Below are 115,343 nucleotides of genomic sequence, written 5' to 3' on the forward strand. Positions count from 1 at the left end.
CAGCAATGGCAACGCCCAGAACCAATGGTAAATATTTTTTTTGAAATGACATTATGCTTTTAAATCTTCTATTAATTTAAGGTCTATCCCAGCTTTTTTCAAGAATTTCAATCCAGAATCATCTTTATATGCTTCATGATATACCACTCTAACAATCCCGGATTGATGTATTAATTTACTGCATTCCTTGCATGGCGACATCGTAATATACAGGGTAGCGCCCCTACATGATTGGGTGGAAGCAGCTACTTTTAAAATAGCATTGGCTTCAGCATGCAATACATACCATTTTGTGTAACCCTCATCGTCTTCACAAAAATTTTCAAACCCGGATGGCGTTCCATTGTAACCATCAGAGATGATCATTCTGTCCTTTACAATAATCGCGCCAACTTGTCTGCGTTTACAATAAGACAATTTCCCCCATTCTTTTGCAATTCTTAAATAAGCCTTATCGTACTTGAGTTGTTTATTTTCTGGCATTAATTTATTTATAATGATGGTGTGCTGCTAAAAGGCGATTGGTTTTTTGGTAGCAGCCCTTCAATAATAATCGAGACCGCTTAAACAAATACCCCCTCTTCCCTTCACGCAAAATAATATAACGAAGATACTTGGTTCGTATTTTAATTACAACGCTAGTTCGTTAAAATTTTACGAAAGTTATATCATACCATTTATACCAATTATTACACCTTGAATTTACCCAATAAAACACGTCTTTTTGTGCTATATTTTGTTATAAAAATAAACCAGGACTATAGCTATGCTTGATTTTTTAGCTCATTGAAAAACTTTAAATGAGTTCAAGGTAAAAATAAAACCGAAGGCTTCACAAAGGCCTATTTTAAAAACAAAAACATTGAGCCCACCAAATTATATGGCATTTACAATAGCAATAACATCATTTGGCAGACACTTCAATGAACTTATTTAGAAGCTACTTTTCAATTAAGACAAGAAATCGCTATTTAATATCATAGGAATAACCAAGCCAACAACGATGGCAGAGACCACCATAATCCAATCTCGTTTAGAAAATCTAAAAATAGTCTGTACAATGTAACCTAAAAACAATACTAAGAATACAATAATAACTTGGGCAAGTTCTATTCCCAAAGCAAACTCCAACAATAAAACCAATTTACTATCAGAATCCCCCAATAACATTTGGAATTCACGAGCGAAGCCTAAACCATGTATTAAACCAAAAAACAGGGTTGACAAAAACAACACGCCAACCTTTTCCTTTTGTGCCCCTTTACCCGAAGTAAATACATTAAAAAGTGCTACAACTAAAATAGTAATGGGGATTAAAAATTCTACAATTTGCGCATTCACGCTAACCACACTATACGCAGCCAAAACGAGTGACAGCGTATGCCCCAAAGTAAACATAGAAACTAACAAAAGTACACGTTTCCAATCTTTAAATACATAGGGAACTGTTAAAACAATAAGAAACAAAACATGATCATATGCATTAATATCCAACACATGGTTGATACCATACTCTACATTAAACCAAAAATTTTCCAACATAATAATTTAAGATTAGGGGATTGCTCAAATATACAATTAATTAGATTCTTTTAAAATGTATTATAATTTTTATCTCATGGTATCAGCATCGTTATAAAAATGCTTTGCAACCCAAATGATAATCTCCCAAAAGGTTTTCTCTTTCGCCTTTGTAAAAAATGACTATATCTTATTTGAGCCATTTTAAATCAGAACTCGTATTAGGCGCAGTACTACTATCTGCTTTTAATGCTTTGCTTCGCAACTTTCCCCACGTAATAACGTGTGGACTAATAATATCATGTTTCAAAACCAAATATTATCAATTTGATTTCTAATTATTAAACAGAAAATAAACTATTACCATATCTTTGTAAAGCACTTTTAAACAAAGCACAATGCGTATTAAAACTTTAATTATTTTATGTCTGTTAGTCCTATTTTTTTCTTGCAAAAAAGATCAAGGAAGCAACACAGGAGATAATACCGGAAATGAGGAGAACAAAGAAATAACGGCCAAAGACATTTCTAAAATTGATTATATCGAGTTTGCTTTAGACTTAAAAGCTGAAAATGCCATTAAAGATTGGCAACAATATTATGAACTACAAGAGGTCGTCACAAATATTAAAAAAGGCGACTTAAGTTTTTTTAATGATAATAAAGAAGTTATCAACACCTTATTGAAAGAGTTAAAAACAAGTATTCCTAAAGAAATAAATGCCCCTTCAATTTTGGTTAGAATTACAGCCTTAGAAACCAAACTTTATAAATTAGAAAGTTTGTTAAACTTATCTACCACAAGTAAAAAAGAGCATATTGCTACCATTAAAGACTTTTTGGTGGCCTTTTCCAGCTTAAATTTGCAAATAAACAAGAAAATGGAGTTTGATACCAGAAAAATCGAAAAGCCCGAATAACATAAAATAAACGATCTCGGGATAAATCCTAGGGCCTTTCAACTTTATACCAAATAAACTTCAAAATAACTGGTTAAATCCGTTTAGTTCACTATCTTTTATTTTTATAATTGGTGTTCTTGAATCTTCGATTTCTATTTCCTTTATATTTCAATAAAAAACATATCCTTAACTAGGCTATGCTTATGTTTTTTATCTCTTCTAATGAAAATATAATTCAAATTTATTACCAATCATTTTAAAATTCATTTGGTATTACTCAAGAGACACTAAAACCGAAGTGCTCCATATGTCAAAAAAAGAGCTAATTTCTTTTACTTAATGATATTGGCAGCACACTACCGTGTCTACACATCTTTAAAAAGGACGCGAATACCACAGGTTTCCTGCCACGCAATAAGAGACAGACTCAAAACGGTACCGTTTACTCTGCTAAACTTATCTGTGTTGAACTTATTTCAATATTTTTAGTATCCACCAGAATCTAGGTTTAATATCTCAATTTTTAGGGGTTTCTATTTATTAGCTTCAAGAATTATCTTAAGATTTATTGTTTTCATACCAATTATTTTAAATTATAATGAGAGAATTTACCATTTTAAAATAGGTGTATTTTTCTTGTTTTTATATAATAAAAACCTTTCATTTTAAGGGATTTTGAAAAGAAAGACCTCTAAATATTTTCATGTTGGTCTTTATTTTCTCTCTGCTCAATTATCATCAAAAATACATATTATCGTGTTTTTTTGCATTTTATCGATACAATTTGTACATTGCGCTTATATTTGAAGGAAAATTCTAAAATTAAGGTCCGAAAAATCATGGTTAAATCAAGTTATCAATATATTGATTTAAATATATTAAAAGAAAATACTTTTGGCGACACTTCCATTATGAAAGAAATAATGGAATTATTTCTTGAACTTATGGATGAGTACGTAGGCGTTCTAAATTTTCAGTTTCCCAACAAAAAATGGCAAGTGCTTTATCAAGCTACCCACAAAATAAAACCAAACATAAGCATGTTTGGTATTTCAAAATTAGAATCTACAATACTTCAATTAGAGTCTAACTTTAAAAATGAACAAAATTTAAATACCTCTGAGGCGCTTGTTAATGATTGCTTGGCTGTTTTTAAAGAAGTGAAAAGAGAGGTGCTAACCGAACTTAAATCAATGAATAATGACTAAAAAGAAAATTGTTTTGGCAGAGGACAACTCAACACTGTCATTGTTATTGAAATTTAGATTAGAAAAAGAGGGGTACGAATTGTTTATGGCACAAGACGGTAGAGAGGCCGTAGACTTAATTGAAAAAGAGGTTCCCGATTTAATTTTAACAGACATTATGATGCCTTTTGTTAGTGGATTGGAAGTGATAAGTCATGTAAGGTTGAAATTAGATTTAGACGCGCCAATTATTGTCTTCTCCTCAGCTGGTCAAGAGGAAATGGTTATTAAAGCATTTAATTTAGGAGCTAACGATTTTATGGGCAAGCCATTTAGTCCTAATGAATTAATCATTCGAGTAAAAAGGCTTTTAAGCTAAAAAAAGCATCTAAATATGGCGGCATATCAGTACTTTATTGATTATTACAGCGAAGCCCCTTTCCTAATAAAATTGGCTTGGGTAACCAGCTGTACTTTAGTTGTAGCCATCATTATTCTTGTCTCATATTTAAAACTATTACGAGCAACTTTTAGAAAAAGAGATAAAGAAAATACCAAATTTAGAGAAAGTTACGAATCTACATTAATTGAATATCTGTATTCTGATTCTGAAAATGAAGACATGAATGAGTTACAGTTATCTATAATAGAGAAACTAAAAGCTTCGGTCCATATAAAATCGAAACGTAAAATAATAATTTCCATTTTATACAACTTAATGAATGAAGTATCTGGCGAAATGTCCGATTCAATCAAAACACTTTATTTTAAAACAGGCCTTTACAATTATGCTTTAGCACGCCTGAAAAATAAAAACTGGTACATTATAGCAAAAGGGATCGGTGAACTTACCCGCTTTAAAATTGAAGAGGCGCACCATCTTGTTGAACCATTTATTAAACATCCAAGGCATGAAGTAAGGAAAGAAACCCAATTATATCTGGTTAATATGTTTAGATTTAATGGTCTTTCATTTTTAAACGACCTGAAAGCACCATTGTCTGAATGGGCACAAGTACAATTGTTGGAAACACTTCAAAAGTTTGACGATCAACAAATTTGTGATATTAAGCCTTGGTTAAAATCCACAAACGAAACGGTGGTTTTATTCGCTATAAAACTAGCCAACATTTATAATCAATTTGAAGTTAAAGACACTTTAATGGAGTTACTATCCCATCCCGTTAAAAATGTTAGGGTTAGGGCGATTGAAGTATTGACAGACCTATACGGTATCGAAGCAAAAGAAATGCTCAAAGCCAATTTTAATGAGCTGAGCCTAGAAGAGCAGATTAGTTTCTTTGGATTGCTTGAAAAACTGGTAGTCCCTTCTGATGAACCATTTATTGAAAAACATCTTTTCCATAAAAACTTCGAAATACAATTATTGGCACTTAAAATATTAAAATCTATTAACATAGATAAGTTTATGGGGCTTACTCCTAGAAATGAAGGGAATAAAAAGATTTTAAAATTTGTAAATAATATATAATTATGGATACAAGTACAGTTAAAATAATTTTACAAATACTACATTATTTGTTTTTCTTTTATGCGTTTGCCGCTATCACCTCCTATATCATTTTATCAGTAATATCTGGTAAAGAAACTATTGGGTACCTTAAAAAGAATAGCTTCGTTAACTACAAAAACATTCTGTCATCAACCATGTCGCCTTCAATAACCATAATAGCCCCTGCTTATAATGAGAGTTTAAATGTGGTAGAAAATGTAAGATCGCTACTATCCAATCATTATGTTAACTATAATGTTATCATTATTAATGACGGTAGTAAAGATGACAGCTTGGAAAAACTTATCGAGGCCTACGATCTGGAAAAAGTTGAGTTTATAATCAACGAAAAAATTAAAACACAGCCTTTGCGTGCCGGGGTATTTAAATCCAAAAACCCTGCCTTTGAAAAATTAATGGTTGTAGATAAAGAAAACGGTGGAAAAGCAGATGCCCTAAACATGGGATTAAACATTAGCAAAAGCAAATATGTTGCCTGTATTGATGTAGATTGTTTGCTATTGGAAGATGCACTTCAAAAAATGATCAAGCCATTTTTGGAAGAAACCAATACTAAGGTAATAGCAACTGGAGGTGTGATTCGTATAGCAAACTCGTGTATTATTAGAGGTGGTAAATTAATAGATGTCAATCTACCCCGAGCCCTTTTGGTTCAATCCCAAATATTAGAATATTTAAGAGCCTTTTTGTTAGGCCGCATGGCATGGAGCCGATTAAATGGCCTCTTAGTAATATCGGGGGCTTTTGGCATCTTTGATAAAGAAACGGCCATTGCAGTGGGAGGTTACGATACCCAAACCGTAGGTGAGGATATGGAAATTATTGTACGCATGCGACGGTATATGGAAGAAAAAAACGAAAAATATAAAGTCTCCTATATTCCTGACCCTCTATGTTGGACCGAAGCACCAGATAGCTACAAAATATTTATTTCTCAACGTAACAGATGGACGCGCGGTACTATTGAAACATTAAAAAAGCACCGTAAAATCGGATTTAACAGAAAATATGGTTCCTTCGGAATGCTAAGTTATCCTTATTGGTTAATATTTGAACGCCTGGCACCCATAATAGAAACTGTTGGCATTGTTTATTTTGCCATTTTAGTTATTCTAAGGGAAGTAAGGTGGGAATACGCACTATCGTTTCTCGCTCTAGCCTATATCTTTTCTGTACTATTTTCAATAATAGCGCTCTATTCTGAAGAACTGACATTTCATCAATACAAAAAGAAAGGTACAGGTTATAAGCTCGTTTTATTAACAGCATTGGAACCGTTTGTTTTACACCCATTTGTTCTATACGCAGCTATGAAAGGGAATTACGATTATTACTTTAATAAGAAAAAAAAGTGGGGAGTCATGCAACGAAAAGGATTAACGTCCGCATAGTTTAAAAAAAATACTGGTATCATGAAATTTAACATCAAAAAAGAAACTATAAGTAAGTATGTGTATTTAACAGTATCGCTTATAGCTACACTATGGCTTGTTAGTCTATATGAGCTGTTTGCTTCAAAAGCATCGGAGACTCCTGTTTTTTTAGCTTCACTGTATAAACTTGTTAATGACTTTTGGAGCGGCCTAATAATAAGCATAGTATTGCTTCCTCTTTTTTTACTGTTGGCTGTACTTAGTAAAAAGTATGCCATAATCATAATAAAGATCCTGTTCATCTTATTTGTAATTATTCAGTTCTCACTTGTAAAATATAGCTTAACAACCAGTTTAAATTTAGGGGTCGATGTATTGGGATATTCATTTGATGATGCTTTTAATACAGTTTCGGTATCCGAATCTATTTCCATCACTTATTTTTTACCGTTTATAATATTCCCAATATTATTCTTAATACTATACAGATATATTAACAATTTCCTAACTGAAAGAAATCTCATAGGGTTCGGAGTTTTATCTATTTTATTACTAGGGTCTATAAAATTAATCATCCCAGAAGCATCTTATAAACCTCAGCAAAATAAAATTTCTTTTTTAGCAAACGACATTATAAAATTTAAACGCGAAAAAAACAGGTTAAACATTGCTAGTTTTGTAAACAGAAACGACTATCCGCTGCTAAAACCAACAAGCAACTCTAAAGATGTGCTCTCTCCATTCTTAACGTTCAATGAAGAAAAACCGAATATTGTTTTTGTTGTCGTAGAAGGTTTAGGAAGCGAGTTTGTAAACGGAAACCAATATAGCGGCTTTACTCCGTACATTGATTCCCTTATATCAAAATCCCTATACTGGGAAAATTTTGTAAGCACAACAGGAAGGTCTTTTGGAATCTTACCTTCCTTATTTGGATCTTTACCATATGGTGAAACAGGCTTTTTAGATTTAACCCAAACACCTTCCCATATTTCACTTATTAGTATTCTAAAAGCTAATGGCTATAAAACGTCTTATTACTCTGGTGGGCCATCCAGTTTTGATAGAAAAATTAATTTTTTAGAATATAATGGCATCGAAACACTCGTTGATGAAAACAAATATGGTTCAGGCTTTGAAAAAACCCAAGGTAACGATGGCGGTTTTTCCTGGGGATATCCAGATGGCGAAATATTCAGAAAAGCATTGCTTTCCTTCGAAATAGAAAAACAGCCCCGTTTAGATATTGTTATGACACTTTCCACTCATGAGCCCTTTGAGTTTCCTAAAAAAAAGGAATATATGGTTCGGGTCGATAAATTGTTGGCTTCTTCAAGAAAATTCGAATCCATAGAAGCTCAGGTAAACGATCACAAAGCTATTTTTGGATGCCTTCTTTATACCGATAATGCTATAAAAGAGTTCATGTCGGCTTATGAGCAACGACCAGATTATTCAAATACTATTTTTATAATTACCGGAGACCACAGACTCATTCCAATAATACAAAAAGATAAACTTTGCAGGTTTCATGTGCCCTTTTTAATATACAGTCCCATGTTAAAAAAAGCAGACACATTCAAGTCTGTATCATCACATTGGGATGTGGCTCCCAGTTTATTAAATAGCCTCATGAAAAACTTTAAATTCAACTCATTGGACAAGACCGCTTGGATGGGAAATGGACTAGATACCGCCAGACATTTTAGAAATATTCATAAAATACCTTTAATGCGCTATAAAGGAAGTATTAATGATTATATATATAAAAACTATCTATATTCTGATGGCGAATTATTTAAAATAAACGAAGACTTTGGCACCTATAAAATAAATGATGACACCATGGAAAAAACAATGAAAGACTCTTTATTGGCCTTTAAAAAAATGAACGCCTATGTCACGCAACAGAACAAAATTTTTCCAGATTCCCTAAATATTTATGTCACTCCAAAAACAACATTTTCCCCAGAGCAATTAGCCTCAATTAATGACCATTCCAAAGGAAAAACGTATGATGAAATTTTGTTTATCGCCAGGGACCTATCATTCAAAAAGCAATATAAAACAGCTCGTTTACTGTGCGATTATATATTAAATGAATATCCCAATTATACAGATGCCCGAATATTAAAAGGCAGATCCTTGGCCTGGGAAAGAAATTACAAAAAATCTGAAGAGGTATTATTGGATGCCATTAAAAGGTCACCTTATTACGATGATGCTTATTTAGCAATTTTAGATATGTATTGGTGGTCTGGACAAGACGATAAGTCTGTGGAAATATTCAACCAGGCGATAAACAATGAAGTCTTAAACCCAGAAATACCATTTAAGATGGCTAAAGCCTATAAGCGATTAAACCATACAGCGTTTGCCATTAAATTAATGGACAGCATTATTAAAATTCACCCCAATAATTCCGATTACCTAACATTTAAAAAGGGCTTGAAGGTCAAGAATTTATAAATATCGCTCCTTTGAGCGCAGTCAAGAGGTTGTTAAATTTCAGTATATGTTAAAATTAGGTCTCGACTGCGCTCGACCGGACATAAACAGAAACAATCGATTTAGGTTTTAAATAAAGACCGTTTAAAATTATGATTAAATATATTTTTATAATATTATTTTCTTTACATTTTTGCTCTTTTGCACAGCAAAAAGCATTTAAGGGCGACCCAGATAGAGCTTTTAAGGTTGCTAGGGATATGGCCTTCAACAAACAAAGGAAACAGGCACAGGACACCTTGCTGTTCATTTTAACGAAGTATCCCGATTATCATGATATTCGTTCGTTTTTAGCAACTACGTATTCATGGGATGGCCATTACAAAAAAGCCAAAAAGGAATTTGCTTATATATTAAAAAAAGCTCCGGACAGATTAGATACCTGGGAAGCTGCCATTAAAAATGAACTATGGAGTGGTGCCCCATATAATGCTTTGGAAATGGTAAAAAAAGCTTTGGAGTATTTTCCTGGGAATTCAGAAATCCTATACTTAAAAGCAAGTGGTGAAGAAGCTACTAACAATCCCGAAGAAGCTTTGGTTACTGTAGAAACCATTTTAAAAAATGATTCCACACACGAAAAAGCAATAGCTTACAAAACCAGCTTAAGAACTAAATTAAGTTTGAACACTATTGGATTAAAAGCTTCTGTTGATTTATATTCTCAGGTCTTTGATCCTATGCAATACTATTTAATAAAATATGCCAGAGCAACCAAATATGGAAGTATTCATGGTAAAATGAATATAAATAGGCGCTTTCAATCCAATGGGGCGCAATTTGAAGTTGACATGTATCCCAGAATAACCAATGGCCTATATGCATATTTAAATTTTGGGATGTCTAATTCGTTTTTATTTCCAGATATAAGGTATGGTGCAGAATTACACAAATCGTTACCAAAGAGTTTTGAAGCTTCGTTAGGCTTCAGAGCCTTAAAATTTAGTTCGACCACCACTATATATACAGGTTCTATTGGCTGGTATCAAAAAAACAATTATTGGGCATTTAGAGCTTATGTAACCCCTGGAGAACCTAAAGCAAGTAAATCTGGAACGCTTAGTTTTAGAAAATATACAAAAGATGCCAATAACTATTTTAGTGTTGATGTTGGAGCAGGTTTTTCGCCTGAAGAAAACAGGTTTAATTTTGGAGGGAACGAGGATGCCATTATAAACCTTCAATCCCAAAAGTTTAATTTAGGTTATTATTTCTCTTCAAAAAATAATACTAATCTTTGGGGGGCCCAAGCTGGCGTTGCACATCAAGAAATTAGCTTTAATCCAGGTTCTTATTTTTGGATTTATTCATTTTCATTATCTTGGGACTTATTATTTAAGTAATAAATTTCAATCAAAAACCGACAAAGAATTAAATGAACCAGAAACTTAAAACATCTATTGCATTTGCAAAAAATTTGCTAGTTACAGGTGCTATATCCGAAACCAGTAGGCAAGTTGAAATTGACATTTGCAAACACATTTCAAAAGAAGACCATAAAATTATTGTAGAATTTGGGATGGGGCATGGTAATATCACCCAAGAGATATTAAATACCATATCGCCAACATCTAAACTATATGCTTTTGAAGTAAAAGAAAGTTTCTGTGATCATGTAAGAAAAAATATTTTAGACGATAGATTGGTTATTGTCAACGATGGCGCACAAAACTTAAAAAAACATATAAAAGAAAATGTAAATGGCGTCATTTCTTCGATTCCCTTTTCTTTCTTTAGCAAAGAAAAAGGCTTGGCCATTATACAAGATGCTTACGACCTTTTAGAAAACAATGCTTATTATAGTCAGGTTTTATACACCAAATTTAACTTCAAAAAATTTCAGCAAATATTCGAAGCCTGTGAAATAACTTCAAACAAAAATTTTATAACAGAATATATTTACCACTGTAAAAAGGTTAGAAAATAAGACCTACAGATTATTCTGAGGAGCCCCAGAACGCGACCTGAGAATCTGTTTCATTGATATTTGCCACCCCTATGATCTCCTCAAGGGGCTATTTGTTTGTGTTAAAAATGTTGTTTTAGATTGGGACGTTTCATAATTAGATGTCATGATTGTGGTGTCCCCTTGGGGGGACTTTAGGGGTGTCGAGTTTTTGAGGTTTTCGAACGATGCTATTAATACCAGGTACAAAAAGAATATGCTCAGTGTTTTTTAAATGCTTTCTTTTTCTTCTTTTTCCCAAAAATCCTTTTAAAAAATCCATCTCGCTTTTCTGGACTGCAATCTAAATCGTCCAGAACTTCCTGAGGGAGTGTTTCAAATCGGCTCTTAGTAATACTATTAAAGTGGGCATCTGCATTCATTTTTTGATAAAATTTTGCAAAAATCGGTAATGCCGAATTAGCACCTTGGCCTATTCCGGTCGATTTAAAGCCTAAACCATGATTATCATTGCCAACCCATGTTACCGTAACAAGTTTGGGCGTAATACCCACAAACCAACCATCTTTATTATTTTGAGTGGTTCCGGTTTTTCCAGCTATATCATTTTTAAGCTGATATAGTGTTCTCAATCTAGAAGCTGTTCCTGTATTGACCGTAGACTGCATCATTTTCAATAGCACCTGCCTGGTATAATCGCTATAAGCCTTTTCCTTGCTAATTTCAGGTTTAAATGAAGCTATTAGGTTTCCCTCTTTGTCCTCAATTTTGGTAATCGTATAGGGTTTTACATTTTTGCTATCGTTCACATAACTCGCATAAGCGCCTGTAAGTTCTTTTAAATTAATCTCTGCAACACCTAAAGCCAACGACGGTTCCTCAGGAAGCCGCTTAGAAATGCCCATTTTTTTTACTTGTTCTACGACATTTTCTATCCCAACTTTATTTAAAACCTTTACCGCAATGGTATTCACCGAATGACTTAATGCCATTTCTAAATTATAGTTAAGATGCTCTGTGTCTTCATCCTTTCCAGAATTAGTAGGCGTCCAGTTATCAAAATCTGTATAGGTCACTTCAGATAATGAAAAATAAGTACAGGGTTTCATACCATTTTCAATAGCAGCGGTATATACAAAAGGTTTGAATGTCGACCCTACCTGACGTTCACTTTGCGATACATGATCGTATTTAAAAAAGCGAAAATCGATCCCGCCCAAATAAGCTCTTATAGCACCCGTTTGGGGTTCTACAGATAACATCCCCGTATTCAAGAACTTTAAATAATGCTTTAAACTATCGATAGTAGATACGTTTTGAACGGTATTATCTTTCCATGTAAATAACTCCGTATGTCGTTTTACAGATAACGAATCTATTATTTGTGCTTCTGTTAACCCTTCTTTTTTATAGGTTTTGTAAACGGGAAGGTTTCTTAACGCAGCTTGAAAGATGCTTTTATTGGTAAGCCATGGTGCCGATTTCCCATAGGATTTTTCATGAACGCTTTGCAAACTTGTAAGGTGTTCTTTCATAGCTGTCTCGGCAAGTGCCTGCATGCTCGAATCTAAAGTTGTGTGAACAACCAAACCATCTCTATACAAATCGTAAGGGTCGCCATTTTCTTTTTTTAGCGTATCTAATATCGTTGCCAATTCTTTTTTTACTTCTGCTCTAAAATAGGGTGCCAACCCCGCATCGTGATTAAAAGATTTATAGTTTAAAACAATGTTTTGTTTTGTAAGCAAATCAACTGAATCTTGGGATATATAACCATACTTTAGCATTTGCTGAAAGACCACATTCCTTCTGGATTGGCTTCGCTCTAAATAAAGTCTCGGGTTATAATAGCTCGTCGCTTTTAAAGCGCCAACGAGTGTAGATGCTTCTGAATGCGTTAATCCGGATGCTGGTTTATCGAAGAATTTGCGCGAGGCACTCTCAATACCATAAGTATTATCAGGGAAGGGAACCGTATTAAGGTACATCGTTAGAATTTCTTCCTTAGAATAAATAGCTTCAATGCGTTTTGCTATAATGGACTCCTTAATTTTATTGATGAGCATGCTAAATACAGCATAGTCTTTTCTTCCAAATAAGTTCTTAGCCAATTGAAGCGTAATCGTACTGCCACCTCCAGCCGATTTATCCCGTAAAATAATACTTTTAAAAAACACACGGAGCAAACTCACATTATCAATACCATCGTGCCCATAAAAACGGGCATCTTCCGTCGCTATTAAAGCATCAATAAGGTGTTTTGGAAAATCTTTAAAAGTTAAAGGCTGCCTATCATAAATATAGTACTTGCCTATTAATTTTCCGTCTTTGTCCAAGACTTGGGTGGCCTCAGCTTGCCTAATGGAACTTAAATCGGCTTCGGTGGGCAATTTCCCGAAAAGCCCTAAAAATATACTTATATAAATAATGGTAAAAAAAACAATAACGGCAGCGCAAACCAACATAGGCCACTTCACCCATTTCTTTTTCAATAATGATAAAATCCAATTCATTTTGGGCTATGCTTTTCTATTTACGTGCTGTTATACTAGTCTATGCCATTTCCCATATCCTCATCATTGTAATCTGGATACAGGAAATGATTATAAGGAAAACGCGTTACATGAATGTCGCGAACCTCATCATAAACACGTTTTTTAAAATCTTCTAAATTACTTTTATTTATTGCTGAAATAAACAGAGCATTGTTGCCCATTTTGCTCATCCAGGTACTTTTCCATTCTTCTAGGGAATAGTGTTTTTTTGTACGTTCTGTTTCCAGATCATCTTCTTCCAAAGGTTCGGCTTCATAGGCATCTATTTTATTAAATACCATAATAGTAGGTTTATCGCTACTTTCTATTTCGCCTAAAACCTTATTAACAGACTCAATATGTTCCTCAAAATTAGGATGCGAAATATCAACGACATGCAGTAGTAAATCTGCTTCCCTTACCTCATCCAACGTACTTTTAAAACTATCTACTAATTGGGTAGGTAACTTTCTTATAAAACCAACCGTATCACTTAACAAGAACGGTAAGTTTTGAATCACTACTTTTCTAACCGTGGTATCTAAAGTCGCAAATAACTTGTTTTCGGCAAAAACGGTGCTTTTACTCACTACGTTCATTAACGTAGATTTACCAACGTTCGTATAACCAACTAATGCCACACGTACCATTTTTCCTCGGTTACCACGTTGTACTCCCATTTGTTTGTCTATCGTTTTTATACGAGCTTTTAATAAGGCTATTTTATCACGTACAATACGTCTATCTGTTTCTATTTCGGTTTCTCCGGGACCACGCATGCCTATCCCCCCTTTTTGGCGTTCAAGGTGTGTCCACATACCCCTTAATCGAGGCAGTAAATATTCACATTGTGCCAATTCTACCTGGGTTCTGGCGTAACTTGTTTGTGCGCGTTGGGCAAAAATATCGAGGATTAAATTGGTTCTGTCCAATACCTTAACATTAAGTATTTTGCTAATATTTCGTTCTTGTGCCGCAGACAATTCGTCATCAAAGATAGCCGTGCCAACATCATTTTCTTCTATAAATTGACGTACATCTTCCATCTTGCCCGTCCCTATAAATGTTTTAGGGTTTGGCATCTCCATTTTTTGAGTAAAACGCTTTACGGCATAGCCTCCTGCAGTATAGGTTAAAAACTCCAGCTCATCTAAATATTCTTTAGATTTTACGGCATCTTGCTCTTTAGTAATAATGCCTATTAAAACCGCTTTTTCTAAAGCGATATCTTTCTTTTCTATCATATTACAAAGTTAAACATTTACAGTCATTATTATTTTTATATTTTTGATTAATGATTGACTCTTTTAAAGACATTCCCGTTCGTGACGATATGCAAACGATAGCCTTTTACAACCTTGAAAATCTATTCGATATTCATGACGATAAGTACACCCATGATAACGATTTCCTACCAACTTCGGTTAAAAAATGGACGCCCAAACGCTATGACAACAAACTTAGGAAATTAGGCTTTGCGATCTCTAATATTGGAAGACGGGAAACCGGGAAACATCCAGCACTTGTTGGATTGGCCGAAGTTGAAAATGCTTCTGTTATTGAAGATTTAATAGCGTCTAAACATTTAAAAGATTGTCATTATGATTATGTGCACTACGATTCTTTAGATGAGCGCGGCATTGATGTCGCCTTATTATATGATACGAATGCTTTTAAGGTGGTGGCTTCAGAGACCTTTACCGTTCAACTATTTAACGATAATGGCTTGCCAGATTATACGCGAGATATCTTATTGGTATCTGGCCTACTAGACGGCGAAACCATTCACGTTATTGTAAACCATTGGTCGTCCAGACGTGAAGGCACAAAAGAAACGGAACACAAGCGCATGGCATCGTCTAATAAAGTAGGGGAAATTATTTCGATGTTGCGCAATGCCAATCCCGATGCAAAAATGGTTGTTGTTGGTGATTTTAATGACGACCCTTCCAGTAACAGTATTAAACAGCTTGTGGACCGTTTTAATTTATACAACCCCATGGATACCCTACGGTCTTATAATAGGGGTACGACGAACCATAACAGACAATGGAACCTGTTCGATCAAATCCTATTTTCAACTAATTTTTTTAAAAGCACCACGAACGCATTTGAGTTTAGCACTGCTAATATTTTTGATGAGGATTTCCTAAAACTCTTTAACGGAAAATATAAGGGCACGCCTTATAGAACCTACGTCGGTAAAAAATACAAAGGTGGTTATAGTGACCACTTTCCTGTATATGCTATTTTTAAAAAATAAGAATATACCATTCAGAAGCCTACCTGTTGGCAGCTACGGTGTACCCACATCTTTTTTCAATATAAAGAACAAAAGCTTATTTCTCTTTTTACTTACTTTTTGCTCACTGATCTTATTTGATAAATAGGTGTTCGTGAATCTTCGATTTCTTTGCTCGTCCAAAGAAAAGTAACAAAAGAAAAGACGCCCTTTCGTGAGGGATTTCTTCTCATGCTGTCGCCAGAGAAGAACCGGGCCCAAAACTTCGCGTCGCCCCACCGCCATGGCCAACGGCAATGCTCCTGTTCCTCGAAGCTTTTTAGTCCTTCGCGCAGCCTGGCTCCTACGCTAAAATAGTCCACCGGACTATTTTTAAACGCTCGGTCCCCTTCCGAAAGGTCGGGGACAGCTCTATGGTATTTTTCCAACAGCTAGCAGAGAGACCTGAGTTCTCTATAAAAACGGTCTGCGAGGCTGGCACGGCAAACCTATACAAGAAAGCAAGGGACATAGAGCGAGTTCTTTTTATCTGTGGCTGCGACAGAAGATCATGATTTGTGGGTACACCGTAGCTGTTGGCAGACAGGGAGGCACGACTGAAGAATCTAAGCTTGTTTGTTAATGACCATGAGATTCTTCGACTCCGACAACTGTTGGAATGCCCTGAATGGCACTACGCTTTAAACAGCCTGATAAACCACATAACTCAGCCCTAAAACAGCCAAGGGCAAAGTCCAAAGTAACCAAATGCTATAATACTGCGTTTTCTTTTTATTCATTTTTGCATTAATCATCATCCGCTTTTTACCTGTGTACTGCATCCAGTTCTTAAAATAAAGAAACACCGCCATTAAAGCAAATAAGGTCCATGCTTTGGTAGACGACATGGTAACCATGTTCATTTGCTTAAAAAAACCTGCAAAGAAAATGCCCAAAAGCAATAGTAATGTAACCTGTAAAAGCGTCACATATATAACGGCTATGTTATTTGCTTTTTGCTTGTACTTGGTTTTGTATTTCGAAAAGATATTATAGAATAGGATATCGAATAGGTTCATTATGGGTTTTCTAGATAAAGAACCAAAACTACGGTAAAAAATTAATATGATCGGAATTGAATGCTTAATTGAAATACCGTTATATTCAGAATGGTATTTTATTCATTAGTTTTTATAACCCTATTAGTTTATCTAAAACTTCCAAATGGTAGTTTTCAGTTCTTAATTCAATCCTTAATTTTTCATTCGCTCTAGAATTTGATAGTAATAACATGATCTGTCGTATTTTTATATTGTCTGTTATTATCTTCATGTTTTTTCACTGAAATTATCTAACCCTATTCTTCCGACAGACATTCCATTTAATCTATTTATGCTGGTTCACAAACAATACTCTTCGCATAAATACATGTAAACTTTAAATACTTTTGCCCTGCTATGCCAACCTAATGATTCATAGCCTTACCCTTAAAACCAAACAGCAGGAATAGTATTTTATTTAACTTTCCGCTAATCTTTTTATTTAATATTTTAAATGCCCTGGTCATATGCCCTTCTATGGTCTTAACTGAAATATTGAGGTGCTCGGATATTTCATCATGAGAAAGCCCTTCCCTTTTATTTAATATAAAAATCTTTCTACATTTAGGAGGCAGTTTATCGATCTCTTTATCTACAATTTTCATTATCTCATCAATATTCAGCTTTTCGTTTTCAACTACCAAATCAACAGCTTCAATATGCTTTTTTTCTAAATAAATAGCTTTGCTGTTTTTTCTAAATTCATCAATAAATTCGTTATATACAGATCTATATAAATATGGTTTCAAGTTTAAATTTGTCTTAAGACTCTTTCTTAAAATCCAAACTTTAACAAATACGTTTTGAACAATATCTTCAGATTTAGCATAATCATTAGTCAAAGTCAAGGCATATGTGCACAACTTATGGTAAAAAGAATCCATCAGCTCTTCATAGGCCAAGGAATCTCCGGATTTTAAACGAGCTATTAAAAGTCTTTTTCTTTCCAATTAGATTGATTATAATTTATAAAACTAAAAAAAAATATCAAATTCTCTCTTAAAAATAGAGGGGTATAAAAAATTTATCCGTTATAATAGATAATGGAGTATTCAGAAATTGAAATAATAATAGTTAAATTCCTCAATAGGGAAATTAACGAAGATGAGCTAAAAACCTTAGAACTTTGGTTAAGCAATGAAGATAATGCTACTATCTTTAATCGTTTTGTAAAAACAGATTACATAGCAACTTCTTTAAATAGTAAGGATAACTTTGATCTATCAGAAGCAAAAAAATCTGTCAAAAACAGATTGAGGACGCTTAATAAATCTAAAAGAACAAATCTAATTAAGTACTTATCTATTGCTGCCGTAATAGCATTATTGTTTGCTCTACCGGTCTTGTTAAATAATGATAAAACAGACCCGAATAAACCTATCATTGTAAAGAACCATATAGAGACCGGAACAGACAAAGCAACTCTTACCTTAGAAGATGGGACCCATATTACTTTGAAAAAGGGTCAAAATTATACTACCGATAATATAATAAGTAACGGAGAAAAATTAATTTATAACATCCCTAAAGCTACGGTTCGAGAAACAAAGTATAACTATTTAACCATTCCTAGGGGCGGTCAATATTTCGTAAAACTTTCAGATGGGACACAAGTATGGCTAAATTCGGAGTCAAAGATCAAGTATCCTGTAAATTTTGTTGAAGGTAAAACCAGAATGGTCGAATTAATTTATGGGGAAGCCTATTTTGATGTGTCTCCAAGTACTAATCACCATGGGGCTTTGTTTAAAGTAAAAAGCAGAATGCAGGAAGTTGAGGTGATGGGCACTAAATTTAATATTAAATCATATCAAGATGAAAATATTGTTTATACTACTTTGGTTGAAGGTAAAGTAGCGGTAGACAATGGTTCTGAAAAAGCTTATTTAAAGGCTAACCAACAGTCTCAAATTAGCTTATCCAACAAAGATATCATTGTAAAAAACATTGATGTGTATAATGCAACCTCTTGGGTAAATGGCATTTTTAGTTTTGAAAGCAAACCCCTAAAAGAGATCATGAAAGTGCTCTCTAGATGGTACGATACAGATGTGGTGTTTGTTGATAAAAAGATCGAGGACATTAAATTTATAGGCATACTCAGTAAAAATCAAAACATTGAAGATATATTAATAACCATTAAAGAGCTAGGCTTTATAAACGCATACAAAATAGATGGCAAAAAAATAATTTTAAAATAAAAAGAGAGAGCGAGGTAGACATTTAGCGGTATCCAACTTCGCCCTCTTTTAAGTCTGTAATAATTAATATTTAACTAATTAAAACATGTAAATTTATGAAAATTAAACCAACTCTTTTCTTTTTCTTATTTAGAAAAAGAATTTTAACCATGATTATGAGAACTTTCATATTCTTATTATGCTCATTGTCATTTGGTTTTTCTCCTGCTGATGTTTTCTCACAAAACACAAAAATTGAAATTGCAAATGACATTTCATTAACCGTAGACGAGGTCTTTAAGATCATTAAAAAGCAAACTGATTATAGATTTATTTATCAGGAGGATATGTTTAAAGAATTCCCTAAGGTTTTTATTAAAAAGGGAATGATTCAAGCAAACCGACTATTAGAAAAAAGCCTTCATAAAGGTGATTTTATCTTTTCGATCGCTCGCAATAATACCATAGTCATAAAAACCAAAGAAGCATCAGCTCGTACAGGAGTGCTACAAAGGGTTATTAAAGGTAATGTTTCAGACGAGGAACTCCCTTTACCTGGTGCCAGTATTATAATTAAAGGCACCCAAAGGGGAACGCAAACAGATTTTGACGGGAATTATACTATTGAAGCCAATACTGGAGACATTCTTGTATTTAGCTTCGTAGGCATGACAACTCAGGAAATAACAGTTGGATCCTCAGATATAATTAATGTGAAAATGGCTATTAACACCGCTCTTGATGAAGTTCTAGTTGTTGCATACGGTACCGCTAAAAAATCAGATTTTACAGGAGCTGCCACACAACTTAATAGCGAAACACTTTCAAAAGCAACCGTTGCCAATATATCGGCAGCTATTGAAGGTTCTTCACCTGGGGTTACTGTAACCGCTGCCGGTGGACAGCCAGGACAGGGACAAAATATACGTATAAGAGGTTTTGGCTCTTTTAGTGCAAATAGCGGTCCACTGTATGTCGTTGATGGTATTCCATTTTACGCATCTGTAAACGCTATTAACCCTTCAGATATTGAAAGCCTTACCATTTTAAAGGATGCTTCATCTACAGCACTTTATGGAAACAAAGCGGCTAACGGTGTTATTATGATAACCACCAAAAAAGGTAAGAATAGAAAAGGGGAGTTTACTTTAAATGCCTCTACGAGTATCGTTAACCGTTCTATCCCACAATATGATAGATTAGATTCTGATACTTATTACGAAATTATGTGGGAGTCTATGCGTAATAGCCAAGCTATTCCAGGAGTGGATTCTGCTACCGATGTTGCTACTGCCAATACATTTGCTTCTAATAATATTATTACTGAATTACTTAATAACCCGTATAATGTTCCAGATGATCAAATCGTTGGAACCGATGGTAAAATTAACCCTAATGCCAAATTGTTATATCATGATACCGATTGGACCGATGCTATTACCAGATTAGGGGTACGCCAAAATTATGATATAAATTACCAAGGCGGAACAGATAAAAGCGATTTTTATGTATCTCTTGGCTATTTAGATGAAGAAGGCTATATTATAAAGTCGGATTTCGAAAGGTTTTCTGGACGTATTAATGCAAATTATAAAGCAAATGATTGGCTTAAAACAGGATTAAATTTATTTGCAACTACTTCTATAGGTAATCAAGCACAAACAGCGAGTACACAAAATGCTTCATTTGTAAATCCCGCACGTTTTACCAGGAGAATTGGTCCAATTTATCCAATATATCGGCACGATGCCGCTGGTAATTTTATTTTAGATGATAATGGAAACCGTCTTTATGAGCTGGATGATAACAGACCTAGCGGTGCTAGTGGTGGAAGACATATTCTTGCGGAAATAGATTATAATATGGATGTAGATGAAATAACATCCTTAGGGGGTAAAACCTATTTTGATATCAACTTTACAAAAGATTTAATGTTAACCGTTAATGCTAGCTGGGATCAGCGTCATTGGTACACCACAGATTTTGAAAACAAATTGGTTGGAGATGGTTCTCCAGACGGTAGAGCTTCCAGAACATACAATAGAAGAACCACATTAGGCTTTAATCAACTTTTAAAATATAATAAATCATTTGGAAATCATAATTTCAAGTTATTAGCAGCACATGAATCTGTTCAAATAAAAGTAAATAACTTTACTGGAACAAGAACACAATTAATTGCTGATGGCAACACCGAGTTAATAAATTTTGTGACCACAACAAATTTGTCGTCTTTAACAGATGTATTAAGGGACGAAAGTTATTTTGGGCGTTTAAATTATGATTATGATGGCAAGTATTTTTTAAGCGCATCATATAGAACGGATGGATCTTCAAAATTCGCAAAGGATGTACGTTGGGGCGAATTTTGGTCATTAGGAGGTGCGTGGCGATTAGAAAGAGAACCTTTTATCGCCAATATTGATGCCATAAATTTATTAAAACTACGTGGTTCTTACGGAGAATTAGGTAATAATTCAGGTATTGGTTGGTATGCCTATCAAGGTTTATATGACCTAGGTTTTAATAACCAATCTGAGTCAGGATTTTTACAAGCATCTCTTGAAGCTCCTTTATTAGAATGGGAAACGAGCGAAAGCTACGATATCGCTTTAGAATTTGGACTATGGAATAGATTGAATGGTACTATTGAATATTATAATCGTGAGTCTGCTAATTTGCTTTTCGATGTGCCATTACCGCTTTCAAGTGGAAGTGAGGATATTCCAAAAAATGTTGGGACACTCTTCAATAAAGGTTTTGAAATGAGTTTAAATTATGATGTTATAAAAAATGACCATTTTGATTGGACCTTTGGTATAAATGCTACCACTATTAACAATGAGTTTACAAAATTACCGCAAGAAGAAATTATAAATGGCTCTAAAAAATTAATGGTAGGTCATTCTATTTACGATTATTGGTTAAAAGACTGGTATGGTGTAGATCCAGCAGATGGTGCTGCATTATATACTGCAAATGAAGATGCTATTGCTGCCAATGGCTCGGACATAAGAATCATTGACGGACATACCCTAACAACAAATCAAGCCAATGCAGCATTTCATTATGCCGGCACAGCTGTTCCAGATTTAATGGGAGCTATCTCTAATTCATTAAGATATAAAAGCTTTAATTTAAGTTTCTTGTTCACCTACCAAATAGGGGGAGAAAGCATCGATTATAATTATCAAGATATTATGAGTTCTGGAGGCTATGGTACGGCCAAAAGTATTGATATTTTAAATCGTTGGCAACAACCTGGAGATATCACAAATGTCCCAAGATTAGATGCTTCTCAAACTACCAATTTCGATGCTACGTCTGATAGGTGGCTTGTTGATGCCTCTTACTTTAATATGAAACGTATCAATTTTTCATATAACTTACCATCAAACTTTATAAATACTGTAGGCATAAATACGGCTCAACTTTATTTAAGCGCGGAAAATGTCTTTTCTATTAATTCTAGAAAAGGATTGAACATTCAACAAAATTTTAGTGGAACAACATCAAATGTTTATACGCCTTCAAGAATAGTTTCTTTAGGATTAAATGTTAAATTTTAAAAAATTTGAAAATGAAAAAAATAATAATTTCTTTTATCGGAATTTTAGCTGTTTTGTTTTGCTTTACAGCTTGTGAAAAAGATTACCTAGACACCTCTCCTACAGATCGCGTATCATCTTCGGCAGCAGTATTAACTACAGACAATGCTTTAACAGCTCTAAATGGGATACACAGAGCATTATATGAACGATACGCTGATAGCCAAGGAAGAGTAGGCATAGGTGCTTTTAACCTACATATTGATGAAGCAGGAGAAGACCATGTGTTTAATAGATCGAATTGGACACAGTCGTACCGGTGGTTACCAAATGAAAGCCCAACAAACTCTTACACGACTGCAAACTGGGCTATGTTCTACCAGTGGATAGCCAATGCCAATATTATAATTAATGGTATTGACAATGCTACCGGAGAACAAGCAGACAAAGATGGCATAAAGGGACAAGCACTTGTATACAGAGCATTTTGTCACTTTCATTTAGTACGTGTATGGGGAAATAGATATGAAACTGGGGGCGGAAATTCTCAATTAGGAGTTCCTATTAAATTAGATAATTCTGTAGACCCTATTGCACGCTCAACAGTTGAAGAGGTTTATACTCAAATTAACGAAGATTTGGATGATGCCATTGGTTTATTAGATGGGTATTCACGAAACAATAAATCACATTTTAACGCCAATGTTGCAAAAGGTTTAAAAGCAAGAGTTGCTTTAACCCAAGGTAATTGGTCGACAGCTGCACAATTTGCATCTGAGGCAAGAGCAGGGTTTACCCTAATGGACGCAGCTACTTATGCACAAGGGTTTCAAATATTCTCTGAAACTAATAGTGAGTTTATGTGGGCAAGTCATATCGTTGAAGACCAAACAGACTCTTTTGGGAACTACGGCGCATATATCTCAAGAAATTTTAGTTCATCGGCGATTCGTGGCAATCCCAGATCAATTAATAATTTATTGTATGATATGATCTCTGCAACCGATGTACGTAAAACATTATGGGATCCAACTGGGGAGCACTTAAACTTACCAGACGGTGTTTCTTTATTGTCTACGCACAATAAATACCCATATACTAGTCAAAAATTCATTGCCGTAAGTAATGGTGATAGCCGTTTAGACGTCCCCATGATGCGTGCTGCAGAAATGTATTTAATTGAAGCTGAAGCATTAGCTAGAAATAGTCAAGATGGATTAGCTGCCCAGACATTGTATGATATGGTTATTACAAGAGATCCAGACTATACGTTATCTACTAATACAGGGCAAGCCTTAATAGATGAAATTTTAGTGCAACGCCGCATTGAATTATGGGGCGAAGGTTTTAGATGGTACGATTTAAAACGATTAAATCTTCCGTTAGATAGAACAGGTTCAAACCAAAGTTCAACTTATACCAACGGAGTTATGCAAATTGCCGCTGACGACAATAGGTGGACATGGCCCATACCACAAGATGAAATTGATGCCAACCCATTAATCGAACAAAACCCCATATAACTAGTTTAAAATTGAGTTAGCTTGTAATTTAGTAATGAAGGTTATTAGATTATTTTCGGCCTCTGTTCTTTCTCTCACAGAACAGAGGTTTTTTATTGATTTAGCTATACCTGAATTTTTTATAAACACGCTGCTGTGCTCTGAATGAACCTCCTCTATACAAAAGGAAATTACTTTGTCATTCAGAAGCCTGCCTATCGGCAGACAGGGAGGCACGACTGAAGAATCTAAAAACTCTCTTTAGCCCCTTTGGCTGGTACATAAACATAATATATCCTTTGTTTTCATTCGACCCTAATATGATGAGATTCTTCGCTGTGCTCTGAATGACATTGCCCCCCAAACAAAACAAAGCCGCCATGTCATTCAGAAGGAGGCACGACTGAAGAATCTTTCAAATGGTGTCATTAAGGAATATCCACTTAGGGTTAACACTTAAAATTAGATTGTTCTTTTTTTCTCGACTCCAACCTTTGATTTGTTTTTCTCTTTTTATGGCATCTTCAATTTCAAAAAAATGTTCATAATAAACAAGGTAAAAGCATCTATATTTTAAAGTAAAAGCTTTTGAAAAGGGTTCAGGGTTTTTATGATAATAGAGCCGTTCTTTTAGATTATTGGTTACTCCTGTATATAAAACTGTTTTTGTTTTATTGGTAAGTATATAAATGTAGTAGTTGTGTGTGCCTTTTGTTTTCATTTTCTGTTAATGATTATGAGATTCTTCACTGTGAGATTCTTCGCTATAGCCTGTACTGAGCGTAGTCGAAGTACTCTGAATGACACCTCCTCTATACAATACAAAGTCACCATGTCATTCAGCATCTATATTCATTATGACATGTTCCTTTAAACAACCCATTTACTATCTATGGTAAATAATCAATACTAATGGCATCCAACTCATAAACACCATCAAAGATTTCGTGTCCACTACCCGTATATTTAAAGGCGATGTGTACTGTCCCAGTAATACAAGACAAATCCACATTACCGGAATTAAACCAAGGCACAAAAGAATCGGTATCCTTTACAACATAGGCGGCAGGTAATACACCCCATGTTGCAGAGGTTATATTTGCTTCGGTTCCATCCCAATCTAAAGTATACAGCACTTCTAAATAACTACTGTCTGCCACACTGTTAGAGGTTTTAAAACGTAAGGTCTCACCATCTTGGGTGTCTAAATCGATGGCCGGTGTTATTAACCATCCAATATTACTAGCGTCACCTGAGCTTGCAGATTTAAATCTGGCAGATCTCCCCAAAGATGCATTCGATGATGTTGAGGAATAGGCCTCCCAACCTTCACTGCCAGATTCTGTATAGTTGGTCCAACCGTTTCCTGTTATTAACTTATTGTTTTTTTGCGATTCAAAATCTTCATAAAATAAATTCACCGTTCCAAACGAAGGTGCCAATCCGCAATCTAATTCCATAGGATCACAGCGTTCATCAGAATCAAAAATAATATCGGACGAACTGCTTACTATCAGCACATTAAGATCATTCCCATAATCTCTACTAAATATGCCTTTAATGCTTCCTTTGTTCTGAGGTACGGGCAACGATTTAAAATCTGAAAAAGTACTTGTCTGTAGTAAAATAGAAGCTCCAGACTCACAGCTTTCCAAAACCCTTAAACCATCAAAGGCATCGGTAGATTCACCAGCATAGGTTAACGCTAAATCAAACCTATTAATCTGCATATTATCTAATTGAACCAAAGTGTTTTCGTCTGCTTCTGTTAAATGAATTAATGAACTCAATTTAGGCGTAATCGGAGCCACTTCCGAGGTTCTTAAAACTATATTTTGATACTCAAAATCTTGAATTTGCTCTATTTTAGAATCTTCCCCTCGACCAATTGCCAAAACACCGTTGGATTCCCCAATGGTCAACCCCTTAAGTTTTACATATACTTTTCTGCCAAATTCATAGATATCCGATAGGCTCCCTACATTAATTTCCAATTTAATACCAAGCCTGGGGTCATGATCTGGGTTCTCCGCATCTATCTTATTTTGAATAATGAGCTCTTCAAAGAAATTCCCTGCTTGATCACTGGAAACAACATAACCTTCAATATATAAATCTTCATTTATAACCGCTATAAGGTTTCCATTGTTCTTTTCTTGTTCATACCTTTCATAAATAGCTTTAAATGTTGTTAGTTGGTTTGTTGGAATGACTATGTTTTCTACATCATCAGGACTTGGGATGCTATAATCTTCATCTACACAAGAAAAAAACAGGATCATCATGTTTAAAATTAAAAGTCTATTTCTATAATTCATCATATCTTTTTAAAAATTAACATAGAGGTTTAGAAAATACGTAGCGCCCCTTCCGTACCAATACTTGGGTCCAAAAACAGGTTTATTTAAAGCTTGATCCTCTCTTAGTTGTCTATAGTTTGCTTGCCGCCCTTGTTCAAAGCCTCCTGTTTTAAAAACTTCATCCAGAACATTATTTATACTTGCAAAAAATCCCATGTAATACTGATTGACTCGCCACGATTTCCCTCCCACAAGGTTTACAACCATATAATCATCAAAAGAGGCTTGTTTTAACAATGCTTTAGCGATAGTTTCATCATAATCAACAAATGGTAAGCCATCAACATCTTTAAAAAAATTATCGGTTCTGGTCAATGGACTTATATCGACATAGATTTTATCAAAAAAATTGACCGTAGCTCCAAACCACCAATATTCCGGATCACGATATTCAAAGCCAATAGAGTAAGCCCGATGTGGACCAACAGCTAACTTATAGTCTTTAAGTTTAGAAGTTCCTAGATAAACATTTTCAAACCTATCTGAAGACAGGTATAGGTCTGGGTTATTAGCATAAGTGTATCCCCCTAAGGCAGCCACTCCTTTTAATTTAACGGTTGGTGTTACCTGAGCTTCTATGCCCAGTTCTATGCCTAAATGATTTTTATGTATGCCTTGTAGAATCTCTTGAATAAACTCGTTGTCATCATAGCCCGATCGTTGTGTTCCAGATTCGGCAATGACATGCCCTATGCCATCTGCAAAAAAGAATGAGATATCATTGGCATCTTTAAGTTGTGTATAAAACCCTGTAAGTTTAGCTTTAACAATGGGTGACCTAAAAATATAACTCGCATCTAAAGACATTATTTTTTCTTCGGAAATATTCGGAACGATATTGTGATTCGCTCTGGAATTAGAATAGCTATTGCGAATAGAAGGTGCTTTTATAATATAACCTGCATGTATATCTACGATGTGTTTCCCCGTGATTTTATATGTACCGCCAACTTTAAGACCTAACCCTGTAAAAGATAATACTTCACCTTTGCCAAAGGAATTATCTTTAAATGTTTCGTATTGAAATAACCCTTCTCTTTGATATTGTGTATTGGTAACACTTCCAGACACAAAAAAATCTACAGGATTATATGTAAACTGTGCTTGTGCATAACCAGAAATAATATTGGCAAACATATTATAATGGTAGCCATAAGTACCTCCTACACCAACCATGGTATTCGGGTTTTTTAAATCGAATTGAACGCCATCAAAGCTATCTACATTTAAAAAGCCGGAACCGCCAAGAAGATCTAGAACTTGAGCATAATTTTTAGATTCCAGCTTTTTATAATTAATAGATGCATTAAATAGAAGATGCTCGCTTAACTCACTACTAAAAATAGTATTTAGGGTTAATTGATCGTCATCTACCCTATCTTCATACAACATATACGTTGCAAGTCTTTCTTGGGATGTGCTAATTAAATTTGCACGGTACATTTCTTCCCAATTAACCTGTCCATTATTTAAAAAGGCCTGTTGCGCACCATAAGCGAACTCTAAATCATTCGGAAAGTTCCTTTCAAAATAGCTTGGAAGTTTTTGGTAATAGGTCGGACTCGGATTTTGTCCGCCACTTTCAAAAACTACAGTCCCATCATTATTCACAATCCTATTGGGGCCACCGTATGCCAAACGACTGTTTCCTAGCTTTCCAAATTGATAACCAATATTCGTATTTAATTTTGTTTTACTATTTATATGCCAATAATGATTTAACATCACAATAGGTTCTTCCACTTCTTTAATACGTGAATTACGTTTTTTGCCTCCTTGCCATCCCCAATATTCATTATACTTTATGCCCTTTAAATTATAAACCTCTTGAGTATTTGCAGATGATTTGCCTCTTCTATTTGGTGCATAAATACCTGTAAAGCTCAAACTATGTTTATCATTAATTACTTTTTCTGTGGACATAAAAACTGAATTGGAGCTATATATTGTCGCATCTTGATAGCCCTCGTTTCCCCAACGTCTTCCTAAAGATAATGTATAAGCCCACCCACTTTTTAATAATCCCGAGGCATAGGTCGCCATCAGCCTATTGGTATAGCTTCTATCAGAAGAGGAATAAGTCAGTCGTCTCCCCGATCGCTTTTGTGATGCCCTGGTGTTTATATTTATGCTGCCCAACAAGCCTCCAAAATGGTAGTTAGAAGGTGCTAAACCGGTACTTAATTCCTGATGGCGTATCACATCGTTTAAACCGCCCCAATGGCTCCATTGCGGACGTCCATTATAGATTTTATTCATTTCGATACCGTTGATCATAACCGATCCCTGATCTGAATCCAACCCTCTTAACTTAAAGAAGGAAGCGCTAAACTCAAAAGCTGCTGTACGTTGAAAAATATCCGGAGACGCTTGTAATAATCCTGAAATACTGCCCAGACCATTGGCATTATCGTCAAGTTCATCATCAGTAAGGCTTATTGTAAATAAGTCTTGAGACAGCGAGTTATCTAATTCCAAAGTCATATCGGTAATATTTACAACCTCATGTTCATTAACGACTATAGGATACCTTTTAGTTATATATCCCAATTTTGAAATCTTTAAAATATGTTCGCCCAAGGGTACATTTACAGAGAATACAAATTCACCCAAAGCGTCTGTTTGCGTTTGTTGTGTTGTTTCTTCTATATTAATGATGACATTTTCTATAGGCTGAAATGCCAGGGCATCTTTTACACTGCCTTTTATTAAAGTTTGCTGTGCCAACACAGGTCGTGTTGAAAATAATATGAATAGTATAATGGCTACTTTTTTAATAGGGCTTGTTTCTTTCCGATTAAAAATATATTCACTCAAATATGTTATTTGACTTAATGTATATGCGAATATATATTATTTGTAGGAATTAACATCTTTTTATATTAAGAAATTATCTACTTTTAGCTTAACCTAATCATTTCCTATATGAAATATTTAAGCTTCTGTTTTATTATATTGTATGTTCTCTGTACCGAAAACACTTATGCACAGAAAAAGAAACTATTTAAAATTCATACAATAGCCTTCTACAATTTGGAAAACTTATTCGATACTATTAATGATCCTAATAAATTGGATGAGTTTAGTCCTATCATGGAATTAAAAACAAATCGTACCTGGGTATATAAAAAGAAGGTGCAAAATATGGCCCGGGTCATTGCGGATATTGGCTATAAAATAACTCATAATAAACCCGCCATTATTGGAGTGTCTGAAGTTGAAAACCGTGAAGTGCTGGAAGATCTTGTTAATGATTCTTTACTGAGGGATACCGATTACGGGATTGTACATTTTGATTCTCCCGATGCCCGGGGTATTGATGTTGGTCTGTTATACCAGAAAAAGATATTTATCCCTCTACACACAAGCAAACATAAACTTAAAATTTACGATGACACTAATAGGAAACGAATTTACACAAGGGACCAATTATTAGTAAGCGGTTACCTAGAAGGGGAAATGATTCATATCATTATTAATCATTGGCCATCCCGCCGTGGCGGTGAGGCCAAAAGTAGACCAAAACGTATGGCAGCCGCTAAATTGAATAAATATTTAATTGACTCGCTTCAAGTAATAAACCCTTATGCAAAGATTTTTATTATGGGCGATTTAAATGACGATCCTACAAACAAAAGTATTAAAGCTATTTTAAAAGCCAAAAAAGAGAAAAACAAAACTGGTTTAAAAGGGCTTTATAATCCTTTTGAAAGCTTTTATAAAAATGGATTGGGTACTACGGCTTATCGAGATACCTGGAGTTTGTTCGATCAAATTATCATGACCAGGCCCTTGCTTGAAAAGGAGTATTCTTCCTTTAGGTTTTATAAAGCTGGCATCTTTAATGAAAGCTACTTATTTTATAAAGATGGCCGCTATAAAGGCTATCCTTTTAGAAGTTTTTCCAATGGGCGCTTTACAAATGGTTATAGTGATCACCTTCCTGCTTATGTGTATGTTATTAAGGAAGTAAAGTGATTTGGTTATTTAAAGGTTTGATGTATTATTCTAAATAAAAATAAATCTACCTGCCGTAATAGGGGAAATCTATTTAAAATTAAACATTTAATTGATTGTCCGTAATTTGTCATAAACCTAAAAACATATTGTTTTTGTCATCCCGAGGCAACGAGGGATCTCATTGATTATAAACAGATTATTCACTTCGTTCTGAATGATAAAAATATCATTATGTATGATTACGGACATTCAGTAACATTTATATATCAATCCATTTCTTATTTAAAATTACTATAAAATAAAAATAGCCTGTCCCGTTGTAGAACAGAGGTGATTTTAATAACAATACAACAATGTTTTAAAACCAAAAGCCTATATTGAAAAACCAGATACTTTTTTTCTGTTCGGGAGAATAACTAAATTTTCCTTGAATGGGTCCAATAAAAGTATCTATGGCATAACCTAATGCATAGCCATTGTAATCTGAAAATGTAAACCATTCGCCCGTTTCAAATATATCATCATCTATATTTGCCCAGTTTCCTTCTAAACTAATGTGGTGATTTTTAAAAATTTCATAATCGGCAATAAGGGAGGTTTTTACATAACTGTTGCCTGTAAGTGAAATAAAGTCATACCCTAAAAATGGAATAAAATTATTTATTAAGTTGTTACCATAACCACCAAGCGCAAAATCTAACGTTTGGGTAGATTTATCCCCCAATTTAAACCCACCATGTGATTGTAAATTAAATGCTAATTTTTCCGAAACACTAAAAGCGTAACCCATATCTGCTCTGGCTATCGAAAATCTTTCAAAATTCTCATTGAATCTCGATGCATATAAATAGAGATGTAAACTGCCATCAAAATAAAATCCTTTTCTTGGAAAATACTTATCATCATAAGTATCTAACTTTAAATTCCCAAAAACACTAAAATAGTCGGTGTTCTCGAATAAAAACTCTTCTTCTGGATTATCTGTCGCAATTGTTTGGGATTTTACTTTCAGGCGTTTATGCTCTGCACCTATAGCCAGGGCAAAATCTTTTCTAAATAATGTTTGCACATAAAACTGATTGGTTTGATCTTGTAACTTTGCATCTATTTTATTTAAGCCTGAACCCACAATTTGATCGTCCTCTAGTAGTAATTGTGCGCTTATATTTTTATGAAATTGTTGAAACCTCGATTTAAATCCAACACTCCAATAAAACCCTTTATCAATTAAATATTCAAAATCATATCTAACATTATCGCCTAAGATAATGTCCAGGGAAGCCATATCATTATCAAATAACACATGATGTTGGGTTAAATTTATTAACAAAGCACTCTTATATAAATCATCGTAATGAATTCCTGCCTTTAAAAAAGTATTGTTTTCATTTTCGGTTAAGGTTGCAAATAAATCATATCCGTCTTTTTCTTTTGTTTTGCTAAACTCGTACTGGAATGTTTTAAAGTTATTTGTAGCTACTAAACTATTTATGCCATTATTAAAGTCTTTATAACTTATTTTTTTATTAAGTTTTAACTTCAACTTACCTAAAACATAGGCCCTTGTGTAATGACTATTTCCCGCAAGAGAAACCTTATTGATTACAATACTGTCCAGTGGCTGTATTTTTACCTTGGGAACGACTGTCCCCATTTCTTCTTTTTTTATTAAAGCTTGCAAGGCTTCTACCTTATCTATGGCTGCTTGCTTGCCTTTTTTAATAATTTTAAACCCTTCACTAAAAGACACGACATTAAAATCTTTGATATCCGGTTTAATATAAACATCTGTTTTAGGAACCTTTAACTCCATAGCTTTAATGGTCCTAAAATTGTTGATTTGAAGTAAAACCTCTGGAGCAGAAACTAATTTTTCACGATCTGCTAATCCGTCTTGAACATCTACTCCAATAATAACATCCATCCCTTTGGCTTTCAATTCATCAATTGGGTAATTATTTACTACACCGCCATCTGTTAGGATTTTATCATTAATAACCACTGGTTGAAATATTGAAGGCAGCGCCCCACTGGCCATTACGGATTGAGCCAGGTTTCCTTTATCGAGCATAACGGCTTCTCCTGTTTCAATATTGGTGGCAATACAGAAAAACGGAATAGGCAACTTGTTAAAATCGTTTATTTCGCTAACATGTAATGTTAACCTTGAAAGGAGGTTATATGTATTTTGACCTCTGGAAAGTGCCGATGGTAACGAAATTTTAAAATCATTAAAAGGAAGTTTTATAGCATACCTTTCATCATTATCCCGTTCGTAAAATGCTTTGGATGCTCTAGGTAAATTATCATTTATAATATTATTAAAATTGATTTCTTTAAAAATAGAATCAAGTTGATTACCCGAATATCCCGATGCATATAATGCACCTATAATAGCTCCCATACTTGTTCCAGCTACATAATCGACTTTCACCCCTAAACTATCAATGACTTTAAGAGCTCCAATATGCGCTAGTCCCTTTGCTCCTCCACCGCTTAGTACTAAACCAATTTTTGGTGTCGTTTTTTCTTCTGGTTTGTTTTGAGCTTTCGCGGAAAACAAAACGAGTAAAAATAGGGTCAATATGGTGATCTTTATTTTCAAACTTTATTTTTAATCAAATCTAAATGGCTCAAAACTTTACTGAATTTGTCATGTTGAAATGAGGTACGATCAAGGCACTCCATGAGAGGTTTAAAGGTATGTTCTATATAATTTATTACGTTGTTCAAAGTAACAAATAATTTTAAGATCATGTATTAAACATCTTTTTAAATTAAGAAGTGGTTTAAACTTTTTATAATTGGCTGCAAAATGTCCTTTTATCCCCATATTTTGTCTTTTTATTACTCCGTAGCGATGCTATGCAGCTCAAAAAAGCCTTCTTATGGGAACAAAATGATTATTTTTCGCTTCAATCAAAAAAGTTTAAACCACTTCTAAAACTAAATTACTTTTCATGATAATAATTATAAATCTTTTCAGCTCTTGAAACCCCTACAATAGTCTCCAACTCATCCAACTTAGCATTTGCTACTCGTTTAACAGATTTAAAATGCTTTAACAACTCTACAACCGTTTTATCTCCTATGCCCGAAATATTTTCCAGCTCTGTATTTAATGCACTTTTACTACGTTTATTTCTATGGTGTTCAATCCCAAAACGATGTGCTTCGTTACGCAATTGTTGTATAATTTTTAAAGTTTCGCTTTTCTTATCCAAGTATAATGGAATAGGGTCGTCTGGATAAAACAGTTCTTCCAAACGTTTTGCAATGCCTATAATGGCTATTTTACCTCTTAAATTTAAAGCGTCCAAGCTTTTTAATGCTGAAGATAATTGTCCTTTACCGCCATCAATAATAATAAGCTGCGGTAACGGCTGCCCTTCTTCAATCAAGCGTTTATAACGCCTGTACACCACTTCTTCCATAGATGCAAAATCGTCTGGTCCAACAACCGTTTTAATATTAAAATGGCGATAGTCCTTTTTACTGGGTTTTCCATTTTTAAAAACCACACATGCGGCTACTGGATTAGTGCCCTGAATGTTAGAATTATCGAAACATTCAATATGTCTCGGTTCTTTGGAAAGCCTTAAATCGGCTTTCATCTGCGCCATAATTCTATTGGCATGCCTATCTGGGTCTACCATTTTGTCTTGCTTAAAACGCTCCATTCTGTAATATTTAGCGTTACGAAGAGATAAATCCAAAATATGCTTTTTGTCCCCTAGTTTTGGTACAGTTACTTTAATATCATCGCCTACATCAACTTTAAAGGGCACATAAATTTCTTTTGAATTAGAATTAAAACGCTGTCTAATTTCAATAATAGCCAGCTCTAAAAGCTGTAGATCTGTTTCGTCCAACTTCTTTTTAACCTCTAAGGTATGTGAACGGATAATAGAGCCATATGAAAGTTGTAAAAAGTTAACATAACCATAACTTTCGTCACTCATTATAGAAAACACATCAACATTGCTGATTTTTGGATTTACAATAGTAGACTTTGCCTGATAATTTTCTAATATTTCTACTTTTTCCTTTATTTTTTGAGCTTCTTCAAATTGCATGGCTTCCGCAAACTGCTTCATTTGCAATTTAAATTGTGCCAGTGAATCTTTAAAATTTCCTTTTAAAATTTCTTTAATGGCTTTTATATTATCATGATATTCTTGTTCGGTCTCTAACCCTTCGCAAGCGCCCTTACAATTTCCTAAATGATATTCTAAGCATACTTTGTACTTACCTGCCTCTATTTTTTCTTGAGATAAATGATAATTACATGTTCTTAAATGATATAGGCCTTTTATTAAATCCAACAAAGTTGAAACCGTTTTCATACTGGTATAGGGACCAAAGTACTCGCTCCCATCTTTAAAGATTCGACGTGTTGAGAACACTCTTGGAAAACGTTCTTTTTTTATACAGATCCAAGGATAGGATTTGTCGTCTTTTAGCATAACATTATAACGGGGCATGTGTTTCTTGATCAGATTGTTTTCTAACAACAAAGCATCCGTTTCCGTTTCTACTACAATATGTTTTATGTGCGCTATTTTTTTTACAAGCACCCTGGTTTTGCCATTATCATGGGTCTTTGTAAAATAAGAGCTTACACGTTTCTTTAAATTTTTAGCTTTGCCTACGTATAAAATGGTATCGTTAACGTCAAAATATTGGTATACGCCGGGGGCATTGGGTAAGGTTTTTAATTGTATTTCTAATGCAGGTACATCCATTAACTCAAAGGTATATTAAATTCTAGATAATGTAAAAATTCGTTTACCTTTTTTAGTATATTGCAGTACTTGGTTAACCCATATTTTAATGAATATAGTTATTCTATCACGAAATCCTAATTTGTTTTCTACCGAGCGCCTTGTTACAGAAGGTGAAAAACGGGGACATATTATGGAGGTCATAGATCCCTTAAAATGTGACCTTATTATTGAAAAAGAAAAGCCCACCATTTATTACAAGGATCGTTATCTGGACTATGTAGATGCCATTATCCCTCGCATTGGAGCTTCTTCAACCTTTTTTGGTTGTGCTGTTGTTAGACAATTTGAGATGATGAATGTATTTACTTCGGTCACATCGGATGCTATTATAAGGTCGAGAGACAAGCTAAGGAGTTTCCAAAGGCTTTCTAAAGCTGGTATTGGTATGCCAAAAACAGTATTTACCAATTACTCTAGAGATGTTGAGAAGGTCATTACCCATGTAGGGGGTACCCCTGTTATCATAAAGCTTCTTGAAGGGACTCAAGGGCTTGGCGTGGTACTGGCTGAAACTAAAAATGCTGCCGAATCCGTTTTGGAGGCTTTTAATGGCTTGCAGGCAAGAGCTCTGGTTCAAGAATACATTTCGGAAGCTAAAGGTGCCGATTTAAGAGCTTTAGTCGTAGACGGTCAAGTTATTGGCGCTATAAAAAGACAAGGTAAAGAAGGGGAGTTTCGTTCTAACTTACATAGAGGCGGCTCCGCTAAGGTCATAAAACTTAATGAAGCCGAATTAAAAGTGGCCATGAAAGCATCGAGAGCTTTAAAACTTCCTGTTTGTGGTGTAGATATGCTACAATCTAAAAGAGGCCCTTTACTTTTAGAAGTAAACTCCACGCCTGGTTTAGAAGGCATTGAAGCCGGTACAGGCAAAAATATTGCTAAAAGCATCATTACTTACATTGAAAGAAATAGACACAGTTAAACAAAATTAATGGCGAATACTAAAACCAACTTATTAACCATTCTTGGGGTATCTATTAAACCCGGAGAAAGTAAGGAAGCTAGTTTTGATGTTGCTAATTTACATACCTCTACTCCTGTAAATGTGCCGGTAATTATTGAGCGCTCTAAAAAACCAGGCCCCATAGTATTATTTACCGCTGGCATACATGGCGATGAGGTTAATGGGGTCGAGATTGTTAGGCAACTCATTGCAAAAGGTATTAACAAACCAAAATGTGGCACTACTATTTGTATTCCAGTGATCAATGTTTTTGGTTTTATAAATTTAAAACGTGAATTTCCTGATGGACGTGATTTAAATCGTGTATTCCCAGGAAGTTCAAATGGTTCTTTGGCAAGTAGGGTCGCGCATAAACTTATACATGAAATTGTACCATATGTAGATTATATTATGGATTTTCACACGGGTGGTTCCGGCAGGTTTAATGCGCCACAAATTCGTATCATTGAAGGGGAAAAGCAACTTAACAAACTAGCTACCGTCTTTGGAGCTCCTTTTGTATTATACTCTAAGCATCTAACCAAATCTTTTAGGCACACTTGTTCTAAATTAGGAAAGCCCTTGCTTCTTTTTGAAGGAGGAAAGTCCTTTCATATAGACGATGTAATAACTAATTCTGGGGTGAATGGCGCTAAACGCATTCTAAATCATTTAGGTATGTTAAACTCTAAATTTAAAGTCTCAACCCCTAAAAAAGATTGTATTCTTATATATGGAAGCAAATGGAAACGTGCTAAATATTCGGGCATGTTTCAAACATCTGCAAAAATAAGCTCCAAAGTACAGAAAGGCGATATTTTAGGTAACATTACAGACCCTTATGGCAAGTTTAATTATTTTGTGAAAGCGGACCATTCTGGATACATAATAAATGTAAACGAAGCGCCTATTGTTTATCAAGGCGATGCCCTTTTCCACATTTCAACAGCGTTTAAATAAACCTATTAAACCTCTAAACCCATATATAGTCAAACCAAGATAAAATGTTATTCGAAGATATTTTTTTAAATTAGAAACAATATAGCCTTATCAGTTGTTTTTCAGCTTTAGACCTGACAGGTCTGGGCTGTGTAAATAAAAATGGCTTTTTATAATGATTTAGCTATAATTTGTTTCTTTTTGAAATTCAAACCGTCTCATTATGATTAAAAAGGAATTGCGGCATAAATATAAAGTTCTTAGAAAACAGTTATCCCCAGAGCAAATGGATACGCTAAGCTTAAGTATAGCTAACCATGTTTTAAAACTGCCTATTTGGGAACATACTTTTTATCATTTGTTTCTGTCGATTGAAGAACAAAGGGAAGTCAATACTGATTATATTCTTAATATCTTATCAGGAAAGGATAAGAATATTGTTATTTCTAAAAGTGATTTTAAAACGGGACTAATGACCCATTTTCTTTTAACCGATAACATAAAGATTAAAAAAAACAGTTATAACATTCCGGAGCCTGTTGATGGTATTGCCATTTCAAATGATAAAATCGATGTGGCTTTTATACCCCTTTTAGGGTTTGATAAAGCTGGGAACAGGGTTGGCTATGGTAAAGGATTTTATGACCGTTTTTTGGCTGGTTGCAAGCCAGAAACCATTAAAATTGGTTTGTCTTTTTTTAAGGCTGAAGATAAGATTACAGATGTTTATGAAAGCGATATAAAGTTGGATTATTGTGTGACACCTGAGACTATCTACACATTCTGATTAACGTAAGCTTCGATCTAAAACTGGCATATTTTAACGATAAATACACTTATATTGCTGCTTATTTCAACTGTGCTCAACCTGATGTTTAAATATAACTTATTGATTTTTAAATTGAGCTAATTAATTATCCCCGTCGTGCTTTGTCTTTGGAAATGCTTTCTTATTAAAAACAATAAGCATGACGAAACCTACACTTATTGCAACATCGGCAACATTAAAAACAGGTTCGAAAAATGTGAAGAATTCACCGCCATAAAATGGTATCCAATCTGGCAAATAATCATTGTACAAAGGCAAATGTAACATATCTACGACCTTACCATGAAGCAAACCATCGTAACCTCCCGCTTCTGGTAAAAATGTGGCAACTTGATTGCGGCTACTGTCAAACAAAACACCATAGAAAACCGAATCTATTATATTACCTAAAGCACCGGCAAATATTAAAGCTATAGCTAATATCAATACTTTAGAACTTTTATTTTTTGTAGCATTATACAACCAATAACCAATACCAAAAATAGCGAAAACCCTAAATAGTGTTAATATCACTTTGGCTGTTCTCTCTGATATATATGATGAGAAATCGCTAATTTTTGTGCCCCAGGCCATACCATTATTTTCGATAAAAAATATCTTAAACCAATCAAACACCTCAATACTATCCTGAAGTTTAAAATGGGTTTTTATATATATTTTACTTATTTGGTCGATAAGCAATACTAGAATGATAAGGATGATCGATTTTTTCAGGGACATAATTAAAAAAAGAACGTCTCGATTTAAATCGAGACGTTGTGAATATATATTTATTGCATGTTTTTAGCTTCAATACTTAAAGTAGCATGAGGCACTAATTTTAAGCGTTCTTTATTGATTAGTTTTTTTGTTACACGACAAATGCCATATGTTTTATTTTCAATTCTAATCAATGCATTTTTAAGATCGCGAATAAACTTTTCTTGTCTAATGGCCAATTGAGAATTGGATTCCTTGCTCATAACTGCACTTCCTTCATCAAACGCTTTAAAAGTAGGCGATGTATCTTCAGTCCCATTATTATGGTCATTCATATACGCACTTTTTATAAGCTCTAAATCATGTTTTGCTTTCTCTATTTTTTCTGTAATTAACTCTTTAAACTCGGCTAAATCCTTATCAGAATATCTTACACTTGCATCTGTACTCATAACTTTAATGTTTTTGTATAAACAATTTGGTACTTACATCATCAAAAACAATTTCTATACCATTATCTAATTTGTCAATAATTTCAAGTTCATTGGTTAACGTTTCCGATTTAATATAGGTCATATTTGCATTAACAGCATTTATAACATGGTCATCTTTTTGAAGCCTTACATCAATTCTATCTGTGACTTCAAACCCTGAATCTTTACGCAGATTTTGTATCCGATTAATTAGTTCTCTCGCGATACCTTCCTTTCGTAAATCATCAGATATTGTAACATCTAAAGCCACTGTTAACGATCCTTCGTTTGCAACCAACCAACCTTCAATATCTTGAGATGTAATCTCTACATCTTCAAGCCCTAAAGTAATATTTTTTCCATTAATTTCAACATCTAAAATACCATTTTGTTCAATTTTTTTAATATCGTCAGAATTAAGGGCTTTAATCGTGTTGGCAATTAGTTTCATTTCTTTACCAAAACGTGGTCCAAGCGCTTTAAAATTGGGCTTTATCTGCTTTACCAGGATCTCTGAAGCCTCTTCTAAGAGCTCAACACTTTTAACATTTACTTCATGTTTTATTAACTCCGACACAGCCAATATCTCTTCTTTTTGTTGATCACTATCTACAGGGATCATTATTTTTTGGAGTGGTTGGCGCACTTTTATTTTTTCCTTTGCTCTTAACGATAAAACCAATGATGATATTGTTTGAGCGCTTTCCATTTTTCGTTCTAAACTTTTATCGACAAAAGCTTCATTGTAAATGGGAAAGTTTGCTAAATGGACACTTTCAAATGGTTCTTTTTGGGTAGCCGAATTTAAATCCAAATACAGTCTGTCCATAAAAAATGGTGCTATGGGTGCTCCTAACTTAGCAATAGCAACCATACAGGTATAAAGTGTTTGGTATGCCGATATTTTATCTTGTTGGTAATCCCCTTTCCAAAAACGTCTTCTGCTTAAACGAACAAACCAGTTACTTAAATAGTCTTGCGTGAAATCCGAAATAGCACGTGCTGCTTTTGTAGGCTCATAATCTGCATAAAATGCATCTACTTTCTTTATTAATGTATGCAATTCAGACAAAATCCAACGGTCTATTTCAGGGCGATCTTTTAAAGCTATATCTGCTTCAGAATAATTAAAGTTATCTAAATTAGTATACAGGGTAAAGAACGAATACGTATTATAAAGGGTCCCAAAAAACTTGCGTTTTACTTCTTCAATACCTTCTAAATCGAATTTTAAATTGTCCCAAGGATTTGCATTGCTAATCATATACCAACGTGTCGCATCTGCTCCATAATTCCCTAAGGTTTCAAACGGATCGACAGCATTTCCTAAACGCTTCGACATTTTCTGTCCGTTTTTGTCTAATACCAATCCATTAGACACCACACTTTTGTAAGCCACAGAATCGAAAACCATCGTTCCAATAGCGTGCAATGTATAGAACCAGCCTCTTGTTTGATCAACGCCTTCTGCTATAAAATCTGCTGGAAAAGTTGTCCCCTTATCAATTAAATCTGCATTTTCAAACGGGTAGTGCCACTGTGCATAAGGCATAGAGCCAGAATCGAACCACACATCTATCAAGTCGCTTTCTCTAAACATTTTTTGACCTGATGGTGATACCAATACGATAGCATCCACAATGTTTTTATGTAAATCTATTTTAGCGTAGTTTTCTTCGGAATTGTTTCCCACTTCAAAATCCTCAAAGATATCCTTTGCTAAAACACCTGCAGAAACAGCTTTATCCATTTCTGATTTTAATTCTTCAACAGACCCAATACAAATTTCTTCTTTACCATCTTCGGTTCTCCAAATTGGCAATGGAATGCCCCAATAACGTGAACGGGATAAATTCCAATCGTTAGCATTGGCTAACCAGTTACCAAATCGTCCTTCGCCCGTACTTTTTGGTTTCCAATTAATAGTGTTGTTAAGTTCGTGCATACGATCTTTAACATCGGTTACTTTAATAAACCAGGAATCTAAAGGATAATATAAAATGGGTTTATCGGTTCTCCAACAGTTTGGATAGCTGTGCTTATATTTTTCGACCTTAAAGGCTTTATTTTCTTCTTTTAATTTGATAGCAATCTCAACATCAACAGAACGCTCTGGTGCTTCCCCTTCATTGTAATACTCATTCTTTACGTACTTGCCTGCGTATTCTCCCATTTCTGGTCTAAAACGTCCTTGTAAATCTACAAGTGGCACCAAATTACCATTTTCATCTTTTACCAACATAGGTGGTACTTCCGGTTTTGCCTGTTTTGCAACTAAGGCATCATCTGCCCCAAAAGTAGGTGCCGTATGTACAATTCCCGTACCATCTTCCGTCGTTACGAAATCACCGGAAATGACCCTAAAAGCATTTTCTGGATGGTCGTTTGGCAAAGCATAGGGTAATAATTGCTCGTACTTTATGCCTACTAAATCATCCCCTTTACATTCTGCAATGACTTGAAAAGGTATTTTTTTATCTCCCGATTTATAACTTAATAATTCTGATCTATCTTCTACTTGATTGAATTTTCCAGAGAATTGATAATCGACCAGTTTCTTAGCTAAAACCACTTTAATTGGCTCGAATGTATATTGATTATAGGTTTCAACTAAAACGTAATCAATTTTTGGTCCAACGGTTAAGGCAGTATTACTCGGTAATGTCCAAGGTGTGGTTGTCCAAGCTAGGAAAAAGGCCTCCCCCGACCCCTCCAAAGGAGGAGAGAGCTCAAACGCATTTGCTATTGAGTTTTCAATTCCCCCTTTGGGGGTTAGGGGGCTTTTAAACTGAGCAACCACCGTTGTATCGGTAACATCTTGATAGGTTCCCGGTTGATTTAACTCATGAGAACTCAAACCTGTTCCTGCTTTTGGTGAATATGGCTGTATGGTATACCCTTTATAAAGCAACGCTTTATTATAAATTTCCTTTAATAACCACCAAACACTCTCCATATACTTAGGCTCGTAGGTAATATACGGATCGTCCATATCTACCCAGTAGCCCATTTTTTGAGTGAGATCGTTCCAAACATCGGTATAACGCATCACAGCTTTACGACAAGCTGCATTATAATCTTCTACCGAAATCGTTTTACCTATATCTTCCTTAGTGATACCTAATTCTTTTTCAACTCCCAATTCAATAGGCAACCCGTGAGTATCCCACCCCGCTTTACGCTTTACTTGGTAACCTTTCATGGTTTTGTAACGTGGGAAAATATCTTTTATAGCGCGTGCTAAAACGTGATGTACTCCAGGAAGTCCATTTGCCGATGGTGGCCCTTCATAAAACACATACGATTCTTTACCCTCTCGGGTAGAAACACTTTTTTCAAAGATGTTATTTTCTTGCCAATATTGTAGTATCTCATTTGCCACATTTGGCAAGTCAAGTCCTTTATATTCAGGAAATTTAGTGCTCATTTACTCTTTATTCTAATAAGGATGCGAATTTAAGGAATTTTGATAAAAAAGAAGTTAGTTTATTGTAAAAAGAAGGACATGATTTTTAAATCATGGGGTTACACAAAAAACACTGTTACGGGTTTGAACCGTCTTTTTTCCTTATCAAAATCCTCTTAGGTTAATTCATAAAAAAGAATCTCTTGTAAAATAGACTTTTCAGACCTTTAGTCTTTGTTATATTTTTCAAGAAAACAGATTAGTTAAAAACAATCTTTTTGGTGAGCACCTCATTCTTTTCTGTTCTTAAACATACTATATAGGCTCCCGTCGCCATATTATCAAACTTAAAACCATTCTCTAAACTTTCTGTCGGTACATTTTCGGCTTCTAAAACAGTTTGCCCCCTCATATTAATCAAGGCCAACTTTTTAACTTGACTGCTTAACTTTTTGGCAAACAGGGTATTTGTCCTGTTCTGATAATAAATATAATTCTCCGTAAACGTGGCTTCTTCAGCACTCAAAGTTTTGGATTCATTTTGGAAAACGATTTCGAATCTTTTATTAAACTTACCTTGTTCTGAACTAAAACCATACACTTCCTCTGTTGTTAATTCAAAATAGTTCCCTGTTAAATTGTCCCTTAAATAAATCGCTTGATCTTCATCTAGACTTTCTGCTTCCGTCATTCTAATTTCAAATGCATTATCTCCAGAAGATTTAAAATTCAACGGTATGACCTTATCAACAGTAATGGGACCATATGCCTGCATATTCATATTCTTGCCCTCTAAGTTTAAATTAAAGTCGTTGTTAGTAGATTCGTCACATTCTGCATCGTATCCGTAATCAAACCCATCTGTAGTGGTTTCACTAAAGCCCAAAAGTAGCTCTCTTCTCGTTTTTGGCCCTGATGTTGAATTGAACTCTATGCGGATTTTCTGCATACCGCTTTGCGCTTCGCTTTCTTTGGAGATCTTACCTTTTTTGGATTTTGTATTACTCGATTTAAAAAATGTCGATCCGTTGTCATAGGTCCCATCTGCTTCCGACTCTTTTATGAATATCCGCTGGTCATTGTTAAACTCTACCTGGCCATCTGCAACAATTTCTGTAATAAACCCTTGACCAACTGGAAGGTATCTTGAAGGGGTTATGGTCCCATCTTGAGAACCGTTATGGGCGCCATAGAAGCCTACAAATTGATAGGCCCTTACCGACCCCAATTTATTTACTTGTGCATAGCCTCCTTTATACTGGTCAAGATAGTGGGAATCTCCCGCCCATTGTTGCCATAATTGTAAGGTCCCATCTATGACCCCGGCATTGTCGTCAATAAATTTATGGATATCTAAAGCCGATGGATATGGATTTCCTAACAGGTATTCTGTTTTTGACACGGATGTGACCGATCCCGGTCCGCCTACATCGGTGACATTTACCAATATGGTCCCGTTATTTGGTTTACCCTCAAAAATATATTGCTGCTCTATTCCCGCATTCCCTGTTCCTTTATGTATGTACCCTACTCCAGATTCCAGCGGTGTATTGGGCGAAAGAAATGCCCAGTCCCAATACGTCATAGCATTTTTGTAAGTGTAAATCCAATAGGTACTGATCTTTCCAACTTCGTCATAGGCAGAAGTAAAAGAAAAATTAATTCCTGCCTCGTCCTTGATCATGTTCAAGCTATACGGTGTATTATTCGTATTGTTTGTAGATGCATTGTTATCTGTCAAACTTGTAACGCCCATAGCCCCGACTGGCGATCCCCAATAGTTATACCTGTACACATTCGAAGTGCCCTCCTGGCGTCTTAAAAGCTTACCGGTTGCAGAGGTAACCAGATCGCTATTTACGGTCTGTATTAGCTGGCAATCGTCTTCTAAGTCAAGCGTTCCATTCAACTCCAAATACCAGGTGTTTTCGACAAGGTTTTCACTGTGAACCCTAAAAGTATACCCAGTGTCAATTATGAGCCCTGCTGTTTCTACGGAGTGGCAAGCTGAAACATCACTTGCTATTTTTACAATACTCCAATCTTTATTGGTTGCTATATTTTCAATATCCCAAACATCGCCGTGCTGCCATGTAGATTGTGCTGTCCAATCGCCATTATTTGAAGAAACATAAGGCATGGGGGCTGTTTGATCTTGAACGGTATCAATATAATTTAAATACAGTTTCTTATCATAACTTGAATAATCTGAAGTCGTCCCTGTTATAATATTTGTCATGGGATAATAGGCTATCAAATTAGTCCAAGGTACGGTAGCACCCGTAGCCGTGTCTTCAATATTCTTTCCTACGATGGCACCTATCGTATTTCCGGAATTGTTTTCAATTTCCTGATACACCATCTTTTTTAGTTGCTCCTGTGTCAATACCACATCAAATACCCTTACCTCATCAATATCACCTTTAAAATACTCTTTATCCGATACATTATTTGAAAACCTACCTACCTCAAAATTCCCGTTAGAGTTTTCAGTGTTCTCAATAGCCGCTCCTGTACTTGCAACCGTTGCCGAAGCTAATAATTCGCCATCAACAAAAAGCTGCATTAACCCTGTTGTACTTGTATAAGTGCCTGTTATATGGTGCCATTCATCAAAATTAATAGTACTACAACTTATAGTTTCCTGAGAGTTTCCTGATGTTTTAATAGTAAATGTAGGGGTATTTCCATTTTGTAACCATACTTTACACCCTGTGTCTTCTCCCACAACAGTCATATTTGTAGAATTACCTGAATCTGACTTTACCCAAGCCATAATGGTAACATCATTTAAACCATCTATAAAAGAAGCCCGTGACAAATAATCATCTACACCATCAAAATCTATGGAGGCTATTGGTGGTGGATTACCGTCAAATAAATCTCTATAATCCAAATCTCCTCCTGAAAACAAGTCTCCATCTGCATCCGGCAAAATTGACAAATCGGTAGGATCCTCAATATCTTCATTAACATCTAAAAAAGCATCCATAACACCATTTGTTTCAAATGCATTATTCAAACCATCTCCATCTACATCGGCAGCGGTAAAAGTGTCTGCCATACCATTTTCCTGTATATCTGCATAGCCATCATTATCAGAATCTCCATCTAAATAATCTTTTAGGCCATCTCCATCGGTGTCTTCTAATTGATTTAAGTCTTTTCCTCCCATGGCAGATTCGTATACATCGTCTAATCCGTTACCATTTACATCTGTAATACTTCCTCCCATTGCATTACTAGGCGGAATATATCCAATGGTAGGCTGGGCCTCTACATTGTCCGGGATCCCATCATTGTCACTATCAATATCTATCGTATCTGAGATCGTATCATTATCAAAATCACATCTAGAACTAACTCCAAAATTTGTCAATCTCACACCTGTATTGGTATGTGTTCCCGTGGCACCATATAATAAATCGACATGAGAAAACTTATCGAACTCCATATACAAATAAAAATCTGGATCATCACCTTGCGTACCGCCATCATCTGGCTCATACACCCAATCTGTATTGGGAGCAGTAATTGTAGGGTCTAATCTATATAAAGTATAGCCGGCTGGATCTGGCCCGTTAACAAAGCCTGCTTGCTCTAAATTTGTTGTATTGCTTAAATATGGGGTTACCGTAGATGTTACCGTGGATGGATTAAACCCTGCTATTTCTGTAAAATCCCTGTAAGACCTGGTATCAATATCCCGTAATTCTAAAATAATGTCGTATAAAGCCGCTGGAACCCCTATAGGATCCCCTGAAGTTGCAGTTCCCGCTTCAACCAAGTCAAATGAATACGTCACATAATCATCACTACTGGAATTAAAAGTACTTATCCTTAACTCATTATTACAATCTACGGTATAGGATCCATTAATGGCAATAACCGTAAGAACAATATCATAATATTGATTTTGAAAGTACAAAGCATTGGAATACACTACTTTTTCGCCAGCTTTTACGTCACTCAAATCTGTAGCTGTTAGTAATGATGCATTGTTAAACTGAATAGCTGCCGAACATTCGTAAGAATCTATGATACCATCATTATCATCGTCTATATCGACTGAATCGGGTATTCCATCTCCATCTGTATCTTGTGATGACGAAACGCTACTAGAAAGGCCACTACTCGAAACAAAGCTCATATTATAATCTTCTACTTCTCCTGCCTCATACGAAAAATTACATGACGAGAAATTTGTATTATTACCTCTCACTACACCAACTCTTATTAATGAAGACCCTGAATCAGCATTCTCAGGAACAGGAATTTCAATTGGCACCTCTATTGATTTTGTTCCTCTTACGTTTCTTCTATCCCTTGCATTAAATAAAAACCGTTCTCCACTATCATCAAAATCATCATCTGTCCCCTCATTAAAATTCATCCAAACGGCAACTGTATTTACGTCTGTATTCCAACCGTCTAACTCTAAAGTAATAGTTCCTTTAATGGTCTCGCCAATACTCACCTCACCATCAGGTAAAGACGAATTATAGGTATAACTTCCTGTAGGTTCCGAACTCGTATTACTTATTCCTGCCAAATCAACTTTGGAAATAGTTACAATATTATTACTATTTATATTATTAGGAACGCAGTAATTAAATTGATTTTGTCCCGATGAAGCCGAGTTATCTGACAGTATGTTTATATTATAATCTTCTATTTCTCCTGCTTGATATTTATAATCACATGATGTGAAATTGGTATTCTTTTCTGTTCTAAAACCAATACGCATCATTGAAGCTCCTGCTAAAGCCGAACTAGGAACAGGTATAGAGATAGGGATATCAATTGTTTTATTACCTCTTTTATTACTTCCATCTTGCACAGTAAAAAAGAATGCTTCACCATCATCTTCAAAATCATCGTCTGTATTATTAAAATTTATCCATACGACTAAGGTGTTCTCATTTTTATTCCATCCGTTTAGTGTCACTGTTACGGTTCCCTCAATGGTTTCACCAGCAGTAAGATCTGTTGCAGATATTGATGAAAAATAAGTATACCCTCCTGTTGAGCCAGAGGTAGAATTATTGATACTTCCTATACTTACATTAGAAATATAGTTTGTGTTAAACGTTCCAATATTTTTTGGAGTACAGTATTGACCATAAAGGTTTTCTGCTAAAAAGAATTGAACAATAATTAGATAGAAAATCCAATGGTAGGTTTTATAATTCATTTTCATAATTTAATTGTTTTGAGTTCAATTAATTTACAGATACCAATAACATGAAGTACTTAAATACACCATGAATAAATTTATTTATTAGTTTTTTGAATTTAAAAATTGAGGGAAAGATTCATTCAAAATGATGCACTAAGCATCTATATATATAGTATTTCGGTTACAATATTAATTTAAATAATCGACAAAAGCAATAAAAAATCAGATAAAAAGTGTAAATAATTCGACGAAGTGATATATGGCATTGTTTCTGTAAGTAAAATCAGGTTAAAAAAATATTGAAACGAACTATCCTAGAGACAGAGCCATAGAGGTATACTTCGACTTCGCTCCTGCACTGGTTTCACTCATTTCATACCCAATCAAGTTGAGCACAAAGTTTTGACCTTTAGGGTCAAAAACCGAAATTTTGTATTTAGATTCCCGTTTTCACTTCGACTTTAGTTTATACCAAGCATAGCCGAAGTACTCCGTGGCCTCATGGGAATGACAGTTCCATCGGAAACCCTGCCTTTGCCGGCTGGCAGGCCCGACGCAGAGCACCGGGGAATTCTTTTTCAATTAAAGCCTGTAGTATTATATTAAAAACCCTATTAAATCTTCAATCTTAGAAATAAGTTGAATACGAATGGCAGTATTTTTAAGCGAGATTTTGTTATACTTAGATACAAATATAGTTGAAAACCCAAGTTTTTCTGACTCTAGAATACGCTGTTCTACACGATGTACCGGTCTAATTTCTCCAGACAAGCCAACCTCGGCAGCAAAACAAAAGTCTTTCTGCAATGCCGTATCCTCATTAGAAGATAGTATAGCAGCGACAACTGCCAGATCAATAGCTGGATCGTCTACTGTAATGCCTCCTGTAATATTCAAAAACACATCTTTTGCTCCCAACCTGAATCCAGCACGCTTTTCCAATACGGCCAACAGCATATTGAGACGTTTTGCATTAAAGCCCGTAGCACTTCGTTGCGGTGTTCCGTAAACCGCTGTACTAACCAAAGCTTGCACTTCTATCATTAATGGGCGCATCCCTTCTAGGGTTGCCGCTATGGCATTTCCAGACAATTCCTCATCTTTTTTAGAGATTAAAACCTCTGATGGGTTGGTCACCTCTCGAAGCCCAGAACCCTGCATTTCGTATATGCCCAATTCATTGGTAGAACCGAAACGGTTTTTATGAGCTCTTAAAATTCTAAATACATGATTTCGGTCTCCTTCAAATTGCAATACGGTATCTACCATATGCTCCAAAATTTTGGGCCCGGCAATATGTCCATCTTTAGTAATATGGCCAATCAACAAAACGGGTGTCGCTGTTTCTTTAGCAAACTTTATGAGTTCTGTAGTACATTCTTTTATCTGGGAAATACTTCCCGAGGAAGACTCAATATAATCACTATGCAGTGTCTGTATTGAGTCTACAATAACAATATCGGGCTCTAAAGCCTCTATTTGTTTGAATATGTTTTGTGTTTTTGTCTCTGTTAGTATATAACAATGATTATTATTTGGGTTAATGCGCTCTGCTCGCATTTTTATTTGTTTCTGACTTTCTTCTCCAGAAACGTATAAAGTTTTATAAGGGAGCTTTAATGAAATTTGCAGCAATAATGTACTTTTACCAATGCCAGGCTCTCCACCTAACAATGTTAAAGACCCAGGCACTATACCTCCTCCTAATACGCGATTAAACTCACCGTCAAAAGTGTTAAGCCGTGGCTCTTTAGAAAGATCTATATCTTTGATTCGTAACGGAACAGCTATTTTTTTGACAGTGGATGTTGGAGATTTCCAATCACTCTTTTCCGGCTTTTGAATAACTTCTTCAACGATAGTATTCCATTCTTTACAAGCATTGCATTGTCCTTGCCATTTTGCATATTGAGCCCCGCAATTTTGACAAAAAAAAGTCGTTTTTACCTTTGCCATTTAATTCTTTTGGAATTTAGAAATTGAGATTTGAATCTTCATTATTAATGAACTCATTTAAACTTTTTGGATTGAAGCGAAAATTAGTCATTTTGCGACCAATTGAAGGTTTTTTTAAATTGCATAGCATTGCTACGAAATAAAAAAAAGACAAAAAATGGGTATAAAAGGGCAATTTTTTAGCCAATTATAAAAGTTTAAATGATTTCAATACCCAAAATCTTCTTTAATTAAATTTATTTTCTCAATTAGTAAATCCTTTGTAATACCTCCAATTTCTTTTAAAGTATAAGCCGTTTCATAGGTCCGCATGGCCTTTTTTGGCTCTCCCATTTCTTCATAAAAACGTGCTAAATAATAACCTCCTAAAAGGGTTTTCGGATACTGATCCCTAGCTATTTTACCCAACGCTTCATAATATTCAAATTGTTCGGTTTTCTCTATGGCTGCCTCAATAGCTTTAAAATCATTAATTAGAATTTGTTTTTCGAGACCAAATAGACCGTTTATAGTTTTATACTTTTCTACCAAATAATCTACAGGAGACGTTTCCAGTTCAAGTATCGTCTCTTTATATTCCTTTTTGCTTATAGGCTGAAATACTCTAAAAATATTTTCAATGGCATTTGGCAGAGCGTGTAAAGGTGCCGAGTAGTGTGATGGTGCTTCAAAACTATCAAAACTATAATTTAAGTTCTCGTTTTCTATAGCGGAAATATCTTTATTCAAAACTTCGGTCATTTCCTTTATAGAGCTTGGATCATTTTTAGTGTTTGCTAAATAATAGAACACTTTAGATTCCAACTTACTTAACCGCTCTGGCAAATAATCTATCATATTCGGGGCCAAATCTGGGCTAACAGCAATATAACCCTGAAACAATGGTTCGGGTTTTAATAAAAAGTAATTAATAAAATTAGCCGTTTCTCCATGGCCTACAACAACTCTAAAACGAGCCGTCCTATATGTTTTTTCTATATATGGAATAAGCTCTATCCCAATAAACTCAAAAAAATTAGACCCCGTATCAATGGGCAATGAGTTTTGTTCAGAATACATACAATCATCAAATCGTTTATCAATCTGGTTAATGCCTACAATAATGGATTCTGGCATATCTTCCCAATAGGAGAGATAATCTACATTTCCAACAACCCCTTCAAATAGATAATCACCATCCAGCACAATAAATAGCGGGTAATTTTTATCCTCATTGCTATTATAACCTCTTGGTAATTGTATTTTAAGCTCCCTGGATGCTCCTAATTTCGAAGATTCAATAGTTTCATATTTAATCTGGGCTTCAGCTAAATGGATCGATAACCCAAACAGTAAGACGTAAAATATTTGCTTCATTTTGATTAAATGATTTGAAATTTAATATTGGCAAGGTAATAAATAATGAGAGAGATTAAAAGCAAAGTTTTGCAACCTTTACAGAGTTTTTAAACTTTCTTTTTTGATTTTTTCCTATTGTAAATAGGTAAATAAATTAAGGACATGCCTCCAAATATTATAATCATAAGAGTTTGAGAGACCCACATAATCCAACCAAAAGCACGGCTCGGGTCTTCTGGAATATTAAATAACAAAAACGCCAGTACTATAGCTTCAGGATAAGAGCCAATACCTCCATTAGTGGCTGCAATGCTAAAACTAGCTGCTATAAAACCAATTAATATGGCCGCCAAAGGAATATTTTGAGTTTGCTCAAGAGAAAATGAAGTCACATAAAACATAAGAAGATACATCCCCCAAATAAATAGTGTATGGAAAATAAATGCCCACTTTTTTTTCATCTTAAAAATACTAAACACACCTTCAATGAGCCCATTGATAAACACTCTTATTTTTATAGCTATTTTGGAATTGCTCCGCTTTATAAACCTTAAAAAAAACACAATCAATACAACCCCCACAGCAAGGGCAACTACGACCTTAAATGGATCGAATTTTTTAATTAAAAACCCATATATAAAATCAAATTGAAGGAAAAGCGTCATGATGATGATGCCAAGCATGACAACCATATCTGCAATACGTTCGGCGACAATAGTTCCAAAACCTTTCTCAAAAGGTACCCCTTCGTAATTTGTAAGTATAGAAGCTCTAGCTACTTCACCGGCCCTTGGTATCGTTAAATTTATTAAATAGGTGGCAAATACGGCCATAATACTATTGCCCAATCTAATATTATACCCCATGGGCTCCAATTGAAAACGCCAACGATAAGCTCTTGACAAATGACTTAAAAGCCCTAGAAACACACCTAAAAAAATCCATGTGTAATTTGCTTTTTTAAAATATTCTACTAATTTATCAATAGAGATTTGAGACAACGAATACCAGACCAAAAAAACTCCCAATAATAATGGGAGCATAATTTTTAGTATTCTTTTTATCTTTTGGTTCAAAATCCCTATTTTAATAAATTGGTTGCTTCATCTGGGAAAACTAATGAGGGCTTAAAACCTTTAGCGGCTTCAATATCCATAAAGGCATAAGTAATTAAAATTAATGTATCACCGACCGAAACTTTTCTAGCCGCTGCACCGTTAAGCGTAATTTCACCACTTTTACGTGGGCCAGGAATACAATAGGTTTCTAAACGCTCGCCATTATCGTTATTAACAATTTGAACTTTTTCACCTTGTATGATATTGGCAGCTTCCATTAAGTCTTCATCAATGGTAATACTACCTATATAATTGAGTTCTGCACCTGTGCATTTTACTCTGTGAATTTTAGATTTTACTACTTGAATTTGCATGTGGCAAAGATAATTAATTTAGTGCGATATTATCAATAAGTCTAATATCATCTGCATATACTGCAATAAACGCTCTATATGATTTTTTGTTTGATTTTCGTTTCACTGGTTTTAAAGTTTCGGCATCAGCAATAATAAAATATTCCAATTCTAATAAATCATGTTTCATGAACTGATTTTCAACCCATTCCAAAACTTTATTAGCACTATTTGTGCCAAAACACTTTTTGGCAGTTGTTAAAGTTTCATAAATAAAAGGGGCTGCTTTTTTATACGCTGGTTTTAGTCGCGTATTGCGCGAACTCATTGCTAAACCACTATCCTCTCGATGTATTTCACAACCTACTACATTAACTGGAATACGTTCCTTCTCAACTAGTTTTTTTATAATTTGCAACTGTTGAAAATCTTTCTCTCCAAAATAGGCATTATGCGGTTTCACAATATCAAAAAAACGTTTAACAATAGTACCTACTCCATCAAAATGACCACTACGAAACTTACCTTCCATTTCAAACTCCAATCCATCAAAATCAAAGTTCTGGGAAACCGTTTTGCCTTCGTAAATATCATCTATTGTAGGCGCATAAACCATGATGTTTTCTTTGCTAACGGTTTTAAGCAGGTTTAGATCATTCTTAAGTGTTCTTGGGTATTTTTCCAAGTCTTCTTTATTGTCAAATTGTGTGGGATTAACAAAAATACTAACAACCACTTTGTCATTATCTTCCAAAGCTTTTTTGACCAATTGTAAATGGCCTTCGTGCAAAGCCCCCATAGTAGGAACCAACCCTAATGTTAACTGTTTTGTTTTTAAAACATCAATGGCTGTTGTAATTTGTTGTTTTTCTGAGTATAATTCCACTTTTTAATAAAAAATTAACGCGTGCAAACTTAAGATTTTACAGCCAATTTGCATAAAATTTTGTACTTTTGCGTGTTTTTTATTTTGATTTTTTAAAAGTGATCCCATCAAAAAAATAAGCTTTATAAAATTTCTCTTTAAAAAAAAGACCAACGATTGCTAGTTATATTAGACTGTAAAATGTCAACAAAAACAAACATATGAAAGATAAGAGGATATTATATGTATCATCTGAAGTAGTTCCTTATTTACCAGAAACCGAAATTTCTTCCATGTCTTTTGAAGCACCTAGATTGGTGAATCAACAAGGCGGTCAAATAAGAATATTTATGCCCCGATACGGCAACATAAACGAACGTAGGCACCAACTCCATGAAGTGATAAGGTTATCTGGTATAAACTTAGTGATAAATGATTTAGACATGCCTCTTATTATTAAAGTTGCGTCTATTCCCAAAGAACGTATACAGGTCTACTTTATTGATAATGATGAATATTTTAAAAGAAAAGCGACGTTGACCGATGAAGCTGGCAAATTATTTTCAGATAACGATGAACGTGCTATTTTCTTTGCAAAAGGGGTTATTGAAACCGTTAAGAAATTAAATTGGTCTCCAGATATTATTCATGTTCATGGCTGGTTGGCATCATTACTGCCTTTATACTTGAAAGAATACTATAAAGGAGAGCCTTTATTTAACGAAAGCAAAATTGTTACTTCAATTTATAATCAAAGTTTTAACAATACCTTAAATAAAGATATGCTTAATAAGATTAAATTTGACAACATAAATGAAGATGCCATCAGTGTGCTTGAAGAACCTACATATAATAACTTAATGAAAATTGCTGTTGATTATTCTGATGCACTAATCGTAGGATCTGAAAATATTCCCGAAGATTTAAAATCTTATTTAGAAGCATCTAACAAACCTATTTTAGAATACAAAAATAAAGATGAATTTGGTGAAGCTTACACAACATTTTTTAATACCAGCGTTTTAAGTTAAACTATTATATTCATTCAACATATATATGAAAAAGACGATTAAAGCCTTTAAATTTCCTATTACTTTTCTACTAATCATTTTATCTTTTATAGCATGTGATAAGGATTTTAGTGTTATAGAAAGTGACGTTTTAGGAAAAGGAAATGCAAACTTTAAAATAGACAGCTTAATGCTTCCTATATCTGCATACAATAAAAAACTTAATGCTCTACAAATAAACAACTTAAACTTTAATTTACTTGGTTTTTTTGATGATCCAGAATTTGGGCAAACCACTGCCAGCATCGTTACCCAAATAGTCCCAACCTCTTTTAATCCTGATTTTGGTGACAATCCTGTTATCGACTCTGTTATTTTAAGTATTCCTTATGTTAACAGACCTAATGGTGTTGATGATGAAGGTAATAGTGCATATTCTATTAAAGATTCTTTATATGGAGATGAGACTGCAACAATTAAATTAACTATTTACCGTAATAATTATTTCTTAAGGAACTTTAATCCAAATTCAGAGAATAGTATTCAAAATTATTTTTCTAAGGCTGATGATGGAACAACCGACAATTTTGCGCTTACCGAAAACAATACCATAAATTTTGATAACCACGCAAGCGACATAATAAAGGATACTATATTTACTCCTAGCGGGGATGCTATTAAGACAACCGTTGGTGAAGGTGATGATGCCGTAACCACAAGAACCCCTCCTGCCTTTAGGACACGTCTCGATAAACCGTTTTGGAAATCTGTTATTATAGATCAAGAAGGACAACCTGAGCTGAGCAATGCCAGTAATTTTTACGACTATTTTAGAGGACTGTATTTTAAGGCAGAACCTGAAAACCCTGCGGATCCAAAAGGGAACATGGTCTTAATGAATCTGGGTTCAACAGATGCTAATATTACGATACACTATACCAAAGGAGCAGACGATTCCAGAACACAAGCTACATATACTCTTAATTTTAGAGGCAACAGACTTAACACCTTTATAAATAATTATAATGTAACTTTAACAGATGGAGACCCCCTTTTAGGAGATGAAAAACTTTATTTGAAAGGTGCGGAAGGCTCTATGAGCATTATCGATTTATTTGGCAATGAGGATACCGACAACAATGATATTCCAGATGCCTTAGAAGATTTTATTGATGATTTTAGGATGTCCGATGGCAATGGTGGCTATCTAAAAGATAATAGTACAGGAAACTTTCTATTAAAAAAACTTATTAACCAGGCACATTTGGTTGTTTATGAAGATAAAGACATAAATAACGGTACTTATGGAAATGATTTTCACAAATACGATAGAATTTATGCTTATGATGTTAAAAACAATATTCCTACTATTGATTATAGCATTGATCCGACCGAGAACACTCAAGCACCCTTCAATTCTAAAATAATTCACTTAAGTCAACGCGATACCGTTCAAAAAAAGTATAAAATACGTCTTACGGAACATTTAAATAATATTCTACTAAGAGACTCTACCAATACAAAAATAGGCTTGGTATTATCAACAAATGTCAATAACACTGCTAGTGCTCAAATATTAAATAGTAATGACGATGACCTTACAGGGATTCCAGCTGCTGCCATTTTAACGCCAAGAGGCACTGTTTTACATGGAAGCAATGAGAATGTTCTCCCAGAAGGCAGAAGAATGACATTAAAAGTATTTTTCACAGAGCCTGAAAATAACTAAAAAGTTTTTAAAAAAGTTTTTAATTCACTTATGTGTTTGCAAACAAACACATAAGTGAATTTCATCGTATAAATCATTATTTCATATATTATTTAATCTTTTATTAATACTTATTTTGCATCTTCGCATTTAAAATTTAAAACCCAAATTAATATTATGTGTGGAATTGTAGGGTATATTGGAACAAGAGAAGCTTATCCAATTATTATAGAAGGCCTCAAACGTTTAGAATATAGAGGTTATGATAGTGCTGGAATAGCACTATATGATGGTAAAGACCTTAAAGTTTCTAAAACCAAGGGCAAAGTAGTCGATTTAGAAGAACGTTCTGAAAAAGAAATCACCAAACACGGAAATGTAGGTATTGGGCATACACGATGGGCTACACACGGTGTTCCTAATGATGTGAACTCGCATCCCCATATTTCAAATTCTGGCGAGTTGGTTATTATTCATAATGGTATTATTGAAAATTATGAATCGCTTAAAAAAGAGCTAATATCAAGAGGTTACACATTCAAATCGGATACAGATACAGAAGTGTTGATTAATTTGATCGAAGATGTTAAAAGACAAGAAAATGTAAAGCTTGGTAAAGCTGTGCAAATTGCATTAAATCAAGTAATAGGTGCATATGCCATTGCTGTTTTTGATAAAAACAAGCCTGAAGAAGTGGTTATTGCACGCTTAGGAAGCCCTTTGGCCATTGGTGTTGGTAAAGACGATTTTTTTATTGCAAGTGATGCCTCTCCTTTTTTAGAATATACAAAAGATGCTATTTATTTAGAGGATGAAGAAATGGCCATCATTAGACTTCATAAAGGTATAAAAATCAGAAAAATTAAAGATGATTCTTTAGTTGATCCCTATGTCCAAAAGCTTCAAATAAATTTAGAGCAAATAGAAAAAGGTGGTTTCGATCATTTTATGCTGAAGGAAATTCACGAACAACCTAAAGCGATCACAGATACTTATAGAGGTAGGCTTCTAAGACAAGAAGCTATTATAAAAATGGCTGGGGTTGAAGATAATATGAAAAAGTTCTTAAATGCCGATCGTATTATAATTGTAGCTTGTGGGACTTCATGGCATGCCGGTTTAGTAGCAGAGTACATCTTTGAAGATTTAGCAAGAGTTCCTGTAGAAGTGGAATATGCTTCTGAGTTTAGATATAGAAACCCCATTATTACAGAGAAAGATGTGCTTATAGCCATATCCCAATCTGGAGAAACAGCAGATACCTTAGCAGCCATTAAATTAGCAAAATCTAAAGGCGCTTTTGTATTTGGCGTTTGCAATGTTGTGGGCTCGTCTATTGCCAGAGAGACCCATGCAGGAGCTTATACACATGCAGGCCCAGAGATTGGTGTGGCCTCGACAAAAGCTTTTACGACTCAAATTACGGTTTTAACCTTAATAGCATTGCGACTAGCTAGAGCAAAGGGAACTATTAGCAGTACGGATTTCCGTCATCATTTGCTGGAATTAGAAATGATTCCTAAAAAAGTAGAAGAAGCTTTAAAATCGGATGCACATATTCGAAAAATATCCGAGATCTATAAAGAAGCCCCTAATATGCTATATTTAGGAAGAGGTTATAACTTCCCCGTAGCACTTGAAGGCGCTTTAAAACTAAAAGAGATTTCTTATATACACGCCGAAGGTTATCCAGCGGCAGAAATGAAACACGGCCCTATTGCTTTAATTGATGAAAATATGCCTATTATAGTTATCGCTACAAAAAAGGGACATTATGAAAAAGTAGTAAGTAATATTCAAGAAATAAAATCCCGCAAAGGAAAAATTATAGGAATCGTTACCGAAGGAGATGTTCAAGTTAAAGAACTGGCAGATCATGTTATTGAAGTACCAGAAACTTTAGAATCACTTTCTCCGTTATTAACAACCATTCCCCTTCAATTACTATCTTATCACATTGCAGTGATGTTAGGTAAAAATGTAGATCAACCTCGTAACCTAGCAAAATCTGTCACGGTAGAATAATTACATTCTAAATATTATCATTATACCTGAGATGATTAAGGTATAATGATAATATTCAGAACTCATTTAAAGTTTGTGAATTATACCATTTTTGCTTTAAAATGACTTAAATAAAATACAGTCACTTTTTGTTTAGGCAAAAAAAAGCAAGCATAACCTCAACTACGGTCAATTTTATTTTAAACCATAAGCGAAAAAGAACCTGTTTTAGTGGGTCATTTTTTATATAGGTAAATACTTTTTAATTGCATAAACATCGCTACGGAATTAAAAAGGACAAAATATAGCTAAAAAAGGCCCCTTTTTTAGTCAATTGAAAAAATTCAAATAAGTTCTCAATAAATCTTTACTTTTTTTGCACATAAACCAATTTATAACACAGTTTTTTGTTAAAAAATACTATGCATGCATACTTTTTTATATTTTTATATTGAAGTAACATTTAATCTTTTTATATTGTTATCTAAAATATAAACTAATTCTTACTAAATGAAGACAATTTTATCAATTTTAATGTTGTTGTTTTGTGGTTTATCCTATTCTCAAACAACTATTTCTGGATCTGTTGTAGACGATAACAATCAACCCATTCCTGGAGTTAATGTTATTATTATTGGTACATCAACAGGTGTTGTAACAGATTATGATGGTAATTTCTCTCTTACTTTAAACCAAGCCCCCCCGTTTAGCGTTCAAGCAAGCAGTGTAGGTTTTGAAACCGTTACTAAAGAAGTAACGTCAAATAATCAAACTTTAAGTTTTATTCTCAAAGAAGGAACTTCGTTGGATGAAGTAGTCATTTCTGCCTCGAGAACTCCAGAACGGATCTTTGAATCGCCCGTTACCGTAGAGCGTTTTGGGTTAAAAGCAATTAAAAATACAGCTTCCTCAGATTTCTACGATGGGTTAGAAAATTTAAAAGGTGTAGATATTAATACAAATAGTTTGACCTTCAAATCTATTAACACAAGAGGTTTTGCAACGTTCGCAAATACGCGTTTTATGCAATTAGTAGATGGCATGGACAATGCTGCACCGGCTCTTAATTTTCCTTTAGGTAATTTATTGGGAATGGTAGAAACAGATGTATTAAGCGTAGAGCTCTTACCGGGAGCTGCCTCAGCACTATACGGTGCTAATGCCTTTAATGGGATACTATTTATGCGAAGCAAAAACCCTTTCGATCATTCGGGTATAAGTGCATATTACAAACAAGGCATTACCTCCCAACAAGCAGCTGGCGATAATGATTATAAAGATTATGGTATTCGGGCAGCCCACAAATTCAGTGAAAAATTTGCCGCAAAAGTTAATTTTAGCTACTTACAAGGAACCGATTGGGTCGCTAATGACACCAGGGGCAAAGATCGAAATACTTCTTTCGTAGAAAACAATAGCACTAGAGAAAATGATATAGATTATGATGGTGTAAACATATATGGTGATATCGCTTCGATTAATATTAAAACGGTTGCTGATAGGCTAGCTGCACTAGGGAGACTCCCTAATCCCGATTTGGCTAATTTGGTACCTTCTGTAAGTGTGAGTAGGACAGGTTACGATGAAGCGGATTTAACAGATTATGATGCTAAAAGTATCAAAGCGGATTGGGGTTTATATTTTAGACCCTGGGAAGATGATTTTGAAATTCAATATGTAGGTAAAATAGGCTCTGGGTCTACCGTATATCAAGGCTCTAATAGGTACTCCATAAAGAATTTCTTTTTACAACAACACAAATTGGAAATAAAAAATGACCATTTTTTTCTTAGGGGCTACATAACTGCCGACAATGCAGGTGACTCCTACGATATGGTATTTACAGGTGTGAATATAAATAGACAATGGAAAGCAGATGAGGTTTGGTTTGGTGAATATACAGCTGCTTTTATAAGTGGTACATTGGCTGGATTAAATGCAAATGAAGCACATGCGAGTGCAAGACAAGCAGCAGACACTGGAAGATTTGAGCCTGGCACCCCCGAATTTAAAAATGCTTTTAATACCGTAACCAACGATCCGGATGTATTAACGGGGAGTAAATTTAGAGACGAGTCTAAAATCTATCATTCTGATGCAAACTATAACTTTAGTCATTTAACTGATTTTGCCGAAATTCAAGTTGGAGGATCCTACAGAAAATATGTTTTAAATTCGTTTGGCTCCATTTATACCGATAAATTAGGGGAAATTCCATATTCTGAAGTTGGTCTATATACGCAGCTTCAAAAGAAATTTTTAGAAGATGACCGCTTAAAATTGACCGCATCGATACGTTACGACAAATCAGAACTTTTTGATGCATTTTTCTCCCCAAGATTATCCGTTGGTTATAATTTAGGAGAAGACAACAACCATAATTTAAGGGCCTCTTTTCAAACAGGTTTTAGAAACCCAGATACTCAAGCCCTATACATTGGCTTTAATGTAGGAAGCATTATTTTACTTGGTAGTGCTCCAGATAACCCTGAAAGGGATTTAAGAACGGTTAGTGGAGATGATATTTCGACCACTGGGCAAAGCATTATTGGTAATAGTTTTGATTATGATGGCACCGGTGCTTATAACAACTCATTTACAAGAACTTCGGCGGCGGCATTTGCAGCTTCCCAAAACCCAGCAGATTTAAAAATAGCCAATCCTAATATCGTAAAACCAGAACAGGTGAGTTCTTATGAAGTGGGTTATCGAGGCAAACTAGATAAAGTGATTATAGATTTTAGTGCGTATTTAAACCAATATAAAGATTTCATTACAACTGTAGATGTTGTTAATCCATATTATGGCGATGTGCAATTAACACAAACAGCCCCAGTAAATGGTACTCCAACACCATTAGCTATCATTGCCCTGGCCAATAGTGACTTTCAAGCGTATAGAGCTTACACAAATACAACGGCAGATGTTAATTCCTATGGTGCTGCTTTAGGCGTGACAACTAAAATATTTGGAGACTACGATTTAGGAATGAACTACACGTATGCAAAATTAGATTTTGATCGTGATGCCAATCCAGATTTCCAAACAAACTTTAACACACCCGAACATAAGTTAAAAGCCTCTTTCGGGAATACAGACCTATTTAAAAACTTTGGCTTTAACGTCGCTTGGAGATGGAGCGACAACTATGTTTGGGAAGCTACCTTTGCTACGGCAGAAGTTCCTGCTTATCACGTTTTAGATGCACAAATAAACTTACGCGTACCATCCTTAAAATCAACATTTAAAGCAGGTGCTTCCAATCTTTTAGGCGATGAGTATTTTACAGCTGTGGGAACAGGTATGATAGGCTCACAGTTTTACCTTTCATGGACCATTAATAACTTATAAAAAAAGATCATTATGAATATTAGATATATATACCTTTTTGTCTTGGCTTTCGTTTTTTTTGCTTGCGACGAAGACGATAAGATATTACCAGGAGCAGTCATATTACCAGAATTAACAGCGGGTTCTGCAGACTTTTCAAATTACGTAGCTGTAGGAGCCTCATTTACGTCTGGTTTTACAGATGGTGGTTTATTTATAGCTTCACAAGAAAATTCATTCCCAAACATTTTATCAAAAGAATTTGCAAAAATAGGAGGGGGTACTTTTACACAACCTTTAATGAATGATAATACTGGGGGCATTCTAGTAGGCGGCAATGTGGCAAGAGGTTATAGGTTGACATTTAACAGCAACATCCCTGGACCACAACCGTTAGATGCTTTTTTAACAGGGCTGGGAGCTCCGGTTCCTCCTATCACCACTGAAGCGGGTGTAAATATTGGCAGTGATTTTAATAATTTTGGAATTCCTGGTGCTAAAAGCTGGCACCTCGTACTGCCTGGCTATGCTAGCCTAAACCCTTACTACGCACGTATGGCATCTGCTCCAACAGCTACTGTTTTAGCCGATGCCATGTCACAAAACCCTACATTTTTTACCTTATCTGAAATTGGAGGTAATGATGTGCTAGGTTATGCTACCTCTGGTGGAGATGGATCAAATTCAATAACACCTTCTGCCGGAGACGCCGGAGTTGGTTTCGATGAAACATTTAACGCCTTAGTTGCCACCTTAACTTCTGAAGGTGCTAAAGGCGCCGTAACGAACGTGCCTTATATTACAGATTTACCCCATTTTACAACAGTACCTTATAATCCTTTGGATCCAACAAATCCCGATTTTGGCCCTGAAATCCCTACCCTTAACGGTATTTTTGGTCAATTAAATCAAGTATATGCTTTTCTTAATGTACCAGAACGCTCCATTGTGTTCTCTACAACAGAAGCTAGCGCTGTTGTTATTAAAGATGAAACTTTAGCAGATTTATCCGTTCAAATTGCTACTGTTCTAAACAACAGCCCTGCATTTCCTACTTTCGTACAATCATTTGGTTTACCTGCCGAGGCAGCACCCCTTGTAGCAGATTTATTAGGGCTTACCTATGGTCAAACTAGACAAGCTACCGAGGGCGACTTATTTGTTTTACCAAGTAGTGCTATTATTGGGACCGTAAATGAAGATAATGTACAGGCACTGGTAGCACAAACTTTGCCTTTGGCATTGGCAGGACAGTTTTCGGTTGAAGGCATTACACTTCCATTAGCAGATAAATGGGTATTATTACCAAGCGAACAAGCAGAAATAAAAATGGCAACAGACGCATACAATGTAACTATTGCCGCTGTTGCAAGTTCAAATGATAATATTGCTTTAGTAGATTTAAATAGTATTCTTAGCGAAACTGCAAGTACGGGCATTAATTTTGATGGCTTCAATCTCAATGCAGATCTGGTTACAGGTGGTGCTATAGGACTCGATGGTATTCACTTAACAGCCAGGGGCTATGCGCTTATGGCAAACAAATTTTTAGAAGCTATAGACAATGCTTTTGGATCTAACTTTATTGAATCCGGAAATGTTGCCAAAGCAAACGATTATCCCACAAATTACTCCCCTACATTACAATAATTTAAAATAAAAATGGCATTATAGAACACCTTCTAATAGAAGGTGTTTTTTTATTATAAAAAAGCTCAAAAAACAACTTTTATTTTCAATTAAAAAATATATCTTTGCACGCGAAAACTAAAACTGTTTTCACACAATTAAATCGCATAATATTAAACACATAAGTAATGTCTAAAGTTACAGGTAAAGTTGCACAAATAGTAGGTCCGGTAATCGATGTTGAATTCGGTGCAGGTTCAGAACTTCCAAAAATTTACGATTCATTAGAAATTAAAAGACCTGACGGTTCTTTATTAGTATTAGAAGTACAGTCTCACATTGGTGAAGATACGGTTCGTACAATTGCAATGGATTCATCTGATGGTTTAAGTAGAGGAACTGAAGTTACTGCTACGGGTGCGCCTATACAAATGCCGATTGGTGATGATGTTTACGGACGTTTATTTAATGTTATTGGTGATGCCATTGATGGTCTTGGAAATTTACCTAAAGCAAATGATGCTGGATTACCAATTCACCGTCAAGCTCCTAAGTTTGAGGATTTATCAACTTCTACTGAAGTTTTATTTACAGGTATTAAAGTCATCGATTTAATTGAGCCTTATGCAAAAGGTGGTAAAATTGGTTTATTTGGTGGTGCTGGTGTAGGAAAAACAGTATTGATTCAGGAACTGATTAATAATATTGCAAAAGGACATGGTGGTCTTTCAGTATTTGCAGGTGTTGGAGAAAGAACTCGTGAAGGAAATGACCTTTTAAGAGAAATGTTGGAATCTGGAATTATTCGTTACGGTGATGATTTTATGCATTCTATGGAAGCAGGCGGATGGGATTTATCTAAAGTTGATAAATCTAAAATGAAAGAATCTAAAGCAACTTTCGTATTCGGACAAATGAATGAGCCTCCTGGAGCTCGTGCTCGTGTAGCATTATCTGGTTTAACTATTGCTGAGTATTTCCGTGATGGTGCTGGTGAAGGTCAAGGAAAGGATGTATTATTTTTCGTAGATAACATCTTCCGTTTTACACAAGCTGGTTCTGAGGTATCTGCATTACTTGGTCGTATGCCTTCTGCAGTAGGTTACCAACCAACATTAGCAACAGAGATGGGTGCGATGCAAGAACGTATTACATCAACTAAAAGAGGTTCTATTACATCTGTACAAGCGGTTTACGTACCTGCGGATGATTTAACGGATCCTGCTCCTGCAACAACGTTTGCTCACTTAGATGCCACAACAGTATTGTCTCGTAAAATTGCTGAGTTAGGTATTTATCCTGCGGTAGATCCATTAGATTCTACATCCAGAATCTTAACTGCAGACATCTTAGGAAACGAACATTATGATTGTGCACAACGAGTAAAAGAATTATTACAACGTTATAAAGAATTACAAGATATTATCGCTATCCTTGGTATGGAAGAATTATCTGAAGAAGATAAATTGGCTGTAGGTAGAGCTAGACGTGTACAACGTTTCTTATCACAACCTTTTCACGTAGCAGAGCAGTTTACAGGTATACCAGGTGTATTAGTTGATATTAAGGAAACTATTAAAGGATTTAACATGATCATGGATGGTGAATTAGATCACTTGCCAGAAGCTGCCTTTAACCTTAAAGGAACTATTGAAGAAGCTATAGAAGCTGGAGATAAAATGTTAGCTGAGGCGTAGCCGAAGCTAATGCTGAATTTATTTCAGCATCTTTAAAAGAGCGTCTTTAAAGCATCTTTAAAGAGCATCTTTAAAATTGAATTTTCAATAAAAATTAAAGACCCTGAAACAAGTTCAGGGTACTAAAACGAGTTTTAGTATGTATTTAGAAATTGTATCACCTGAAGCAACCCTATTTAGTGGAGAAGTAACTAGTCTTGCTGTTCCTGGAGTTAATGGAGATTTCGAAATGTTAAATAATCATGCACCCATTGTATCTTTATTAAAAGAAGGTGTTGTTAAAATTTCAGGGAATATTGAATTAGATGAAGCCGTTCAGGACAAATTTACTAAAGGAGAAAAAAATACGACTTTATTAAAAATAAACTCTGGAACCATAGAAATGAAAGACAATAAAGTTATTGTTTTAGCAGACTAAATTTCTATTCATAAAATATATTAAAAACGCAAAGCAGTGCTTTGCGTTTTTTTATTTAACATCATTTTATATCCATTTCCAGATAATCAACTCCCAATCTTCCCCCCCTTCGGTATGCACATCCAAAATATTAAACCCTACAGCCCGATGTGCTTGAGAAGATCGGCTGTTTTTAGAATTAACTTCCGTAATCACTGCATCAAAATCTGACTCTAATTCTGTTTTAAAATACTGGTATAGCCCTTTAAAAACACCTTGCTTTCGGTACGCTTTGTCTATACAAATTTGCCCCATAATCAAATAACGAAGGGCCGATAAATTTTTAGAAACGATGATACCATCCATATATTCAAACATGGGTATAAGTGTAGGGACATCTTTTCTAAAGGCATTGAGCATACACAGGGCATAGCCTATAACTTTTCCTTTATGTGTAGCAATAACATGCGGGCAAGCATCGTTCATGCGCTTTAAAACATCAAAAGTGTGCTTTACAGAAACAAACCCTTCCGTTTTAATAGTATCATTAGATAATAACTGCTTAACATTAAGCTGTTGTAAATCTAAAATTTGCTGTAGTTCCCCTTCCGATTCAGCCCGTTTATAAACAATTTGCAACATGACTATTATACTTTTTTAATCACATTTGTAACAATGCCCCAAATAACAAAATCATTATCGCTCGTAATTTTGATTATTGGATAATTAGGATTCTCTGGCTGTAACCACACTTCATCCCTATCTACTTTTAAACGCTTCACTGTAAATTCACCATCTAAAAAACAGACTGCTATTCTATTATTTGCAGGTTCTAAACTTCTATCTATAACTAATAAATCATTATCATCTAATCCGGCACCAATCATAGACTGCCCGCTTACTCTCGCAAAAAAAGTCGCCTCCTTATTTTTAATGAGTTCTTTATCTAAAGACAAGCGCTGTTCCTTAAAATCTTCGGCAGGCGAAGGAAACCCTGCCGAAATTCCTGAGTCAATAAATATAGCTCCAGAATTTTCAGAAACTTTAGGCTTGAAAAAAGTAAGTCCTTGAGAAGCGGGAAGTATCATAATATTATTTATTTAAAGCTTTAGCAATTTCTTTTTGTATAATAGGTTCCATAATAGCATAGCCATCTTCATTTGGATGAACACCATCTTCTCCCAGCCCTTTTCTTAGTCCATTATTAGACACATCTACCATAGCAGAGAAATAGTCGACATAAACAATGTCCTGTTCACTTGCATAAGGCTCTAACAACATATTAAGCTCTATAATTTTTTTAGCTGGTTTTAGCCCAGGGTTCCAAGGAAAATCAAAAACTGGTAGGACTGAGCATAATAGGACTTTTATTTTATTAGCCTTTGCAAGCTCTACCATAGACTTTATATTGTTAAAAATCATATCTATTGTAGAAGGTCCCGTATTGCCTGCAATATCATTAACTCCTGCAAGTATGACCACTGCTTTTGGATGCAACTCAATGACGTCTTGCCTAAAACGAAGTAACATCTGTGGAGTGGTTTGTCCACCAATCCCCCTATTTATATAATTATTGTTATTAAAAAACCCATTATTGATTATTGACCACCCTTCGGTAATTGAGTTGCCCATAAATACAACTCTAGGTTCATTTGCTTCCAACGATACTAATCTCGCATTATCTTTTTGATATCGTCTTAAATTGGCCCAATCTTGAGCATATAATGTATGCATACTAAAAGTTGACAGTATTATACTTAAAATTAATCGTGAAAAACGCATCCTTGAATATTATTTTGTAAAATAGTAAAGTTTATTTACTTAACAACAATAATCTCATTAATATTAGTTGTATACCTTGGAGACAATCGTTCTTGCCGCATTTTCCAGGTGCGCTTTAAATCTTGACTTCCAAACTTGATCTTATAATTTTCATATTTAGCATTTAATCTGTCTATAGTATCCATCAATGGTCTATGTTTTGGATCTTCAGTTTCAAACAGATCCAATTGATGATTGCTTGTTGGAACCAAACCTGTTACAATAACCCCCGCCCGTTTATATTTTATTCCTTTTTTAAAAATTGAAGCTACACTATTTATAGCACAATTACTAATAGTTAAAGATGAATTGGTTGGGTATGGTAAACTTACCGCTTTACTTGCTCTATGCTGTTGTGTTCCCTTTTTATGCCTGTCACTACTCAAAACAACATAAATAATATGGCAACTAGAACCTTGTTTACGCAATTTTTCGGCACAACTTGTTGCAAACGTTGAAATACGTTCTTTAATATTATCTATATCAGAGTAAGTATACTCAAAGCTCCTGGTTGTTGCAATCGCTCTTTTTGTTTGAAATTCATCTAACTTTAATTTAGAAATTCCTTCCAAATCCTTTTTTAACTTCCATGCCGTTATTGAAAAATTTTTGCGTACCCATTCGTCTGGCAATTGAACAAAATCAAATGCTGTTATACATCCTTTTGCTTTTAATCGTTTTTGCAACCCACGACCAATACCCCAAACAGCTTCTAGCTTTATCCAATTTAAAGCTTTTATTCTTTTTTCTTCAGAATCAATCACATAAACACCTTTGGTTTCGTTTGGAAACTTACGGGCTATTTTATTGGCCACTTTACTCAAGGCTTTTGTTGGTGCAATCCCCACACAAGTAGGAATGCCCGTCCATTTTAAAATGCGCTGCCTAATCTGGTTTCCGTACTCTTTAAAATCGTAATTTTCAAAGCCTTTAAATTGTACAAACGCTTCGTCTATACTATACACCTCTACATTTGGGGTAAACTGTTCTAATATAGTCATGACCCGATTACTCATATCTCCATATAATGGATAATTAGAAGAATACACATGAATATTATTGGCCTTGCAAAAAGTTTCCCATTTAAAAATAGGGGCGCCCATAGGGAGATTTAATGCCTTAGCTTCATCACTGCGCGAAATAACACAGCCATCATTATTACTTAAAATAGCAATGGGCTTGTTGCGTAAATTAGGGTTAAAAGCACGTTCGCAAGACGCATAAAAGTTATTACAATCTACTAAAGCATACATAGAACTCATCTTGACTTTTACTATTTCCTAAAACCTGCCGGCAGGCAGGAATGGCTAAAATCCGTCCATATTTCGTTACTTTTCTTATCCGTAGCAATGCTATTGCTATGCCTTTCAAAAAGTGCCTCATCTGGACAAATTTTATCTCATTTTAGTTCTCTTAACTCTTATTATCATAAATCGGAGTTCATGAATCTTCGATTTCGGTTAAACATAAAAAGTCAAGATGAGTTCATAATAAATACACAGCAGCGAAATCGAAAGATCGCTAAGGTCCATTTTATAGTGAAATAGACAAGGAAGATTTTTTATATTTTGTGAGTTTTTATATATTTGTGTCTATATATTTGAAATATTTATATTACAAAAAAATATTTTTTCCTCCCAAATCTTACACTTACTAGTTTTCTTGATTTTATGGTGCTATTTAACCAAAAATAAATAATACGAATTATAAAAGTAAAGTTTTTTTCTAAAAAAAGTAAATTGCTGTTCCTAATTATTGTCCGCTAATAATTAGGACAATTAAAAAATGCGAACTTTTTAGTTCGCATTTTTATTTCGCTTTGCGCATAAATTCCTCAGCTTTATTGACCATATTCTTGCTTCCACAAATAAAGGGTACCCGTTGGTGTAATTCTGTAGGTTGAATATCCATAGTTCGAACAAATCCATCACTGGCTTTTCCATTGGCTTGTTCAGCTAAAAAGGCCATGGGGTTACATTCGTATAACAAACGTAATTTCCCTTTAGGGTTTTTTGAACTTTGTGGATATAAATAAATGCCCCCTTTAATCATGTTTCTATGAAAATCTGAAACCAATGATCCAATATATCTAGAAGTATACGGCCTGTCTTCCTCTTCTAACTGGCAATACTTAATATAATCCTTAATCCCTTGTGGAAAATGAATATAGTTGCCTTCATTTACAGAATAAATGGATCCATCCTTAGGAAACTGCATATCTGGATGCGATAAATAAAATGAGCCTATTGCAGGGTTTAACGTAAATCCGTTAACACCATCGCCAGTTGTATAAACCAACATAGTAGATGTTCCATATACCACATAACCGGCAGCTACTTGTTCACTCCCTTTTTGTAAAAAATCTTTAAGTGTTACCGGGGTTCCAACTGGCGTAACCCGCCTGTAAATTGAAAAAATAGTTCCCACAGACACATTCACATCAATATTTGAAGACCCGTCTAAAGGATCTATTAATACGACATATTTATTTTGGTGATTTTCATCCTGACTATTAATCGAGATAAAATCGTCTTCTTCCTCGCTCGCAATCCCACAAACAATGTTTCTATTGGTCAATGTTTGTATAAACTTATCGTTAGCATAAACATCCAATTTCTGTTGATCTTCACCTTGGACATTCGTATCTCCAACTGCTCCAATAATATCTACCAGCCCAGCTTTATTAACTTCATGGTTAACCACTTTTGCTGCTAACCTAATGGAATTGATAAGACTGGATAGTTCACCCGAGGAATATTTAAAAGATGACTGGTTTTCAATAATAAATTCTCCTAAAGTTTGTTTTTTATGAGACATAAAATGTTGGATTGGTTTGTGCAAATATCCACTATTTTTTAATGAACTACAACGTTTTCGTAAAAGATTAATGTCCATAAATAATCAACTTTAAGCTATATTTGAAATAATTATAATGATCCTATGAGTTACTCTATACGAAAAGCTACCAAAGATGATATGCCTCAAACATTTCTTTTAATAAAAGAACTAGCCCGTTTTGAAAAGGAAACCAATGCTGTAGAAATTACTGTAGAAGATTTGCAAGCGGATGGGTTTGGTGACACACCTAAATTTCAATGTTTTGTAGCTGAGGCAAACAATACCATCGAAGGTATTGCCCTAGTTTACAACCGATACTCTACATGGAAAGGGGAAACATTGCATTTAGAAGATTTAATAGTAAGTGAGCAAATGAGAGGTTCTGGCTTAGGAACTGCCCTTTTAAACGAAGTTATTAAATATGGTTATGATTTAGGGGTAAAACGGATCAATTGGGAGGTCCTTGATTGGAACGCGCCTGCTATTGCTTTCTATGAAAAAAAGGGCGCGCAGGTAAAACGTGATTGGGATGTTGTTCATTTAGACGAACAAGGGATTAAAGATTATATATCAAAATTATAACATGCAGATATTTAAATTTGGTGGCGCATCTATAAAAGATGCCGCAGGTGTAAAAAACATAGCTACGGTATTGCAAAAAGTGGGATACGCCAACACACTAATTATTGTTTCTGCTATGGGAAAAACAACGAATGCTTTGGAAACCGTTATCAAAAATTATTTTGAAAACAAACCCCAACTGCAAAGCTCTCTTCAAGAAGTTAAAAAATATCACCATATCATTCTATTAGATTTATTTGAAAACGAAAGCCATCCAGCTTTTAAAAAAGTAGCTGTTCTTTTTGATGAATTAAATAACTTCCTTACAACAAATAAATCACCAGATTACAACTTTGTTTATGATCAGGTAATAGGTTTTGGCGAATTAGTTTCAACAACAATAATAAGCGAATACTTAAACGCGATCAACATAAAAAATAATTGGATCGATGTTAGGACCCAAATTAAAACAGACAGTTATTATAGACGTGCCAATGTAAATTGGGAAGAAACACAAAGCTTAATAACTTCAATATTCAACAAAACTGTTTTAAATATTACACAAGGATTTCTAGGTAGCGATTCTAACAACTTCACAACAACACTTGGTAGGGAAGGGAGTGATTATACGGCAGCCATTTACGGATATTGTTTAAATGCCGAAAGTGTTACTATTTGGAAAGATGTTCCTGGCGTTTTAAATGCAGATCCTCGCTATTTTGAAAATGCCCAACTGCTAAATAAAATATCGTACAGAGAGGCTATAGAATTGGCTTTCTATGGAGCATCGGTCATTCATCCTAAAACAATACAACCACTACAAGGTAAAGAGATTCCATTATATGTAAAATCATTCTTAAACCCTGAAGCATCTGGAACAAGGATTGGGAAAAATGCTACTTTATATCCTATGATCCCTTGTTTCATTGTAAAGAAAAACCAAGTTTTAATTTCTTTATCTTCTTTAGATTTCTCATATATAGTTGAAGAAAATATTAGCGATATTTTCAATTTACTGCATCAATATAAAATGAAAGTAGATGTGATTCAAAATTCCGCTATTAGTTTTTCTGTTTGTGTAGATAATATTTTTAACAATCTTGATAAATTATTACAGCATCTAAAAGCAAAATTTAAAGTAACTTGTAACGAAAATGTATCACTTTATACCATTCGTCATTATAATGGAAATACCATTAATCAAATTGAAGCAGGTAAAACCGTGTTATTAAAACAATTAACTCAAGAAACTGTTCAAATAGTAACTAAATAAACAATTTAGTACATTTACACTCATGACCAAACAACAAAACACTGGGCTGGTAACCGCCAAAGAAGTCGCTAAAGCTATCCAATTAGGCAAATATGGGTTTATAGGTACTTTTATTGGTTGGGTTTTAATGAAAGTTCTTAAAATATCTACTCTAAATAGAATATACAAGCGCAACAAGCATCTTAGCGACTTGCCTTTTCTGGATGGTATTTTAGGGGATTTTCAGATTAAATTCGAAATTCCTGAAGAGGATTTAAAGCGCCTACCAAAAAATGGTGCTTATATTACTATTTCCAATCACCCTCTTGGCGGTATTGATGGCATACTACTTTTAAAGCTTATGCTTGAACAGCGAGAAGATTTTAAAATAATAGCCAATTTTTTATTGCACAGAATAGAACCTTTGAAACCCTACATTATGCCTGTTAACCCTTTTGAGGACAGGAAAGATGTAAAGTCCAGTATAGCTGGATTTAAAAATTCTATTTTACATTTAAAAAATGGCCACCCATTGGGTATTTTTCCGGCAGGTGAAGTATCGACGTATAGAGATGGTAAATTAGTTGTGGACAAGCCCTGGGAAGAGGCCGCCATGAAACTTGTTAAAAAAGCTGAAGTCCCTGTAGTTCCTATTTATTTTCATGCCAAGAACAGCAAATTGTTTTATAAGCTTTCTAAAATTAGTGACACCTTTAGAACGGCAAAATTGCCTTCTGAGCTATTAACCCAAAAAAGGCGTACTATAAAAGTTAGAATAGGAAAGCCCATTTCTGTTGCCGATCAAAAAGAACATACATCCCTTGATAGTTTTTCTGGATTTTTAAGACGAAAAACCTATATGCTATCAAATGCCTTCGAGGACAAATCGAAGATTCTTGATAACCTTTCATCTACGTTAAAGACACCTAAAATACCTAAGCGTATTGTGACTCCTGTTGATAATATGCTAATGACAAAAGAGGTGGAAGCTCTTACCAAGAATAATTTCAGGTTATTACAAAGTAAAAACTACGAAGTCTTTTTAGCAGAGCCTAAAAGCATTCCTAACATTTTACGCGAAATTGGACGTTTGCGCGAAATCACTTTTAGAGAAGTCGGCGAAGGAACGAATGAAGCAATAGATTTGGATACCTTTGATACCTATTACCATCATATGTTTCTTTGGGACAATGAAAGAAAGTTAATAGCTGGTGCTTACCGAATGGGCTTAGGATCTAAAATTTTTGAACGCTACGGTATCGATGGCTTTTATTTGCAGGATCTCTTTAGGTTTGAACCTGAATTACACAAAATGATGAGCCAGTCTATTGAAATGGGACGTGCTTTTATCATCAAGGAATACCAACAAAAGCCTATGCCTTTATTTTTACTTTGGAAAGGTATTGTACATACTACACTGCGTTTTCCTGAGCATAAGTTTTTGATTGGCGGCGTTAGTATTAGTAACCAGTTTTCTAATTTCTCAAAATCATTGATGATCGAATTTATGAAATCGCATTATTACGACCCATATATAGCACAATATGTACGTCCTAAAAAAGAGTTTAAAGTTATCCTTAAAGATGCCGATAAGGATTTTGTCTTTGATGCAACCGAAGCCGATTTAAATAAATTCGACAAGATTATAGACGAGGTAGAACCAGGTGCTTTACGTTTGCCTGTACTACTAAAAAAGTACATAAAACAAAATGCTCGATTAGTCGCATTTAATGTAGATCCATTATTCAACAATGCTGTTGATGGTTTGATGTATATTAAAATCGCCGACTTACCCGACAGTACTGTACGCCCTGTTATGGAAGAGTTCCAAGCAGAGTTGGAAAGTAAACTGGAGAATAATGGGGAAGCTTAAACCAAGTTATACTGCCCTACAAACTCCTTGAAATAAGTTTTTATTTCTTCTCGTGCTTTTAGAAATGCCGCATGTTTTTCTGCTCGGTGCCCATTACTTTTGATGGATCGAAAAATTATGGTGTAAACGCACGGCACTTTTACTTGGAATATAAGGGCAGTTTTCGTTGGTATGATCGCATACCGTAATGATATAATCGAAGTCCACATCGGCATATTCATCTACATGATTAGAGGTGTGATGGTCTATATTTAACCCATCTTCTTTCATAATAGGCAAGGATTCAGGATTTAAACCACGGGGTTCTATCCCAGCACTATATACGTTTATTGCGTTATAATCTAAAAAACGACAAACAGATTTTCACGATTCACAAAAAAGCGAAACTCAGAATGACGTTCCAATTTAACAGTCAATAACCCCTGTCATTTATTTAACATAACGTAAACTCGATATGCTTTGCTTTGCAAGGCTTTGATTTTCAATTATCTGAAAACAAATATAGAGTATCGTTGTCATTCCGAGAAATAATTTTTGCTAGGCAAACACACAAAATGGAATGACGTTTTTTTATTTTGCAAACCTTACACAAAATAGCCGGACTGCGAATAGTGCCTAATGCCTGTTTTCGAGCATGGTTGGGAAGTAAGGAGTCACGAAACATGGTACTCTTTTTCATAAGATAAGATGTCCGATCGGTAGCCTTTAGTGATAAATATTTCTTTCCGTGTAAGTATTAAAATTATTTTACATATGAAAAAACTAAGAGCAAATGCAGCCGGTATAGATATCGGCTCCAAGAAAATTTTTGTTGCAGTAGGATCGGGGCCCGTAGCATCCTTTGAAACCTTTACAGAGAGTTTTCATCAGGCCAAGGACTACTTGTTATCAAAAGGTGTTGAAACAGTAGCCATGGAAGCTACGGGTGTTTATTGGGTAATCCTGTATGAGATCTTGTCGGGTGCAGGGTTGGAGGTATGGTTGGTCAATGGATTTCAGACCAAGCAGGTTCCAGGCCGTAAAACAGATGTCAAGGACTGCCAGTGGATTCAACAGCTTCACAGCTATGGTTTGTTAAACAGGTGCTTTGTGCCCGATGAAAAGGTCAAGCAAATAAGGGTTTACCAGCGCATGAGAGAGGATCACATACGATCGGCCTCGATGCATATCAACCATATGCAGAAGGCGTTGACCGAGATGAATATCAGACTCAAAGAAGTGCTGAGCCAAATACACGGTGCAAGCGGGTTGGCGATGATAAAAGCTATTTTAGAGGGCGAAAGGGAAGCTAAAAACCTTTTAGCGCTTTGTCACACCAGTATTAGAGCCAAAAAAGCCGATTTGGTGCTCAAAGCATTAAATGGGCATTACACCGAAGCGGGGCTGTTTGCTCTAAAGCAGGCCTGCCAAGGTTATACGTTCTATCAGCAACAAATAGCCCAATGCGATCAAAAGCTTCAAGAGGCCATGGAGCAGATCAACGATTACCATAATGATGCCAATGCTCAAAAAAAGATTCAAACTTCCAAAGCCCGCAAACCAATACGCCATAACAAACCAAGGATAGACCATTTGGGTGGTCACCTGCTTCAAATATTTACAGGTAGAGATGCTACTGATCTGCCAGGGATTACCGATTATACCTGGTTACAGCTTTATGCTGAGACGGGCAAGGACTTACAGAAATGGAAAACGGAAAAACACTTTACTTCCTGGTTGGGTCTCGCTCCGGGTCAGCACGAGTCAGGAAAAATGAAAAAAAGAGTAACTAAAAAACACAGGCCTAAGGCCGGGCAAATATTCAGACAGATTGCCCAAAGCCTGATCGAAAGTAAAAAGATCGCCTTGGGCGCTTTCGGCAGAAGGCTCAAGGCCAAACGAGGGCCAGGTATTGCCATAAAGGCCACAGCTAGAAAATTGGCTGAACTATATTGGAGGTTGATGGTCAAAGGGTTGGATTACACCGAAAAGGGTATTAAAGCCTATGAGGAAAAAGTCAAGCTCAATAAAGAAAAATGGCTTCGAAAAACAGCAAAAAACCTAGGGTATCAGATTGTTGATCAATAACTAATGATAAAACGTCATCGGTAACGACAAAGGAGGAGGAATCTCATCACATTTGAGATTTCTCGTCGCTCGTTCCTCTCTCTGTCGAAATGACAAGTTTCTAAATTTCATCGTCTTATAATTTAAAATAACACTGCCATTTACGTCGATCTCACATTAATATACTTTCTTCTTTATTCATTCAATAATACAAGAACTGTGCTTGGCTTTTTTATTAGTTATAATGCTTCAAGCTAACTAAAAACAAGTCTCTATATAACATTAATCTATCTTACAACTCCGTCTTTCCAAAAAATGATTATCATACCATTTTCCATATAGTTTTCCGATCTTTTCCCGTATTCCAACCACTCTAAAACCACATTTTAAATGTAAATTGATACTGGCTATGTTTTCTGAAAAAATACTTGCTTGCAAGCTCCAAAAGCCATTAGCTTCACTTTCATTAATTAAATGTCTTAATAATGTTTCACCAATATATTTTCCTTTAAACATCTTAGAAACATACACACTAACTTCTGCAACTCCTTTATAAACTTTTCGCTTTGAGGTTGGAGATAAAACCGCAAACCCTACGACTTTTCCTTTTATCAAAGCCACGAATCTACAAACCAAAACATATTTGGCATCCCATTGTTGCCAACTGGGAGCTTCTGTTTCAAAAGTGGCTATTCCTGTGGCGATACCTTCTTTATAGATCTTTAAAACAGAAGGCCAATCGCTTTTTGTTAATGTCCTAACAACAATTTCCATTAGGAGAACAACAAGCTTCAGCTTCTGTTGATACTGCTTCTAAAGGTTCTGGCACACCACAAAGTTCTTTTGCTTTACAGTCCGTTTTTTCGATGGCTAATTTAATTATTAAATGATTCCCGCTTGTTTCAAAATCGTTAACAAATAGCTGTGCTGTGTGAAATGTTGCGTTGCTATATTCAAACCTTACCTCAGCATCTAAATGATAAGGTTTCATTTTTCCAACCTTGTTTAAAATAGCCAAGGCCTTATAAACAGACATATATTCTGTTTTACTTAATTCATTTGGGCTTTCCCAAAGTTGAATTATGGTTTCTTTCCAAGCATCAACCTGAGTGCCACAATCAACAGAATCAACTGTTAAATGCTTTACTTCTGTAATATGGTAATTAGCTCCAACTAATAGATTTGGCGCATATTCAAATAATAATGATTTATCTTGATTTTGTTCTAGTACTTTAAATAATTCTTGTGTTTTCATTTTATTTCGATTTAGATACCTGTATACTGAAATACCGAAATACCGAAATACCGAAACAAGTTCGGCACAGGCAAGTTCGGCACAGGCAAGTTCGGCACAGGCGAGTTCGGCACAGGCAAGGGATTAAGAGTTTTAACAGGAATCTTGAGGAAATTATTTTTCATTTAGCAACAATTTGATTTAGTGGTGTTAAAAAACGAATTTAATTGATCTTGAATGGTAGTCCACCGCTCAACATTAATGCAATAGCACATGCTTTTACCTTCCACTTCACCATTTAACAGCCCTATACTTTTAAGTTCTTTTAAATGTTGGGAAATAGTAGCCTGTGCCAATCCTATTTCCTCAACTAAATCGTTACAAATACAGGCGTTTTGATTACTGATGTATTGTAAAATAGCAACTCTGGCAGGATGTCCCAAGACCTTAAAAAACTGCGCTAAGTCGTTTTGCTTTTCGGAAAACATTTGAGTTTTGGTAATTCCCATTATTTTTTTGATTTATTTATATATTGCAATATTACGATAATATTTATAAATAAAAAAGTTATATTTGAAACTTATTAACCCCAAAATCAACTATTATCATGAATTGGTACCTAAAAGTATTAAAAGAGTATGCAACGTTTACTGGAAGATCCAGAAGAAAAGAATATTGGATGTTTTTCTTATTCAATATAATTATTTCTTACGGAATTATGTTTATAGCAATAGGCTTAGAAATGCCTTCATTATCTATTCTAAGTTCAATTTATTCTTTAGCAGTTTTAATTCCAGGATTAGCTGTGGGCGTGAGAAGAATGCACGATGCTGGTAAAAGCGGCTGGTTCTTACTTATTCCCATTTACAATTTAATTTTAGCTTGCACAGATAGCGAAGCTGGATCTAACAAATGGGGCCCAAATCCAAAATCTGATGCCGAAGAAATTGATCAGATTGGTAAAGAGTAGTTATAATCTATTTTTTATATAAAAAAACAAAAGCCAGAAATATAACTTCTGGCTTTTTTATATCTAAAAATAACAATAAAGAAAGAATTTCTTGAAATAAATTCGGAATGATGCTAAAAAATAATTTACGACATAAAACGAAATATACATTTTTTTTACAAAAGCCTAAATACCAAATCGCTAATTTAACCCTCCTAAATTTCGATAAAATCGAAATTATCCTCCCTTTTTAAAACTACTGTGTGTACACAAATAATGCACAATAAAAAGATTAGACACGAATGGCACAAATTTTCACTAATTATTCTGTCTATTGACAGATTTCAAGCCTATATAGTCTAGGGATTCTTATTCATGCGGTGTCCAATCTATTCCATAATGTATTGGATTCGTGTGAATTTGTGCCATTCGTGTCTTTTTTATAGATGTGTACTCACGGTAGTTTTTAAAAGTGAGGAACAAGTCTGATTCATGTTTCGAATACTGTTTTAAATTTTAGTCATAATTTAATATTTCACACACAACTAACTTTTAGGATTGATCCCTTTTTCCAATTAAAACCAGGGTTTTTGCCCTACTTGATAAGTGTTATAAAATTCTTCATCAGATTTGGTTAAGTATATAATGCCTTCTATTAATCCTATAAGACCTGTTAACCCAGCACCTAAACCACAAGTAATAAATCCAAGAATAAAAGTAACCGCCAACAGAATAATACCTTCTTTGTTATATCCTAAAATAAATTTATGTATTCCAAAAGGTCCCAGAACAATAGCTAAAACACCTGCCAGTACTTTTTTATTGTCACTGTTTACGCTATTAAAAGTTTCTTTTGCCCCCTCGGTAAACTCGGAAGCAGATTCTTTAACATCTTCGAATGTTTCTTTTGCTTTATCTGCAGCTTTTTTTGCTCCTTTTTTAGCATCCCCTAACATATCATTAAGGTCATCGCTTAAATTCTTTTCATCAGACATAGTATTTAATTATTATTGGTTATCATATAAAGGTAATAAAAAATTTGATTGACCGTAATTTGTCATAAACCTAAAAACATATTGTTTTTGTCATCCCGAGGCAACGAGGGATCTCATTGATTATCAATAGATTCCCTGCCTGCCGGCAGGTTCACTTCGTTCTGAATGACAAAAATATCATTATGCATGATTACGGACATTCAATTAAAAAATAAAGAATTTATTGAAACGAACCATCCTTGAAGGCAGCGCCCTTAGAGAGTTCTTTTCGATTAAACTCATTATAATAATGCCATATCAACAGACTGTTAATCTTTATCAAAAATATTTTTTATATACCCTTTTGCTTTTTTTGATACTTTAGATAATGATGCTTTTGTTTCTTCTGCAAACTCCTCTAGTTTCTCATTTGCTTCGTCTACAAATACAGTTGTTTTTTCAGTAACTTTATCTAAGGTTTCTCCGGCTTCTTCTGCAAATTCTTTGGCTTTAACCTTGGCTTCTGCATACTTTACTTTAGTTTCAACAGAAAGCTTGGCACTTTTCTCTTTGGCTATTTCTGTAAAATCTTCTAATTTTTCGTTTGCTTCCTCCAAAAACACACTAGCCTTTTCTTTTGCTTTATAATAAATCTCCTTGGCTTCTGCTTTTAGCTTTTCTGTTTTATCCTGCACATGGTTTTTATCATGATACGAATCGCCCCTTATAACTTCAGCTTCATAAACTTTATCTTTTGGTTCGCTCTTTTTAGATGCTCCAGACATGACCTTTCTCTTTTAATATACACTATCTATATGTCTATCAATCCATAATAATGTTACAGAAAAGATTATCTAAACAACATAACAAGACCTCCAAGGGCTGTCACAATTAATATAAAGCGTCTATAATTTACATTCGAAATTAATTTTACTACGGCAACTCCAACAATAAAACCAATAATTATTGATGGAATTAAAACAGTATTTAAAATAAGTGTCTCTTTGGTAACTGTCTTCCAAACAAAAAAATGAAAGGGTAATTTAAACACATTAATAATGAAAAACAACCATGCGGCGGTGCCTATGAACTCATTTTTTGGTAAGCGCATTGCCAAAAAATAAATATTGGAAATGGGGCCTGCTAAATTACCAACCATGGTTGTAAATCCTGCTAAAAATCCAGCACCACTAGAAAACAATTTGTTTTTTGGTATATCTTTAGATGTTCTGTTTTCTGTATAAAACATAATTAGAACGGAGGCAATTATAATAATGGCCATGATTCTTTTAAATAGTACTTCCGAAATATCATTACCTACCCAAACACCTACTAAAACACCTACTATCATCCAGGGCATTAATTTTTTTATATATGCCCATTGTGCATGTCTATTATAATATATTACCGCAAAAATATCGGCTACGATCAGCATGGGAAGCAAAACACCTGTTGAGGCTTTCTCTCCAAAAACAAAGGCTAGTATGACCACTATTAAGATCCCAATACCCTTAATTCCTGCCTTGGACAATCCCAATAAAAAAACCGCAAAACAAATAGCAGTCCATTGCAATGCCGTCAAATTATATGATTCTAGTATTTCTAAATAAGTCAATTAATTATACTTAAAGTCTTATTCTAATTTTGAGTGTAACATGTGATATGGGGGCTAAATTACAAAAAGGCTTTATCTATTGGCTCCCAAAGTTCAATTTTGTTTCCATCATTATCTAAAATCCAGCCAAATTTTCCGTATTCATACGTTTCTACATCTCCAACAATAGTAACGCCTTCTTCTTTTAAAACTTTAAGTAGCTCATCTAAATTTTCTACACGATAATTAAACATAAAATCTTTTTTAGATGGTTCGTAATATTTGGTATCTGCCGAAAACGGGCTCCATTGTGTAGAGCAATCGTTCCCGTCTTTGTCTTTCCACCAAAATGTACACCCATAATCGTCGGTATTAAACCCCAAATGTTTTTTGTACCAATCTTTTGATGCTTTTGGGTCTTTTGTTTTAAAAAACACGCCCCCAATTCCTGTTACTCGCTTTTTCACACGTTTAAATTTTAGGGTTCTACCATTAATTGTATAGGTAAATTGATTAACGATTTTAGAATTCGCTACTTCAAAATAACTTCACATAATTTTTATGTTTTAAAATGTGTTTGTTATTTCACAGAGCTTCACTGAGGTTTCACTGAATTACACAGAGAAAAATCGTCAAAATATGCCATTCATAAATCGTTATTCGTTAATCTCTATTCGTTAATTAAAAAATAGCTTCCACAACATTCGTGGTAGAACCAATTATAGTTATTATTTGACATTAAATTAATTATAAGATAACTTCACATAATTTTTATGCTTTAAAATGTGTTTGTTATTTCACAGAGCTTCACTGAGGTTTCACTGAATTACACAGAGAAAAATCGTCAAAATATGCCATTCATAAATCGTTATTCGTTAATCTCTATTCGTTAATTAAAAAATAGCTTCCACAACATTCGTGGTAGAACCAATTATAGTTATTATTTGACATTAAATTAATTATAAGTAATCTTTGGTAATTAAAGATTATTTTAATCATGTCGGTTTCATTTTTTTGCTTTTTTATTATGCTTAATAGTTTTTTCATAGATCTCTATCCACTCATCAGTACTAACTTTTGCGGTAAGCTCTCCTATCAATTCAAAAGGGATATCATGCATTTTTTTAAAACGAATACAACTTTTGCCCATATCTAACTTATACTTACACTGCTTAACATATTCTGAAACAAACCAGTCCATTAACTCTTTTTTTGCATAAAGAGCCCCACTATAAACCGCTATAAAATTCTTTTGTGAAGCCAAACTCATAAACGGTAAGGGCCATTTAGGATCGCAGTGATAGCCATCTGGATAGATGGCATGTGGTACAACATAACCCAACATACCATAATTCATCTGTTCTTCCATACCTTTTGGCAGGTTATTCAAAATTTGCTGTCTTAATTTATTAATTGGTTCTTTTCTTTCTTCTGGCAATTCGTCTAAATATTGTTGTGGTGAAGTGGCTTTTGATTGCATTGTGCTAGTTTTTACGCTGTAAGATTAAGGATGCTATTAAAGATACAATAATTCCGATTACGAATACCGTTATGAACATAATCAATCCAGCAAATACTGGATTTTCAAATAATTTCATTTGTTCTTCCAAAGTTGCTTTCTCTAACTCAAATTCGGTTGCCGATAAGGTACTTTTCATACCTTCTAATGCATATGTTTTATATTCAATGACAAAATCCGGGTTTATTACGGTAACATAAACAACATCCAAAAGGCCTATGGCCATACCAGAAATCGCCGAAATCGCCAAACCAATGCATAAAGCGTTTTTAAATGATATAATCCCATTATTTATTCGGTCTCTACAATGTTTTATCCCAAAGTATACGAAAGATAGTGAGACAAAAATGGATGCATAGCCAAGAACTTCCAAGGTTCCAAAATCGATATTCCAATCGAAAAAGTGCCCGCCAACAAAGATCAGTCCACCAACTAAAGCCGCATAACCGCCAAACTTTTTAATAGTGTCTTTCATAATTATATTAAACGTGTTGATCGATTAGAATGACATTGCCATCGGGGTCTTTTAAAACTAGACTCGCTGGGCCAACAGTACTTTCGTCTGCTTCGCTTTCAATTTTGATTTCTTTGTTTTTTAAATGTTTTTGAATATCCCGAACGTCTGTAAAAGAATCTACCTTGTTTGCACTTTCGTCCCAACCAGGGTTAAAGGTCAAAATATTGTTCTCGAACATCCCTTGAAAAAGTCCTATTAAGGCATTACCGTTTTTCATAATGAGATAATTGCTTTCTATATCGCCTGCGAAAACCTTAAAGCCTAGGTTCTCATAAAATACTTTCGAAGCGTTAATATCTTGAACGCTTAAACTTGCCGAAAATGCTCCTAATGTCATATTGTTTATTTTTAAAAAGTTAGTGGTAAAACTACCTGTAATGGCTAGAGTAGGCTTCATACTAAAGTACCAAATACCTGTTAATTGGTATTACTTTTCTCTTAAAACTATAAAATATTATGGTCTTTTGCAATTTGAACAGCCTGTGTTCGTCTTTTTGCATCAAGTTTTACCAATAAATTAGAAACATGGGTTTTTATCGTGCTTTCCGATAAGAACAACTTTTCAGCGATTTCCCTATTGGATAGACCTTCTGAAATAGCTTGAAGGACTTCATACTCCCTAGTGGTAATTTCTAGGGCTTTGATTTTTTGGTGATCGATTTCCCTGGAAATATTTCGTGATTTGTAAAGACTCTTTTTATTAATATAAATACCAACAACAAAAAACACTAAGGCAATAGCAGTAATGATAAACTCCATTGAGGTCCCTCCGACAAGCCATGTGTATTTGCTAATTCTAAAAAGGGTATAGAGCGCAACAATTAAAAGTGTAAAAACTAAAATAGTTTTTTTCATATACTAAATTTCACTTTTATTTTATCTACTATGGTTTGTGCTAGTTTCTCTTTACTTTCAATAGTCCAACCCGCTACATGTGGTGATAAAATAACGTTTTGCGAATTAATTAAATATTGAAAAGCCTCTGGCATCTCCATAGAACCAAATAAGTTTTCGAACGATGCCTTTTCGTATTCTAAAACATCCAGCCCAGCACCTAATATTTTCTTGGATTTTAGAGCTGAAACTAAATCTTTTGTGACCACACTTTTACCACGTGCGGTATTTATAAACCAAAATGGTTTTTTAAATTGATTGATAAATGTTTCATCAATCATGTTTAAAGTTAAAGGTGTTTGCGGTGTGTGCAAGCTTACTACGTCTACCTTTTCTTGAAACGCTGTTAGGGACACTTGTTTCGCATTACTATCTCCTACGTGCTCTTTAATATCGTAGCATAGTACCTCGGTATCAAAACCCCGTAACTTTTTGGAAAAAGCTTTTCCCATGTTTCCATATCCAATAATTCCAACGGTTCTTCCATCGAGTTCCATCCCTCGATTGTCTTCGCGTAACCATTTGCCTTGCCTCACTTCTAAATCTGCTTTATTGAGCTTATTAAATAATGATAAGAGCATGCCTAATGCGTGTTCTCCAACGGCATTTCTATTGCCTTCTGGCGCAGCAATTAAAGTGATTCCTTTTTTTTCGGCATAATCGCAATCTATGTTTTCCAATCCTGCTCCCACACGACCTATAAACTTAAGATTTGTGGCTGCATCTAAAAATGGTTTATCGATAGTAAAACGACTTCGCAGCACAATACCGTCGTAATCTTTAACCTTAGCTTCAATGGTTTTTTTTGATGCTGTGTAATCTTCGTGATTTGTATAGCCCAGGTCATTAAGTTGGTTGATCAATAATTCATGATTGGTATCCAAGTGAAGTATTTTCATAATGAAGTGATTTATTATTTAAAAGAAAGCTATGAGATACTGACATACCGAAATACCGAAATACCGAAACAAGTTCGGCACAGGCAAGTTCGGCACAGGCAAGTTCGGCGTAACAAAGTCAAATTTTTGGATAATGGGTTTGCGTTTTTTCATGTTTTACATTTCCTGTATGTGCTGTCGATAGTTTTTCGAAAAGTAACACATGCACTTCTTCTCCATTTTTTGTATATGGGTTATGCTCAACACCTTTTGGTACAACTATAATTTCGCCCTCTTTGACTATTTCTGTCCTGTCGCGAAATTGCATATACAAAGTCCCCTTTACCACTTGAAATAACTCGTCTTCGTCATCATGACTATGCCACACAAATTCACCTTTTAATTTTGCTAGAATAACTTGCATATTATCCACTACAGCTATTTGGTGCGGATGCCAGTTTTTATTAAATTTCGAAAACTTGTTTTTAATATTTATTGCTTGCATCTCGTAAAATTACAAAGTTTTATGTTAGGGCTGATAATCATTTTAAACTGTTTTTTGATGGATTTCTGTACAAAAAATAGTTGGTATTCTTTATGTGATTTCTCCTATCGTCGAAATGACACAGTGTGTTGAATTAGAAGGGGGTTATGTCGAACGAGGTAAAATCGAGATATCTCGCTATATTGCCTTATATTATTCCGGGTTTCTCTCTGTGATCGAAATAACTGTGCTATTTGAAGAGAAATACCTTAACTATAAAGGCCTATTATTAATTCGGCTATCCAAAAATAAAGAAGGATCCCTAAAATATCGTTACTGGTTGTTATAAACGGCCCTGTTGCAATGGCGGGATCGACGCCGCGCTTATTTAAGAATAATGGTACAAAAGTTCCAATTAAACCTGCTACAATGATCACAACGACCAATGAAACCGATATGGCTATAGCTTTATCCAACTCGCCTTTGTAAAACCAAACAAATAAAAATAAAAATACAGCTAGTATGATACCATTTAGTGCCGCTAAAAGCATTTCTTTTATGAGCCTGCCATTAACGCTTCCCTTAACATCATCATTTGCAAGCCCCTGTACAATAATGGCACTGGATTGTACCCCAACGTTACCCGCCATTGCTGCAATTAAGGGCGTAAAAAAGAAAAGGATGGCTTTTTCTTTAAATGATTCCTGGAATCCTTCCATAATCAAAAAAGCTCCCACACCTCCTACCAACCCTAAAACCAGCCATGGTAAGCGAGCTTTTGTGAGTTCTAGAATACTATCATCGGCTTCTACATCTTGAGTAATACCCGCTGCTAATTGATAATCTTTATCGGCTTCTTCTTTTAAAACATCTACAATATCATCGATGGTTATTCTTCCTAATAAAACTTGATTTCCATCCACCACCGGAATGGCCTCTAAATCATACTTTGCCATGACTTTAGCAACATCTTCAACATTTTCGTCAACCTCAACATAATCTACGTTTGAGATATAGATATCGGCAATTTTCTTTTCGTTCTTGGCAACAATAAGGTCTTTTAGGGAAAGACGCCCTATGAGCCTATCTTGCTTATCGACCACATAAATGGAATGTACTCTGGTGACTTCTTTGGCCTGTCCTCTAATACGTCTCAAACACCCTGCAACCGTCCAGGTTTCATAAACTTTTACAAGTTCTTTGGCCATAAGTCCGCCCGCAGTATCTTCATCATACTTTAGAAGTTCTGTAATTTCTGCCTTATGCCCTTCATCTTCAATTCTCGAGATGACTTCTTGTTGACGTTCTTCCGGTAATTCCGAAATAATATCTGCAGCATCATCTGTATCTAATTCTCCAACTTCCTTAGCAATTTCTTTAGCAGAAAGGTTTTTTAATACCTTTTCTCGATTGTCCTCATCGAGTTCCATCAAGACGTCTGAAGTCGTCTCTGAATCCAACAATTTAATCACATAGATAGCCTCTTCTAGATTTAATTCATCTAAAATTTCGGCAATATCAGCATAGTGAAAATCTTTTAAAAGCTTTTGTAAAGCCTTATCATCGTTTGCTTCGATGAGATTCTCGACCTGATTGATTAAATCTTCCGTTAATTCAAATTGTATGTTTTCTAATTCTTCAGACAAATGATTGCATTTATATATCTTTTTCAATTAGCTGTGTAAGTTCTATAAACTCGTGAACAGTTAATTGTTCTGGACGTTTGCCAAATATAACATTTGCTTTTAAATTATCTGATAATTTGAATGTTTTTAAACTGTTACGAAGTGTTTTTCTTCGCTGTTGGAATGCTGCTTTTACCACTTTAAAAAACAATGTATCGTCGCAAGGCAATGTGTAATCTTTTTTTCTGATAAGTCTTAATACGCCCGATTCTACCTTTGGTGGCGGATTAAAAACATTTGGTGGCACCGTAAATAAATATTCTGCATCATAATATGCTTGCGCTAAGACCGATAGAATGCCATAAATTTTACTTCCTTCTTTAGAACAAATACGTTGTGCAACTTCCTTTTGAAACATCCCGGAGAATTCTGGAATTTGGTCACGCATTTCTAAAGTTTTAAAAACTATTTGCGTTGAAATATTATACGGGAAGTTCCCTATAATAGCGAACGGTTCTTGATTAAAAACACTATTTAAATCATACTTTAAGAAATCTTTTTCTATAATTCTTGGGGCGAGGTTTAAGTAATTGGCCTGTAAATATTCCACCGACTCTGTATCGATCTCTATCACATAAGTCGTGATATCCTTTTTTAGCAAATATTTTGTTAGCACCCCCATGCCCGGACCAATCTCTAAAACATTTTTATAGTTTTTTAAAGTAAGTGTATCGGCTATTTTTTGCGCAACGGATTCATCATTTAAAAAATGTTGTCCTAAGTATTTTTTTGCTTTTACCTGATGTTGGTTTGGGTTATGTGCCACGAATCATGGGTGTTTTATTAGTGAAACTCTGTTTTGAATGCACTGCTTCGTAACTTTTCAAAACAGATAGTTGTATCCCGCTTTATGTGCCGAACTTGCCTGTGCCGAACTTGTTTCGGTATTTCGGTATTTCGGTATTTCAGGATCCAGCGGGATCTCAGGTTTAATACCTTTATATTACAATATGCGAAGATATGAAACTTAAAATCGATGGCGTGATGTCTTTTGGGGTTTGTTTTTAGTTCTTGTTTTTTTAAGCACCATAAAATCATATAAAAGAAGCCTTCGCTTATTTCAAACTACCGTGAGTACACATCTATAAAAAAGACACGAATGGCACAAATTCACACGAATCCAATTCTTTACGGAATAGATTGGACACAGCATGAATAAGAGTCCCTAGACCATATAGGCTTGAAATCTGTCAATAGTCTGAATAATTAACGAGAGTTCGATTTAAAACCTGTCTGCCGACCAGGCAGGCAAGGGAGTTTTTAACAATAAATTCACTAATAAAGCGATTGTCGCCTTGAGCCTATCGACTTTTAGTTTATACTGAGCCTTTCGACTTCGCTCAAGATAAACTATAGTCGAAGTACTCAAGATAAACTAAAGTCGAAAGGTCATTAAAACCTGCTATTTAAATGGGTTTCGACTGCGCTCCTGACAACCAAAATTAAATTATTGATAGTCTGTTTAATAATATTATGTTTACATCGAACTCACGTTAATTAGTGAAAATTTGTGTCATTCGTGTCCAATCTTTTTATTGTGCTTTATTTGTGTACTCACGGTAGTTATTTCAAAGCAAAAGTTATTTGCCCGTTAATATCATTCCCCATTTGGAATTCTTTTCTTTTTAAGAAGGAGTGAATTTGCCCCGAAGTATATTAAGATGAAGACAAAGTGATTTAGAAGTTTTTTGTTGGATTTTGATTCCTTTTTATGAGATTCCTGCCTACACAGGAATGATGGACTATTTAAAGCTTACAGTGTACTCGTCAATAATTTCAAGTTCTGTTCTAAATGCTAGCATTTTATCTGCAAATTTTTTCATGCCATCTGCCCTTAATTTTTCAGCATCTTCTTTATAATAAGCATCTAAGGCCTCTCGTGAGTATGAGCGATATTGAACAGAATAGGTGATGCCTCCCATGTCTTCTTCTACCAAAACCCTCGTTAGTGTTGCCTTCTCAAATTTTCCTGTAGCCAGTACCTGCGGAATATGTTCTTTTATCCAGGTTAGCCATTCCTTATGAATGGACGCATCTATGTTTGCGGTGACGTTGTATATAATCATACTTACAATTTTTTTTGCAAATAACAGGAGTTCTTCATCATCTTCAAAAGGTTTTGCTCTTTTTTCACAAGCGAAACCTAGTTTTTCTAATAGCTTTATTGAGTTTTTGTTATATGGTACTGTTATATAGCTAAATCAATATAAAATAACATGATCCTTCAGAGTAAAAAACCGATTTTCTTCGTTATTAATACTCGCCGTAACTAGGCTATGACTACGCTTTTTGCCTTGAACTTCTTTTTTTTATTTCTAAATATTCTATGCCTTTTTATAGCGACTTAGCTATAGCTATAAGCTTATCTAGTTTGAAGGTTTCTTTTGCTAAAGTCATAACCTTCATTGAAGCTTCGTAACCAAACCCTTTGCCTTCATACCCTGGAAGAAAAGCAAATCCAAGATCCACATCATCCAATTCATCGCGCTTAGCAAGCCCACAGGTGCCAATGGGTTTGTTTTTTTCTCCTTTTAACTCCAATTTATAAAACCCAAAATTGAAATCTTTATAACTTTTAATGGTCTTATTTATAAGATATTTTTCTGCGTCTTCGACACTTCTTAGTTTTTTGTCACCAATGTATTTACATGGAATGAGGTGCATTTGTTAGTTCTAGAAAAAATGGTGCATCTTTTATTGTGAATTCTGAAATAAGTAAGCGTTTGGTTTCTGTTATTACCATATTTAATTAATAGCGTCTCCCCGTAGTGCTCTATATCTTTTTCTGGCATCAACAAAATAAATACTATCGGCATGGTTAAAGATAATTAACTCATATAAAGCTTTAGCCTTTTCAGGTAGGTTCAATTTTTTTTCATAGATCTCGGCCAACTTAAAATAAGCATCATCTATTAAAATACCATCCCTATAATTAGCTATGATGGCCTCATAGTTGGCTTCTGCTTTTTCATATTGTTTTTCAACTTCAAACAATTGGGCTTGTTTATATAAAGCTTGAGCCACTATAGGTTCGGTTTTATGTTCGTTTAAAATCTTATCTAACAATAGTATGGATGCTTCATTTTTATTTTGAAAAGCGAGCAAATCTGCTTTGGCATAAAGTTTTAAAGCTGTTTGCAATGAGTCTTCATATTTATTATCAGAAATAAGCAGCTTTAAATCAAGAGCATCGTTGGCAATAAGTTGAGAGGTGGAAGCCTTTAAAATTTTAAGCTGCGATTCTGCCCATTTAAAATCACCTTTATAATAACTTGCTTTTGCTACTTTATAACGTGCTTCTTGAGATATCGTACTATTTTTTAAATTACGCTGAATTTGTGTATAGTAAATTAAAGCTTTATTAAACTTTTCCTGTAATACCAAAATATCTCCCAGCTCTAATTTTACCTCTGCTTTCTGTAACTTGGTTAGAGGCAATTTTAATGTGTTTTCTAAAAATGCGGTGGCTTTATTGGTGTCATCCATATAGAATGCCAAAAAATGGGCGTAGGCCATTTGTAGTTTTAAGGTTTGTGAAAATGTTCCAAACTCCTTAAACAGTTCTAGATATTTAGTATTAATAGCAGGATAATTGGCTTTTAAACTTTCTTTTGTCTCTAATTGAATTAAATTATAGTGCGCCTTTAGTTTGGTCTCTGAATCTTGCGCGGTTTCAATGATATAAGTGAAAATGGTTTTAGCAATATCATTTTCGTTTTCGTTAAAGGCTATTAATGCCAACTCTTCAATACGACCTAAATCATCTGGTTGTCTATTAAAAATTGCTTTTTCTTGAACGAATGCCTTATTAAAATCTTTTTGCTGAATGAACAACCAACTTAACATTTCGTTCCAAAGTAAATTAGGGGCTTGCTGATTTTTTTTGAGTAAAACTTTTCGAAATATTATATTGTTTTCATTGGCACTATTTTCACTTATAAATTCGCTGATCGCTCTTTTAATATTATTTAAACTAAGCGGATTGGATTCTGCAAAACGAATATAGCTATCAAACATTTTTTCTATATCTCCTTGCTCTCCATATATTTTGGCCAATTGCAGATTGAAATTAAAATCCGGATTTATCAGCATTGCTTTTTCATAAGAGATCACTGCTTCGTTTAAAAGTGAATGTCCTTGAAAACTTCTGGCTACAGCAAATACGTTACTAGCTCTAACATCTATACTAGCAATTGCTTTCTTATAATTAATTGTAGCATTTTCCATATCATTTTTAAGCTGGTAATTATAACCTAACTCTACAAAAAAGGCAGGGTAATTAATCCTTGTCATTAATTTTAACAGAAATGTTTCAGCTTCGTCATATTGCTCTAATTGTTGGTGAGTACTTACAATCTGACCGATGTAATTAATATTGGAAGGCGACTTAGCATATAACTTTTTATATTCATACAATGCTTTTTCAAAGTCTCCTTTTTTTAAATATTCTTTCGCAAGAATATCGTTTTGGGAAAACATCGTTGTGCTTATTAATATGAATAAAATATGGATATATCTCATATTGTAAATATAAGGAATGTAATATGTAGATATTGTAATATTTATGAATTTTTAAAGATACGATATGCCAAAAATACCAAGAAATAAAATGGAATTACACTATAAGTGTGATTAACTCAACTTACTATTTTATCTGGATTCAATTTAAAAAACATTGTATATCACATTATTGAACAAAATAATATATGAAAGAATTGTCATTCAGAGCGTAGCGAACCTGCCGGCAGGCAGGGAGTCTTTTTATGATTAATCGAATTTTATATAACTTATATACATAAAAATAAAAACTGTTCTAGATTCTTCAGTCGTACCTCCTTCTGAATGACATGTCGTACCTCCTTCTGAATGACATGTCGTACCTCCTTCTGAATGACATTTTGTTTGAAGATACAAAGTACAGCTTTCGAAGAACCTGCCGGCAGGCAGGTGTTGAAATGACAGTCCTTTGAAAAGCTATTATTTACATCTTTTTTAACCATAAAATAATAATCGAAATCAGCATATTTTGAATACGTTTTACAAACTTTTCAAAATAGCGTTTTGCTAAAAAAATGCCCGAATAAAAATTCGGGCATAAACCAACCAAAATAAATGTTCCATTAACTACCGTTAATATTAAAAACGATGTAATATATGATTGGGGACAATTTTATAAGTGAAATAAATATCTTTCTATTTATTCACCACTGTAGTAACTTTATTTTCAGATTTTGAAATTTCGAAATCCGAGAATAAAACCTTACTTGCAAAAAAGATCAATGTAATTAAAATCACAATACGTTTAAAGTTTTTCATGGTTAGGTAGGTTTGGTCTAGCTAACATCCAAAATATATATCTTACAACAAAAAGAATTAAAACATAATCGTCAAACAGCATGTAAAATATGTATTTTGTCGATTTTTAGAACTAAAATCTTACATAATTGTAAGATTTTACACATAAATATAAATGGATTTAATCAATAATACTAAACCCCGTATAAGGTTGAAGTATTTCTGGTACCATAATACCATCTTTGGTTTGGTAATTTTCCAAAATTCCAGCAAGTACCCTAGGCAATGCCAATGAACTTCCGTTTAACGTATGCGCCAATTCGTTTTTACCATCACTATTTTTAAACCGTAATTTTAATCGGTTAGCTTGAAAGGTCTCAAAATTAGACACCGAAGATATTTCTAACCATCTGTCTTGAGCTGTAGAAAATACTTCGAAATCGTATGTTAATGCCGATGTAAACCCTAAATCCCCTCCACAAAGTCTTAAAATTCTATATGGTAGTTTTAATTCCTGAAGAATGGACTTAACATGATTTACCATACCTTCCAGAGCGTCGTAGGATTTACTTGGATGCTCTACTCGTAATATTTCAACTTTGTCAAACTGATGCAATCTGTTCAAGCCTCTTACATGTGCACCATAGCTCCCTGCTTCACGGCGAAAACATGGTGTATAGCCCGTAATGCCAATTGGCAATTCACTTTCATTTAAAACCACGTCCCTAAAAATATTGGTGCCGGGCACTTCTGCGGTTGGTATTAAATACAGATTATCTTCGGTTACATGATACATTTGCCCTTCTTTATCTGGTAACTGTCCTGTACCAAAACCAGACGCTTCGTTTACCAAATGAGGCAATTGATATTCGGTATAACCTGCCGCTGTATTTTTGTCTAAAAAATAAGCTATTAATGCACGTTGTAACCTCGCTCCTTTACCTTTATAAACAGGAAACCCTGCCCCCGTAATTTTATTTCCAAGTTCAAAATCTATGATATCGTACTTCTTTGCGAGTTCCCAATGTGGTAAAGCACCTTCGTGTAAAACAGGAATATCCCCTGCTTTAAAAATCTCTTGGTTATCGGCATCTGAATTCCCCGAAGGCACCGTCTCATTTGGTACGTTAGGAATTTTATAAAGTAATTCGTTTAACGCATCAGATTTATTATTAAGTGCTTCTGTAAGTTCTTTTGAAACGTCCCTTAACTGCGTTGCTTTTTCTTTTAAAATATTTGCTTTTTGAGGATCTCCAGATTTAAACAGGTTCCCTATTTCTTTAGATAATGCATTGGACTCTGCTAAGGTGTTATCTAATTCTGTTTGGATACGCCTTCTATCTTCATCAAAGGAAATAACATTGTTTACCATTTGAGTAGCATCTATGTTTCTTTTTGCTAATCGTTCAATGACCAACGCTTTGTTTTCTCTAATAAAAGGGACTTGTAACATGTTTCGAAAATTTAAGCGACAAATTTAGGAAATTACTAAGACAATAAAGAATTTCTTGAAACGAACTATTTCCGAGGCAGAGCCGTAGGGTATTTCACTCGTTTCATACCCAATCAAGTTGAGCACAGGTTTTGACCTTTTTGGGTCAAAAACCGAAATTCTCTATTTAGATTCCCATTTTCATGGGAATGACAATTTCAACGGAAACCCCGACGCAAAGCGTCGAGGAATTCTTTTCGATTCAATCCTCTTTTGAAGGTAAAATCCAATTGGCATGTTTAAACGCGTGCCATTCAACATGTGCCAAATCTACTTCTGGGTCTATTAAGGTTTTAAAAGGTTTTCCATTAACGCTTACTTTACAATCAACATAAACGGCTATCTCTTGACCATTATTTTGAAACTTTTGCTTTAAATACTGTGCAAATTGCCATATAACATCTGGTTTTGTACTGGCAGAGCGTTGTTGCTTAGCTGTTAAATAATCATTCAAATTAATGACAAAACTTTTACCGGAGTCTTTGTCTTTAACTCGATAGCTTATGCTACCGCTTTTCGACCTAAGCATCATGCGCCATGAAAGTCTATGCCCCTCTTCCGTCCAAAGTACGTCACCTTTAATAAGATAATGTCTTAACGGTAACCCTATTTGAACTAAAAAATAAATAGAAAACAGAACTAACAATGGCCTTTTCATCTTTGGAACAACAACCGTATCTGAACTATAAAAAGGCTTCTTTTTTAAAAATAGTTTTTGAATCATTTCAGATTCAAAGAAGAACAATGTAAATGCTAACGATAAATAAGGAAAAATACCTATTTGAAATACAAACGAGTTAAACAAATGAAAGAAAACAGATGCCATAAAAGCATATTTCCTTGTAGGTTTAAATAATAATAAGGGAACGATTAAACCGTCAAACAATATCCCACCATAAGCCAAAATATAGTGCAGCCATTTTTGTTGAAATAGGTTGCCTACTACAATATAATGTTCCTTACTTTTCATAAATATCTCCATAACACTGGTATCCAACCAATCTGGATATAGTTTTGCAATGGAAGCATAGGTATACACAATAAAAAGCTGAAATATAATAACCAAACGACACCAACGTGGCATTGAAAAACTCTTTATTTTAGGATTCAATTTCACATCTATGGAAGCATATTTATGAGCTGGAAGAAACACCATTATACTACTTAAGAGCATCAATAAGTAATAATGGTTATTATAGGACGATTTTTGCATTAAATAAGTGGCAGCCCACATAGCGGCAAAACATAGGGCACTCCATCTATATTTATAACCGACCATAATGCATAATGCAAATATGCCCATAATGCCATAATAGAAATACATGGCATTTCCCGGAAGTGGTTGTAACCACTCAAACCCTATAAAAGAAAACGTAAATTCGGGTTCTACAAGCGTTTTCCTTACCCAACCCGTAAAAATAGCGCCGACCGATTCTAAAAAACAAAGGAGCCCAAAAATAATTCGGAAAACTATTAATGGGGAATTATCAATATTTTTAAACAGCCATTTATTGAGCATGATGTGTTGCTATGTATGTAAGCGCCGTTTCTTTGTCCTTTTTTAACTGTATTTTCAAAGCTTCAATAGATTCAAACTTTTCTTCATCACGAATACGGTCTAACAATTCAATTTGAATGTTTTCACCATAAATATCATTATCAAAATTAAAAAAGTGAACTTCAATAGTTTCTTTTTTACCATTAACAGTTGGATTTATGCCTATGTTCATCATACCATAAACGGATCCTTTATCAATAATCGCTTTTACAATATACGCCCCTTGTTTAGGTATCAATTTATAGGTTTCTTCAACTTTAATATTAGCTGTTGGAAAATTTAATTGCCTCCCTAGCCCTCTGCCTTTTGTTACCGTTCCGGTTATTCTAAAATGATATCCCAAAAAAGCATTCGCTTTAATAACATCTCCTTCTTTTAAAGCATTTCTAATTTTGGTAGAACTAACTGCCACATCATTTATATCTTGTGCCGATATTTCTTCCACGTCAAATCCGTAGGCCTCACCAAACTTTTTTAAATCATCTATATTGGCATTTCTATTTCTCCCAAATCTATGATCATAGCCAATAATCACCTTTTTTGCATGGAGTTTATCAACCAAGATTTGTTTTACAAAGTCCTCGGCCGAAAGTCGGGAAAATTCTTTAGTAAATTTTTTAATAAGTAAGTAATCTAAACCTAAGCCATCTAAAATAGCCCGTCGTTCGTTAATAGTGTTTATTAATTTTATATTGAAGTCTTTCTGTAAAACCATTCTCGGGTGTGGAAAAAAAGTTAGAATTACAGATTTTAACCCATCTGTTTTTCCTGTAGAAATTAAACGCTTCACTATTTTTTGATGCCCAATATGAACTCCATCAAAAGTACCAATTGTAACAACTGTAGCCTCTACAGATTTATAAGTCTCAATGTCTATTACCTTACTCATTTAACAAGTTAAATTGCTAATTCCACCTAAAAAAGTTAGATTTGTTTATAGATCGCTTAATAAAAACGCCCTAAATATTTTTATGAAAACAAAACTACATTATGTTTTTTCAATAACAATGCTTTTGTTTGCATTTTCAAGTATTGCTCAAAATTCTTCATGGAAACAGGTCGAAAATTTAAAAAACCCTGAAAAATTATCTAAATTTCATTTAAATAACAATAAAGTCCATCTGTTTGAACTTGACATCACCTCATTTAAAAACAGCACGGTTTCAACAACCTTGAGGGGGGCTAAAAACAACAAAGAAAGTACGATTATCTCTATACCTGGAATTAACGGGCACATGGAGACTTTTAAAATTTACGAAGCGCCTGTTTTTTCCCCTGGGCTCGCCTCTAAATACCCAAATATTAAATCGTATGTAGGTATTAGCACAGATAATACTGGAACGCGTCTTCGAATGAGCATGTCCCCACAAGGGGTACAAACCATGATCTCTTATGTTGGTAAACCCACTGTATTTATGCAACCTTTAACCAAAGGCTCCAATGAATATGTTGTTTACGACAAAGGTTCGAAAAGTCATTCTGCAGAAAAACTTGAATGTAAAACACTGAATAAATTAAATAAATCATTTAATAAAACGAGCAAAACTGCAAAGGCCAATGAAGGCGGTGCCAATAATCAAACATTGCAAAAATTTAGAATTGCCATCTCCACCACATCAGAATACACTGCTTATCACGATGATGGTAATCCTGGAAATGGTGATGCCGTTGCTGATGCGCTCGCAGCAATAAACACATCATTGAGCCGGGTTAATGAAGTTTTTGAAACTGATATGGCCGTAACCTTTGAGCTTGTTGACGCCACACAGTTAATATATACCAATGCTGCTACAGACCCTTATTCTGATGCAAATATTGGGGCTGATAGTGATAACTTTAACAACTCTAATGGTTGGAGTTTGCAACTTCAAAACAATTTAACTAGTGTTATCGGTAATGCGGCTTATGACATAGGCCATTTATTTGGAGCCACTGGAGGAGGTGGAAATGCAGGCTGTATTGGCTGTGTTTGTGAAAATCCTTCGGGGCCATCATCCCATGCCAAAGGAAGTGCTTATACATCACCATCGAATGGAATTCCTGAAACAGATACTTTTGATATTGATTTTGTCGCTCATGAAATTGGGCATCAAATGGGCGCTAATCACACCTGGGCTTTTGAGAGTGAAGGAACTGGTGTTAATTCTGAACCTGGAAGCGGATCCACCATCATGGCATATGCCGGTATTGAAGGCGCAAACAATGTGGAACTAAATGGTGACGATTATTTTCATTATCATAGTATTAAACAAATATTAGATAATCTAAATACCAAAAGTTGTCAAACAACCGAAGTGATCTCAAATAACCCGCCTAGTGCAGATGCCGGGAACAATTATAATATACCAAAAGGAACAGCTTATGTTTTAAGAGGTGCTGCTACAGATTTAGATGGCGGGGATAACCTCACATATTGTTGGGAACAAATAGATAGTGGCATAACAAACTATCTGAATTTTGGTCCTGAACTAGCTTCTGGACCAACCAACAGGTCGCTTCCGCCTTCAAATGCGCCCGACAGGTATATTCCTAGGCTTAGCAGTGTCCTTAGCGGCAATATCACACAAACCAATCCCACATTGGGCAGTGATTGGGAAACTGTTTCGGCTGTGGCAAGAACTTTAAATTGGGCATTAACGGTTAGGGACAGGGCTCCAGCTTCGTCCGTTGGTGGTCAAAGCAGTTATGACACCATGCAAATTACAGTAGAAGATGTAACGCCTTTTACCATTACCAACCCTGTTTCCTGGACTCAAGGGGCTATGCAAACCATTGAATGGGAAGTAGGGCAAACAACAAATGGCACTATAAATTGTCAAAATGTAAATATAAAACTATCAACAGATGGCGGATTAACATTTCCTATAACCATAGTATCAAACACGCCTAATAATGGCACTTTTGATTACATGGTTCCTGCAATTCCCGATACCACTACTGCACGGCTACTTATTGAAGCAGCCGATAATATTTTTTATGATGTTTCTAACTTTGATTTTTCTATTTCTGCAATTCCAGATTTTTTCATAGTTGAAGAAACTTTAGACCCCATTACTTGCGGAGAAATTACAGCGACATTTCATTTTGATTTTGTCACAGCAAATGGTTTTTCTGAAAATACAACTTTTAGTGTTTCCGGAAACCCAGGAGGGTCTACGGTAACTTTCTCTCCAACAAGTTTAAATGCTTCTGGAAGTGTTACCATGACTATTAGCAATTTAAATGGTATTTCAGAAGGTCATTACCCTTTAATAATTACTGGAACATCAACATCCATTACAAAAAACAAGAATGTGGATTTTCATTTTTTCAACGGATTGTGTTCTTCTATTGCCAACACAGAGTATAATACAAGTACAACACTTGTACAGTTCAACACTATTAATAATGCCTCTGCAAAACCTTCTGGTTACTCAGATTACACATCAATAACTACAGATGTAAATAGAGATATTTCGTATGACCTCACTGTAAATGTAAATACTCATGGTGATTATACTACTACAACTAAAGTTTGGATAGATTGGAACCAAAACTGTAGTTTTAATGATGCTGGCGAAGAATATAATCTGGGCGATGCTACCAATGTTACCAATGGAGCAGTTACTAATTCGCCGCTTTCGATTACAGTCCCTATTGATGCGGTACCTGGCCATACTATTATGAGGGTTTCAACAAAATATAAGGATGATGGATTGCCAACTTCTTGTGAAAATGGTTTTGATGGGGAGGTAGAAGATTACACCATTAATGTACTACCATCAGACTTTGAGTTTGATACCTCTATAACTTTGGTTCAATTTAATACGATTAACCAGCCTTCTGAAAAACCTTCTGATTATTCTGATTACACATCTGTAAGCACAGAACTAAATAGGGAGGACACCTACGATTTAGTGGTAAATGTTAATACAGAAGGAAATTTTACTACAGCAACAAAAGCATGGGTCGATTGGAATCAAAATTCCAGTTTTAATGATCCTGGAGAAGCATACGATTTAGGTGATGTTACCAATGTCTCAAACGAAGCAACCAATAATTCCCCGCTTTCTATTAGCATTCCTTTAAATGCTGTTTTAGGAAACACTGTTATGAGAATCGCTACGAGATATGTAGGAAGCTCTGGCGACCAAGAGCCAATGCCTTCCGAAAATGGTTTTGATGGGGAGGTGGAAGATTATACGCTTACCATATTACCAACCAAAACTATTGAGGCATCTGGTTTTGAAAACTTAATGATATATCCAAACCAGAATAATGGAGCATTCAATATTAAACTAAGCGGTTCTTTATCCAGAGACATTACTATAGAAATTTTTAATATAAGATCTCAATTTATTTATAGAGATGTGTTTGAAGGTACTGGAGACTTTAACGAAAGGATCCATTTAAATAATGTACAATCTGGTATGTATATCTTAAAAGTAAGTGATGGTATTCGAGAATCTATTAAAAAGATCATTGTTGAATAAGCAAGCTCACGAGGTATTAATTATTTCCCATTAAACGTATTCATTGTGATATTCATTCCTGCTAAAGCAAAGGATTTTATAAGCGCAACCGATGTATCTAAACGCTCTTTAAGTTTATCCGATTCTTCTTGAGTCCATTCCCCCAAAACATAATCAACCTGTCTTCCTTTTGAAAAGGCATCACTAATTCCAAATCTAAAGCGATTGTATTTAGTGGTATTTAATTTTTCTTGGGTATCCTTTAATCCATTATGCCCGCCATCACTACCTTTTGCTTTTAATCTAATGCTCCCAAAAGGCAGATTTAAATCGTCTGTAATGATTAATAAATTTTCCAAAGGAATTTTCTCTTTTGTTAACCAATACAATATGGCTTTCCCACTTAAATTCATATAGGTATTAGGTTTCAAAAAAATAAGTGTTCTCCCTTTTAGCTTATATACAGTAAGATCTCCTAATTTTTGGGTTTCAAAAGTTAAAGCTTCTTTATTTGCAAAATGATCTAATATCTTAAATCCAATATTATGGCGTGTATTGGCATATTTCTCACCAATATTCCCTAAACCAACTATTAAATACTTCTTCATTGTATCTTGTTCTTCTATTTCCTTTTTTTTCCTAAATAGTTTGAATAAAAACCGACACATAATTCTTATGTTTCTGTAAAAATAAAAAAGCATCCCGAATAATACAGGATGCTCTTAATATTTAAAATTAAGAATATATTTATTCTTGTGCTTCTGGTGCTTCTGCCCCTTCTGCTGCTGGTGCTTCTACTCCTTCTTCTAACTCTTCTTCATCGTCATCTTCGTCTTCGATCGCTACTCTAGAAGTTCTAACTTGACATACTACTGTATTATCTGTATGTAAAAATGTATATTTTTCACTTGGCAAGTCTCCTACAGCAACTTTATCTCCAATTTTTAAAGGCGAGATATCTATCTCGATAAAATCCGGTAAGTTTACAGGAAGTGCCTTAATACGTAATTTTCTATTGTTTCTTCTTAAAACACCACCATTTTTAACACCTCTTGAGTTTCCTACAAGTTGAACCGGAATATTCAAAGCAATTTCTTTATCTTCAAATAGTTGATAAAAGTCTATGTGTAAAATTCTATCTGTAACTGGATGGAATTGGATATCCTGAAGTACAGCATTTAAAGTCTCTCCATTATCTAAATTAATCACAACTGTATGCGCATTTGGTGTGTATACAAGTTTAGAGAAAGCTAATTCTGGTGCCGAGAAATGAACTGGCTTATCTCCTCCGTATAATACGCAAGGAACCTGACCAGCATTACGTAAGGCTTTTGTCGCTTTTTTGCCCACGCTTTCTCTTTGAGATCCGTTGATTGTAATTGATTTCATAATTGTTATTTATTATTATTTAATTGTATGATGTAAACTTTATTGAAACTAAACTTTATTGTAAAATTTAATATAATTTATATTTCAAGCCGTTTTCATTTTCTATTTATATATTAATAATGGTCCTTATCTAACACGCCTTCTTTTTGGGGAGGTTGGTAGGGAATTACATGACAAATTTTGAACTGATAGATTGATTGTTGTGAACTTTATCCATAACTTCTGCGAATAAGTCAGCACAACTTAAAACTCTAATTTTATCACTTTTTTGTGATAATGGTATAGAATCTGTTACTATGAGTTCTTCTAATTTTGAGTTTTCTATATTCTCATAAGCTTTTCCTGATAATATAGGATGTGTACAAATAGCTCTCACACTTAATGCACCTCTTTCCATCATTAAATCTGCTGCTTTTGTTAATGTACCAGCTGTATCAACCATATCATCAACTAATACGACATTTTTACCCGTAACGTCTCCAATTAATTCCATATGAGAAATTATATTTGCCTTGGCACGTTGCTTATAACAAATAACAACATCACTTGCTAGTGCTTTAGAATAAGCATAAGCTCTTTTAGATCCCCCCATATCTGGAGAAGCAATTGTTAGATTATCTAAATTCAAGCTCTTTAAATAGGGCAGAAAAATAGTAGATGCAAATAAATGGTCTACTGGTTTTTCAAAAAACCCTTGTATTTGATCGGCATGCAAATCCATTGTAATAATACGAGTTGCTCCCGCTGCTTCTAACATTTTAGCAACCAATTTTGCTGCAATGGGCACACGTGGCTTATCCTTTCGATCTTGTCTTGCCCATCCAAAATATGGCAATACTGCAGTAATATGCCTTGCTGAAGCTCTTTTTGCGGCATCTATCATTAACAACATTTCCATCAAGTTCTCTGGGCCTGGATTTGTAGAACCAATAATAAAAATTCTAGTTCCACGAATAGATTCTTCATACGATGGCTGAAATTCCCCATCACTATATGTTGAAGTAATGACATTGCCTAAATCCACACCAAATGCCTTAGCTATTTTTTCACCAAGAACTTTACTTTGGGTACATGCAAAAATTTTGGCTTCAGTATTTATAATTGGCATAGTTAACTTGTTGTTTTGCAGCACTAATACAGCACCTTATTTTAAACGAGGTGCAAATTTATACATTTATTTTAACCTAAAAAGTATATTGACTGGTATTTTTATGTTTAATATCGAAAAAATATATATTTTTGCTATTCGATATGCTCAAGTACCTGCCTAACGGCAGGTAAAGCGGATTTACCTACCGAAGGTAGGATTGGTAGACCTGTCGGCAGACAGGCAGGCGCGCTGGATTCAAAATCCTTACTACAATTTATGCTATGTTTTATGTTTATGCCATTTCAAGCCTTAACAAAAACTACATTTATGTAGGCTTAACCCAAAACCTTGAAGCCAGGATTGAAAGGCATAATCAAAAAAGAGAAAAAACAACAAGGGCTTATGTGACGTTTCAATTGATTTATTCAGAACAGACTGAGACCCGAATTGAGGCAAGAAAGCGGGAAAAATATTGGAAATCTGGAATTGGTAAAGAAAAACTTCGTTTAATTCGAGATAAAAGTTAAATTTGCAATCCAAAATGCTCAAGTGGCGGAATTGGTAGACGCGCTGGATTCAAAATCCAGTTTCTTCGGAAGTGTGGGTTCGATTCCCACCTTGAGTACATATAAAATCCGTAATTCATTAATAATTATATGATTACGGATTTTTACTTTTAATATTTGTACGATTGAATTAATTTTGCTGCTAAAAAACACAAAGTTTGTTTTACTAAAACACCTCTTACATTTTCTAAATAATTACTTAGAAGTGTAAATGAAATATATAAATTGCTTTCTACTGAGATATTATTCTATAATATAGCAAAATATAATAAAAGTTATTATATTTTAGAGTTGGGATTCTTAAATTTGAAAAAAACATTTGATGACTACAATACTGAAGGAAAGCAAAAAACAAGTTGAGCTATTAGATTGTAAATCTAAAATTCCACGTATAATAAAATATATGGGATCTAAGAGGGAACTTTTAGATTTTATAAAATGAAATTTACGATGGTGAGCCCATTTGCGATCTTTTTGCTGGGACTAGTGTTGTAAGTGGTGCTTTGGGGCATAATGTTAATACATACTCTAATGACATTCAAGAATATTCTGCTGTATTTGCAAAAACATATTTAGGTAATTATAATTGGGAAGAGTACCCAAGAATTATTGATGATGTGATAGTGATTGCTCAAGAGTATGTTGATAATGTAATGAAATCATATCCTGATTTAGTTTTTGATTATACAGATATTACTCTTAATGAATTTAATGCTTTAGAGCAATTACAACAAGATTTAATATCTCAAAATTTTGAAGATATTGAGCATCACTTATTTATTAAAAATTATTCGGGAACTTATTGGTCTTTCAAACAATGTTTATGGATAGATGCGCTTAGAGTAGCAGCAGAAGAATATTCAAATTCGCCAGTTTATTATCCATTATTGTCAAGTATAATGTATGCTATGGCTTACAATGCGCAAAGTACTGGGCATTATGCTCAATACAGAGATGCTAATAATATAGCTTCAATGGAAGATATTATTATTTATCGAAATAAAAGTATTTTACCTTTCTTTAAGAAAAAACTTAATGAATTGATTGAATATACTGGAAAGAATAAATACAATCATACTATCACTTCTTTAGATTATATTGATTGCTTAGATCACACTCCCAATGGAACGATAGTTTATGCTGATCCTCCATACACGTTTGTGCATTATTCAAGATTTTATCATGCGCTAGAAACATTGGTAAGGTATGATTATCCAGACGTTTTGTTTAAGGGAAGATATAGAACAGATCGACATCAATCTCCTTTTTGTAAAAAAACAACCGTTACTCAGGCATTTCAAGAAATGTTTGTGAAAATCGAGGAAAAAAAATCAAAATTAGTATTAAGCCTTCTTTATCCCTGATGAGTTCTGGACATAATTTTTCCACTATATTGGGTTTGTAAGCAACTATTCCTATTGTTTGTACATATTTGAAATCTCTTTCATTTAGACGAACTCCTTTTTTTGAGCAAAATTTTTTGAAATTCTGAATCAGTTTATCATTTTTTTCCAACTCCTGAATTTCTTGTTTCTTTAAATTCTCAAAATACTCTTTTTGAAAATCAGTATACTCCCTCATAGCAGTATTAAGTTTATTAAGAATTAAGTTGAAGATAAAAAATATTAATAATGAACATTCCATATCCCATAAATACATCTAAAAATAAGAGCAAACTCAAAAATACGGCCTCAATAATTGACGCTTTTTTACTTATTGTTCTGGATTAACAAATCTTTTTTAAGGACTTTAATTAATTGTAAATCAATAAATATTTATATATTTACTTCAATTAATAATAATCGCACATCGTTAATTAATAATAATTGCACAACATCAATTAATAATAATTACACATCGCTAATTAATAAAAACTACACGTTTTAAAAATAGTATAAATCCAGATTAAATTAAAAAAATGTCTACACCAGGAGAAAAATTAGCTGAATCATTAGAGCAATTAAAAACCATTCAAGATCAAGGTATAGTAGCCATAAAAGCATCAGATCTCACTAGGGTTCATCGAGAGCGATTGGTTAAGAATAATTTTATTCGCGAGGTCATTAAAGGTTGGTATATTGCTACACCATTTGATGAAAAAAAAGGAGACAGCACTTCTTGGTTTTCATCATTTTGGGGGTTTTGTGGGAGATATTTAGAAGATCGTTATGGAGAAGATTATTGTATCTCCGCTGAACAATCCCTCATGCTTCATGCCGGAAACGATTCCGTCCCTATCCAATTAGTCATACGCTCAACCAAAGGAAATAATTCACTAACATCACTATTATTTGGCACATCGTTATTTGTAATGAAATCACCCCTGCCAGATATAGCAGAAATCGAAATAAAAAATGGGGTAAGAATGGTGAATTTAGCATCCTCTATAATCCATTCAACGCCATCAATATTTACAAGACAGCCCATAGAAGCTAGAACAGCCCTTATAATGATTAGAGATGCCTCTGAATTATTAGGTATCTTACTTGATGGGGGGCATTCAACTATAGCGGGTAGGTTAGCAGGAGCATATAGAAATTTAGGTCAGGATAAAATTGCCGATGATATTATAAAAACCATGAAATCAGCCGACTATGATGTTAGGGAAACTGACCCATTTAAAGAACCCACGCCTATAAAGTTTGATTTAAGGGAACGGTCCCCTTATGTTAATCGTATTAGATTGATGTGGCATACCATGAGAAAAGAAATTATAGCCGTATTCCCAAAAGCACCTGGATTACCGGAAGATAAAGATTCTTATATTAAAGCCATTGAAGATATTTACACAACGGATGCTTATCATTCTTTATCGATTGAAAGATATACCGTGACACCTGAATTAATTGAACGTGTTAGAAGTGGTGCATGGGATGCTAAAGAGAATGAAGATGATCGTAAGCAAAAAGATGCCATGGCCGCAAGAGGATATTGGCAAGCATTTAAGGTCGTTAAAGAAAGTGTCATTCAAATTTTACATGGAGAAAACCCTGGGAAAGTAGTTGATAAAGATCATGGGGATTGGTATAGGGAATTATTAGCTCCAAGTGTTACTGTCGGTTTATTGAAGGCTTCTGATTTAGCCGGATATAGAAACATACAAGTTTACATAGGGCAATCAAAACATACTCCAATAAATAAAGATGGTGTGCGTGATGTTATGCCATTACTATTTGAACTATTAGAAAATGAAGAAGAGGCAAGTATTAGAGCAGTATTAGGGCATTTTATTTTTGTATATACACATCCATATGTAGATGGTAATGGACGCATGGGACGTTTCTTAATGAATGCAATGCTCGTCTCTGGAGGCTATCCTTGGACTGTAATCCCAACTGAAGAAAGGGATAGATATATGACTGCTCTGGAGAGCGCAAGCTTTGGGCAAAACATAAAACCTTTTGCTGAATATATTGCCTATTTAGTTACTGCTAGTTTAAAAGGAACGCCAATAGCTAAATAGAAATTAAAAGTTAAAATTGAAAAACATTAGAATTAGTGCTTTTTCGTTCAATTTGCAGCTAACTTTTCACTTAAATGTTAAAATTTTCATAAAAAGAGGCAAATTCGGTATCAGTGAAATTTGCTCCCTCTGAAAACACCAATAAATCCTAATAATTTCAAATTTCAGCTAGTTCCACCTTGAGTACTTTTTAGGTATTATCCTAATTCAAAAAACCTGTAAATATATATTTACAGGTTTTTTAATTTTAATCGATACCAAAACTGATTTTGGTTCTGGAAGCCACACTTATATTGAAGAAGGTGATGCCGATTTAAAGACATTTACCATAGATCACGATAGAGAATTTAAAATCCCTTTAATTAAAAGGACAACACAACTTATCAACGACGACTTAGTATTTTATGCTAGCCCGTGGAGTCCGCCTGCATTTATGAAAAACAAACAAAAACATACTTCAAGGCGGCAAGTTGTTGCCAAAATATTATCAAAATGGGGCTTCTGTTCCGCCTTCAACCAATATTTTAGACAAATGATTATTCCAAACCCTTTTTGCATTGGCTTTTGTAACCTCTAGCTTTTTTACGATTTCCAAGTTCATTTTGGTTGACCAACACTAACAATAAATACCAGTTATATATTTTTAATTTTTATTATTTTTTTCCTTTTTATGGCTATAAACTAAACATTACTTTTATTCCTTTAGGAGCGTTTTCAAATTGTAAATAATAGGTTTTTGAGTTACTATCCCAACTTGAACCTTTTGGCATGATTTCTTCTCCGTTTGAATTTAACAGTGTTACTTTTTTTGGCGAGGAAGGAAAATATACTCGCATGCTATTTATTGTATTTACTGGACTTTTACAAATAAATGTATATTGATTTTTTTCATGTTTTTCGTCTGAAATTCTGGCTGCAGTAGCCAATACCATAGGTTTATTTTTTTTATAAGCATGTGTTAAATCATACAGAAAAGCCTGTTCTCCCGGCACTATCATTTTTTCCGTAAAAACAGGTAAACGTGGATTAAAAAGATCAATCACTGGGCCTTGTGCAAAATAAGGTTCATCACTTACGCTTTCATCCAATACGGCAATCATTTTGTAAGGCCCTCTTTGAAGCACTAAATTGTTTTTAAACTGAAGGTTCTCTCCAATATTTTTAAAAGCTTGTTTTACTACATTAATAAACGTTATATCGCCACCTGTTTCCATAACAAACGCTTTTGGGTTTTGTCGTATAACAAATACTTCTCCTTTGCTAATATTGTAATTACCATTTTGAGCATTTAAGGGAAGCCCTAAATGTTTAAATAGATTCTCTGAAGGGACTTTGGATTTGTTCCGTTTTTGATTCCACCACTCCATGACGCCTTGATAAGGATCGTCGTCTTTTCCTGTATAAATTAAAACCCCACCATTTTTCACCCATTTTGCAAGATGTTTATGAACCACTTCTCCAAAAGGTTTCATGTTGGAATAACTCATAATTAAAACCTTTATATCTTTAAGGGTTTCATCGTATCCTAAATTTTCCATGTGAACGGTTTGCACTGGAATCCCTCTTTTTAAAAGTGGTAATGTTTGACCGTAAAAATTTGAAAAGCGTGAATCGTCATACCCATCATGTATTGGAAATCGTTGAAACATCATGGAGTTTCCCATAAGTACACCAATACCATTGTTACCACTAACCTTGTTTTTTGATACTTTAATATCATTTAGGGCATTAATCATAACTTGCATTTGGGTAGAATAATTATGGGAAATAAGTTCTTGCTTGTTTGAACTTGCCACTTTGTAAGGCCTTGTATAAATGCGTTCTGGCCATGGCATGACTTCGTAATTTTCAATTTGTGGGTAAAGCAACTGAGCTGTAAAAGTTGCTTGATAATTTATTTTATAGTCATCCCATGTTTTTCTTCTGTCTTCGATAGGATCGGTTAAAAAAAACATTTTTCTGCCTGTAGGAGTTGTCATTGAAGCCATAGAGCCATACTCTAAAAAAGCATTCTCAAAAGTTCTTTCCTTAACCTTTCCGTTGTAATAGGTAGCTTCACGAGAAGTACCCGTCCAAACCTGGGCTATGTAGCCATCAATACCTGGTAAGGACGCTAAACTTGCTTCAGGACTTACAATCATCCATGAAGAATAATTAACCAACGAGTGTGTCGGTATGTATATTTTTACATCCAGTCCTTTTTTCTTACCGTAAGATTTGGCATATTGAGAAACCTCATCAATTGTTTTGTAATACAAATGGTATTTTAACTTGTTAGACAACCATGTATTTTCAGGGGATTCATGTTGAGGCCTCCAAGGGAATTTATAATAATCTTTCCATGCTTCCTTAAATGCTGAACTGTAACCTCCACGTGCCCAAAATTCTGGTTCTTCAAGATATATTGACGTTATACCAACATCAATAACACGCTCTATAACTTCTTTTTTTATATAATCAACAAAACTTTTTTGAGGAACTATATATGGCACATTCCTACCATGCCAGATAGTATCTCCATTTTTTTGTACTTGTCCTTCACCTAAGTGGTTCTGTCCATCCCATTTCCCTAAAAAGTAATCCTGATAAGAACCCCACGCAATTCCCGTCATAAAATGGGCAGTATATCCTTTTTCCTGCCATGATTTTACCCTGTTCTCAAAAACAGATGAACCATCATGATCTGACGGATTACCATTTACACCATAAACTATGGCAACATCTGACCGAATATCAATTTCTGGCATCCATTTACTTGATGTTTGAAAAGCTGTTTTGGCTTTTTCATGATTAGCTTTTTCTTGTGCCGAAATTAATTGGATAAATAAACACGCTATTAGTGTAGCTATTTTTGGACTGTTGTATTTCATTTATGTTTTATTTAAAATAATCAAGCGCTTAACATTTTTAGAAATAATACCAATTATTACTCAAAACAACCTCAATGGATTAATTTATTAACATAAAAACCCATCGAATGCTTAAAAGCCAATGGTCACATTTAGCTATTCATTTTGGTTATCCCATCGAAACCTTTAATCATTCTGGTTTTTGAAATTAATGATTGGATAGCTCAATCTACTAAAACGATTTATTTATCCAAAAGAAATCGCGAAAAATTTATTTGTTCTTAAGTGATGTTTCTAATATAAGTTCGCCGTCTTCTAAAATTTCTTGATGGGTAAACCAGTTTCTTTTTAATGCTTTACCCATGATCTCCTGAGGTCCTCAAAAACACGTTTACACTACAAAAAGTAACTGTACTCTCAATATTGTTTTATTGTATGCCATTAAATCGACCTTAATTTGACTTCCACTCTTTGGCGTCCTCGCCATTTCCTATTACAGGAAAAGCCGTTATTCTTAATCTTGCAGCACCCATGGGAACAAGTTCTACACTCTCGGTTTTTTCTAACGATTTTACTGGACTATCCTGTAACTCGCTAACCAAATCATGTTTGTCTATGGTCCACTTAGGAATCCTTTTTGCCTTAGCCTTTAAAACAATAGGTGTGCTGGCTGGTGTAAAAGGATAGTTGCTTTCTGGCCACTTTCTGGTTTCTATGGTAAATGAGTTTTCTGGTGTTTCTTCATCTAAAAGCAATCCGTAATTCCACGGTGTAGAAGGATAAATTTCGTATGACGGCCATTTTTCTTTATCGACACCTTCTTGCCATTGGGAATCTCCAATAGCGGTTTTGTCGCTTTCTTTTCGTATATAATTTTCATCTATATTAAGGCTAAAGGTAAGCGGACCATAATCTATACTCACACTGTTATGGTTTTCTTTCCACTTACGCACTTTTAATTCTTTTGGTAGTGAAAGAATGACGACATCGCCATCTTTCCATTCTCTATCGATCTTGGCATATTGTCCAGAGATTATGGCCATATCTACCGTTTTATTATTGATTGACAACAAAGCGTTTTTGCACCATGAAGGAATACGTAAATACAATGGAAAACTAATTTTTTCTGAAGCGTTAAAAGTAAATTTCAAATCATCTTCAAATGGGTATTGGGTCTCTAGGGACAACTTTACTTCTTTTCCCTGAGCCACTTTTGCTTTTACCTGAGACGGTACATAGATGGTGGCTGCTAGCCCATTATCTGGTGTTGCCATCCAAGAATTTTCCACTAAATAAGGCCATCCTTGTCCGTGATTATGTTGACAACATCTGGAACTAAACGGATTCATCATTAAAAAAGGCCCTTCGTTCATAATGCCAGGTCTATGGTTTTTATCATCATTGATGACCATATTGGGACTTGTAATGTATCTAAGAGATTTTAAGTCGGGCATCATAGTAGCAGGAAATGTGTTAAAAGTAATTTCCTCTGTGTGATCAGCCCAAAAGGGATCTCCCGTGATCCTCAAAAGGTGTTCATTTGAATTCATTTGTTCCACCACCCCACAGGTTTCTATACCTTGTCTAGGATCATCGTAACCCGGTCGGGCATTTTCATCGGCTCCGAACATGCCACCAGGAACCTGACCGAAATGTTTCCTGATAATATCAAAGTTTTCGTATGTAGCGTTTAGGTCTTTAGTGTTGTGGCTTAACTGATAGTACTGTGCGGGTTCCCTAAAACCTTGGGCAACATTTACGTTATGCCAATCTACCAAATTAGCGTACCACTCTGGCCACTCGGTACCTTCCCGTTTTTCTTTCCAGTTCTTAATGTCATCTAAGGTGTTATCTCTTTTGCTCCATGGTGCGGTATTTCTGTGTATTTTATCAACCAATTCCAAAAGCCATTTTTCGCCCGTTCTATTATATAGCCAAATGACACTGTATAAATTGTCGCCTCCTCTTACTCTTTGCCAATAATGAATTTTTGATAGCAATTGATCATCTGGCAAGCCCAACTGGTATTTAAAATATTTGGACATGAAGCTTAACACTCTGGCATCGTTGGCATACTCGTAATAGGATTGCAAACAGTAAAGCATTATCATATTTGGCCAGAAATCCTGGGATCCATCACTACCTAATCTAACAGGGCCAAAATTCCCGTCAGCTCGTTGGCTACTCATGGCTGCTTCAATCCATTCTTTGGTCTCAGAAATCATTTTCTCATCTTGAAGGATATAGGCTGTATTCCCATAACCTTTTAACCAATAAGGAACTTCTTCCCATCCCCATGCACCATTTCCGTTATTTGAAAGCCACGCATTATTCTCTTTTTGGAGCCATGCACTTATTTCTCCAAGATGCCCTAAAAGACCGTTTGCTTGTCTTTCCAATGTTTCTTTCATCCAGCCTTTTGGAGTTACAGCACCAACAGGCAGTTTAATTAAAGCACTTGAAACTAATGGTTTTTTATTGCTAATGTAGTTTACATTAATACTGCTAGTATCTGGTATTTTTTGGTTTGATACTTGTTCTACCTTTGTGTTTAGTGAGTTGCATGACACAAGCAACACTATAAAACCACATACAGCCCCAAGAAAGTATTTCGTTTTTTTGAATATCATAAAATTAAGTTTGTAAAAATTATAGAATGTTATTTATTTTTCCAATTTTCAGCAAGTAGTTTGATAAAATACCCTCCCACTACACTTCTAGCTTTAAAGCCTCTTTGTCTTCCACTAGAGGTCATGTGCCAATCGCTCATGGGAACACGGTCTTTTGTTTCGATAGCAAATTTATATACAGGGTTTGCTATTTCCTTAAAAACGGATTCATCATCTGTTAAAGTCGCCGTCCATAATATCCAATCAGATTTTGTGTAATCGGATCTGTTATCAAGTGGTAAACCATAAGCATTTTGCTTGGTCAAGTAATACTTTAACTCTTTATCTATAACACTTTCAGGAAAGGTGTTTAATCCCATAATTTTGTCCCAAACCAAATTATATTTTTGGCTCCATGTATTCTTGTCATCAAATGTTAATGCATAATGATCTCCTGCATCGGCCAGCTGCATCCATTCCTTTGCCATTTTTTTGGACATTTTAGAATACTTATCAGCTATAGCCTTTTTACCCAATTGTTCAGCTAAATAGCCATATCCTGCAATGGCTACTATAGCCTTAATCGAAAGGTTTGCGTTTCTAGCCAAATGACCTGCAAAATCATCTGTACATAATTGGTTTGCTGGATCCAATCCTTCTTTTTCTAAATAATTTACCCAAGAGGTTAAGGTGTTCCAGTGTTTTTCAGCATAACTTGCATTGCCCTCTGCCATGGCTATGGCTGCTGTTAAGATTAACATGTTTCCAGCTTCTTCTACAGGCATATCCCCTCCATAGGTTTGCCCAGTTGCAATAGGATATGTTCCCAAATCGTGTGCAGGGAAAGGTTTTTTCCAGTGACCGCTCTCTGTGTAATAAAAAATACCGTTGAGCATTCCTTTTAATAGATCTGGATTGTACACTAAATATTGTGGTGCTGATGGATAGGTGACATCAACCGTATTAATTGAGCCGTTGCTATTATTCTCTTTTGAGAGAAATAAGATTTCCCCTTCTGGGCTTTGAACCAGTTTATGGGCTGCTATACCTTGGCGGTAAGCTATTTCTAAAATGTTTGCGTATTCCTCTCCGCCTGCTTTTGTAGCATCTTTATATAGTTTTTCATCAAAATTCACGCATTTTTTTATGATATTTTTATGTTCTTTATGAGCAGATTTGAGTTCCTTTTCTATAGTACTGCTATTGTCTCTATTCCACCACGGACGAAGCATGGTTCCAAAATAATTAATGGAATATACATCATCATAGCCCAACATAACAGTTTCCTTTACAGGTGAATTTGACACTTTCCCTGTATTAATTATAGTGTTTAAAAATAATTTTTTGTCGTTAATTTTGGAGTTTCTATCCATAGAAAAAGGATTTGTTAAAAACTCATTTGAAACAAACTGTTCTACAGATTTTTTATTGGGAACAGCCATATATAAATAGCCCCAATCTATTCTTAATTCATCGCCTTTTTTTCTTAAAATAGGCTGTTCTACTGTACCTGTTTTTAAAATACTTAACTTTCCTGAATTATATTGTTCTGCAGTAACTTTTTGAGCTGTATTGTTTACTGCAATATCTGAAGACGCGCCAAAGAACAATTTGGTTTCATGTGCTTTCCCGTCATTGGACTTAATTTCGGTATCTATGTACGATACTGGACGGGACATGAGGTCTAAATCATCCAATAATAAAGGCGAAGTGAATGTAAGTTTAACATCTACACCTCCACATTCAAACTCATAAATAGTTTGTGTGGCATTAAACTCTATATTTTTTTGTGTGGCTTTTACAGTAGAGTTGGGCAATTCAATTCTTTCAACAATACCTGCATCCAAGTAAGCACCACCTGCATTATTTACAACATGCATGGCCAGCACATTTTTACCTTTTTTAAGTTTACTGGAAAGCTTTTCTCCTAAAGAAACCATTCTGTAAGCATCGTTACAACATCCTGCTTGGTAAACCAATTCACCATTAACGTAAAGTGAAATATCATCATCGTTTCTCACTTTTAGAACAGGCTCGAAATTTGTGTCCTCAAGATTAAACTCTCGCCTCACCCAAATATCCCTACTTTCCCACATCGTTTTTGATACGCCTTCAATGTTTCCAATTGGTGCTGTGGCAGTATTCCAATTACTATCATCAAAATCAAATGTCATCCAATTGTTTGCTGGTTTGGATTCGGTAAACTTTACTTGATAATTTTCTTCATCGGCAGCAGAGAGCACCTCTTTGTACAAATCACTTTTCTTTCCTAAAAACCGATATGTTTTTCCATCCACTTTAATCATTCCCATTAACGAATGGTCCCTACCCGTCCAATGTTTTGTGGTTTCTTCATTAACCTCATCACTCATGGACCAAATACTAAAATAAGGGTCGTGGGTTATTAAAGGATACGCTGGTGCCTGGCGTTGTTGAGCATTTATTAATAACGAAACAAACGTAAATGATGAAAGTAAAAGTTTTTTTAACATGTAGTTGAATTTTTTTTTATTGAAATTTATATTTTGGGATCGTGTGGTATTCTTGACCTATAAGTTTTGGTGTATCATTGCTGCTAAAATACCCACAATCAAACTATATAGCTAAATCGATATAAAATAACATGAACCTTCAGAGTAAAAAACCGAATTTCTTCGTTAAAAATACTCGCCGTAACTAAGCTATGCCTGTGCTTTTTAACTAGAACTTCAATTTTTTATATCTAAATATTCTATGCCATTTTATATCGACTTAGCTATCAATGTGTTTTAAATTTTTCATAGACATAATCATATATTTATACTAACTTAAAATCCTTTTTATTTCTATTTGTATCCCAAATCATCTTGTTAATTAATTATTAAAATAACGTGAGTTCGATGTAAGCATAATATTATTAAGCTGATTATCAAAAATTTAACCTTGATTGTCAGGTTGAGCACTTCGGTAAACTCAGCACAGGCTCTGTCGAAACCCATTTAAATAGCGGTTTTAATGTCCTTTCGACTTTAGTTTATGCTGAGCCTTTCGACTTCGCTCAAGATAAACTATAGCCGAAGTACTCAAGGCGACAAATAGCATTATTAGTGAATTTATTGTTAAAAACTCCCTTGCCTGCCTGTCGGCAGACAGGTTTTAAATCGAACTCACGTTAAAATACTTATAAAAATAGGCTTGAGCCTAAGCACATTGTGCGTCATAGGCTCAAGCCTCATTACTAAAACCAAGAATTATCCTTGCAAGAACGTTTTTAATTTTATAAAGTCATTTTGACTTTTTTTATTATTTTTTATCGGTCTCGGAATTATTCCTCTTTTTCTTCAAGCGCTATTTTACGAATACGGTGATTCGCCTGGTCTCCGATGTAAAAAGCCTTTTCTTCCTCATTATAAGCAATTCCTGACGGTCTGTCAAACCTAGCTTCCTCTCTCAGGTCGCCGTTTACATAACCCCATGGATCAGGGTTAATACTTGAGCTTCCCCTTCCAGCAAATGTGGTCACACTACCTTCTGGTGTCAATTTTCGAATAGCATGGTTATGCTGATCTGTAAAATAAAAGTCATACTCGTCCGGTTTACCTGCTTCAACATAGTCGTCATTTTTCACAAATACGCCTTGGTAGGGGTTTCTCACACGAACACTAGAGCCAACGCCATCCTGATAACCAGGGCTTCTAAGTTGACCGCATACCAGATAGGGTTGATTAAATTGTTCCTTTTCCCAATTATAATCAAGCCGGAGGATGTAGTGCTGATTAATAACCATAATATAGGCGTAATTTCCGGATGGATGTATAAAAGTCTTATATTCCCATCCTGGATCATGAACCACAAACAGGGTTTCGTACTCTTTATCTCCAAGTCCTTCGTCGAAATATTTATTCAGATCAAAACGGAAAAACTGACCCTTCTCATAACTGTTGAAATACAGTTCTCCATTGACTGGATGAACCGATGCACCATTACATTGCCTGTATCTCGTTAAAACCTCCCTGTCTTGCCAATCTTGGTCGCGCGACAATCGGTATGTTGCCCGGTCATTTTCACCGCCACGGTCTTCTGCAATAATCATGTATTGACCATCATTCGTAAAATCAATACTCCTTGGTCGGTCAAAATCCGAGCGTTTTTTGGTTACTGTACTATCTGCTAAATTGATTAGGTAAAGACCATTATTAAAGTCGAATACTACCCATAAATGCTTTGGATTGAGCGGATCAAACTTCATAAATGAAGGCTCCCAAAACCCACTCGCCATCTCATTCTCGTTATCAGACATGAATACACCGTCTTTCCAGGGTTCATCACCCCGGTCATTTTTGTACCCGACCACGGTAGATACCACCATCTTGCGCTGATAGTCAAAATCTGTGTCCGAATAAGCAATTACCTCACTATTATCTTCCCCTATACGTACTTCAATATCACCGTCAAATGCTTGCTGGGGTACCAAACAGTAAAGCGACTCACCATTTACACTAATCACAACGGCCTCTTTACCACCAACTAAAACTGTTACTATG

Annotated in this window: 89 protein-coding genes and 1 tRNA gene (2 of these 90 running past the window's edge); 34 read left to right on the top strand and 56 right to left on the bottom strand. The window is 34.7% G+C overall.

What is annotated here, in order from left to right; translation table 11 throughout:
- The 3 genes from PQO00_RS01445 to PQO00_RS01455 form a co-directional block, all read right to left on the bottom strand.
- Positions 1 to 52: the beginning of a S41 family peptidase gene (locus PQO00_RS01445; RefSeq protein ID WP_274183040.1), read on the bottom strand. Its footprint begins 1,541 nt before the window's first position; the window shows 52 of its 1,593 coding nt (coding positions 1-52); its start codon is at positions 50 to 52; its stop codon lies beyond the left edge, outside the window.
- Entirely contained in the window at positions 52 to 483 is a 432-nt protein-coding gene (locus PQO00_RS01450; RefSeq protein ID WP_274183041.1) for a dCMP deaminase family protein, read from the bottom strand. Before PQO00_RS01450 ends, PQO00_RS01445 begins: the two co-directional genes overlap by 1 nt.
- Positions 484 to 951: 468 nt before the next feature.
- Positions 952 to 1,542: a HupE/UreJ family protein gene (locus tag PQO00_RS01455; RefSeq protein WP_274183042.1), complete on the bottom strand. Its 591-nt coding sequence runs from the start codon at positions 1,540 to 1,542 to the stop codon at positions 952 to 954.
- A gap of 377 nt (positions 1,543 to 1,919) precedes the next feature.
- Here PQO00_RS01455 and PQO00_RS01460 point away from each other — a divergent pair, with 377 nt between their 5' ends.
- From PQO00_RS01460 to PQO00_RS01495, 8 genes are all read left to right on the top strand, one after another.
- Complete coding sequence (locus PQO00_RS01460) at positions 1,920 to 2,441, top strand: hypothetical protein (RefSeq protein ID WP_274183043.1); 522 nt, start codon at positions 1,920 to 1,922, stop codon at positions 2,439 to 2,441.
- 821 nt (positions 2,442 to 3,262) lie between these two features.
- Positions 3,263 to 3,631, top strand: coding sequence for an Hpt domain-containing protein (locus tag PQO00_RS01465; RefSeq protein WP_274183044.1), 369 nt, complete (start codon positions 3,263 to 3,265; stop codon positions 3,629 to 3,631).
- On the top strand, positions 3,624 to 3,989 hold the full coding sequence (locus PQO00_RS01470) for a response regulator transcription factor (protein ID WP_274183045.1): 366 nt from the start codon (positions 3,624 to 3,626) through the stop codon (positions 3,987 to 3,989). The genes PQO00_RS01465 and PQO00_RS01470 overlap by 8 nt, the downstream gene beginning before the upstream one ends.
- 15 nt (positions 3,990 to 4,004) lie before the next feature.
- The gene (locus PQO00_RS01475) at positions 4,005 to 5,102 is read left to right on the top strand and encodes a hypothetical protein (RefSeq protein WP_274183046.1); all 1,098 of its coding nucleotides are present in this window, start codon (positions 4,005 to 4,007) and stop codon (positions 5,100 to 5,102) included.
- A 2-nt stretch (positions 5,103 to 5,104) separates the two neighbouring features.
- Entirely contained in the window at positions 5,105 to 6,535 is a 1,431-nt protein-coding gene (locus PQO00_RS01480) for a glycosyltransferase (protein ID WP_274183047.1), read from the top strand.
- Positions 6,536 to 6,556: 21 nt separating this feature from the next.
- Positions 6,557 to 8,986 carry a sulfatase-like hydrolase/transferase gene (locus tag PQO00_RS01485; RefSeq protein WP_274183048.1) on the top strand — a complete coding sequence of 810 codons (2,430 nt, stop codon included), beginning with the start codon at positions 6,557 to 6,559 and terminating at the stop codon, positions 8,984 to 8,986.
- A 131-nt stretch (positions 8,987 to 9,117) separates the two neighbouring features.
- A complete protein-coding gene (locus tag PQO00_RS01490; RefSeq protein ID WP_274183049.1) occupies positions 9,118 to 10,368 on the top strand; it encodes a YaiO family outer membrane beta-barrel protein in 1,251 nt (416 codons plus the stop codon).
- A 32-nt stretch (positions 10,369 to 10,400) separates the two neighbouring features.
- Positions 10,401 to 10,952 carry a class I SAM-dependent methyltransferase gene (locus PQO00_RS01495; protein WP_274183050.1) on the top strand — a complete coding sequence of 184 codons (552 nt, stop codon included), beginning with the start codon at positions 10,401 to 10,403 and terminating at the stop codon, positions 10,950 to 10,952.
- 239 nt (positions 10,953 to 11,191) lie between these two features.
- Here the strand turns inward: PQO00_RS01495 and PQO00_RS01500 are convergent, their stop codons facing one another.
- On the bottom strand, positions 11,192 to 13,444 hold the full coding sequence (locus PQO00_RS01500) for a transglycosylase domain-containing protein (RefSeq protein ID WP_274183051.1): 2,253 nt from the start codon (positions 13,442 to 13,444) through the stop codon (positions 11,192 to 11,194).
- Between the two features lie 35 nt (positions 13,445 to 13,479).
- Positions 13,480 to 14,709, bottom strand: a complete 1,230-nt coding sequence (gene hflX / locus PQO00_RS01505; protein WP_274183052.1) for a GTPase HflX — start codon at positions 14,707 to 14,709, stop codon at positions 13,480 to 13,482.
- A 50-nt stretch (positions 14,710 to 14,759) separates the two neighbouring features.
- Here hflX and PQO00_RS01510 point away from each other — a divergent pair, with 50 nt between their 5' ends.
- Positions 14,760 to 15,728, top strand: a complete 969-nt coding sequence (locus PQO00_RS01510) for an endonuclease (RefSeq protein WP_274183053.1) — start codon at positions 14,760 to 14,762, stop codon at positions 15,726 to 15,728.
- A gap of 659 nt (positions 15,729 to 16,387) precedes the next feature.
- On the opposite strand, the gene PQO00_RS01515 is transcribed toward PQO00_RS01510, so the two are convergent.
- From PQO00_RS01515 to PQO00_RS01525, 3 genes are all read right to left on the bottom strand, one after another.
- Positions 16,388 to 16,765 (bottom strand): hypothetical protein, encoded by a 378-nt coding sequence (locus PQO00_RS01515; RefSeq protein ID WP_274183054.1) that lies wholly within the window; start codon positions 16,763 to 16,765, stop codon positions 16,388 to 16,390.
- Between the two features lie 112 nt (positions 16,766 to 16,877).
- Positions 16,878 to 17,018: a hypothetical protein gene (locus tag PQO00_RS01520; RefSeq protein WP_274183055.1), complete on the bottom strand. Its 141-nt coding sequence runs from the start codon at positions 17,016 to 17,018 to the stop codon at positions 16,878 to 16,880.
- Positions 17,019 to 17,151: 133 nt separating this feature from the next.
- Entirely contained in the window at positions 17,152 to 17,736 is a 585-nt protein-coding gene (locus PQO00_RS01525) for an RNA polymerase sigma factor (protein ID WP_274183056.1), read from the bottom strand.
- Positions 17,737 to 17,829: 93 nt separating this feature from the next.
- On the opposite strand from PQO00_RS01525, the gene PQO00_RS01530 reads away from it, so the two are divergent.
- The 3 genes from PQO00_RS01530 (at position 17,830) to PQO00_RS01540 (ending at position 24,037) form a co-directional block, all read left to right on the top strand.
- A complete protein-coding gene (locus PQO00_RS01530; RefSeq protein WP_274183057.1) occupies positions 17,830 to 18,987 on the top strand; it encodes a FecR family protein in 1,158 nt (385 codons plus the stop codon).
- A gap of 155 nt (positions 18,988 to 19,142) precedes the next feature.
- Positions 19,143 to 22,535 carry a SusC/RagA family TonB-linked outer membrane protein gene (locus PQO00_RS01535; protein WP_274183058.1) on the top strand — a complete coding sequence of 1,131 codons (3,393 nt, stop codon included), beginning with the start codon at positions 19,143 to 19,145 and terminating at the stop codon, positions 22,533 to 22,535.
- An 11-nt stretch (positions 22,536 to 22,546) separates the two neighbouring features.
- Entirely contained in the window at positions 22,547 to 24,037 is a 1,491-nt protein-coding gene (locus PQO00_RS01540) for a RagB/SusD family nutrient uptake outer membrane protein (protein WP_274183059.1), read from the top strand.
- Between the two features lie 394 nt (positions 24,038 to 24,431).
- Here the strand turns inward: PQO00_RS01540 and PQO00_RS01545 are convergent, their stop codons facing one another.
- The 3 genes from PQO00_RS01545 to PQO00_RS01555 all read right to left on the bottom strand — a co-directional run bounded on the left by PQO00_RS01545 (position 24,432) and on the right by PQO00_RS01555 (position 29,193).
- Positions 24,432 to 24,737, bottom strand: coding sequence for a GIY-YIG nuclease family protein (locus tag PQO00_RS01545; RefSeq protein ID WP_274183060.1), 306 nt, complete (start codon positions 24,735 to 24,737; stop codon positions 24,432 to 24,434).
- A gap of 169 nt (positions 24,738 to 24,906) precedes the next feature.
- The gene (locus PQO00_RS01550; RefSeq protein ID WP_274183061.1) at positions 24,907 to 26,337 is read right to left on the bottom strand and encodes a DUF5689 domain-containing protein; all 1,431 of its coding nucleotides are present in this window, start codon (positions 26,335 to 26,337) and stop codon (positions 24,907 to 24,909) included.
- A 6-nt stretch (positions 26,338 to 26,343) separates the two neighbouring features.
- The gene (locus tag PQO00_RS01555; RefSeq protein ID WP_274183062.1) at positions 26,344 to 29,193 is read right to left on the bottom strand and encodes a carboxypeptidase-like regulatory domain-containing protein; all 2,850 of its coding nucleotides are present in this window, start codon (positions 29,191 to 29,193) and stop codon (positions 26,344 to 26,346) included.
- Positions 29,194 to 29,301: 108 nt separating this feature from the next.
- Here PQO00_RS01555 and PQO00_RS01560 point away from each other — a divergent pair, with 108 nt between their 5' ends.
- Positions 29,302 to 30,354 (top strand): endonuclease/exonuclease/phosphatase family protein, encoded by a 1,053-nt coding sequence (locus PQO00_RS01560; protein ID WP_274183063.1) that lies wholly within the window; start codon positions 29,302 to 29,304, stop codon positions 30,352 to 30,354.
- A 340-nt stretch (positions 30,355 to 30,694) separates the two neighbouring features.
- Here the strand turns inward: PQO00_RS01560 and PQO00_RS01565 are convergent, their stop codons facing one another.
- Together PQO00_RS01565 and uvrC are read right to left on the bottom strand one after the other, a co-directional pair.
- Entirely contained in the window at positions 30,695 to 32,941 is a 2,247-nt protein-coding gene (locus PQO00_RS01565; RefSeq protein WP_274183064.1) for a patatin-like phospholipase family protein, read from the bottom strand.
- A gap of 346 nt (positions 32,942 to 33,287) precedes the next feature.
- Positions 33,288 to 35,081, bottom strand: coding sequence for an excinuclease ABC subunit UvrC (gene uvrC / locus PQO00_RS01570; protein ID WP_274183065.1), 1,794 nt, complete (start codon positions 35,079 to 35,081; stop codon positions 33,288 to 33,290).
- An 88-nt stretch (positions 35,082 to 35,169) separates the two neighbouring features.
- Here uvrC and rimK point away from each other — a divergent pair, with 88 nt between their 5' ends.
- From rimK to PQO00_RS01585, 3 genes are all read left to right on the top strand, one after another.
- Positions 35,170 to 36,048 carry a 30S ribosomal protein S6--L-glutamate ligase gene (rimK, locus tag PQO00_RS01575; RefSeq protein ID WP_274183066.1) on the top strand — a complete coding sequence of 293 codons (879 nt, stop codon included), beginning with the start codon at positions 35,170 to 35,172 and terminating at the stop codon, positions 36,046 to 36,048.
- A 9-nt stretch (positions 36,049 to 36,057) separates the two neighbouring features.
- Positions 36,058 to 37,029: a succinylglutamate desuccinylase/aspartoacylase family protein gene (locus PQO00_RS01580; protein ID WP_274183067.1), complete on the top strand. Its 972-nt coding sequence runs from the start codon at positions 36,058 to 36,060 to the stop codon at positions 37,027 to 37,029.
- Positions 37,030 to 37,231: 202 nt separating this feature from the next.
- Positions 37,232 to 37,795, top strand: coding sequence for a 5-formyltetrahydrofolate cyclo-ligase (locus PQO00_RS01585; RefSeq protein WP_274183068.1), 564 nt, complete (start codon positions 37,232 to 37,234; stop codon positions 37,793 to 37,795).
- A 123-nt stretch (positions 37,796 to 37,918) separates the two neighbouring features.
- Here the strand turns inward: PQO00_RS01585 and PQO00_RS01590 are convergent, their stop codons facing one another.
- The 9 genes from PQO00_RS01590 to panC all read right to left on the bottom strand — a co-directional run bounded on the left by PQO00_RS01590 (position 37,919) and on the right by panC (position 53,185).
- On the bottom strand, positions 37,919 to 38,557 hold the full coding sequence (locus tag PQO00_RS01590; RefSeq protein WP_274183069.1) for a lipoprotein signal peptidase: 639 nt from the start codon (positions 38,555 to 38,557) through the stop codon (positions 37,919 to 37,921).
- 50 nt (positions 38,558 to 38,607) lie between these two features.
- Positions 38,608 to 38,988 (bottom strand): TraR/DksA C4-type zinc finger protein, encoded by a 381-nt coding sequence (locus tag PQO00_RS01595; protein WP_274183070.1) that lies wholly within the window; start codon positions 38,986 to 38,988, stop codon positions 38,608 to 38,610.
- A gap of 4 nt (positions 38,989 to 38,992) precedes the next feature.
- Positions 38,993 to 42,436, bottom strand: a complete 3,444-nt coding sequence (gene ileS / locus PQO00_RS01600) for an isoleucine--tRNA ligase (RefSeq protein WP_274183071.1) — start codon at positions 42,434 to 42,436, stop codon at positions 38,993 to 38,995.
- Between the two features lie 238 nt (positions 42,437 to 42,674).
- Positions 42,675 to 47,609: a LamG-like jellyroll fold domain-containing protein gene (locus tag PQO00_RS01605; protein WP_274183072.1), complete on the bottom strand. Its 4,935-nt coding sequence runs from the start codon at positions 47,607 to 47,609 to the stop codon at positions 42,675 to 42,677.
- A 582-nt stretch (positions 47,610 to 48,191) separates the two neighbouring features.
- On the bottom strand, positions 48,192 to 49,550 hold the full coding sequence (gene radA / locus PQO00_RS01610; protein WP_274183073.1) for a DNA repair protein RadA: 1,359 nt from the start codon (positions 49,548 to 49,550) through the stop codon (positions 48,192 to 48,194).
- 207 nt (positions 49,551 to 49,757) lie between these two features.
- Positions 49,758 to 50,906: an alpha/beta hydrolase gene (locus tag PQO00_RS01615; RefSeq protein ID WP_274183074.1), complete on the bottom strand. Its 1,149-nt coding sequence runs from the start codon at positions 50,904 to 50,906 to the stop codon at positions 49,758 to 49,760.
- An 89-nt stretch (positions 50,907 to 50,995) separates the two neighbouring features.
- Positions 50,996 to 51,931: a lysylphosphatidylglycerol synthase transmembrane domain-containing protein gene (locus PQO00_RS01620; RefSeq protein WP_274183075.1), complete on the bottom strand. Its 936-nt coding sequence runs from the start codon at positions 51,929 to 51,931 to the stop codon at positions 50,996 to 50,998.
- Positions 51,932 to 51,969: 38 nt separating this feature from the next.
- Positions 51,970 to 52,320, bottom strand: coding sequence for an aspartate 1-decarboxylase (panD, locus tag PQO00_RS01625; protein ID WP_135877285.1), 351 nt, complete (start codon positions 52,318 to 52,320; stop codon positions 51,970 to 51,972).
- 13 nt (positions 52,321 to 52,333) lie between these two features.
- A complete protein-coding gene (gene panC / locus PQO00_RS01630; RefSeq protein WP_274183076.1) occupies positions 52,334 to 53,185 on the bottom strand; it encodes a pantoate--beta-alanine ligase in 852 nt (283 codons plus the stop codon).
- 200 nt (positions 53,186 to 53,385) lie between these two features.
- On the opposite strand from panC, the gene PQO00_RS01635 reads away from it, so the two are divergent.
- The 7 genes from PQO00_RS01635 to PQO00_RS01665 all read left to right on the top strand — a co-directional run bounded on the left by PQO00_RS01635 (position 53,386) and on the right by PQO00_RS01665 (position 64,960).
- On the top strand, positions 53,386 to 54,195 hold the full coding sequence (locus PQO00_RS01635; protein WP_274183077.1) for a glycogen/starch synthase: 810 nt from the start codon (positions 53,386 to 53,388) through the stop codon (positions 54,193 to 54,195).
- 25 nt (positions 54,196 to 54,220) lie between these two features.
- Positions 54,221 to 55,903: a DUF4270 domain-containing protein gene (locus tag PQO00_RS01640; protein ID WP_274183078.1), complete on the top strand. Its 1,683-nt coding sequence runs from the start codon at positions 54,221 to 54,223 to the stop codon at positions 55,901 to 55,903.
- Between the two features lie 156 nt (positions 55,904 to 56,059).
- Complete coding sequence (gene glmS / locus PQO00_RS01645) at positions 56,060 to 57,907, top strand: glutamine--fructose-6-phosphate transaminase (isomerizing) (protein ID WP_274183079.1); 1,848 nt, start codon at positions 56,060 to 56,062, stop codon at positions 57,905 to 57,907.
- 489 nt (positions 57,908 to 58,396) lie between these two features.
- Entirely contained in the window at positions 58,397 to 61,237 is a 2,841-nt protein-coding gene (locus PQO00_RS01650) for a TonB-dependent receptor (protein ID WP_274183080.1), read from the top strand.
- Between the two features lie 12 nt (positions 61,238 to 61,249).
- Complete coding sequence (locus PQO00_RS01655; protein ID WP_274183081.1) at positions 61,250 to 62,866, top strand: G-D-S-L family lipolytic protein; 1,617 nt, start codon at positions 61,250 to 61,252, stop codon at positions 62,864 to 62,866.
- 167 nt (positions 62,867 to 63,033) lie between these two features.
- A complete protein-coding gene (gene atpD, locus PQO00_RS01660) occupies positions 63,034 to 64,542 on the top strand; it encodes a F0F1 ATP synthase subunit beta (RefSeq protein WP_274183082.1) in 1,509 nt (502 codons plus the stop codon).
- Between the two features lie 139 nt (positions 64,543 to 64,681).
- Positions 64,682 to 64,960, top strand: a complete 279-nt coding sequence (locus PQO00_RS01665) for a F0F1 ATP synthase subunit epsilon (protein WP_274183083.1) — start codon at positions 64,682 to 64,684, stop codon at positions 64,958 to 64,960.
- A 66-nt stretch (positions 64,961 to 65,026) separates the two neighbouring features.
- Here PQO00_RS01665 and PQO00_RS01670 read toward each other — a convergent pair whose 3' ends face one another.
- The 5 genes from PQO00_RS01670 to fbp form a co-directional block, all read right to left on the bottom strand.
- Positions 65,027 to 65,581, bottom strand: coding sequence for a GNAT family N-acetyltransferase (locus PQO00_RS01670; protein ID WP_274183084.1), 555 nt, complete (start codon positions 65,579 to 65,581; stop codon positions 65,027 to 65,029).
- A gap of 5 nt (positions 65,582 to 65,586) precedes the next feature.
- Positions 65,587 to 66,027 (bottom strand): LexA family transcriptional regulator, encoded by a 441-nt coding sequence (locus PQO00_RS01675; protein WP_274183085.1) that lies wholly within the window; start codon positions 66,025 to 66,027, stop codon positions 65,587 to 65,589.
- 4 nt (positions 66,028 to 66,031) lie between these two features.
- Positions 66,032 to 66,673: an SGNH/GDSL hydrolase family protein gene (locus tag PQO00_RS01680; protein WP_274183086.1), complete on the bottom strand. Its 642-nt coding sequence runs from the start codon at positions 66,671 to 66,673 to the stop codon at positions 66,032 to 66,034.
- 83 nt (positions 66,674 to 66,756) lie between these two features.
- Entirely contained in the window at positions 66,757 to 68,013 is a 1,257-nt protein-coding gene (locus PQO00_RS01685; RefSeq protein ID WP_274183205.1) for a Y-family DNA polymerase, read from the bottom strand.
- A 556-nt stretch (positions 68,014 to 68,569) separates the two neighbouring features.
- Positions 68,570 to 69,577: a class 1 fructose-bisphosphatase gene (gene fbp, locus PQO00_RS01690; RefSeq protein ID WP_274183087.1), complete on the bottom strand. Its 1,008-nt coding sequence runs from the start codon at positions 69,575 to 69,577 to the stop codon at positions 68,570 to 68,572.
- 123 nt (positions 69,578 to 69,700) lie between these two features.
- On the opposite strand from fbp, the gene PQO00_RS01695 reads away from it, so the two are divergent.
- The 3 genes from PQO00_RS01695 to PQO00_RS01705 are packed head-to-tail and all read left to right on the top strand — an operon-like array spanning position 69,701 to position 73,284.
- Positions 69,701 to 70,180: a GNAT family N-acetyltransferase gene (locus PQO00_RS01695; protein ID WP_274183088.1), complete on the top strand. Its 480-nt coding sequence runs from the start codon at positions 69,701 to 69,703 to the stop codon at positions 70,178 to 70,180.
- Between the two features lies 1 nt (position 70,181).
- A complete protein-coding gene (locus PQO00_RS01700) occupies positions 70,182 to 71,432 on the top strand; it encodes an aspartate kinase (RefSeq protein WP_274183089.1) in 1,251 nt (416 codons plus the stop codon).
- A 22-nt stretch (positions 71,433 to 71,454) separates the two neighbouring features.
- Entirely contained in the window at positions 71,455 to 73,284 is a 1,830-nt protein-coding gene (locus tag PQO00_RS01705) for a lysophospholipid acyltransferase family protein (protein WP_274183090.1), read from the top strand.
- Between the two features lie 93 nt (positions 73,285 to 73,377).
- Here PQO00_RS01705 and PQO00_RS01710 read toward each other — a convergent pair whose 3' ends face one another.
- Positions 73,378 to 73,563, bottom strand: a complete 186-nt coding sequence (locus PQO00_RS01710) for a hypothetical protein (protein WP_274183091.1) — start codon at positions 73,561 to 73,563, stop codon at positions 73,378 to 73,380.
- Between the two features lie 474 nt (positions 73,564 to 74,037).
- On the opposite strand from PQO00_RS01710, the gene PQO00_RS01715 reads away from it, so the two are divergent.
- On the top strand, positions 74,038 to 75,351 hold the full coding sequence (locus tag PQO00_RS01715; RefSeq protein ID WP_274183092.1) for an IS110 family transposase: 1,314 nt from the start codon (positions 74,038 to 74,040) through the stop codon (positions 75,349 to 75,351).
- Positions 75,352 to 75,612: 261 nt separating this feature from the next.
- Here PQO00_RS01715 and PQO00_RS01720 read toward each other — a convergent pair whose 3' ends face one another.
- The 3 genes from PQO00_RS01720 to PQO00_RS01730 all read right to left on the bottom strand — a co-directional run bounded on the left by PQO00_RS01720 (position 75,613) and on the right by PQO00_RS01730 (position 77,073).
- Entirely contained in the window at positions 75,613 to 76,104 is a 492-nt protein-coding gene (locus PQO00_RS01720; RefSeq protein ID WP_274183093.1) for a GNAT family N-acetyltransferase, read from the bottom strand.
- Entirely contained in the window at positions 76,088 to 76,585 is a 498-nt protein-coding gene (locus tag PQO00_RS01725) for a DUF6428 family protein (RefSeq protein ID WP_274183094.1), read from the bottom strand. Before PQO00_RS01725 ends, PQO00_RS01720 begins: the two co-directional genes overlap by 17 nt.
- A 164-nt stretch (positions 76,586 to 76,749) precedes the next feature.
- A complete protein-coding gene (locus tag PQO00_RS01730) occupies positions 76,750 to 77,073 on the bottom strand; it encodes a helix-turn-helix transcriptional regulator (protein WP_274183095.1) in 324 nt (107 codons plus the stop codon).
- 98 nt (positions 77,074 to 77,171) lie between these two features.
- Here PQO00_RS01730 and PQO00_RS01735 point away from each other — a divergent pair, with 98 nt between their 5' ends.
- The gene (locus PQO00_RS01735) at positions 77,172 to 77,534 is read left to right on the top strand and encodes a DUF805 domain-containing protein (protein ID WP_274183096.1); all 363 of its coding nucleotides are present in this window, start codon (positions 77,172 to 77,174) and stop codon (positions 77,532 to 77,534) included.
- A 554-nt stretch (positions 77,535 to 78,088) separates the two neighbouring features.
- Here PQO00_RS01735 and PQO00_RS01740 read toward each other — a convergent pair.
- The 18 genes from PQO00_RS01740 to PQO00_RS01825 form a co-directional block, all read right to left on the bottom strand.
- A complete protein-coding gene (locus PQO00_RS01740; RefSeq protein ID WP_274183097.1) occupies positions 78,089 to 78,508 on the bottom strand; it encodes a TM2 domain-containing protein in 420 nt (139 codons plus the stop codon).
- Between the two features lie 308 nt (positions 78,509 to 78,816).
- Positions 78,817 to 79,272, bottom strand: coding sequence for a hypothetical protein (locus PQO00_RS01745; protein ID WP_274183098.1), 456 nt, complete (start codon positions 79,270 to 79,272; stop codon positions 78,817 to 78,819).
- A 65-nt stretch (positions 79,273 to 79,337) separates the two neighbouring features.
- Positions 79,338 to 80,102 (bottom strand): sulfite exporter TauE/SafE family protein, encoded by a 765-nt coding sequence (locus tag PQO00_RS01750; protein WP_274183099.1) that lies wholly within the window; start codon positions 80,100 to 80,102, stop codon positions 79,338 to 79,340.
- A gap of 59 nt (positions 80,103 to 80,161) precedes the next feature.
- Positions 80,162 to 80,548, bottom strand: a complete 387-nt coding sequence (locus tag PQO00_RS01755; protein ID WP_274183100.1) for a VOC family protein — start codon at positions 80,546 to 80,548, stop codon at positions 80,162 to 80,164.
- Positions 80,549 to 81,087: 539 nt separating this feature from the next.
- Positions 81,088 to 81,561 carry a DUF1801 domain-containing protein gene (locus PQO00_RS01760; RefSeq protein ID WP_274183101.1) on the bottom strand — a complete coding sequence of 158 codons (474 nt, stop codon included), beginning with the start codon at positions 81,559 to 81,561 and terminating at the stop codon, positions 81,088 to 81,090.
- A gap of 4 nt (positions 81,562 to 81,565) precedes the next feature.
- Entirely contained in the window at positions 81,566 to 82,075 is a 510-nt protein-coding gene (locus tag PQO00_RS01765; protein ID WP_274183102.1) for a DUF4199 domain-containing protein, read from the bottom strand.
- 7 nt (positions 82,076 to 82,082) lie between these two features.
- Complete coding sequence (locus PQO00_RS01770) at positions 82,083 to 82,454, bottom strand: VOC family protein (RefSeq protein WP_274183206.1); 372 nt, start codon at positions 82,452 to 82,454, stop codon at positions 82,083 to 82,085.
- 107 nt (positions 82,455 to 82,561) lie between these two features.
- A complete protein-coding gene (locus PQO00_RS01775) occupies positions 82,562 to 82,972 on the bottom strand; it encodes a response regulator transcription factor (protein WP_274183103.1) in 411 nt (136 codons plus the stop codon).
- The gene (locus PQO00_RS01780; protein ID WP_274183104.1) at positions 82,969 to 83,910 is read right to left on the bottom strand and encodes a 2-hydroxyacid dehydrogenase; all 942 of its coding nucleotides are present in this window, start codon (positions 83,908 to 83,910) and stop codon (positions 82,969 to 82,971) included. Before PQO00_RS01780 ends, PQO00_RS01775 begins: the two co-directional genes overlap by 4 nt.
- A 118-nt stretch (positions 83,911 to 84,028) precedes the next feature.
- Positions 84,029 to 84,394, bottom strand: coding sequence for a cupin domain-containing protein (locus PQO00_RS01785; RefSeq protein ID WP_274183105.1), 366 nt, complete (start codon positions 84,392 to 84,394; stop codon positions 84,029 to 84,031).
- Positions 84,395 to 84,642: 248 nt separating this feature from the next.
- Positions 84,643 to 86,019, bottom strand: coding sequence for a magnesium transporter (mgtE, locus tag PQO00_RS01790; protein ID WP_274183106.1), 1,377 nt, complete (start codon positions 86,017 to 86,019; stop codon positions 84,643 to 84,645).
- Between the two features lie 10 nt (positions 86,020 to 86,029).
- Entirely contained in the window at positions 86,030 to 86,824 is a 795-nt protein-coding gene (rsmA, locus tag PQO00_RS01795; RefSeq protein ID WP_274183107.1) for a 16S rRNA (adenine(1518)-N(6)/adenine(1519)-N(6))-dimethyltransferase RsmA, read from the bottom strand.
- Between the two features lie 976 nt (positions 86,825 to 87,800).
- Positions 87,801 to 88,124 carry a DUF4286 family protein gene (locus tag PQO00_RS01800; RefSeq protein WP_274183108.1) on the bottom strand — a complete coding sequence of 108 codons (324 nt, stop codon included), beginning with the start codon at positions 88,122 to 88,124 and terminating at the stop codon, positions 87,801 to 87,803.
- 268 nt (positions 88,125 to 88,392) lie between these two features.
- Positions 88,393 to 88,722 (bottom strand): GNAT family N-acetyltransferase, encoded by a 330-nt coding sequence (locus PQO00_RS01805; RefSeq protein WP_274183109.1) that lies wholly within the window; start codon positions 88,720 to 88,722, stop codon positions 88,393 to 88,395.
- Positions 88,723 to 88,803: 81 nt separating this feature from the next.
- A complete protein-coding gene (locus tag PQO00_RS01810) occupies positions 88,804 to 90,579 on the bottom strand; it encodes a tetratricopeptide repeat protein (RefSeq protein ID WP_274183110.1) in 1,776 nt (591 codons plus the stop codon).
- A gap of 955 nt (positions 90,580 to 91,534) precedes the next feature.
- Entirely contained in the window at positions 91,535 to 92,806 is a 1,272-nt protein-coding gene (gene serS / locus PQO00_RS01815; RefSeq protein ID WP_274183111.1) for a serine--tRNA ligase, read from the bottom strand.
- A gap of 241 nt (positions 92,807 to 93,047) precedes the next feature.
- On the bottom strand, positions 93,048 to 94,364 hold the full coding sequence (locus tag PQO00_RS01820; protein WP_274183112.1) for an HTTM domain-containing protein: 1,317 nt from the start codon (positions 94,362 to 94,364) through the stop codon (positions 93,048 to 93,050).
- Positions 94,354 to 95,292: a bifunctional riboflavin kinase/FAD synthetase gene (locus tag PQO00_RS01825; protein WP_274183113.1), complete on the bottom strand. Its 939-nt coding sequence runs from the start codon at positions 95,290 to 95,292 to the stop codon at positions 94,354 to 94,356. The genes PQO00_RS01820 and PQO00_RS01825 overlap by 11 nt, the downstream gene beginning before the upstream one ends.
- A gap of 82 nt (positions 95,293 to 95,374) precedes the next feature.
- Here PQO00_RS01825 and PQO00_RS01830 point away from each other — a divergent pair, with 82 nt between their 5' ends.
- Positions 95,375 to 98,875, top strand: coding sequence for a reprolysin-like metallopeptidase (locus PQO00_RS01830; protein ID WP_274183114.1), 3,501 nt, complete (start codon positions 95,375 to 95,377; stop codon positions 98,873 to 98,875).
- A 20-nt stretch (positions 98,876 to 98,895) separates the two neighbouring features.
- Here the strand turns inward: PQO00_RS01830 and pth are convergent, their stop codons facing one another.
- The 3 genes from pth to PQO00_RS01845 all read right to left on the bottom strand — a co-directional run bounded on the left by pth (position 98,896) and on the right by PQO00_RS01845 (position 101,351).
- Positions 98,896 to 99,522, bottom strand: a complete 627-nt coding sequence (gene pth / locus PQO00_RS01835; RefSeq protein WP_274183115.1) for an aminoacyl-tRNA hydrolase — start codon at positions 99,520 to 99,522, stop codon at positions 98,896 to 98,898.
- 79 nt (positions 99,523 to 99,601) lie between these two features.
- The gene (locus PQO00_RS01840) at positions 99,602 to 100,243 is read right to left on the bottom strand and encodes a 50S ribosomal protein L25/general stress protein Ctc (RefSeq protein WP_274183116.1); all 642 of its coding nucleotides are present in this window, start codon (positions 100,241 to 100,243) and stop codon (positions 99,602 to 99,604) included.
- 166 nt (positions 100,244 to 100,409) lie between these two features.
- Complete coding sequence (locus tag PQO00_RS01845) at positions 100,410 to 101,351, bottom strand: ribose-phosphate pyrophosphokinase (protein ID WP_274183117.1); 942 nt, start codon at positions 101,349 to 101,351, stop codon at positions 100,410 to 100,412.
- A 263-nt stretch (positions 101,352 to 101,614) separates the two neighbouring features.
- Between PQO00_RS01845 and PQO00_RS01850 the strand changes: the two genes are divergently transcribed.
- The 5 genes from PQO00_RS01850 to PQO00_RS01870 all read left to right on the top strand — a co-directional run bounded on the left by PQO00_RS01850 (position 101,615) and on the right by PQO00_RS01870 (position 105,939).
- Positions 101,615 to 101,860 (top strand): GIY-YIG nuclease family protein, encoded by a 246-nt coding sequence (locus PQO00_RS01850; RefSeq protein WP_274183118.1) that lies wholly within the window; start codon positions 101,615 to 101,617, stop codon positions 101,858 to 101,860.
- Between the two features lie 16 nt (positions 101,861 to 101,876).
- Positions 101,877 to 101,958: transfer RNA gene (locus tag PQO00_RS01855), tRNA-Leu, on the top strand.
- Between the two features lie 402 nt (positions 101,959 to 102,360).
- Complete coding sequence (locus PQO00_RS01860; RefSeq protein ID WP_274183207.1) at positions 102,361 to 103,263, top strand: DNA adenine methylase; 903 nt, start codon at positions 102,361 to 102,363, stop codon at positions 103,261 to 103,263.
- Between the two features lie 554 nt (positions 103,264 to 103,817).
- Positions 103,818 to 105,362, top strand: coding sequence for a Fic family protein (locus PQO00_RS01865; RefSeq protein ID WP_274183119.1), 1,545 nt, complete (start codon positions 103,818 to 103,820; stop codon positions 105,360 to 105,362).
- A 292-nt stretch (positions 105,363 to 105,654) separates the two neighbouring features.
- Positions 105,655 to 105,939, top strand: a complete 285-nt coding sequence (locus PQO00_RS01870) for a hypothetical protein (protein WP_274183208.1) — start codon at positions 105,655 to 105,657, stop codon at positions 105,937 to 105,939.
- Between the two features lie 97 nt (positions 105,940 to 106,036).
- Here PQO00_RS01870 and PQO00_RS01875 read toward each other — a convergent pair whose 3' ends face one another.
- The 4 genes from PQO00_RS01875 to PQO00_RS01890 form a co-directional block, all read right to left on the bottom strand.
- Complete coding sequence (locus PQO00_RS01875) at positions 106,037 to 108,232, bottom strand: hypothetical protein (protein WP_274183120.1); 2,196 nt, start codon at positions 108,230 to 108,232, stop codon at positions 106,037 to 106,039.
- A gap of 431 nt (positions 108,233 to 108,663) precedes the next feature.
- Positions 108,664 to 110,841, bottom strand: a complete 2,178-nt coding sequence (locus PQO00_RS01880; RefSeq protein ID WP_274183121.1) for a beta-L-arabinofuranosidase domain-containing protein — start codon at positions 110,839 to 110,841, stop codon at positions 108,664 to 108,666.
- A gap of 29 nt (positions 110,842 to 110,870) precedes the next feature.
- Positions 110,871 to 113,312, bottom strand: coding sequence for a glutaminase family protein (locus PQO00_RS01885; RefSeq protein ID WP_274183122.1), 2,442 nt, complete (start codon positions 113,310 to 113,312; stop codon positions 110,871 to 110,873).
- Between the two features lie 812 nt (positions 113,313 to 114,124).
- Positions 114,125 to 115,343: the 3' portion of an IPT/TIG domain-containing protein gene (locus tag PQO00_RS01890; RefSeq protein ID WP_274183123.1), read on the bottom strand. Its footprint extends 227 nt past the window's final position; the window shows 1,219 of its 1,446 coding nt (coding positions 228-1,446); the start codon falls outside the window, past its right edge; it ends in the stop codon at positions 114,125 to 114,127.

The sequence above is a fragment of the Flavivirga sp. 57AJ16 genome (assembly GCF_028736925.1).
Lineage (GTDB): Bacteria > Bacteroidota > Bacteroidia > Flavobacteriales > Flavobacteriaceae > Flavivirga.

Excerpts from the sequence above, each read along its gene's own strand:
- PQO00_RS01735 (WP_274183096.1), top strand. The coding sequence starts at position 77,172 with ATGAATTGGTACCTAAAAGTATTAAAAGAGTATGCAACGTTTACTGGA.
- PQO00_RS01810 (WP_274183110.1), bottom strand. The coding sequence starts at position 90,579 with ATGAGATATATCCATATTTTATTCATATTAATAAGCACAACGATGTTT.
- PQO00_RS01695 (WP_274183088.1), top strand. The coding sequence starts at position 69,701 with ATGAGTTACTCTATACGAAAAGCTACCAAAGATGATATGCCTCAAACA.
- PQO00_RS01550 (WP_274183061.1), bottom strand. The coding sequence starts at position 26,337 with ATGATGAATTATAGAAATAGACTTTTAATTTTAAACATGATGATCCTG.
- serS (WP_274183111.1), bottom strand. The coding sequence starts at position 92,806 with ATGTTACAAGTCCCTTTTATTAGAGAAAACAAAGCGTTGGTCATTGAA.
- PQO00_RS01475 (WP_274183046.1), top strand. The coding sequence starts at position 4,005 with ATGGCGGCATATCAGTACTTTATTGATTATTACAGCGAAGCCCCTTTC.
- hflX (WP_274183052.1), bottom strand. The coding sequence starts at position 14,709 with ATGATAGAAAAGAAAGATATCGCTTTAGAAAAAGCGGTTTTAATAGGC.
- PQO00_RS01520 (WP_274183055.1), bottom strand. The coding sequence starts at position 17,018 with ATGAAGATAATAACAGACAATATAAAAATACGACAGATCATGTTATTA.
- ileS (WP_274183071.1), bottom strand. The coding sequence starts at position 42,436 with ATGAGCACTAAATTTCCTGAATATAAAGGACTTGACTTGCCAAATGTG.
- PQO00_RS01545 (WP_274183060.1), bottom strand. The coding sequence starts at position 24,737 with ATGAAAACAAAAGGCACACACAACTACTACATTTATATACTTACCAAT.
- PQO00_RS01490 (WP_274183049.1), top strand. The coding sequence starts at position 9,118 with ATGATTAAATATATTTTTATAATATTATTTTCTTTACATTTTTGCTCT.
- PQO00_RS01595 (WP_274183070.1), bottom strand. The coding sequence starts at position 38,988 with ATGAGTACAGATGCAAGTGTAAGATATTCTGATAAGGATTTAGCCGAG.
- PQO00_RS01845 (WP_274183117.1), bottom strand. The coding sequence starts at position 101,351 with ATGCCAATTATAAATACTGAAGCCAAAATTTTTGCATGTACCCAAAGT.
- atpD (WP_274183082.1), top strand. The coding sequence starts at position 63,034 with ATGTCTAAAGTTACAGGTAAAGTTGCACAAATAGTAGGTCCGGTAATC.
- PQO00_RS01720 (WP_274183093.1), bottom strand. The coding sequence starts at position 76,104 with ATGGAAATTGTTGTTAGGACATTAACAAAAAGCGATTGGCCTTCTGTT.
- PQO00_RS01775 (WP_274183103.1), bottom strand. The coding sequence starts at position 82,972 with ATGAAAAAAACTATTTTAGTTTTTACACTTTTAATTGTTGCGCTCTAT.
- PQO00_RS01770 (WP_274183206.1), bottom strand. The coding sequence starts at position 82,454 with ATGACATTAGGAGCATTTTCGGCAAGTTTAAGCGTTCAAGATATTAAC.
- PQO00_RS01875 (WP_274183120.1), bottom strand. The coding sequence starts at position 108,232 with ATGAAATACAACAGTCCAAAAATAGCTACACTAATAGCGTGTTTATTT.
- PQO00_RS01560 (WP_274183063.1), top strand. The coding sequence starts at position 29,302 with ATGAAATATTTAAGCTTCTGTTTTATTATATTGTATGTTCTCTGTACC.
- PQO00_RS01820 (WP_274183112.1), bottom strand. The coding sequence starts at position 94,364 with ATGCTCAATAAATGGCTGTTTAAAAATATTGATAATTCCCCATTAATA.
- PQO00_RS01530 (WP_274183057.1), top strand. The coding sequence starts at position 17,830 with ATGGAGTATTCAGAAATTGAAATAATAATAGTTAAATTCCTCAATAGG.
- PQO00_RS01715 (WP_274183092.1), top strand. The coding sequence starts at position 74,038 with ATGAAAAAACTAAGAGCAAATGCAGCCGGTATAGATATCGGCTCCAAG.
- PQO00_RS01620 (WP_274183075.1), bottom strand. The coding sequence starts at position 51,931 with ATGCTCCCATTATTATTGGGAGTTTTTTTGGTCTGGTATTCGTTGTCT.
- PQO00_RS01765 (WP_274183102.1), bottom strand. The coding sequence starts at position 82,075 with ATGAAAGACACTATTAAAAAGTTTGGCGGTTATGCGGCTTTAGTTGGT.
- PQO00_RS01455 (WP_274183042.1), bottom strand. The coding sequence starts at position 1,542 with ATGTTGGAAAATTTTTGGTTTAATGTAGAGTATGGTATCAACCATGTG.
- PQO00_RS01700 (WP_274183089.1), top strand. The coding sequence starts at position 70,182 with ATGCAGATATTTAAATTTGGTGGCGCATCTATAAAAGATGCCGCAGGT.
- PQO00_RS01800 (WP_274183108.1), bottom strand. The coding sequence starts at position 88,124 with ATGATTATATACAACGTCACCGCAAACATAGATGCGTCCATTCATAAG.
- PQO00_RS01705 (WP_274183090.1), top strand. The coding sequence starts at position 71,455 with ATGACCAAACAACAAAACACTGGGCTGGTAACCGCCAAAGAAGTCGCT.
- fbp (WP_274183087.1), bottom strand. The coding sequence starts at position 69,577 with ATGTCTCATAAAAAACAAACTTTAGGAGAATTTATTATTGAAAACCAG.
- PQO00_RS01480 (WP_274183047.1), top strand. The coding sequence starts at position 5,105 with ATGGATACAAGTACAGTTAAAATAATTTTACAAATACTACATTATTTG.
- PQO00_RS01865 (WP_274183119.1), top strand. The coding sequence starts at position 103,818 with ATGTCTACACCAGGAGAAAAATTAGCTGAATCATTAGAGCAATTAAAA.
- PQO00_RS01675 (WP_274183085.1), bottom strand. The coding sequence starts at position 66,027 with ATGATACTTCCCGCTTCTCAAGGACTTACTTTTTTCAAGCCTAAAGTT.
- PQO00_RS01670 (WP_274183084.1), bottom strand. The coding sequence starts at position 65,581 with ATGTTGCAAATTGTTTATAAACGGGCTGAATCGGAAGGGGAACTACAG.
- PQO00_RS01780 (WP_274183104.1), bottom strand. The coding sequence starts at position 83,910 with ATGAAAATACTTCACTTGGATACCAATCATGAATTATTGATCAACCAA.
- PQO00_RS01635 (WP_274183077.1), top strand. The coding sequence starts at position 53,386 with ATGAAAGATAAGAGGATATTATATGTATCATCTGAAGTAGTTCCTTAT.
- PQO00_RS01745 (WP_274183098.1), bottom strand. The coding sequence starts at position 79,272 with ATGTCTGGAGCATCTAAAAAGAGCGAACCAAAAGATAAAGTTTATGAA.
- PQO00_RS01785 (WP_274183105.1), bottom strand. The coding sequence starts at position 84,394 with ATGCAAGCAATAAATATTAAAAACAAGTTTTCGAAATTTAATAAAAAC.
- rimK (WP_274183066.1), top strand. The coding sequence starts at position 35,170 with ATGAATATAGTTATTCTATCACGAAATCCTAATTTGTTTTCTACCGAG.
- glmS (WP_274183079.1), top strand. The coding sequence starts at position 56,060 with ATGTGTGGAATTGTAGGGTATATTGGAACAAGAGAAGCTTATCCAATT.
- PQO00_RS01495 (WP_274183050.1), top strand. The coding sequence starts at position 10,401 with ATGAACCAGAAACTTAAAACATCTATTGCATTTGCAAAAAATTTGCTA.
- PQO00_RS01500 (WP_274183051.1), bottom strand. The coding sequence starts at position 13,444 with ATGAATTGGATTTTATCATTATTGAAAAAGAAATGGGTGAAGTGGCCT.
- pth (WP_274183115.1), bottom strand. The coding sequence starts at position 99,522 with ATGTGTCGGTTTTTATTCAAACTATTTAGGAAAAAAAAGGAAATAGAA.
- PQO00_RS01725 (WP_274183094.1), bottom strand. The coding sequence starts at position 76,585 with ATGAAAACACAAGAATTATTTAAAGTACTAGAACAAAATCAAGATAAA.
- PQO00_RS01605 (WP_274183072.1), bottom strand. The coding sequence starts at position 47,609 with ATGAATTATAAAACCTACCATTGGATTTTCTATCTAATTATTGTTCAA.
- PQO00_RS01510 (WP_274183053.1), top strand. The coding sequence starts at position 14,760 with ATGATTGACTCTTTTAAAGACATTCCCGTTCGTGACGATATGCAAACG.
- PQO00_RS01650 (WP_274183080.1), top strand. The coding sequence starts at position 58,397 with ATGAAGACAATTTTATCAATTTTAATGTTGTTGTTTTGTGGTTTATCC.
- PQO00_RS01540 (WP_274183059.1), top strand. The coding sequence starts at position 22,547 with ATGAAAAAAATAATAATTTCTTTTATCGGAATTTTAGCTGTTTTGTTT.
- panD (WP_135877285.1), bottom strand. The coding sequence starts at position 52,320 with ATGCAAATTCAAGTAGTAAAATCTAAAATTCACAGAGTAAAATGCACA.
- PQO00_RS01680 (WP_274183086.1), bottom strand. The coding sequence starts at position 66,673 with ATGCATACATTATATGCTCAAGATTGGGCCAATTTAAGACGATATCAA.
- uvrC (WP_274183065.1), bottom strand. The coding sequence starts at position 35,081 with ATGGATGTACCTGCATTAGAAATACAATTAAAAACCTTACCCAATGCC.
- PQO00_RS01465 (WP_274183044.1), top strand. The coding sequence starts at position 3,263 with ATGGTTAAATCAAGTTATCAATATATTGATTTAAATATATTAAAAGAA.
- PQO00_RS01485 (WP_274183048.1), top strand. The coding sequence starts at position 6,557 with ATGAAATTTAACATCAAAAAAGAAACTATAAGTAAGTATGTGTATTTA.
- PQO00_RS01885 (WP_274183122.1), bottom strand. The coding sequence starts at position 113,312 with ATGTTAAAAAAACTTTTACTTTCATCATTTACGTTTGTTTCGTTATTA.
- PQO00_RS01685 (WP_274183205.1), bottom strand. The coding sequence starts at position 68,013 with ATGTATGCTTTAGTAGATTGTAATAACTTTTATGCGTCTTGCGAACGT.
- PQO00_RS01665 (WP_274183083.1), top strand. The coding sequence starts at position 64,682 with ATGTATTTAGAAATTGTATCACCTGAAGCAACCCTATTTAGTGGAGAA.
- PQO00_RS01760 (WP_274183101.1), bottom strand. The coding sequence starts at position 81,561 with ATGCAATCAAAAGCCACTTCACCACAACAATATTTAGACGAATTGCCA.
- PQO00_RS01730 (WP_274183095.1), bottom strand. The coding sequence starts at position 77,073 with ATGGGAATTACCAAAACTCAAATGTTTTCCGAAAAGCAAAACGACTTA.
- PQO00_RS01590 (WP_274183069.1), bottom strand. The coding sequence starts at position 38,557 with ATGTCCCTGAAAAAATCGATCATCCTTATCATTCTAGTATTGCTTATC.
- radA (WP_274183073.1), bottom strand. The coding sequence starts at position 49,550 with ATGGCAAAGGTAAAAACGACTTTTTTTTGTCAAAATTGCGGGGCTCAA.
- PQO00_RS01640 (WP_274183078.1), top strand. The coding sequence starts at position 54,221 with ATGAAAAAGACGATTAAAGCCTTTAAATTTCCTATTACTTTTCTACTA.
- PQO00_RS01535 (WP_274183058.1), top strand. The coding sequence starts at position 19,143 with ATGAGAACTTTCATATTCTTATTATGCTCATTGTCATTTGGTTTTTCT.
- PQO00_RS01615 (WP_274183074.1), bottom strand. The coding sequence starts at position 50,906 with ATGAAGCAAATATTTTACGTCTTACTGTTTGGGTTATCGATCCATTTA.
- PQO00_RS01450 (WP_274183041.1), bottom strand. The coding sequence starts at position 483 with ATGCCAGAAAATAAACAACTCAAGTACGATAAGGCTTATTTAAGAATT.
- PQO00_RS01840 (WP_274183116.1), bottom strand. The coding sequence starts at position 100,243 with ATGAAATCAATTACAATCAACGGATCTCAAAGAGAAAGCGTGGGCAAA.
- PQO00_RS01805 (WP_274183109.1), bottom strand. The coding sequence starts at position 88,722 with ATGCACCTCATTCCATGTAAATACATTGGTGACAAAAAACTAAGAAGT.
- PQO00_RS01850 (WP_274183118.1), top strand. The coding sequence starts at position 101,615 with ATGTTTTATGTTTATGCCATTTCAAGCCTTAACAAAAACTACATTTAT.
- PQO00_RS01740 (WP_274183097.1), bottom strand. The coding sequence starts at position 78,508 with ATGTCTGATGAAAAGAATTTAAGCGATGACCTTAATGATATGTTAGGG.
- PQO00_RS01880 (WP_274183121.1), bottom strand. The coding sequence starts at position 110,841 with ATGATATTCAAAAAAACGAAATACTTTCTTGGGGCTGTATGTGGTTTT.
- PQO00_RS01515 (WP_274183054.1), bottom strand. The coding sequence starts at position 16,765 with ATGAACCTATTCGATATCCTATTCTATAATATCTTTTCGAAATACAAA.
- PQO00_RS01460 (WP_274183043.1), top strand. The coding sequence starts at position 1,920 with ATGCGTATTAAAACTTTAATTATTTTATGTCTGTTAGTCCTATTTTTT.
- PQO00_RS01825 (WP_274183113.1), bottom strand. The coding sequence starts at position 95,292 with ATGAGTAAGGTAATAGACATTGAGACTTATAAATCTGTAGAGGCTACA.
- PQO00_RS01585 (WP_274183068.1), top strand. The coding sequence starts at position 37,232 with ATGATTAAAAAGGAATTGCGGCATAAATATAAAGTTCTTAGAAAACAG.
- PQO00_RS01830 (WP_274183114.1), top strand. The coding sequence starts at position 95,375 with ATGAAAACAAAACTACATTATGTTTTTTCAATAACAATGCTTTTGTTT.
- PQO00_RS01470 (WP_274183045.1), top strand. The coding sequence starts at position 3,624 with ATGACTAAAAAGAAAATTGTTTTGGCAGAGGACAACTCAACACTGTCA.
- PQO00_RS01655 (WP_274183081.1), top strand. The coding sequence starts at position 61,250 with ATGAATATTAGATATATATACCTTTTTGTCTTGGCTTTCGTTTTTTTT.
- PQO00_RS01580 (WP_274183067.1), top strand. The coding sequence starts at position 36,058 with ATGGCGAATACTAAAACCAACTTATTAACCATTCTTGGGGTATCTATT.